This window comes from Curtobacterium sp. 9128 (genome assembly GCF_007673775.1).
Lineage (GTDB): Bacteria > Actinomycetota > Actinomycetes > Actinomycetales > Microbacteriaceae > Curtobacterium.
Genome location: NZ_VEAF01000004.1, coordinates 174,102 through 285,369 on the forward strand (window position 1 = coordinate 174,102; position 111,268 = coordinate 285,369).

Genomic DNA, 111,268 nt, shown 5'->3' on the forward strand with positions numbered 1-111,268 from the left:
CCGCCGACGGCGGGCGACCCGGGACCGGCACGGGGCTGCGGATCGTGGAGTGGGTGGCCGAGGTGCACGACGCGCACCTCACCCTGGGGGCATCGCCGCTCGGCGGCGTCCGCGCGGCGCTGCGGTTCCGGGAGTCCCGGGAGCTCCGGTAGCTCCGGTAGCTCCGGTAGTTCTGGTCGCGATCCCGCGCCGTCGGCGGTACGTCGCGCTGCCCGTCGCGCTGCGCGTCGCGCTGCGCTCCGGAACGCGCGTTTCAGCGCAGGCGTCATGAAACACGGTCGTCACACCGCGGAAACGGTGCGGACGAACACGGTCCGTAGCGTTCGTGGCAGGGCAGCACCACCCGCACCCACCGCACATCGGAGGACGCCATGGCCACCCAGACCGCGACGCCCGTCATCGCGCCACCCGTACCCGACACGTCGGAGGCCCGTGCCGGCGCAGGCGTCGTCAAGCCCGGGTACGACCCGGCGCTGACCAACGAGGACCTCGCCCCGCTCCGGAAGCAGTCGTGGACGAGTTACAACATCTTCGCGTTCTGGATGTCCGACGTGCACTCGGTCGGCGGCTACGTCACCGCCGGGTCGCTCTTCGCGCTCGGCCTGGCCAGCTGGCAGGTGCTCGTGGCACTCGTCGTCGGCATCTGCATCGTGCAGGTGTTCGCCAACCTCGTGGCGAAGCCGTCGCAGCGCACCGGCGTGCCCTACCCGGTCATCAACCGCGCGGTGTTCGGCGTGCTCGGTGCGAACGTGCCGGCGATCATCCGCGGTCTCATCGCGATGGCCTGGTACGGCGTGCAGACGTTCCTGGCGGCACAGTCGCTCAACATCGTCTTCCTGAAGTTCGTCCCGGCATCCGCGGCGCTGCTCGACCACGCGTTCCTCGGGCTCTCCGCGCTCGGGTGGATCTCGTACGCGATCCTGTGGGTGGCCCAGGCGGCGCTGTTCTCGATGGGCATGGAGGCGATCCGGAAGTTCATCGACTGGGCCGGCCCCGCCGTGTACGTGGTGATGATCGCGCTGGCGGTGTACCTCGTCGCGAGGGCCGGCATCGGGAACATCTCGCTCGACCTGTCCGCCGGCCGGCCGCTGTCGTTCGGTGCGAGCATCCCGGTCATGCTGTCCGCCGTGGCGATCGTGGTGAGCTACTTCTCCGGACCGATGCTGAACTTCGGGGACTTCTCGCGCTACGGGAAGTCCTTCGCGGCCGTCAAGCGCGGCAACCTCTGGGGCCTGCCGGTCAACTTCCTGTGCTTCTCGATCCTGACCGTCCTGTGCGCCAGCGCCACGGTGCCGGTGTTCGGCAAGCTCATCACCGACCCGATCGAGACCGTGCAGGCGATCGACGCCCCGTTCGCGATCCTGCTCGGCGGGCTGACGTTCGTGACGGCGACGGTCGGCATCAACATCGTCGCGAACTTCATCAGCCCCGCGTTCGACTTCTCCAACGTCGCCCCGCGCCGGATCAGCTGGCGGACCGGCGGCATGATCGCCGCGGTCGGCTCGGTGCTCCTGACCCCGTGGAACTGGTACGGCAACGACCAGGCGATCCTCTACACACTCGGCGTCCTGGGCGCGCTCATCGGCCCGCTGTTCGGCATCCTCATCGCCGGGTACTACCTCGTGGCGAAGCAGCGCGTGGCCGTCGACGACCTGTACACGAAGGACCCGGGCGCACGGTACTGGTACCGGAAGGGGGTCAACCCGAACGCCGTCTGGACGCTCGTCGGCACCGGAGCGGTCTCGGTCGCCAGCGCGGTGCTGCCACCGGCGCTCGGCGTCCTGCCCTGGCTGAGCAACTACAGCTGGTTCATCGGCTGCGGACTGGGGCTCGTGGTCTTCTGGGCGCTCGAGCGGACCCGTCCGGCGATGCCCGTCCTCGACGCCGACGACCCGGCCGTCGACGACGGCGCCGCCCCCGGTCGCGCCTGACCCGCACGACCAGCAGCGGCCCGGCGGTCGACGACGGCGCCGCCCCCGGTCGCGCCTGACCTGCACGACGAGCACGACCAGCACGACCCACGGCACCCCGAGCACCCGCACCACCGGAAGGACCCCGATGCGCATCCGCGTCGTCAACCCGAACACCACCGCCGCCATGACCCGCACGATCGGTGCCGCCGCGGCCGCCGTCGCCGCTCCGGGGACGATCGTCGAGGCGGTGCACCCGCGGATGGGACCCGCATCGATCGAGAGTCACTACGAGGAGGCCCTCGCCGTCCCCGGGGTCCTCGAGCAGGTCGCGATCGGGGAGGCCGACGGTGTCGACGCGTACGTCGTGGCGTGCTTCGGTGACCCGGGGCTCGACGCCGCGCGGGAACTCGCTGCCGGTCCGGTGATCGGGATCGCCGAGGCCGGGTTCCACGCCGCGGCGATGCTCGGCCGGCGCTTCGGCGTCGTGACGACGCTCGGACGGACCGTCGGCCGGGCACACGAGCTCGCCGACCGCTACGGCTTCGCGCCGCTCGTCACCGAGGTGCGCGCCTGCGAGGTCCCCGTGCTCGCACTCGACGACCCGGCCTCCGACGCCAGGGCGACCGTCATCGAGGAGTGCCGAGCCGTGGTCGCCGGCGGCGCCGACGCGGTCGTGCTCGGCTGCGCGGGCATGGCCGACTTCTGCGCGGCGGTGTCCCGGGCGATCTGTGCGCCGGTCGTGGACGGGGTGGCCGCCGCGACGGTGCTCGCCGAGTCGCTCGTCCGGCTCGGGCTCACCACCGGCAAGCACGGCGAGTACGCGTCGCCACCGCCGAAGCCGATGTCGGGCGTCCTCGCACCGTTCGAGCGTGTTGCGCAGGTCGCCGCATGACCGCGTTCCGCGCCGAGCGCGCGTGGATCGACGGCGCGTTCCGACCGGCGACCGTCGTGGTCCGTGACGGCCGCATCGCCGACGTGCTGTCGCTCGACGCCGACACCGACCAGGACGTGCACGTCGTCCCCGACGGCCACGTCCTGCTGCCCGGCCTCGTCGACACGCACGTGCACGTCAACGAGCCGGGGCGGACCGAGTGGGAGGGCTTCGCGTCCGCCACCCGCGCCGCGGCGCTCGGCGGGGTCACGACGATCATCGACATGCCGCTCAACTCGATCCCCGCGACGACGACCGTCGAGGCGCTCGACGTCAAGCGGGCGAGCGCCGAGGGCCGCGTCGCCGTCGACGTCGGGTTCTGGGGCGGCGCGGTGCCGGACAGCCTCGGCTCGCTCGACGCACTGCACGAGCGCGGCGTCTTCGGCTTCAAGTGCTTCACCGCGCCGTCCGGGGTCGACGAGTTCCCGCACCTCGAGCCGGCGCAGCTGCGCCGGGCGATCGAGGAGGTCGCGGCCGTCGACGCCCTGCTCATCGTGCACGCGGAGGACCCCGACCACCTCGTCGCGCACGGCGCCCTCGGCGGTCACTACGGGGACTTCCTGGCGACCCGGCCTCCGGCAGCCGAGGAGTCCGCGATCGCGCGGGTCGTCGACGGTGCCCGCGCCACCGGCGCCCGCGTGCACGTCCTGCACCTCTCCGATGCCGGCGCGCTGCCGATGATCCGCGCCGCCAAGGACGACGGCGTGCGCATCACGGTCGAGACCTGCCCGCACTACCTGGCCTTCGAGGCGTCGACCATCCCCGACGGCGCCACCGAGTTCAAGTGCTGTCCGCCGATCCGCGACGACGCGAACCGGGACGCGCTCTGGCAGGGGCTCCTGGACGGCACGATCGACATGGTCGTCTCGGACCACTCGCCCTCCACGGCCGACCTCAAGGTCGACGACTGGGGTCTCGCCTGGGGTGGGATCGCCGGGCTGCAGGTCGGGTTCCGTGCCGTCTGGACCGAGGCGCTGCGACGCGGGCTCGGCCTCGAGGACGTCCTGCCCTGGTTCACGACCGGGCCGGCGGCGCTCGCCGGCTTCGCCGACCGCGGTCGCATCGCCCCCGGCGCGCTCGCCCACTTCGCGGTGTTCGACCCGACCGCGACGGAGGTCATCGACGTGGCCGGGCTCGCACACCGCAACCCGGTGTCCGCGTACGCCGGACTGGAGGCCCGGGGCCGGGTCACCGAGACCTGGTTGCGCGGCGAACCGGTCACCGCGACGAGCGTGGCCGGGGAGCTGGTGACCCGTGGCTGAGGCGTTCCTCGGATCGACCCCGGACGACGTCCTGTGGGGACGGTTGCCGTCCAGGACGGACGCCCCGGTGCGCACCGTCGCGCCGGGATCGGTGGTGACGGTGGACACCGTCTCGCACGAGGGCATCCTGGCCGACCAGGGGTCAGACCCCGTCGCGTTCTTCGGCCGGCACGGCGTGCACCCCTCGGACGTCCTCGCCGACGCGGTCGACATCACGCGGGTGCTCACGCGCGACCCCGCCGACGGGCCGCACGTGGTGTCCCGGCCGATCGCGGTCGACGGCGCCGAGCCCGGCGACGTCGTGTCCGTGACGGTCCTCGAGGCCACGCCGCGTGTGCCGTACGGGGTGATCTCGAACCGGCACGGCCGCGGCGCCCTGCCCGGAGAGCTCCCGCGCGCCGAGGAGTCCGTCTCCGTGTTCGCCGACGTCGTGCTGCGCGACGGCGTCGACCACGGCCGCCTGCCCGTCGTCGAGGGCGGTCCGCGGACGATCACGTTCCCGCTCCGGCCGTTCCCCGGCATCGTCGGCGTGACGCCGGACACCGACGAGCGCCCGCACTCGGTGCCGCCTGGTCCCCACGGCGGCAACGTCGACATCGCCCTGCTCACGGCCGGGGCGACGCTGCACCTGCCGGTGTTCGTCCCGGGCGCCGGCGTCTACGTCGGCGACCCGCACTTCGCGCAGGGCGACGGTGAGGTGGCGCTCACCGCGATGGAGGCGTCGCTCCGCCTGGTGCTCCGGCTCGACCTGGTGCGGCGGGACGCGGCGCTCGGGCAGTTCGGCGCGCTCGTCGGTCCGATCGCGGAGACCACCGACCACCTCGTGCCCACCGGCATGGACGAGGACCTCGACGAGGCCGTCCGGCGCTGCGTCCGCGCGGCGATCGCCCTGCTCCGGGCGCGTTGGGGCGTCGACGAGCACATCGCGTACGCGTACCTCAGCGCCGCGACCGACTTCCGCATCTCGCAGGTCGTCGACCTGGTGTGCGGCGCCCACGCGACGATCCGGAAGCGCGACTTCGACGAGGTCACGGCGTGATCGTGCACGGCGTCTGGCCCGACGGGCTCGAACGGGCGTTCACGGCGTACGAGGACGCCCTGATGGACGACGACACCGCGGTGCTCGACGCGCTGTTCGAGCCGGGGCCGGGGACGCTCCGCGGCGACGACGCCGGTCTGCTCCGCGGCCACGACGCGATCAGCGCCTTCCGCTCCGGGCGCGGCGGCGTCGCACGGCGGACCGTCGTGGCCGTCGACGTCCAGCAGCTCGCGGTCGACCACGCCCTGGTCGTCGGCGAGTCGCACTTCGTCGGTGGCGGCCGCGGCCTGCAGACCCAGCTCTGGTGCCGCACCGACGGGGTCTGGCGCATCCGGACCGCCCACGTGACGGGTCGGCCGAGGGCGTTCGACCGCTCGATCTGGCGGGTGGTCGGCGACCCGCTCGTGCGCGGTGCCGCCACCGGTCCGCTCGTCGGGGTCCGCGTCGCCGTGAAGGACCTCTTCGCGGTGCGCGGCCACGTCGTCGGCGCCGGCAACCCGACCTGGGAACGCGACGCCCCGGTGTCGACGGAGTCGGCGTCCGCGGTGCAGACGCTGCTCGACGCCGGCGCGGTCGTCACCGGCATCGCCCGCACGGACGAGTTCGCATACGCCCTCGCCGGACGCAACGCGCACGTCGGGGCCCCACCGAACGGTGCCGACCCGACCCGGATCGGCGGTGGCTCGACCTCGGGCTCGTCGTCGGCGGTGGCGCTCGGCCTCGCGGACCTCGGCCTCGGCACGGACACGGCGGGCAGCCTGCGTGTGCCGTCGTCGTACCAGGGGCTCTGGGGGATCCGCACCACGCACGACACGGTCCCGCGCGACGGCCTCCTGCCGCTCGCGCAGACGTTCGACACCGTCGGGTGGGTCGCCCGGTCGGCGTCGGTGCTCGCCGCGGCGGCCGCGATCTCGGTCCCCGGCCCGGGTGTCGAGGTCGACGAGGGTGCGCTGCTGGTGAGCGACGCGCTCCTCGACGCCGTCGAACCGGACACCCACGAGGCGTTCGCCACCTGGCTCGGGGCCTCCGGTCGGACCGTGCGCCGGGTCGACCTGCCCGACCTCGACGACCTCGCCGAGACCCTCCGCGTCGTGCAGGCGGCGGAGGCCTGGCGGAACGACGGCGCCTGGGTCGAGGCGCACCCCGGTGCCCTCGGCGCCGACGTCGCCGCGCGCTTCGCCGCAGCTGCCACCGTCACGGCGGAGCAGGAGTCGACGGCGCGGGCGCGGCTCGTGGAGCTGCGTCGACGGGTCCGTGACGTGCTCGGCGGAGGCGTGCTGTGCCTCCCGACCGTGCCGGGACCGGCACCGTCGCGGACCGCCACCGACCAGGCGGTGCTCCAGACCCGGGCGGCGACGCTCCGGATGACGGCGGTGGCGGGCATCGGCGGTCTGCCCGCCGTCTCCGCGCCCCTGCTCACCGTCGACGGCGCGCCCGTCGGCGTCTGCTTCGTCGGACCGGCCCGGTCCGACCGGGCGCTCCTCGCGCTCGCGGAGACACTGCTGTGACGAGCGTTCCGGTACGCTCGTCGCTGGAACGGAGGTACCGATGCTGCCAGTGAACCCACCCACCAGGCTCCTCATGGGACCGGGGCCGATCGACGCCGACCCGCGCGTGCTGCGCGCCCTGTCGACGCCGCTCGTCGGCCAGTACGACCCGTGGATGACGGCGACCATGACCGAGACCCAGGCGCTGTACCGCCGCGTGTTCGGCACCGACAACGACGCCACGGTGCTCGTGGACGGCACCTCCCGCGCCGGCATCGAGGCGGCGCTGGTCTCCCTCCTCGCGCCGGGCGACCGTGTCCTCGTGCCGGTGTTCGGCCGGTTCGGACACCTGCTCACCGAGATCGCCGGACGGGCCGGCGCCGAGGTCCACACGATCGAGACCGCGTGGGGGCAGGTGTTCCCGACCTCGGTGATCGAGGACGCGATCGTCAGGGTGCAGCCGAAGGTGCTCGCGGTCGTGCAGGGCGACACCTCGACGACGATGAACCAGCCGCTCGACGAGCTCGGGGCGATCTGTGCGCGGCACGGCGTGCTGTTCTACACGGACGCCACCGCCACGGTCGGCGGCAACCCGCTCGATGTCGATGCGTGGGGTATCGACGTCGTGAGCGCCGGGTTGCAGAAGTGCCTCGGCGGTCCGTCCGGCAGCGCCCCGCTCACCCTGTCGCCGCGCGCCGTCGCCGTGCTCGACGGTCGACGCAGCGTCGAGGCCGGCATCCGCGAACCGGGTGACGAGGTCTCCGACGACCCGATCCGGTCGAACTACCTCGACCTCGCCATGATCCTCGACTACTGGGGCCCCCGGCGCCTGAACCACCACACCGAGGCGGCGTCCATGCTCTACGCCGCGCACGAGTGCGCCCGGATCCTGCTCGAGGAGGGCCGCGACGCCGCGATCGCCCGACACGAGCTCGCCGGTCGCGCGATGCTCCAGGGGGTGCAGGCCCTGGGGCTGCAGGTCTTCGGCGACGTCGCGCACAAGATGCACAACGTCGTCGCGGTGGAGATCCCCTCGGACGTCGTGGGCGACCAGGTGCGGACGGCGATGCTCGAGGACCACGGCATCGAGATCGGCACGTCCTTCGGCCCGCTGCACGGCCGGGTCTGGCGCATCGGCACCATGGGCTACAACGCCCGGAAGGACACCGTCGTGACCACACTGGCCGCGCTCGAACAGGCCCTCCGACGGGGCGGGCACCCGGTCCCGCAGGGCGGCGGCGTCGACGCGGCGCTCGACACGTTCGCCGCCGCGGACTCGCCCGCGGTGCGCGCATGACGGCCGGGTCCCTCCTGGCGAGTGCGCGTGCGACCGCCGACGCGTCCGTCGTCGTCGCGCGGTGCGACGAGCTCGCCACGGTCTCCGCGACGCCCGGGCACATCACCCGCGTCTACCTGTCGCCCGAGCACGCCCGGGTGAACACGATCGTCGCGCGGTGGATGCAGGACGCCGGGATGACCACGTGGCAGGACGATGCCGGCAACCTGCACGGCAGCGTGCCCGGCGCGACACCGGACGCCCCGGTGCTGCTGATCGGCTCGCACCTCGACACCGTCGTCGACGCCGGTCGCTACGACGGAGTCGTCGGGGTGCTCATGGGCATCGCCGCGGTCGCACGCCTCCGCGACGAGCGCGGAGCGCTGCCGTTCGGGGTCCAGGTCATCGCGTTCTCCGACGAGGAGGGCACCCGGTTCGGCAAGGCGCTCCTCGGGTCCTCCGCGGTCGCCGGGGTCTGGGACGACGCCTGGTGGGACCTCACCGACGCCGACGGGGTCACGCTGCGGCAGGCCTTCACCGACTTCGGGCTCGACCCCGCACGCGTCGGCGACGCGGCCGTCGACGCGTCGCGGCTCGTCGGTTACCTCGAGGCGCACATCGAGCAGGGACCGTACCTCGAGCAGGCGGACCAGGCACTCGGCGTCGTCACGAGCATCGCCAGCGCCCGTCGCTTCACGGTCGAGGCGGTCGGCGAGGCACGGCACGCCGGCGGCACCCCGTACGAGCGCCGGCACGACGCGCTCCTCGCCGCGGCGGAGGCAGCGCTCGCCGTCGAGCGGATCTGCCGTGACGCGCACCACGTCGGCACGGTCGGCACGATGACGGTCGAACCGGGCGCCGTGAACGTCGTCCCCGGGCTCGCGCGGTTCTCGGTCGACCTCCGCGGCGAGTTCGACGAGGGACGCGACCGCGTGTGGGACGAACTGACCAGGGCGTTCGCGCTGATCGGCGAGCGCCGGGGCGTCAGCGTGGAGCCGACCGAGGTGCACCGCGCGCCGGCGGTGTTCTGCGCGCCGCGGTTGACGGCCGCCGTCCGCGCCGGCATCGTCGCGACGGGGGAGCGGCAGCCGCTCGAGCTCTTCTCCCGCGCCGGACACGACGCCATGTCGCTCGGGCTCGTCACCGACGTCGCGATGCTCTTCCTGCGGAACCCGGACGGCATCAGCCACCACCCGGACGAGTTCGTCTCCGCCGCCGACGTCGCGCTCGGGCTCGACGCGCTCGTCACCGCGGTCGAGCACCTCGCCGCCGGACACCAGGCTCCGGGCCGGCCCATCGTCGACGGTCCGCACGGAGCCGCGTCGTGACCGGGGCGCAGCCCGACGTCCGCGGACGCATCGACGCCGTGTGGGAACGGCTCTCCCCGGCCGAGCGCCGCGTCGCCGCCATGGTCCGTCACGACCCCGAGCTCCTGCTCCTCGGGACCTCCGCGCAGCTCGCGGCCGAGTCCGGGACCTCCAAGGCGACGGTCTCCCGCCTGGTGCGGTCCCTCGGGTTCCAGGACGCCGCCGAGGTGCGGCAGGAACTCATGTCCGCCCGGGGCAGCGGTCTGCCGTGGGCCGCGGAGGACGCCGCGCACGTCGACCAGCGAGCCGTCGAGTCCCGCAACCTCGACGCCGCGTTCGCGTCGCTGGCGCGCGCGGACCGGCCGCGGCTCGCACGCCGCGTCATGCGTGCCAGACGGGTGCTCGTGTTCGGGGAGCGCGGCGCGCACCCGGTCGCCCTGCAGCTCCGCGCGCAGCTCGCCCAGGTCCGGCCGGACGTCCGCATCGGCCCCGCTCCGGGGCAGCGGCTCGGCGAGGAGGTCGCCGACCTCGACCGCCGCGACCTCGTCGTCGTCGTCACTGTGCGCCGACACGCGGCGGGGGTCGACCGGCTCGTGCGGCACTGTGTGGCGTCCGGCGCGGACGTCGTCGTGCTCGGCGACCCGACGGCAGCCGTGATCGCGGCGCCGGCCGCCACGACGGTCCTCTGCCCGGTGGACTCCCCGTCGGCGTTCGACTCGCTCGCGGCGATGTTCGCGGTGGTCGCTGCGATCGCGAACGACGTGTACGAGGCCGCGGGTCCTGCCGGTCGGGCGCACGTCGATGCCGTGGCCGCGGCGTACGACACGCTGGGGGAGCTCGCCGGGTCCTGAGGGACGGGCGGCCGCGGGGTCAGCCCGTCTGCTCCGCACCGAGTTCCGCGGCGAGGGACGCGTTCCGCGCCCGGATCAGGGCGGGCATGTACCGCGCGAGGACGATCCGCTCGGCGAGGAACCCGAGCGGCCCGAGCGGTGCCCGGAACGCGACCTCGTCGACCATCCGGGTGCCGCGAGCCGACGGTCCGAACCGGTGTTCGTGCCGGAACCGGGCGAACGGACCGCGCACCTGTTCGTCGACGAACCGGTGCGGAGCCTCCAGTACGGTGATCTGACTCGTCATCCGCCAGACGGCCCCGAGGTGCCGCGCGCGCCAGGTGACGGTCTCGCCGAGGCCGATCGTCCCGGACGTCGTGCCGGCCACGGCACGTTCCCCGGTGCGCGCCATCGACCGCTCGTGCGCACCGATGTCGAGCGACAGCGCGAACACCCGCGTGGGCGGCGCGTCGAGCTCGGTCACGATGCGGAACACGACGGTCATGTTGCGATCCTGCCGCAGGGCAAGATGGTCGCGTGACGTCGACCACGGAAACCGCCAGGAGGCTCGCCCCCGGTCTCGCGCTCGCGACCGGCATCGCCGTGGTCGCCACCGTCATCGGACGGTTCCTGCCGGTCGTCGGCGCGCCCGTGAGCGGCGTCGTGCTCGGTGCGGTCGTCGGGATGGTCCGTCGGCCGGCCGACGTGCTGAAGCCCGGCATCACGACGGCGAGCAAGTTCGTCCTGCAGCTCGCCGTGGTCCTGCTCGGCGCCCAGCTGTCGCTCGCCGAGGTCGCCCGGGTCGGCGTGGAGTCGTTGCCCGTCATGCTCGGCACCCTCGTGGTCTGCCTGCTCGCCGCGTGGGGCGTCGGCCGTCTGCTCGGCGTCGTCGGCAACCTGCGGACCCTGATCGGGGTCGGGACCGGGATCTGCGGTGCCTCGGCGATCGCGGCCGTGACACCGGTCATCGGCGCCGTGTCGGTCGAGGTCGCCTACGCCGTCTCGACGATCTTCCTGTTCAACATCGCCGCGGTGATCGTCTTCCCCGTCGTCGGGCACGCGCTCGGGATGAGCCAGCACGCGTTCGGACTGTTCGCCGGGACCGCCGTGAACGACACGTCCTCGGTGGTCGCCGCGGCGAGCACGTACGGCACCCAGGCGGCGAACTTCGCCGTGGTGGTGAAGCTCGTCCGCACGCTGATGATCATCCCGATCGTGCTCGGGCTGGCGTGGCTCGTCGGGCGGAGGGACGCCGCCGCGGCGCGGCTCGGCGGGGCCTCCACGGAGCCCGTGGCCCCGGCGAGCCGGTGGTCGGTCCGTCGGGTGTGGAAGCTCGTCCCCTGGTTCCTCGTCGGCTTCGTGATCGCCGCGGCCGTGAACTCGACCGGGGTGCTCCCCGGACCCGTGCACCCCGTGATCTCGACCGTCGCGGCGTTCCTCATCACGGTGGCGCTCAGCGCGATCGGCCTGTCCACCGACGTCGCCGGGTTCCGGCGAGCCGGGTTCCGACCGCTCGTCCTCGGGCTCGTGCTCTGGCTGGTGGTGACCGGGTCGAGCCTGGGGCTGATGGCCCTCACGGGGGCGCTGTAGCGTCGTCCTCATGACGCTGCGCTTCCCGGTGATCGACGGCCACAACGACCTCCCCTGGGAGCGACGGGAGTCGCACGGGTCCGACGTCGAGGGCATCGACACCGAGGAGTCGTCGCTGCACACCGACATCCCGAAGCTCCGGGCCGGCGGCGTCGTCGGGCAGTTCTGGTCGGTGTTCGTCCCCGCCGACGACCCCGATCCGGTGCGGACGACGCTGCAGCAGGTCGACCTGGTGCACCGGATGATCGAGCGCCACCCGGACGACCTCGCACTCGCCCGCACCGCCGCCGAGGTCCGCGTGGCGGTCGACTCCGGGCGCATCGCCTCGCTGCTCGGCGCCGAGGGTGGGCACTCGATCGGGGACGACCTCGCCGTCCTCCGGACCCTCGCCCGGCTCGGCGTCCGCTACATGACCCTGACGCACAACGACGACACGCCGTGGGCCGACTCGGCGACCGGGGCGCGCGCACACGGTGGCCTCACCGACCGCGGGCGCGAGGTCGTGGCCGAGATGGAACGGATCGGCATGCTCGTCGACCTCTCCCACACCGCACCCGCGACGATGCGGGACGCCCTCGACGTCGCGACCCGGCCGGTGGTGTTCAGCCACTCGTCCACGGTCGCCGTCGACGACCACCCGCGGAACGTGCCCGACGACGTGCTCGGGCGGCTCGCGGACAACGGCGGCGTCGTGATGATCACGTTCGTACCGAAGTTCGTCTCGCGGGCGTGGGCTGACTGGGAAGAAGCCGGTTCCGTCGGCGACGGCCCGCTCGTGACGGTGTCCGACATCGCCGACCACGTCGAGCACGCGCGCGACGTCGCCGGGATGGCGCACATCGGGATCGGCGGCGACTACGACGGCACGCCCGTGTTGCCGCCGGACGTCCGCGACGTCTCCCGGTACCCGGTGCTCGCCGCGGAGCTGTCCCGCCGGGGCTGGGGTGCCGGCGACCTCGAGGCGTTGGCGGGCGGCAACGTCCTCCGGGTGCTCGAGGCCACCGACGACCGGTTCGCCCGGACGGCGTTCGCGGGGTAGCACCGCGACGTCACAGACAGGGCCGCACGGGGTCCGGTGGCTAGGATCACTTCGCACGCCACGCCGCCGGGGATGGCCGCGTGGGCTCGACCGAGTGAGGACGGAACCGATGAGCGGCACCATCTACGACGACATCTCGCAGGCGTTCGGCAACACCCCGCTGGTGAAGCTGAACCGTCTCCCGGCCGAGGGCGGTGCCGAGGTCCTCGCCAAGCTCGAGTTCTACAACCCCGGCGCGAGCGTGAAGGACCGTCTGGGCGTCGCGATCGTCGACGCGGCCGAGGAGTCCGGCGAGCTCACGGCCGGCGGCACGATCGTCGAGGGCTCGTCCGGGAACACCGGCATCGCCCTCGCGTTGGTCGGCGCCGCTCGTGGGTACCGGGTCGTCGTCACGATGCCCGAGACGATGAGCGTCGAGCGCCGCGCACTGATCCGCGCGTACGGCGCCGAGATCGTGCTCACCCCGGGGTCGGAGGGCATGAAGGGCGCTGTCGCGAAGGCCGCGTCGATCGTCGAGGAGACGCCGGGTGCGATCCTCGCGCACCAGTTCGAGACGGCCGCGAACGCCGCGATCCACCGTCGGACCACGGCGGAGGAGATCCTCCGCGACACCGAGGGCCACGTCGACGTGTTCGTCGCGGGGGTCGGGACCGGCGGCACCATCACCGGTGTCGGGCAGGTGCTCAAGGAGCGCGTGCCCGGTGTTCAGATCGTCGCCGTCGAGCCGAAGGACTCGCCGCTGCTCACCGAGGGCAAGGCCGGTCCGCACAAGATCCAGGGCATCGGCGCGAACTTCGTCCCGGAGGTGCTCGACCGGTCCGTCATCGACGAGGTGTTCGACGTCGAGCTCGACGATGCGCTCCGGGTGGCCCGCGACCTCGCGACGCAGGAGGGCATCCTGTCCGGCATCTCGTCCGGCGCGATCATCCACGCGGCGCTCACCATCGCCGCGCGCCCGGAGAACGCCGGCAAGCGCATCGTCGCGATCGTGTGCGACACCGGTGAGCGCTACCTGTCGACCGTGCTGTTCGAGGGACTCACTGCGTGACCCCTCGCCGACGAGGCGTGCTGCGGACGCTCCGGGAGGACCTCGCCGCGGCGCGTCGAGGCGACCCCGCGGCACGTGGCGACCTCGAGAACGCCGTCGTCTACTCCGGCCTGCACGCGATCTGGGCGTACCGGTTCGCGCACCGTCTGTGGATCGCCGAGGGACTGCCCGGGTCGCGCTTCGCAGCCCGGGTCGTGGCGCAGACGGCCAGGGCGGTCACGGGCATCGAGATCCACCCGGGTGCACGGATCGGAGGACGGTTCTTCATCGACCACGGGATGGGCGTGGTGATCGGGGAGACCGCGGTCGTCGGTGACGACGTGCTCGTGTTCCACGGCGTGACCCTGGGCGGTCGCGGTGGAGCGCACGGTCCCGGAGCGAAGCGGCACCCGACGGTCGGTGACCGCGTCGTCCTCGGCGCCGGGTCGTCGCTCATCGGCGCCATCACCGTCGGCGCGGACTCGGTCGTCGGGGCGAACACGGTGGTCACGAAGGACGTGCCCGCATGGTCCGTCGTGACCGGGGTCGCCGGGACGGCGCGGCCGCGGTCCGGCGACGAGGGGGTCCCGACGCTCTGACGTCGGAGGAGTGGGGCATGCTGGTCCGATGGACGGCAGGGCGTTGCACGAGGTCGCCGCGCGGACGGCGTCGGCGCTGCCGGCGACCGAGGAGACCCAGCCCTTCGGCGAGGGCGCGTTCGTCTACAAGGTCGTCGGCAAGATGTTCGTGATGACGTCGGTACTCCGCGGGGTGCCGATCGTCAACCTGAAGTGCGCGCCGCCGCACGGCGCCGCCCTGGTCCGTGACCACGACGAGATCACGCCGGGCTGGCACATGAACAAGCGGCACTGGATCACCCTGGCCCCGGGGCCGGGGATCGACGAGACGCTGGTGGAGGACCTCGTGGCCAACGCCTGGGAACTCGTCGTCGCCGGCCTGCCGCGAGCGCGACGACCGCTCGACCCGGCACGGCGCCACGACACCGACTGACCGGACTGGCAGGGTGGACCCATGCTGTGGCGCAACGACCGGACCGTGCTCGACGCCGCGACGGAGGCCGTCGGTCGCCTGCGCGGTGACCCGGCCCACACCGTCGCCGCCGCCGCGATGGACCTCTCCGGACGTGTCCACACCGCGGTGAACGTGTCGCACTTCACCGGCGGTCCCTGCGCCGAGCTGGCGGTGCTCGGCGCCGCCGCTGCCGTGTCGGACGACCCGGTGATGACCATCGTCGCGGTCGCCGACCGCGGTCGCGGCGTCATCCCGCCCTGCGGTCGGTGCCGGCAGGTGCTCCTCGACCTCCAACCGCAGGTGCTCGTGCTCATGCCCGGCCAGGACGATCCGGTCGGGACGCCCGTCCGCGACCTGCTCCCCGGCGCGTACGACTGGCCGGACGCCGGCGCGAGTCGGGTCGTGCGGTTCAGCGGACGGTACCGCGACGACGTGCTCGCCGGTCGGAAGACGGCGACGATCCGGTTCCGCGACCCGCAGGGGGTGGGCCCGACGACGTTCGTGTTCGAGGACGAGGACGCTGCGGGGTTCGCCCGGGTCGACGCGGTGATCGAGTCCGTCACCGCGAAGCCCGTCGCGGAGATCGACGAGCGCGACGCTCATGACGAGGGCGTCGGTTCGGTGGCGGCACTGCGCGACGGGCTCGCCGGGCACTACCCACAGCTGGGCGCTGCCGACGTCGTCGAGGTGGTGCGCTTCCGCGTGACAGGCGACTGACGGGCAGCGGACATCACGGCCGTGGGTCCGCGGTCGTCCGCGCACGGTGACGGCGGTCGAGGAGCACACCGGTCGCGCCTCCGGCGAGCACGAACGCCACGGCGGCCGCGAGCAGTCGTCCCTCCGGGAAGCCACGGGTGACGACGGCTCCCGCGGCGAGGAACGACGCCGCAGCGGCCACCGACGCGATCGCGGCGACCGCGACCAGCGCGCGGAGCCGTCCACGGTCCCAGCCGAGCCACAGGCTCTGCCCGACCAGGACCGCCCCGGCGACGAGGGCCACCGGTCGGGCGCCGAAGGTGATGCCGTAACGCAGGGCGAGGGACGGGACGGCGAACAGCGCCACGAACCAGCCGACCGACCGCGTCGCCGACGCCATCACCGGGCCGACCGGACGTCGGTCGCGGTGCGCCCACCACCGACTCAGTGTCAGGACGACGCCGGCGACCGTCACCACGGGGAGCCACCGGACGAGGTGCGCGGAGTTGTACAGGGTGGCGACGTCGTACACGGCGAGGACCAGGCATCCGAGCGCACCGGCCGAGAGGGCGAGGGGCACCAGGCCGGACGGGCGTGCGCGTCCGGCGGTGAGGCCGCCGAGCAGGAGCGGCGTCACGATCCCCGATGCGACCCGGACGACGACGTCGATCGGCGTCCACGGGTTCGCCAGGTCGAGCTCGATGCGGCAGAAGGTCACCGTGAACGCCCCGGACACCAGCCACCGGACGGCGAGCACGCGGGCGGCGACGTCGGGTCCGCACCAGCGCCCCACCAGCAGGTACGCGAGCATCACGAACGGCAGCTCCAGGGCCGCCTGGACGTGCAGGACCGTCCAGGGCCAGGCCGGCAGCACCGCGGCGAGCGAGCCGATGTCAGCGAGGTCGAACCACCCGGGCGGCAGGTACCGCGTGACACGACCGGGATCACCGTGCCAGGCCTGCTCGACGAAGGCGACGACGAAGAGCTGGTTGCCGAGGAACAGGGCGACGACCACGCCGAGCCACGTCCCCGGGTGCCGGAGGACTCCCGAGCGGCGCCGTCCGGGGTCCTCGGCGAGCGGGGGAACCGCGGACGGTCGGACCCGTGGCACCACGACCACGGACAGGACGGTCGCGGCGACGATCACGGTCACGAGCACGGCTTCCCCCACGCGGGGAGCGTACCGGGCTCACCCGGTCGCCTGGTCCGGCCGCGTCGTCCCGCGCACGCACCGTCCGGTCAGGTCCGTCGCGCGAGGACCTTCGTCACGTCCCGACGCACCTTCGGCGCGATGGGCGCCGTGCTGGACAGGACCGCCTCGGCCTGCTCGACCGTCAACCCGGCGAACATGGCTCCGATCGTCACGCCGTGGTCGGGACGGTGCAGCACCGTGACGGCGTCACCGGCGGACACGGGTCCGGACTTCACGACCCGGAGGTAGGCGCCGGGCCGGCCCTCCTCGGCGAACCGCTTCACCCACCCCCGCACGCCCATCCGACGAGCGAAGGTCGCACAGGGGATCCGCGGGATGGTCACCTCGAGTTCCAGGGTCGCCCCGATCCGCCAGCGCTCGCCGGTGACCGCCCCGGTGACGTCGAGGCCGGAGGTCCGGAGGTTCTCACCGAACAGGCCGGCGGGCACGGGCCGGTCGAGCAGCGCCGCGAAGTGGTCGGCGTCCTCGTCGGCGTACGCGTACACGGCCTGGTCCTCGCCGCCGTGGTGCTTGCGGTCCGCCTGCACGTCGGCGTACAGACCGAGCGGACGGACGCGGACCGGCCCGTCGACCGGACGCTTGTCGATCGCGGTGACCCCGATGGTGCCGGAGTCCGGCAGCAGGTGGTCGACGCGGCAGACGGCGGTGACGAGCGACATGCCCTCAAGGATGCCGCAGCCGGGCCGATGCGTGACGAACCGGCCCTGCGGTGCGTCTCACCACGGGGCGGACGACGCATCCGCAGGCATCGTGCACCCACGACCAGTAGAAGGGGACCGTGTCACATCCACCGAACCGGACACCACTCGCCGACCTCGACGACGGCATCCTCGCGGGCCGGTCCGCCGACGGCGACGTCCGCGCCTTCGAGGTGCTCATCCGCCGGCACACGCCCCTGCTCCGGGCGTACGCGCGCCGCACGCTCGGGTCCACCGACGAGCTCGACGACGTCGTGCAGGAGACGTTCATCACCGCCTGGAACCGACTCGACGCGCTCGAGGACCACGCGCACGTCAAGGCGTGGCTCATGCGGATCCTCAGTCGGAAGTGCCTCGACCGCATCCGGGCGCGCCGGCACCACGACGACGTCACCGAGCTCGAGATCGAGGCGCCGTCGGACGGTGCACCGGAACGGGTCGCCGAGGCGCGTGACCGCGAACACGCGGTGGAGGCTGCACTCGCGTCCCTGCCGGAGGCGCAGCGCCGCTGCTGGCTGATGAAGGAGGCGCTCGGGTACCGCTACGAGGAGATCGCGGAGGAGCTCGACGTGCCGCTGTCGACGGTCCGTGGGCTCCTCTCGCGGGCCCGGAAGAACATGATCCAGCTGATGGAGGGATGGCGATGACCGACGCACCTGACCCGTTGGAGGTGAACCGCCAGACGCTCGCGGCGCTCGAGCCGGAGGACCTCGACGGGCACTCGATCGACGACCTCGCCGACTACCTCGACGCGGGCATGCGTCCGGCGGACCCGAGCATCGACGACTCCCCGGCGTGCCAGAACGCGCTCGCGGCGATCATCCGGCTCCGGCAGGCGACGCTCGGCTCGCTCGAGGCCGCAGCCCGCGCCGAGGCACCGGCCGACGACTCGTGGATCGGCGGTGTCCTGGCCAACATCTCGATCGAGGCGCGCTCCGGACGTGACGTCCCGCTCCGCACCGAGGCGCCGTCCGAGCACCTCGTCATGACGGAGGGCGCGATCCGGTCCCTGGTCCGCCGGGCCGGCGACTCGGTCCCCGGCATCGTCGTCGCACGGTGCTCGATCGACGGGGACGTCACGGTGCTCGCCGCACCCGTCCGGGTGTCGGTCGAGGTGGCGATCGTCGTCGGGCCCTCGATCCCGGCGACCGCGGACCTCGTCCGGCTGGCGGTGGACGCGGCCTTGCGGGAACAGACGGACCTGGTGGTGGAGGCGATCGACGTGGTCGTCCGGGACCTGATCGAGACGATGGAGGAGGACGCATGAGTGACGTCGAGGACACCCGCGCCGGTGGACCGCGCGAGGCCGGACCGCGGGGTTCCGACCTGCCCGGTTCCGACCTGCCCGGTTCCGACCTGCCCGGCGCCGGCCTGCCCGCCGCCGGCGCGCTCGCCGCGATCGAGACCGCGGTCCTGGCGGTCCCCGGCGTCGCGGAGCTGTACCGGGCGATGCCGACGATCGAGAGCGCGATCGCATCGATCCGCGGGGTCCGTGGGACGGAGCCGACGCCGCGGATCGTCGTCGATGACGGCGAGCTCCGCGTGGTGATCGGGACCGACGGCGTCGTGCCGGCGCCCCGCGTCGCCCGAGCGGTGCACGATGCCGCCGTCGCCGAGGCCGACCGGCACGCGCTCGCGCTGACGAGGATCGACGTCCGCGTCGCCCGCGTCGGCTGAGCGTCGAACCGCAGGGAGTCCGCGTCGGCCGAGCGTCGAAGCGCAGGGAGTCCGCGTCGGCTGAACGTCGTCCGGGGGAGGAGTCCGCGTCGGCGTGGCCCCGTCAGTCCGCGACCTCGAGGACCACGACGGTCGCGGCGACCAGCAGCGCCGTCAGGACCAGCGACGCCTCCGGCACGGCGATCGTCGCGAGCACCGCGAGGACCAGCCCCACGACGGTGACGTTCCACCGCAGGGCGAGGGACGGCCGCAGCGCGAGTGCCCAGACCGCCGCCACGAACAGCGCGACCGGGACCGCGACGGTGGCGGCGACGCCGGCGTCCGACATGTCCGCCCGACCCGCGTCCGCACTGACGGCGACCTCGATGCCCGCGGGGATCGCCGCGGCGGCGGCGAACACCACGTAGTGGCCGTAGCCGAACAGCAGGGCGCTCGGGAGTCCGCGGATGCGGGCGTGTTGCTCGCGGGAGAAGTAGACCCACCACAGGCCGGCGACGATGACGAGCCCGCTGGCGGCCAGGACGAGCAGTGGTCCCAGGTGGTCGGCGTGGGTGAGTCCGTCGATGACCGCGTTCGCGGACGCGACGAGCCCCTCGCCGAGCACGATGAGCGTGAACAGCGCGTACCGCTCGGCGATGTGGTGCGTGTGCCAGGGAGTGGTCTCGGCGCGGGACTCCGACCAGATCGGGACGAGGACCTCGAACAGGACGAGCACCGGGGCGATCACGCGCGGCCATCCGGCGGGCGTGGCCAGCATGCCGACCCAGAGCACCTGCACGACGGTGATGCCGACGGCGTAGTGCAGCGCCGTGGACCGGTACCGCGGCGAGGAGACGGCCGCCCTGATCCACTGACCGACGAGGGCGAGCCGCATCACCACGTAGCCGATGACGACGACGGAGTACTCCCCGTCCCGCATCGCCGGTCCGACCCCGGCGGCGAGCACGAGCACGCCGCCCATCTGCACGAACGTCATCACCCGGTACAGCCAGTCGTCGGTGTCGAACGACGTCGCGAACCACGAGAAGTTCAGCCACGCCCACCAGATCGAGAAGAACACGAAGGCGTACGACGCGATGGCGGAGGTGACGTGGCCCTCGGCCTCGATCTCGTGCAGGTTCATCGCGGCGAAGCCCACCGCGACGACGAAGACCAGGTCGAAGAGGAGCTCGAGGGGGCTGGCGGCGCGGTGCCCCTCGCCGGGGTCGCGTGGCCACATGCGGCGGAGTCCGATCGTCGTCACCGTGCATGCCTACACGACGACGCGGGCCCCGGGGAAGCCGGGTCCCGCGTCGCCGTGACGGTCGATCAGTAGAAGTTCGTCGCCTGCGAGTGGCTCCACGCCGCGCACGGCGTGCCGTACGCGGCCTTGATGTACTGCAGCCCCCACGTGACCTGCGTGGTCGCGTTGTCGGCCCAGTCCGGAGCGATCGTGCCCATCTTCGACCCGGGCAGCGCCTGCGGGATCCCGGTCGCTCCGGACGGGTTGTGCGCCCGGTAGTCCCAACCGGACTCCTTGGTCCAGAGGCTGTTCAGGCACTGGAACTGTGCCGCGCCCCACCCGTACTGCGATGCGGCGAGAGCGCTCGCGGTGGCCTTCGCGCCCGCGGGTGTGTTCGCGGCGGCCTTCGCTGCGGCCGCTGCTGCGGCGTCGGCAGCGGCCCGGTCCGCCGCGGCCTGCGCGGCTGCGGCCTGCGCTGCTGCGACCCGGGCGTCGGCGTCCTGCTTGTCCTGGTCCGCACTGGCCTGCGCGACGTCCTGGGTGGTGTCGACGGTCGCGGCGATGCGCTCGGTCAGGGTGCCGCCGGAGCGCTGCGACGCCTTCGTCAGGGACGTGATGTCCCGTTCGAGCGCCGCCGTGTCGGTCTTGTCGTTCGCGTTCGCGAGCACCGTGCGTGCCGTGACGACGGTCGCGGCGGCCTGTGCACGGTCGAGTGCCGCGCCGCTGAGCGCAGGACCGGGGCTGGCGGTCTGCACGCCGACGGCCTCGGCGAGTGCGGGCTGCGTGCTCACCGTGAGGGCGCCACCGGCGACGGCGAGGACGGCCGCCCCGCTGGCGATGAGGACGCCTCGGCGGCGGAGCACGCGGCGGATCCGGCGACCGGGGGAGTCCAGTGCCGCTCGGCGGGTGGTGGGGGTCGTGTCGGTCGGGGTTTCGGGGTGCTGTCCTGTCATCGATTCCGGTGGTCGGCGGTTCGTGCGTGCGCGCTTGCGTCGTCGCGAGAGGGCACCGTGAGCCGGTGGAGACCGGACGGTGGTGTGGGGCCCGTCCGTCCGCACGGTCCGACCTGCCGTGTGGGGCGGCGGTCGCGTCGGCGAAGCGGCAACGATGACCGACGACCCTGAGCAGGACGTCCGGAGCACCTGGCAGAACCGTCCGTCCACCCGGTCGTCCGGCCGCTGATCCGACCGGATCGCCGTCAGGAGCTGGGATCCTCCTGGGAGACCTCGCCCTGGGCGACCCGCTCGAGCGCGCCGAGGGCGTTGGCGATGGCGTCGAGGTCGTCGGAGGGGAGGTCGGTGATGAGCGAGGCCACGATCCCGGTGCGCTGGTTCCGTGCTGCCTCGACCGCGGCGATCCCCTCGGGGGTGACGCTGACCTTGAACGCTCGGCCGTCGGTCGGGTCGGCCTCGCGGGCGATGAATCCGCGCTGCTCGAGTTCGGTCAGGATGCGGGTCATCGTGGGCTTCGTGACGACCTCGATCCGCGAGATGTCGCCTGGGCGCAGGGGTCCGTGGCGCTGGATGGTCGCGAGCGCCGACACGATCCCGTACCCGAGCGAGGCGGAGTCGCTGCGCGCCCGACGGTTGATGCGGCCCACTGCGGCGGCCAGCCGCGCGGCGACCTCGGTGCGGTCCATCTGCCCCGGTTGCTGCTCCGGGTGGTCCTGCCTCATGTGCTGCTCCGCCGTCGTCGTCGGGATGTCCTGGCGATGCTACCGGGGTGTCGAGCGGCGCTCCTGGGAGGGTGCAGGGGTGCTGCCGGAACCAGGGAGCCGCCCGCCCCGGTCGACGGAACGGGCGGTTCCTGTACGGGTGCTCAGTGCACCAGCGGCACGGTGCGGCTCAGCGCTTCTCGCCGGGGAGCTGGTGGATGGCCTCCGTCGCGAGCTCGGCGGCGATGTTGTCCCCGCTCTCGGTGGCGGCCCGCAGCCGCTTGAAGTCCTCGGTCATGCGGTCCCAGTCGACGAGCTCGTCGAGGTTCGGCAGGCGGAGTCGGAACGCCAGACCGTCCATCGTGTCCGAGCAGACGCGACGCAGGTTGTCGTTGCCACACTCCTCGACGTAGAGGGCGAACGTCCCGAGCGCGTCGGTGTTCACGGCGGTGACGTCGTGGGCCTCGAGCTCCGTGATCGTCTTGTCGAGCGCGGCGAGGATCTTCTTCCGCGCCGGGGCCCCGAGCCGCGGGACCGCCAGGCGGACGACGCCGCCGAAGAGCACGCCGAGGGTCTGCAGCGCCTCGATCACCTCGGCGGGGTCCGGGGTGGTCACGCGGGTGTAGCGGTTCGGTGCCATCTCGATGAGCCCGGCGCGTGCGAGCTGGCTGAGGGCCTCGCGGATCGGGGTGCGCGAGACACCGAGCCAGGCGATGAGCTCGTCGTCGTTGAGGCGTTCGCCCGGCTCCAGCGTGCCGTCCATGATCGCCTCGTGGATCTTCTGGCGGACGGTGTCGCGGAGCAGCTGGTGTTCGGTGGGGGCGCTGCTGGGGACCGGCATGGGGTGTCCTTCGGGTTCGGGGAGTCCGCCACGGCAGATCGGTGCGGACGCATCGATGACGATACCTGATATGAGAACGGCGTTGCGCTCGGTTCCGACCGCGTCACGTACCGGACAGGAGCGCGACCGTCATCGGGTCGCCCGACCCGTTCCACCACCGGTCCAGGACGCGGGTGAACGGCTCGGGATCGACCGCGACCGCGGCGAAGAGCGTCATCGAGGAACGGAGCTTCACCGCGTCGATGCCGCCCAGGAGGTCCTCCGCGGAACGGGTGGGGGCAGCGGCGGCGACCGCGGCGGCGCGGACCAGGCGCGGCCCGAGCACCGGGTGCTCGAGGTACGCGCGAGCCTCGTCGACGCCGGAGACCGCGTACCGCTGGGCCGTCGCGCTCCGCCCGAGCCCGGCGAGCTGCGGGAAGACGAACCACATCCAGTGCGAGGTCTTCCGGCCGCGCTCGAGCTCCTGCATCGCCTGGTCGACGACGCCGTCCTGGGCGCGGACGAACCGCTCGAGGTCGAAGGGGTCCGCCGCGGTCATCGGACGACGTCCCCCCAGCCGTAGCGGACCGTCGTCGCGTCGAGCACGAGCAGCGAGTCCGGTGCCCGGTCGAACAGCCCCGGCATGCCGACGGCGTCGGGCAGGTCACCCTCGAGCCGTTCGAGGTGCGCGGACCGCAGCGCGAGTGGCGGGTGCTGTCGCTGCCAGAACACCGTCTGCGCGAACTGCCGGGCGTGGATGCCGACGCGGGTGGTGAGGTCGGCGGCGAGCGGCGAGGAGACGGGGGAGCCGACCGCGACGCGGACGGAGGCGGCGTGGCGGGGCCGCCCCGAGCCTCCAGGCCGCGCACGCCCCAGGCGGTCCGGGTGCCGCACCGACCGGTACCGCAGGGTGTCGCCACGGCGCTTCCCCCTGGCGTGGGCGAACGTGTACGGCACCCCGAGCAGGGCGTGTGCCGCGACGATCGCCGGGACGTTCGCCGTGTCGACGGTGCGGTACGTGACACCGTGACGGCCGCGGTCGTCGACGGTGAGGACCTCGATCGTCACCTCGGTCATCGAACCGAGTCGACCCGACGGCGGGAACGGCGGCACCCGTGTCTCGCGGAAGACGTACGCCGTCAGTCCGACCCACGCGCTGCCGTCGACGACGTCCGGACGGGTCCCGCGCGGCACGAACCGCGCGAGTGCCTCCGGCTCGCGACGCCAGTGCGCGAAGACGACGTCCTCCCACGCGTGCACGGTGACCGCGCGGTGCGCCAGCGGCGCTGCCGCCCGCTCCGCGAGCGAGCCGGTCACCGGCGTGACGCGGACCGACCGACGCGGAGGGCCCAGGAGACGAGCGGAGCCTGCAGGGGGAGGCGCAGGACGGAGACGATCCGCATCGTGCGCGAGGACCGGGGACTGTCGAGCAGGTCCCTGGCCATCGTGAGGTTCGCCGGGAAGACCGCGACGAAGAGCGCCGCGGCCGCGATCCCAGCCGCCCGGCGCGTAGCCGGGACCGCGAGCCCTGCCGCGATGCCGAGCTCCGCGACCCCCGACACGAGCGTCGTCGTGCGCGGCGGCAGACCCCGCGGCACGATCCGGTCGTAGCCGCGCGGGCGGAGGAAGTGCGTGACGCCGGCGCCGCCGAGGACGACGGCGAGGAACGCCGCCGTCCGGTCGGCGCGTCTGGCGCGTGCTGAACGTCGTCCCATGCGCCCATCGTGGCCCGGGTGCCGACGCCTGTTCCCAGCGACCCGCCAGCCGGCGGGCTCGCCCGTCGCGGGCCCCGACGATCAGGTCAGGGCGGTCGCGACGAGGTCGAGGACGACCGTGGCCACCTCGGCCTTCGTGCCAGAGGCGGTCCGCACCACCTCGCCGCCGGGGACGAGGACCTCGATCGCGTTCTCCTCGCGCTCGAACCCCTCGGACCAGCCGACCCGGTTCACCACGAGCATGTCGGCCGGCTTCCTCGCGATCTTCGCCCGGCCGAGCTCGATGCGGGCCGCCTGGTCGGGCTCGGTCTCCGCCGCGAACCCGACGACGACCTGCCCGGTGCGCCGCCCGGCGACGAGGTCCGCGAGCACGTCCGGGTTCCGCACGAGTTCGAGCGTCATCCGGTCACCCTGGGCGTCCTTCTTGAGCTTCTCGGCGAGCACCTCGGCCGGACGGTAGTCCGCCACCGCGGCGGTCATCACGACGACGTCCGCCTCCGCCGCGGCCGCGTGCACGGCGTCCGCGAGCTCGAGGGCGGAGCCCACCTGCACGATCCGCGCGTCGAGTCCGGCGAGCAGCCCGGCCTCGACGTTCGCCGACACCAGGGTCACCTCGGCGCCACGGGCCGCCGCTGCGGCCGCGAGTGCGACGCCCTGCCGACCGCTCGAGCGGTTGCCGACGAAGCGGACGGGGTCGAACGGCTCACGGGTCCCGCCGGCGCTGACGACCACGCGCACCCCGGCCAGGTCGCCGCGCTCGCCGCGTGCACCGGTCGGGCGCTCGGACGGGAGGCCCGGCTCGGCCCCGGCGGACCGGCCAGCCGTCGTCGTCCTGTCCAGGACCGCCAGGGCGGCCGCCACGATGTCGTCCGGTTCCGACATCCGGCCGATGCCGGCGTCGTCGCCGGTGAGGGCGCCCACCTCGGGGCCGACGACGTGGACCCCGCGGCTGCGCAGCGTGGCGAGGTTGGCGCGGGTCGCCGGGTGCTCCCACATCTGCGGGTGCATCGCCGGGGCCACGACGACGGGGGCCTCGGTCGCCAGGAGCGTCGTGCCGAGCAGGTCGGGCGCGAGTCCTGCGGCCATCCGGGCGAGGGAGTCCGCGGTGGCCGGGGCGACGACGACGAGGTCCGCGGCACGGCCGAGGGCCACGTGGCGTACCTCGGCGACGTCGTCGAACACGCTCGTCGCGACGGGGTTCCGGCTGAGCGCCTCGAGCGTCGGGAGGCCGACGAACCGGAGCGCGCCCTCGGTCGGGACGACGTGCACGTCGTAGCCGGCCCGCACGAACCCGCGGACGACCTGCACGGCCTTGTAGGCGGCGATGCCCCCGGTGATGCCGACGACGACGGTCCTGCGCTGCTCGGATGCGGTGCTCACGCCGCCACGCTACCCGGGAGCGCTCCGGGGCTGCGCGCTCTCCGGTGGACGGGTGCCGCTCGGCCGCGCATGGCAGGATCGGCGCCATGTGCACCGTCGTCGTTCGCGTCGAACCCGGCTCGGAGTGGCCCGTCACCGTGCTCGCCATGCGCGACGAGTCGCCGACCCGCCCGTGGGACCCGCCGGCGGCGTGGTGGCCCGAGCGTGACCCCGGGCTCCGCGGGGTCCGTGACCGTGAAGCTGGCGGTGCGTGGCTGGCGGCCTCGGACGACGCCGGGCTCGCGGTCGTGCTGAACCGGTGGGAGGACGTCCCCGCGACGGACGGCACGTGGACCACCCGCGGCGTGCTGCCCCTCGACGCCTTGCAGGGAGCACTGCCCGACCAGGACCACGCACCGACGACCCGGGCCTTCAACCTCGTCCGCGCGACGGCGACCGGCGCCTCGGTCGTCTCGTGGGACGGCGCGGAGGTCCGCACGACCGAGCTCGGCCCCGGCGTGCACATGGTCACGCACGGCGAACCCGACGACCCGGCAGCGCCGCGCATCGGCCGGTGGCTGGAGTCCTTCCGCGCGGCCGCCGCCCCGAGCGGACCGCCCGCACTGGCACCGTTCGACGAGCTCCGGGCAGCGGACACGGGCGCGGACGCCGGCGACGGGTGGAGCCCCTGGTTCGGGGTCCTCGCGGAGTCGGCCGCACTGCCCGCCGACGACCCCGACGCGATCCTGCGGGACGCCGTCGAGCCGGAGGGGCACTTCGCGACACTGTCGATCGTCGCCGCGGCGGTCGGTCCCGGTCGCACGGTGCTGCAGCACGCCCGCCTGCACGACCCCGGCGACATCGCCGGCAGCGTCGAGCTCCACCACGCCTGACCCGCTCGTCCCGCCCCGCGCGCCCGCCCCGCCCCGCCGAGGTTCCACAATTACGGAACCTCGGAGCGCTGCACGGGTGTGTCGTGGAACCTGGACGGACAGCGTGCGGCGAGTCGTGGAACCTCGTGCGTTGGGGCGTCGCCCGCGGCCCGCCCGCCGAGCCCCGCCGCGGTTCCACAATTACGGAACCTCGGCGCGCTGCACGGGTGTGTCGTGGAACCCGGAGGGACAGCGCGCGGCGAGTCGTGGAACCTCGTTCCTCGCCTGTTGGGGCGCGCCCGCCGGGGCCGGCCCGCCGGGGCCGAGCCGAGCCTCCCGTCGGTGTCTGAGCGCACCGGAAGCGGACGGGGTACGCACCCACGCGCTCCGTGTGGGTCGAGGCGCGTACCGTTCCAGCGCGTGAGGACCCGACCCCGCTCCCTGCTGGCCGCCCTGCTGGTGACCGCCACTGTGCTCGCCCTGGTGGCGTGCTCGGAGGACCCCTCCGTCGCGCCGACCCCGTCTGCGACGCACCGTGCGCCGTCCCGACCGTGGGACCAGGCCAAGCACGCACGCATCGTCGTGATCGGGGACTCGATCAGCGGCGGCCACGGGTTGACGACGGCGCAGGCGTGGCCGGCGCTCCTGGCCGACGAGCACCACTGGGCGCTGACGAACCTGTCCTGCGACGGTGCCGGCGTCGCCGCGCTCGGGGACACCGACGACTGCGCCAGCGCCTACGGGACGCTCGTGGAACGCGCCGTGGACCTCCGGCCGCGGGTCGTGTTCGTGCAGGCGAGCTCGAACGACCTCGGGATGGACGACGCCGGGATCCGCAGCGCCACGAACCAGGTCGTCGCGGACGTGCACCGCCAGCTCCCCGATGCCCACCTGGTCGGCCTCAGCGCCATCTGGAACCAGGACGCGCCACCGGCGCAGCTCGCCGTCATCTCGAAGGCGCTCCGCAAGGCGATCCACCGCGAGGGCGGGCAGTACGTCGACATCGGTGAGCCGCTCCGCGGACACCCCGCGTGGATGCAGTCCGACGACGTCCACCCGACGGCCGTCGGGCAGCAGGCCATCGCCGCCGACGTCGCGAAGGCGTTCGCGGCCGACCACGTGCGGTTCTGAGCCGCGTCCGGGACCGTCAGTCCGGGAGGCCCGTGCCGGTCAGGTCCTCGGCCACCGCCCAGAGGCTCCGCGCCAGGTCGGCTCGACGTGCCGGCCCCGGGATCGACACGGTCGTCGCCGGCCCGGTCATCTGCCCGGGACCGGATGGCCCGTAGTAGGCACCCCCGACGGCCGAGCGCCCCACCGCGGCGAAGAGCAGCGGCTCGCTGCCCTGTTCGACGTCCTGCGTGAACGGCCAGGCGCGCTGCTTCGAGGACACCGGCTTCGCGCGGCCGAGCGACCGACCAGCTGACTGCAGGTTCGTCCGCGTGTAGCCGGGGTGCGCCGCCGTCGAGACGAGGTCCCAGTCGTGTTCGATCGACAGCGTGTGCAGGTGCAGCGCCAGCAGCAGGTCGGCGAGCTTCGACTGCCCGTAGGCGAGCCAGGGGGAGTAGCGCCGGGTCCACTGCAGGTCGTCGAAGCGGATCCGTCCGAACAGGGCGGCGAGGCTCGACATCGTCGCGACCCGCGGTGCGGGGGACCGCAGGAGTGCCGGCAGGAGGAGGTTCGTCAGCGCGAACGGTCCGAGGAAGTTCGTGCCGAACTGCAGCTCGAAGCCGTCGACCGTCTCGAACCGCTTCGGCGGCGCCATCACGCCGGCGTTGTTCACCAGGACGTCGAGCGGCCGGTCGTCGGCGAGGATCCCGTCTGCGAAACGACGGACGCTCGCCAGGTCGGCCAGGTCGAGCTCGCGGACCTCGACGTCGGCGTCCGGGGAGCGTCGTCGGATCGCCTCGGCGGCCTCGTCGCCCTTCGCCGTCGTGCGGACGGCGATCACGACCGATGCTCCGGCCTCGGCCAGTCGGGTGGCGGTCTCGCGGCCGGTGCCGCTGTTCGAGCCGGTGACGACGATGCGGCGTCCGGTCTGGTCGGGGATCTTCGGCATGTCGGGGACGGTACACGCGGGCACCGGTGTGCCGCCTCCTCCTGCGGTGCTGCGCACTCCTCGCTGTGCGGGCGCGGACAGACCCGGCTCACGGCGACCGCGGTGACGCTCTGGCCACCACCGGCACCCTGTGCTAGATTCATGCATACGCATTCACTTGGAGGACGCGATGAGCAACGCTTTCGGCACCGACCGCCCCTCGGACGTCCCGCCGCCCGCTCCGGACCGCGTCGGCCCCGTGCAGCTCGGCCTCGACACGTTCGGTGACGTCACCGAGCGGCTCGACGGCTCCGTGCGGAGCCAGGCGCAGAGCATCCGGGACGTCATCGACGAGGCCGTGCTCGCCGACCAGGTCGGCATCGACTTCATCGGCATCGGGGAGCACCACCGCGCGGACTACGCCGTGAGTGCCCCGGAGACGGTCCTCGCGGCCATCGCCGCGCGGACCGAGCGCATCCGGATGGGCTCCGCCGTCACCGTGCTCTCCAGCGACGACCCGGTCCGCGTGTACGAGCGCTTCGCGACCGTCGACGCGATCTCGAACGGCCGCGCCGAGGTCATCCTCGGCCGCGGGTCCTTCACCGAGAGCTTCCCGCTGTTCGGCTACGAGCTGAGCGACTACGAGGTCCTCTTCGAGGAGAAGCTCCAGCTCTGGGCGGCGCTCCGCGGCGGGGACAAGGTCACGTGGAGCGGCACGGTGCGCCCGGGTCTGACGGACCAGGACGTCTTCCCGAAGCTCGAGCACGGCCCCATCCCGACGTGGATCGGTGTCGGCGGCTCGCCCCAGTCGGTCATCCGCGCCGCCTCGTACGGCATGCCCCTGTTCCTGGCGATCATCGGCGGCCAGCCCGCGCAGTTCGCCCCGTTCTCGCGGCTCTACCGCCAGGCGCTGACGCAGCTCGAGCTGCCGCAGCAGCCGATCGCGATGCACTCGCCCGGGTTCGTCGCGGCCACCGACGCCGAAGCCGCCGAGCGCTACTGGCCGTACCACAAGGCCGTCACCGACCGGCTCGGGGCCGAGCGCGGCTGGCCGCCGCTCGACGTCGCGCAGTACCAGGCGGGCCTCTCCGCCGGAGGGTCGCTCTACGTGGGCTCGCCGGAGACCGTCGCGCGCAAGATCGCGCGCAACATGCGGATCCTCGGCGTCTCGCGCTTCGACATGCGGTACGCCACCGGGCGTCTGCCGCACGAGGACATGATGCGGTCGATCGAGCTCTACGGCACCGCGGTCGCCCCGCGGGTACGCGAGCTGCTCGCCGAGCCGGTCCCGGTCCCGTAGCCGGCGCCCTCCGGTCGGCAGCCACAGGCGCTGTTGCCGGGAGGCTCGGTGCGGGTCCGCCACGTCGGTGCCGTCACGGGCGCTCACGGGCGCGCCGCGTACGGTCCATGGCATGTCGTCACGCCCCGCACCGATCGAACGCCGCTTCCGAGGTCGGATCACCGGCGTCGGCACGAGTTCCGGTGTCCGGCTCGTCATCGGCATGTGGGAGCGCTCCCCGTTCGGCGCGTTCACCGACGTCTTCGTCGAGCTCCCGGACGGCTCGAGCGTCCTGCTCGCACCGGACGAGATCGTCGCCGCGTACGTCTCCGGCACGTACCGCTTCGACGCCGTCGAGGTCGTGGACGTCCTCGCCCGCCGCACCGCGTCCGGCATCGAGCTCGACGCCGGTCCGCTCCGGGCGTCGGTCGACGTCGGCACGATCTCGCCGCTCGGGCGCGTGCTCCGCGTCGTCCCGAAGCCGATCGCCCGTGACCCGCGGTGGCTGCGGGCGATCGACCCCATCGCGCGGCTCGTCGCACCGGGAGCCGGCACAGCGGGGACGGCCGGAGGCGGCCGACGCGAGTACTACGGCGTCACCGGAGCCCACGGCGTGACCGGTGTGCGCGGCACCTGGGCCGGCGAGCCGCTCGGTTCCCTGGCGCCGCTCGACCCGCCGGTGCGGTTCGGTTTCGCGTCGATGCCGCGGTCCCCGCAGGTCGTCGACGTCGAGACGACCATCCACGAGCCGGCCTGACGCGCCGCCGCACGGCTGACGCACCGCCGTCGGCCTCACGCGCTGCCGACAGGCCGCCGGCCTGATGCGCCGCCGCCGGCCTGACGCGCGACCGGCACACCGAGTCGCGACGCGGGCGGATCCGCTCGCACGCCGGACGCTTCCAGGCAGCGGGGGCACACTGGTCGCCAACGGTACGGTCCCGCTCGCCAGGCCGCACGTCGGGCGGCGGGGCGCACGATGCGAAGGAGCACCATGACCGACACCCAGGCGGACCAGCGCGCCGCCATCTCGGACATCGTCCACGGAGCCCGCACCGCCCTCCTGACCACGGTCAGCGAGGACGGCTCCCTGCACGCACGACCGCTCGCCGTGCAGGACAAGGCGTTCCACGGCACACTCCGCTTCCTGGTCCAGGACGGCAGCGAGAAGGTCGAGGACATCGCCAGGAACCCGCACGTCAACGTCGCGATCGAGTCGCAGGGCGGCTACCTGTCGATCGCGGGGACGGCGACGGTCACCCAGGACGACTCGGTGATCGACGAGCTGTGGTCCCCGTTCGCCGAGGCCTGGTTCCCGGACGGCCGCGACGACCCGTCCATCCGACTGCTCACGGTCGAGGGCGAGTCCGTCGAGTACTGGACGCAGGACACCGGCCCCGTCGGCAGTCTCGTGCAGACGATGAAGGCGGCCCTCGGCGGACAGTCCCGTCCGGACGTCGGCAGCCACGGCACCGTCGAGCTGTAGTCGACGACGAATCGGCCCGTCCCGGGAGTCCGGGGCGGGCCGATCGTCCATCCACACCCGCGCCCGCGCCCGGGCGAACGGGCTGCGTCAGGGGCGGTTCCGCACGCGGGTCACGGCGGGCCGAGCAGCCAGAGCACCGCGACGAGCACCGGCTGCCCGAGCAGCGCACACGTCACGAGCGTCCAGCGCAGCCACGCCTTCGCGACGAGCTCCGGCGAGCCCATCAGCGGCGCGAGCGGCATCAGCAGACGGGGTGTCGACGCCATCGGGAGCGACACCGCGAAGACGTAGAGCGCGTACCCGCCGGCGAAGACCAGCGTCGTCAGTCCGAGCTTCCGGGTCGACCGGCGCGCGAGCCAGATCGGGTAGCCCACGAGCAGGCCGATCACGATGGGGATGCCGCCGATGCCGACCCACCGGAGCGTCGTCAGGAACCACGGCGTCAGCGGCACGAAGTCCACCCGACCGATGAAGTTGACCCACCAGGACATCTCGGTCGCCAGGTACGCGTCCGGACGACCCGTCACGTGCGACGCGATCACCGGCCACGCGACCCCGGCGACGACCATCACGACACCGGCACCGACGACGCGCAGCTGCTCGCGCAGCGGGAAGCCGTCGAGGACACGGTCCTCCCCGCGGTGCAGCCGGATCCAGCGGACCAGCGCGACGACGCCGAGGGTGAGCGGGATCGCCAGGGCGCCCGGCCGGGTGAACGCGGCGACGACCCCGAGCGCCGTCAGGAGCCCGTAGCGCCGGTGCTCGATCGCGAGCAGCGCCCCGAAGGTCAGCGCGAGGAACATGCTCTCCGCGTACCCGACCTGCAGCAGGAACGACAGCGGCCCGCACGTGAAGAAGAACACGGCCCACAGCGCGGCGGTGTCCCCGGCGCGCTCCCGCACCAGGCGGTGCAGCAGGAACGCGGCGACGAGTCCGGCGACCAGGGCGATCGCGGGCGCCGCGACCTCGAACGTCATGCCGGTCCACACCGTGACGAAACGGATCGTGAACGGGAAGGCCGGCAGGAACGCCCACGAGTTCTGGGCGACGTGTCCGGCCGCGTCGAGGGGCAGGGTCGTCGGGTAGCCGTGCAGCGAGATCTGCTCGTAGTACTGCCCGTCCCAGGCCGTGAGGAACCTCAGAAACCCGTGGTCGTTGCCCCAGATCGCGTTCTCCGGCTGGGAGCGCCCGACGAGCGGGTAGACGAGCGCGAGCCACAGGGTCGACAGGAACCGCCCGCCGACCCACACGAGCACGACCGTCGCCCACGTGGGCAGAGCGGTGACCAGGTCGATCGCGCGGCGACGGCCGGCGGCGATCGACGAAGAGGCTGACGGCACGTCAGAACGATAGCCAGTGGGGCTGGGTGGTGCTCGGAAGGTGTGGTCCGTCAGCGCGCCGCGGACACCGCCGGGAGGCTCGACCCGCGTTCTGCACGCCGGAACGGCGCCGTCGCGTGGCCGGGCCGGACAGCGTCGGGCGCTCTAGCCTGGAGCACACTGTCCCAGCCCCCACCACGAGGAGCCCCCGTGCCGAAGACCGCCATCGTGACCGAGAACGCCCCGAAGCCCGCGGGTCCCTACAGCCAGGGGATCGTCGCCGGAGGGTTCGTCTACACCGCCGGGTTCGGCCCCCAGGACCCGGCGACCGGGGCGATCGCCGACGACGTCGCCGGGCAGACCGCGCAGGTCCTCGCGAACGTGGCGGCCGTCCTCGCCGAGCACGGTGCGACCCTCGACGACGTCGTGAAGTCGACCGTGCACCTCGAGCACTCGGACCGCGACTTCGCGGCGTTCAACGAGGAGTACGCGAAGCACTTCTCCGAGCCCTACCCGGTCCGCACGACCGTGCAGTCGCACCTGGCGGGCATCCTCGTGGAGATCGACGTCGTCGCCCTCCTGCCCGAGGCCACGCGCGTCTCCGACGCCGAGGACGCCTGACCTCGACGCAGCGACACGCCCCCGGTCAGCGCGACGCCCGGATGCCCTGACCAGGGGTCGCCTCGGTCAGGGCACCGGCGCGGAGCACCGGGACGCCGGCGACGAGGACGTCGTCGATCCCCTCCGCCAGGAGCATCGGGTGCGCGTAGGACGACCGCGCCCGGACCCGCGCCGGATCGACCACCACGACGTCGGCGACCGACCCGACGGCGACGCGCCCGCGGTCACCGAGCCGGTGGCGCTCGACGGCCGTCGCCGACAGGCTCCGCTGGGCCTCCGACCACGACAGGCGCCCGGCGACCGCGTACTCCTGCAGGTACCGCGCGAACGTGCCGTACGCCCGCGGGTGCGGGTGCGTCCCGACGAAGATGCCGTCCGACCCTGCCGTGTGGCCGGGCAGTCGGAAGAGCGGGGCGAGCTCGTCGGCGGTCCGGGGACGCGGCACGCGCATCACGACGGTGACCTGCAGGGCTGCGTCCACCAGGACGTCGAGCGCGAGGTCGACCGGGTCCGTCCCGGTCGCGGCCGCCGCCTCGGCCAGGGTCCGGCCCTGCAGCGCGTGGAACTCCGGGGCGGGCACGTGTGACAACGTGATCTGCTCGGCCCATCCGGTCCCGAGGTCGGCACGGCCGAGCACCCGGTCGAGCACCGTGCCGCGGAGCCGTGCCCGAGCGTCGGGGTCGGCCACCACGCGGGCGAGGTCCGTGGTGCCCGGACGCGCGAGTGCGGCGGGCAGCAGGAGCATCGACAGGATCGTGCAGCCGCGCGAGTACGGGTAGGCGTCGAAGGAGAGCGGCGTGCCGGCGTCCTCGAGCTCGGCGAGCACCGCGATCGCCAGGTCCACCGGGGCGTGGAGGTGCGACACGTGCGCTCGGACCCCGGACGCGCGCACGATCGCCGCGATCTCCTCGAGCCCCGCTCGGACGTTGGTCTCGTAGCCGCCGCGCATGTGCGACACGTACAGCCCGTCCACGGCGGCGACCTCGGCGCACAGCGCGGCGAGCTCGGCCGTGTCGGCGTACAGCCCCGGGACGTAGTCGAGGCCCGTCGACAGCCCGACCGCACCCGCGGCGAGCCCCGCGCGGACGAGGTCGCGCATCGCGGTGCGCTGCCCGGGCGATGCCGGACCGTCGTCGTCGCCCATCACGACGTGCCGGACCGTGCCGCCCGGGACGAGCGTCGCGACGTTGAGCGGCGTCGCGCCGTCGTACCCGGCGAGCAGGGCGCCGATCCCGCCGCCGCGGGCGGTCGGGTGCGGCCCGTCGATCGCGGCGAAGTACGCGTCGGCGTACGACCCGTCACCCGGTGCCGGTCCGACGCCGTCCTGCCCGGTGACGACGGTGGTGACGCCCTGCCGCAGGAGGGCGAGCTGCACCGCGGGCTCGGACACGAGCGAGCCGGCGTGCGAGTGCGCGTCGACGAAGCCGGGCAGCACGAGGCGCTCGCCGCAGTCCACGACGGCGGCGTGGGCAGGGACGTCGAGGTCGGTACCGACATCGATGATCCGATCGCCCGCGACGAGCACGTCGGCACGTGTCGGTCCCGTCGGACCGACGACCGAGCCGCCGCGCAGCAGGACGCTCGTCACCTGGCGAGCCCCGCGACGAGGCGTTCGGCGCGCCCGCGGAGCGCGTCGAGGTCCCCGGACGTGAGCGCGTCGCCGACGAGCGGGGAGCCGAGGCCGACGGCGACGGCACCCGCGGCGAGGTACTCGGCAGCGTCCTCGACCCCGATGCCCCCGGTCGGGATCACGTCGACGAAGCCGAGCGGTGCGAGGACCTGCCGGAGGAACGCGGGGCCGCCGAGCTGCGCGGCCGGGAAGAGCTTCACCGCGCGGGCACCGAGCTGCCAGGCGCGCACGATCTCGGTGGGCGTGGCCGCGCCCGGGTACCAGCCCAGCCCCCGCTCGTGGGCACGCTCCCCGAGGGCGGCGTCGGTGTGCGGGCTGACGGCGAACGTCGCCCCGGCCGCCGCAGCCTCGTCGAGCTGTCGGGTGTCGAGCACGGTGCCGACGCCGACCGTCGCGGCGCTGCCGTACCGCTCGACCGCCCACGTGATGCCCTCCCGCCACCGCGGCGTGTTCGTGGTGACCTCGATCGCGGTGACACCGGCCTCCACCAGCGTGCCGATGACGTCCTCGACGTGGTCGCCCGTCCCACCGCGCAGGATCGCGATCGCCGGACCGGCGCCGTGGCGGTGCCGCCCGGTGGGCGCGGTGGAACCATCGTGGGGCACTGCGGTCTCGGGCATCGTGGGGTCCTCCATCGGGGTCGTCAGCGGTCGTTCGTCGGCGGTCGTTCGTCAGCGGTCGACGCGGTCGTGCACGGCGTGGTCGGTGCCCGTCGGGTCGACGACACCGAGCGCGGCGGGGTCGGGGCGGGTCGCGTCGCCGTGCACCGTGCAGGCGAGCGCACCGGCGTCGGCGGCGCGGTCGAGGGCGGTGGCGGGGGAGGCGCCGGCGAGCTCGGCGGCGATCCAGGCGGCGACGAAGGCGTCACCGGCACCGACCGGGTCGACGACGGTGACGGGCGTCGCGGCGCGCCGGAGGAGCACACCGTCGATCGAGGCGACGGCGCCCCGCGAACCGAGCTTCACCACCGCGCGGCCGTTCGCCAGTGCGGCGAGTCCGTGCGCGAGTTCCGCGTCGTCGGCGTCGGCGTCGGGGCGGCCGAGCACGAGCCTGGCCTCGTCGTCGCCGGCGAAGACGATCGTGGCCTGCGCGGCGACGGCGCGGTACCGGTCGCGGCCGGTGTCGTCGTCGACGAGCTTCGGCCGGTGGTTGACGTCGAACGCGATCGGCACGCCGGCGTCGCGCGCGCGGACGACGGCGGCGTGCACGGTCTCGCGGGCCGACTCGGACAGCGCGAGCGTGATGCCGCTGACGTGCAGGAGCGCGGCCTGCTCGACGAGTCCGGAGGGCAGGTCCCCCGGCGTGAACGCGGAGGCCGCCGACCCGCGCCGGTGGTACGTGACGCGGGTGCGTCCGTCCGGCAGGCGTTCCTTGAGCATGATGCCGGTCGACCGGTCGGGGTCCCGCACGGCGACGACGTCCACGCCCTCGGCGGCGACGTCGGCGAGGACGCGCTCACCGGCGGGGTCCGCACCGACCCGCCCGACCCAGGTGACCGCGACACCGGCGCGCGCGAGCCCGATCGCGACGTTGCTCTCGGCGCCACCTGTGTCGACCTGCACGGCGTCGAGGTCGGCGAGGGCGCCGCGCCCGGCGAGCAGCAGCATCGTCTCGCCGAAGGTCAGGACGCCGGTCATCGCCCGCTCCGTGCGAGGGCGAGCTGCGCCGACGACGAGCCGAGTGCCACGGAGATCTCGAGGGCGGTGCGGACGACGCCGTCGCCGAGTTCCCGCACGGCGCTCGTCCGGAACCGGGAGGCGAGGCCGGAGATGCTCATCGCCCCGGCCACCTGGTTCGCGTGGTCGTACACGGGGGCGGCGACGCAGCGGATGTCGGGTTCGTTCTCGCGGTCGTCGATGCCGTACCCGCGCTCCCTCGTCCGACCGATCTCGGTCCGCCACCGGTCGTCGTCGGTGATCGAGTGCGCGGTCGTCGCCGTCGCCGGTGCCGCGAGGACGCGCTCGAGCAGGTCGGGCTCGCCGAAGGCCACCATCGCCTTGCCCGACGCGGTGTTGCGCATCGGCAGGCGGTTGCCGATCCTGGAGGCCATCCGCACGGTCCCGCGGGTCTCGACCTTGTCGACGTACACGATGTCGGTGCCGTCCGGCACCACGAGATGGCAGGTCAGCCCGGTCTGCTCGGCGGTCCTGCGGAGGAACGGGGCGGCCGCGGCGCGGAGGTCGATGCCCTCGAGGTAGCTCTGCCCGAGCAGCAGCGCCCCGAGGCCGAGCGTGAAGCCGGCGTCGGGGGTACGGCGGAGCAGGTCGGTCTCGAGCATCGGGGCGGCGAGCCGCAGCACGGTCGACTTGGCGGTGCCGAGTGCGCCGCTCAGCGTCGTCAGGCTCACCGACGGCTCGCCGTTCCTGGTGTGCTCCGCGACGAGGTCGAGGATCCGCAGCCCGCGTCGGAGCGACAGCGCCGCATTGCGGCCCGGCGCCGGATCGGCCTCGGTCACGCGCATCAGAACCACGTCGCGATCGTCCGGAGCACGGTGTCGTCGTCGTCGATGACGTGGACCTGCCGCCACTTGTCGAACACCGTGCACGGGTGCGAGATGCCGAACACGACGACGTCGCCCGGTTCAAGACGGACACCGTCGGCCAGCGCGAGGTAGGAGTGCTGGTCGTCGAGGCGGGTGACGGTGACCGCCCCGGGGGCCGGGGCGGTCTGCGTGGCGTCCGCCGTGCCTCCCGTCCGGTGCTCGGCGACCAGGCGGACCTGCCGGACCACCGGCAGCCCCTCGTCGAAGGAGATGTCGCGCTTGCCGACCGCGACGAGCGCGAGGCCGGGTTCCGGGCAGCTCGTCACACGGCCCCACACCTCGATGGCGGGGCGGAGCGACCCCTCGGCCGGGTGTCGCCGGAACGGTGTGCGCTCGTCGTAGAACCCGTCGTCGTGCGTGAGGTACGCACCGGAGCGGAGCAGGACGTCGAGGTCTGCCGGCCGTGCGGCGACCGCCTCGGTGACGGCGTCGAACCAGGCGCTGCCGCCCATGCTCAGGAGCATGCGTCCGTCGGTGACCAGGCCACGGACCGCGGTGGCGATCCCGAGGACGCCGGACACGTACGCGCGGGCGGCGTCGACGCCCGGCAGGCCGCCCTCGTAGCCGGAGACACCGCGGAGGGACAGCCCGGCGTCGTGGGCCGCGTGCGCGACCTCCGACGCGGTCGCCGCGTCCCGGGCACCGGTCCGGCCGCCGGGGAAGCCGACCTCGACCAGGACGTGGAGGTCGCCCTGCACGGCGGCGACCGCGGCGGCCCCTGCCGCCACACCGGCGGTCGAGTCGACGTAGCAGAGGACGTCGGCGGTCGGGTCGGCGGTGCGTCGCGACGCGAGCCAGCGGAGCCCGGCGGGGTCGAGCACCTCGTTCGCGACGAGGACGTGGCGGATCCCGTGCTCCCACGCGACCATGGCCTGCTGGACGGACGCGACCGTGACGCCCCACGCGCCGGCGTCGACCTGGCGCTGCGCGAGGTCCGGGGACATGTGCGTCTTCATGTGCGGGGCGAACCGGAGTCCGTGCCGGTCGACGTAGGCCTGCATCACCGCGGTGTTGTTCGCGAGGGCGGACTCGCGGAGCGTCATCACCGGCAGGTGGGCGTCCTGCAGCACGTGGTGCGGGGTGGGCGCGCTCGGCTCCCACGCGCCCTTCGCCGTCACGGTGGCGGGGATGGTCGGCATCGATCCTCCTTCGTCGGGTCCACGCTCGTCCAGCGGTCGCCGCTCGGACAACGTCGTCGCGTCCACCGTTCCACATTGCAGAACGGTCGGTGCGGCACCGGGGCATAGCATTCGACGTGCCATGACGAGGACGACGACGACCACGAACCCACCGGCCCGACGACGCACCGGCAGCACCGCGGTCGCGGTGCTCGTCGCGGGGACCTTCTTCATGGAGCTCCTCGACGGCACGATCCTCGCCACGGCCGCGCCGGCGATGGGGCGGGACCTCGGCGTGGACTCCGCGGCGATCGGCATCACGATCACCGCCTACCTCGTCACCCTCGCGGTGTTCATCCCCGTGAGCGGGTGGCTCACCGACCGGATCGGCTCCCGCACGGTGTTCGCCGGGGCCATCGCCGTGTTCACGATCGCGTCCGGACTCTGCGCGCTCTCCGACGGACTCGTCGAGCTCACCCTGTGGCGCATCGTGCAGGGCATCGGCGGCGCGCTCATGGTCCCGGTCGGTCGACTCGTGGTGCTGCGGAGCGCCGGGCGCGACCAGCTCGTCACCGCGATCGCGATCCTGACCTGGCCGGCGCTCGCCGCGCCGATCATCGCGCCGTTCGTCGGCGGCGTGCTCGTGGACACCCTGTCCTGGCACTGGATCTTCCTCATCAACCTGCCCCTCGGCGTGATCGCGTTCGTCGCCGCACTGGTCCTCGTGCCACAGGAGCGGGCGCCGCAGCGCGTGCCGTTCGACTGGGTCGGCACGCTGCTCGCCTGCGTCGGGCTCGGCGGGGTCGTCGTGATGGCGTCGCTGCTCGCGCTCGACACGGTGCCGGTGGCCGCCACGGTGGTCTCCGGCGTCGTCGGCGCGGTCTGCTGCTGGCTCGCGGTCCGGCACTTCCGGCGGGCACCGCACCCGATCATGGGGCTCGACGCGTTCCGGCTCGAGACGTTCCGGGTGTCGCACGCCGGGGGCAGCATGTTCCGCCTGGCCGTCTCCGCCGTGCCCTTCGCACTGCCCCTGCTCTTCCAGGACGCCTGGGGCTGGAGCGCGGTCGAGGCCGGCAGCGCCGTGCTCTTCGTGTTCGTCGGCAACCTCGGGATCAAACCGGCGACGACGCCGTTCCTCCGCTGGTTCGGCTACCGCCCGGTGATCATCGTCTCGTCCGCGATCGCCGCGCTCACCGTCGTGGCGATGGCCTTCCTGACCCCGGCGACCCCGTTCTGGCTCCTGGCCGTCCTGCTCGTGGTCAGCGGGGCCGCGCGGTCCGTCGGGTTCACCGCGTACAACACCATCGCCTTCGCCGACGTGGAGCAGGCGGACATGACCCCGGCGAACACGCTGTCCTCGACGCTGCAGCAGACCGCGGCCGGGTTCGGTGTCGCCGTCGCGGCGGTCGTGATCCGCGCCGGCTCCGGACTCGCCGGCGACGGCGCCTACGTGCTGACGTTCTGGGTCCTCGCCGCGCTGCTCGCCGTCGCGTGCATCGAGGGGATCGTGATGAGCCGCACGGCGGGGGACACCGTCCGGCCCGCTCGACGGACCCGCGCAGCGGCGGGTGCGCGGTGACGCTGTCCGTTCCCGACGGCGTCACACGCCGGCAACGCGCGAAGCGTTACAGTCTCAGGGACTGCTTGAGGTGGACGGGTACCGTTGCCGCGGCAGACCGAGCGGGACGCAGCGCTCCGGCTTGCGGAAGGAAGGCAGCATGACCGTGCCAGACCAGCAGGGGACCATCCCGACGGACACCGACGTCCGACCCACCACCATCCGGGTGGTCAGCTACAACCTCCGCGAGCACACCGCGAACAGCGAGCTCGCCGCCCTCGCCGAGTCGTCCGACGCCGACGTCCTGTGCGTGCAGGAGTGCGACAGCAACGACCTCGCGCCGTCCGTCGGTGGGCTCACCCTCGCGGCGTCGACGAAGGCGAACCGGCTCGGCCTCGCGATCTACAAGCGGGACGACCGTTTCGACGTGCAGGACTTCAGCATCCACTCCCTGCAGAAGTCCCTGCACGACCGGGTCCTCGCCCCCGCGCACGAGCGCCTCATCGCGATGCACCTGCACGACCGGGAAGCCGGGACCGACGTGATCGTCGCCTCGTTCCACGCGTCCCCGCTGACCGCGACGAACTCCCTGCGGCGCAAGCAGATCGAGGCGGCGCACCAGTTCGTGCGGGACCTGTCGAGCGAGGCCCCGGCGATCATGGTCGGCGACTTCAACTACCCGTGGTTCCAGACGAACCTGCGCCGGAAGATCGAGGCGCACGGCTTCGCGCTGTCGCTCTCCGACCAACCGACGTACCTGCGCTACCGCAAGTTCACCGGGCACTTCGACTTCGCCACCAGCGTGGGACTGCACATCGCCGGCGTCGAGACGCTCCCCGCCGGCATCTCCGACCACCGGCCGATCCTGGTCCGGGCGCACTACGAGGAGCCCGCGGCCGCCGGCAGCGGCTCGGCCGAGGCCGAGCCCGCCGCCTGACGCGCGGCGGCGTGGGCGTCGCTCCGCTCGGTGCCGCCGCGCTCCGCTCTGGCTGCTCCGACTTCCCCGAGGTTCCGTAATTCTGGAACCTGGGCGGCTCCCACGGGTCGTTCGTGGAACCCGGGCGGAACTGAGCGGCGAGTTGTGGAACCTCGGGACCCGTCGCCCGCGTCGCCAGCGGCGAGTCGTGGAACCTCGGGAACCGTCCCCGGCTCAGCGCCGGAGCGTCGCCCGCGCCAGGCGGTTGCCGACGAACTGCCCGAGCTGCACGATCACCACGATCGCCGCCACCGCCACGTAGACGATCCACCAGTTGTACCGCTGCGACCCCCACGTGATGGCGTACTCACCGAGGCCGCCACCGCCGATGAGCGCCCCCTGCGCCGTCATGTCGACGATGCCCACGAAGATGAACGTGTACCCGAGGATGAGCGGCCCGAGGCCCTCGGGGATGAGCACGGTGAGCAGGATCGACACCGGGTGCGCTCCGGACGCCCGCGCTGCCTCGACCACGCCGGGGTCGATCGCGAGCAGGTTCTGCTCGACGATCCTCGCGACCGCGAAGGACGCCGCCAGGGAGATCGCGAACGTGACCGCGGGCACGCCGATGGTCGTCTGCACCGCCACACGGGACAGCGGGGCGATGGCCGCCAGGAAGATGACGAACGGGATCGGGCGCACGATGTTCACGACCACGTTGAGCACGGTGTGGACGGCACGGTTGCCGAGCAGGTTGCCCGGGCGGGTGGCGTACAGCGCCAGCCCGAGTGCCAGCCCGATGAGCCCGGCGACGACCAGCGAGATGACCGTCATCAGGATCGTGTCGCGGACGGCGCCCAGGAAGATGTCGAACGTGTCGATGACGCTCTGGAACCCGGTGTTCACGCTGCTGCCTCCTCGTCGGTGGTGACGCCCGCGGCACGCAGGTCGCGCACCACGCCGTCGACGACGGGGTCCGGGCCCGTCAGCTCGTAGGTGAGCGAGCCGATCCGGCGCTCCCGGATCTCGCCGACGCCGCCGTAGACGAGTTCGGCGGTCACCCCGGCGGACCGGAACACGCCGTCGATCCGGTTCTGCAGCCCGGCCTCGTCGGTGATTTGCACCGTGACGAGCCGACCGAGGTGGCGTTCCCGCAGGCGCGTGAGCGTCTCGGGGGAGGGCCGGTCGTGCAGCGCGGTGCGGACGAAGCGTCGTGTGGCCGGGTTCGACGGCGTCGAGAAGACGTCGTAGACGTCGCCGACCTCGACCACGCGGCCCTGTTCCATCACGGCCACCCGGTCCGCGATCTGCCGCACGGCGTCCATCTCGTGCGTGATGACGATGATCGTGACGCCGAGCTCCCGGTTCACCCGGCGGAGGAGCGACAGGACTTCGGAGGTGGTCTCCGGGTCGAGCGCGCTCGTGGCCTCGTCGGCGAGGAGCAGGTCGGGGTTCGACGCGAGCGCCCGCGCGATGCCGACGCGCTGCTTCTGCCCGCCGGACAGCTGCTCGGGGTAGGCGTACGCCCGGTCGAGCAGCCCGACGAAGTCCAGCAGTTCGGCGACCCGGCGGTCGCGCTCCTCCTTGCCGACACCGGCGACCTTGAGCGGGTACGCCACGTTGCCGGCGATCGTGCGGGAGCGGAACAGGTTGAACTGCTGGAACACCATCCCGATGCGTCGGCGAGCGAGCCGGCGGTCGCGCTCCGGGATCGCGGTCAGTTCCCGACCCGCCACCGTGACCGAGCCCGAGGAGGGCAGTTCGAGCGCGTTGACGAGCCGGACGAGCGTGGACTTGCCGGCCCCGGAGTACCCGATGACGCCGAGGACCTCGCCCTGTTCGACGTCGAGGGAGACGTCCTCGACGGCGACCACGGTCTCGCCGGTGTCGGCGCGGCGGTAGTGCTTCGAGACGCCGCGGAGTTCGACGAGGGCAGCCACTACTCCGCAGCCGCCTTCGCGTCCTTCTCGACCGTCGCGAGCTCACGCTGCAGGGAGGCGGCGCTCTCGTCGCTCGGCACGGCGTCCGGGTAGTCCTTCGCGAACACCTTCTGCACCGCCTCGTCCTGGAACAGCTTCGCCAGCGCCAGGTAGGTCGCGTTGTCCTTGTCGGCGTCCCGCACCGCGAAGACGTTCACGTAGGGCTTGGCAGAGGCGCTCTTCGGGTCGTCCTGGAAGATCGCGTCGTCCTTCGCGAGCCCCGCCGAGGTGGCGTAGTTCACGTTGACGATCGCGCCGTCGACGGAGCCCTGCTGCAGCGCGTTCGCGGTCTGCGAGGCGTCGACGGTCTGGACGTCCACCTTGTGCGACGTGATGTCCGCGGTGGTGGAGAACGCGTTGCCGCCGTCCTTGAGCTGCAGCAGGTCGGCCGACTGCAGCACCAGGAGCGCACGGGCCTCGTTGATGGCGTCGTTCGGGATCGCGATCTTCGCGCCGTCCTGGAACCCGGACGGCTTGGTGACCTTCGTCGAGTACAGGGGCAGCGGGTACACGGCCGTCGCGCCGATCGGCTGCAGGTCGTCGTTCGACTGCACGTTGTAGTTCGCCAGGTACTGGATGTGCTGGAACTGGTTCATGTCGATCTGCTCGTCCTTGAGCGCCGGGTTCGGCAGCGAGTAGTCCGAGAAGTTCTGGAGCTGCACGGTCACGTCGAGCTTCTGCTTCGCGAGCTTCGTGTAGGTGTCCCAGTAGGGGAGCGCCTTGTCCGAGACGCCGATCGTCACCGTCTTCGGGCTCGCGTCGGACGAGCCGGCAGCGGTGTCCGAGGACCCACCCGAGCGGACGGCGACCACGACGACCGCCACGATGACCGCGACGACGACGACCGCCGCGGCGATGATCCACCCGACCGGCCGACTGCGCTTCGGCTTCTGGGGCAGTACTGGTGCGGTCATGGGGTCCTCCTCGTGGGCCCGGCGGGCCGTCCTGATCCGGTCCGACGCTCGTGGACCGACCCCGAGTGTGCCGCGCGGCACCGACCGCGGCGACTTGCGTTCCGTCGTGTTACATCCCTTGCTCTGCGTCGCCCGGCAGACTCGAGGGCGTGCGCAGCATCGAACTGGTCCTCGACGACGACTCCGACCGTGCGGTGCGCGCAGCGTGGCAGACCCTCGAGGACGCCGGACTGCCGAGCCTCGGCCGTTCCGGCACGAACGACACACACGTCACCCTCGCGGCGGGCGAAGCGCTGCCGGTACCGTCCGGCTTCGCCGCACCCCGACCGGAGGGCATCCGCGTCGGCGGACTGCTGCTCTTCGACGCCGGTCCCGGTCGGCACGTCCTCGCGTGGGCGGTCGTCGTCGACGCGGCGCTCGCGGCCTTCCACCGGGCGGTGCACGACGTCGCCCCGGACGCGCTCGACACCTCGCTGCCCGGCCGGTGGTCACCGCACCTGACGCTCGCCCGACGGATCCGCGACGTCGACCTCCCGGAGGCGCTCGCCGCGCTCGCGGCGACGCCACAGCCCGAGGTGCTCGCCGTCGCCGGCGTGCGCCACTGGGCCGGCGACACGAAGGTGACCACGCCGGTCCGGTGAGCGGCCCTGTTCGGTGATCAGGGCCTCCCGGCACGGTCGGTCCGTCGCTGGTGCGTCCTCCAGGTGCGGCGCCGGACGGGAGGCTCGGCTCAGCTCCCCAGGACCCGATCGCCGAACGCAGACGCGAACTTGCGCTCCGGGTCGGCCCGGCGGACCAGCTCGCGGAACGCCGGGAGCCGGGGGTACAGCGCCGCGACCGCGGCGCCGTCGAGCGAGCTCATCTTGCCCCAGTGCGCACGTGCGTCGAAGGGGGCGATGCGAGCCTCGAGGTCGGGGAGGAGCGCGGCGACCTCCTCGGGGTGCTTCTTCCACGTGAAGGCGATGCAGAACACGTCCTCGCCCTGCGTCGGCGACAGCCAGAGGTCGTCTGCGGCCATCGTGCGGAGTTCGGCGACGTGCAGGTGCGGCTGGATCCGGTCGGCCAGGCCGCGCAGTGCGTCGAGGGCGTCCGCCGCGTGCCGGAGGGGGACGAAGTGCTCGCTCTGCACCTCGGACCCGTGTGACGGCACGGTCCCGATCGGGAAGTGCGGGAGCCGGTCCCACCACGGGCCGAGGGAGCCGTCCCGTGCCGTGCGGTGGTCGTCGCCCGGCGTCCCGGGCAGCCGAGGTGCGCCGGACAGCTCGTCCGGTGCGTGCTCGCTCCGCGACTTCACGAGGACCTCGCTGATCTCGTCCCCGAAGCGCGTGTAGGAGCAGACCGAGGTCCCCGCGGCGTGGATCTCGGCCGCGTGGTCGAGGAACGCGCGCCAGGGGATCGGGCCGTACGCGTCCTGGCGCATCCGGTAGGTGGGCTCGACCGCGAGGGTCACCCGGGTGACGATGCCGAGCAGTCCGAGGTGGAGCACCGATCCCGGGCCCTCCGGGTCGTCGTGGCGGACAGAGCGGGTCGTGCCGTCGGGGCCGAGGAACTCGAGTGCGCGGACCGCCGTCGACAGGGACCCGAGCGTGGTGCCGGAGCCGTGCGTCCCGGTCGCGACCGCGCCGCCGACCGAGATGTGCGGGAGCGAGCCCATGTTGTGCAGGGCGTACCCGGCCGCGTCGATGTCGGGGGCGACGTCGCCGTACCGTGTCCCGGCGCCGACCGTCACCGTGGCGGTTCCGTCGACGTCGTGGCCGATCACCAGGTCGGTCGGGATGCCGGTCAGGTCGAGCAGGACCCCGTCGGTGTCGGCCACGTCGTTGAACGAGTGCCGGGTGCCGAGGCCGTGGACGCGGCGCTCCCGGGCGACGATCGCGGCTGCCTCGTCGACCGTGCGGGGACGTTCGACCCGCTCGGCCGTGTACGTGACCGTGCCGGACCAGTTGAGCTCGCTCGTCGTCGACCGCATGCGCCCACGATGCCACGCACGGCTGCACGCGCGGCTGCGCGGGGGGAGGTGGGCGCGGGCCCTGTGGCCGTTGCGGGGCTACAGCGCGCATTGCTCCCGCACAACAGGAAGCACCTCGCGCCACCGAACGTGGCGGCGCGAGGTGCTTCCGGTTGTCCGGCGGCACCGGCCGGGCGCGGTGGCACCGGGCCGGCGCCGTGGCGCCGCACGGTGCCGTGTCGGAGGTCCCTAGTGCGCGGGCAGGGGCGTCGGTGCACCCTCGGGCAGCTCGGGCCTGCGCACGAAGACCGCGGTCAGGATCCCGAACAGGGAGATGACCCCGCCGACGAGGAACGCGGTGCGCACGCCGGACGCGGTGGCCTCGGCGATGCCGTCCGCTCCCGAGCCGGCGGTGGCGGTCGCCGCACCGATCGTCAGGAGCGTGACGAACAGGGCGGTACCGGCAGCGCCGGCGAGCTGCTGGGCCGTGCCGAGCACCGCGCTGCCGTGCGAGTACAGCTTCGGGGGCAGGCCGCCGAGCGCCGCGGTGAACAGCGGCGTGAATGTCAGCGCGAGGCCGATGCTGAGGACGACGTGGGCACCGAGGACGAACCACACGCTGGTGTCGACGCCGACGGTGGACAGGGCCCACAGCACGACGCTGATGATGACCGCGCCGGGGATGAGCAGCACGCGGGGTCCGTGACGGTCGTACACGCGGCCGACGATCGGGGAGAGCAGACCCATCAGCAGCCCACCGGGGAGCAGCAGCAGCCCGACGTTGAGGACCGCGAGCCCGAGGACGCGCTCCAGGTAGATCGGCAGCAGGATGAGCGTGCCGAGCATCACCAGGAAGCTCAGGCCCATCCCGACGATCGGGACGGTGAAGCCCTTCGTCCGGAACGTCCGCAGGTCCAGCAGTGCGCTGTCGGTGCGCTGCAGACGGGACTGGCGGACGATGAACAGCGTCAGGGCGACCGCGCCGACGACGAGCGCGGCGATCGGGACCACCGGGCCGGTCGTGCCGATCTCACCGATGCTCGACAGGCCGTAGACGATCCCGCCGAACGCGAAGGCGGAGACCACGACCGAGAGCACGTCGAGCGGCGCCGGGCGCGGGGTGCCGACGTTGCGGACCTTCACCATGCCGAGGATCAGCGCCGCGATCGCGATCGGCAGCACGAACCCGAACAGCCAGCGCCACGAGAACGCGTTGAGGATGAGCCCGGAGATGGTCGGGCCGACGGCCGGCGCGACGGAGATGACGATCGAGATGTTCCCCATCACGCGGCCGCGGTGCGCCGGCTCGATGAGCGTGAGGACGGTCGTCATGAGGAGCGGCATCATGATCGCGGTGCCGCTGGCCTGCACGATGCGTCCGACGAGCAGCACCGAGAACCCCGGCGCGAGCAGCGCCACGAGGGTGCCGACGGAGAACAGGCTCATCGCCCAGATGAAGACCGGCCGGGTGTTGAACCGCTGCAGGAGGAACCCGGTGATCGGGATGACGACGGCCATCGTGAGCAGGAACCCGGTGGTGAGCCACTGCCCGGTCGCCGCGCTGATGTGCAGGTCGTCCATGAGCCGAGGCAGCGCCACGCCCATGATCGTCTCGTTGAGGATCACCACGAACGCGGAGACCAGGAGCAGCGCGATCACCAGCCGCGTCTCGGCGGGTGAGGAACCCTGCTGCTGTGGCTGACTGCCCGTCCGCGGAGCGGAGTCGAGGGCGCTGTCGGTCATGTGTGGCTCCGTACGGTGTCGGCGGGCGATGCAGACGGTGCAGCACCTGAGGGAATTCGATTATTCCGCCCGGCACCGACACGCCGCCGGGCACCGGCAGGCCGCGCGGACGAGGCCGGGTCCGTGGCGTCCGACTCGTCAGTGCAGGATGTCGAACGTCTCCGTGTCCCCGTGTGGGACGACGGCACGTGTGGTGACCTCGGCGACCGTCGCGGACGGCGGACCGCTGTGCAGCATCGCCACCAGGGCGTCCACCGCGGCGGAGGGGCCCTCGGCCTCCACCTCGACGGTCCCGTCGAAGAGGTTCCTCGCGTAGCCCGTCAGTTCCAGTCCGTCTGCCTTGCGTGCCGTCCAGTAGCGGAACCCGACCCCCTGGACCGTCCCCGAGACGATGGCGTGCACCCTGGTCACCGTTGTCATGTCGCCCAATGTATGCGGGCCGCATTTCCCGGGCATCACCAGGGTTTTTCCGGGCCGTGTCGGTTTGTTTCCGCCGGGTGTCGCCGGCCTGCGTCACCGATGATAGAGTCATCCCAACCAGAACACTTCAAGTCAGGATGACCTGAACACATGGACGAAGCAGCCATCCGCGTCGCGGTCTCGACCGTGATCGTCGCGCTGCGTCCGCACCCCGACACCGGGGCGCCGGCGCTCTGGATGCCGCTCGTCCGCCGCACGACCGAGCCGTACGCGGGTTCGTGGGCGCTCCCGGGTGGCTGGGTGCGGCCGGACGAGGGACTCGAGGACTCCGCGGCCGCCCGGCTCCGCGAGACGACGAACGTGCAGCCGCGCTACCTCGAGCAGCTCTACGCGTTCGGCGACGTCGACCGTTCCCCGACCCGGGTCGTGTCGATCGTGTACTGGGCCCTCGTCCGCCCGGACGAGGCCAGCGTCGTCCCGGACGACTGGAACGTGCGGTGGTTCCTCGCCGACGAGCACCCGCCGCTCGCGTTCGACCACGACCAGATCGCCGAGTACGCCCTCTGGCGGCTCCGCACGAAGATGTCGTACTCCCGCATCGCGCAGGCCTTCCTCGGCGACCGCTTCACCCTCGCCGAGCTCCGCGCCGTGTACGAGGCGGTCCTCGGCCGGCCGCTCGACCCGGCGAACTTCCGACGGCAGGTCGCGCAGACCGACGCCGTCATCGCCACCGACGAGACCACGAGCGGCGACCGGCACCGGCCGGCCCGGCTGTACCGCTCGAACCCCGACCTGGCCTACGCGGACAACGGCCCGCTGCAGACCGGCACACCCCAGCAGCGGAACCGTTAGGAAACGAAGTGTCCATCGCGACGACCATCGAGCTCATCTCCAACGGCAGGGTCGACGGCAGTACCTGCACCCCCGACCTCGCCGAGCCGACGTGGGACTTCGACGCGCGACCCGGCTACGGCCCCGGCGCGTCGATGTCCGACGTCATCCCGACCTCCACGCCTCGGCAGGGCGTCATCCCGGACGAGTACCGGCACGCTCCCGCGGAGGAACTGCACGCGCGCATCGAACGGGCGAAGGCGACGCTGGGGGACCGCGTCGTGGTGCTCGGCCACTTCTACCAGCGTGACGAGGTCGTCCGGCACGCCGACTTCCTCGGCGACTCGTTCCAGCTCGCGAACGCCGCCCTCACCCGGCCAGACGCCGAGGCGATCGTCTTCTGCGGGGTGCACTTCATGGCCGAGACGGCCGACGTCCTGGCCCGCGACGACCAGCGTGTCATCCTGCCGAACCTCGCCGCCGGGTGCTCGATGGCCGACATGGCCGACATCGACAGCGTCGAGGCCGCATGGGCCGAGCTCGAGGCGGTGTACGGCACCGAACCCGACGCCGACGGCCGCGTGCCGGTCATCCCCGTCACGTACATGAACTCCGCCGCCGACCTCAAGGCGTTCTGCGGTCGCCACGGCGGCATCGTGTGCACCTCGTCGAACGCGTCGACCGTCCTCGAGTGGGCGTTCGAGCGCGGCCAGCGGGTGCTGTTCTTCCCCGACCAGCACCTCGGCCGGAACACCGCCAAGGCGATGGGGATCAGCACCGACCTGATGCCGATGTGGAACCCGCGACTGCCCCTCGGCGGCAACACCCCCGACGACCTGCAGGCCGCGAAGGTCGTCCTGTGGCACGGCTTCTGCTCGGTGCACCGCCGCTTCACGGTCGACCAGATCGACCAGGCGCGGCGGGACCACCCCGGCGTCCAGGTGATCGTGCACCCCGAGTGCCCGATGGCCGTCGTCGACGCGGCCGACGCCGCCGGCAGCACGGACCTCATCCGCAAGACCGTGGCGGCCGCGACCGAACCGACGACGTTCGCGATCGGCACCGAGATCAACATGGTCAACCGCCTCGCCGCCGAGTACCCGCAGCACACGGTCTTCTGCCTCGACCCGGTCGTCTGCCCGTGCTCGACGATGTACCGGATCCACCCGGGCTACCTCGCGTGGGTGCTCGAGGCCCTGGTCCGCGGCGAGGTCCTCAACGAGATCACGGTGCCGGACGCCGTCAAGGCCGACGCCAGGGTCGCCCTCGAGCGCATGCTCGCCGCGAAGCCGAAGGACTGACGACGTGCACGTCGTCATCGTCGGTTCCGGCATCGCCGGCCTGACCGCCGCGATCCGCGCGAGCAGCCGTCACGACGTCACCCTGGTGACGAAGGGCGCCCTCGCCGACGGCGCGACGGGACACGCGCAGGGCGGCGTGGCCGTCGCGCTCGGCGCCGACGACTCCGCGTCGCTGCACGCGGCGGACACCCACCGTGCGGCAGCAGGGAGCGCCGACGTCCGCGCGGTCGACGTGCTCTGCACCGACGGCCCGGCGCGCGTCCGCGACCTGCTCGCCCTCGGCGTGCCGTTCGACCGCACCACCGACCCGGCGAGCATCGACCGTCACGGTGACGACCTCGCCCGCGGACGTGAGGCCGCGCACGGACGCTGGCGTGTGGTGCACGCGTCGGGCGACGCCACGGGTGCCGCGATCGAGCACACCCTCGTCCAGGCACTGCACCGTCGGCACGTGACGATCCTCGAACGCACCTCGCTCACCGACCTGGTGGTGCGGGACAGCACCGTCGTCGGCATCGACGTGCTCGACCTGCTCGGCGAACCGCGGCGGATCGACGCCGATGCGGTCGTCCTGGCGTCCGGGGGCGCCGGGCACCTGTACCGCGAGACGACGAACCCGCTCGTCGCGACGGGCGACGGCGCCGCGGCGGCCTGGCGCGCCGGAGCGGTGCTCGCCGACCTCGAGTTCATGCAGTTCCACCCGACCCGCCTGGCGGTCCCCGGCGGCGGACTCGTCTCCGAGGCCGTCCGCGGCGAAGGAGCCGTCCTCCGCGACGCGCGCGGACACCGCTTCATGACCGACCTCCACCCGGACGCCGAACTCGCCCCGCGGGACGTCGTCGCCCGGGGGATCGCCGCCGCGCTCCGCGACGGGGGAGCGGTCGTCCTCGACGCCACCGGACTCGATCCCGAGTTCCTCGTCGGCCGGTTCCCCGGACTGACCCGCAGCATCCGCGAAGCGGGCTTCGACTGGACCAGGGTGGGCGTCCCGGTCGCACCGGCAGCGCACTACTTCATGGGCGGGATCGCGACCGACGCCGAGGGGCGGACGAGCCTGCCGGGGCTCCTCGCGGTCGGGGAGGCGGCCTGCACCGGCGTGCACGGCGCGAACCGGTTGGCCTCGAACTCCCTGCTCGAGGGCCTCGTCTTCGCCGTCCGCGCAGCGGACGCCGTCGCCGTCCCGCGACCCGGTCTGCTCCGGCTGCGCGGCGATGCGACCTTCCCCGTCACCGCGGTGCGCGACGGGGCGGAGCCGACCCGAGCCTCCCGTCCGACAAGTGGCGACCAGGACCGGACGGGAGGCACGGATCGCCTCGCCGACGGCACCGACGTCCGCAGCGCGGTGCAGACCGTCATGACGGAGCGGGTCGGGCTGCTCCGCGACGCGGCCGGGCTCGCGGCGGCGCGGCGGGAGCTCGCCGCGCTGGCCGTCGACGACCCGCGGTCCGTGCGCGGGCACGAGGACCGTGCGCTCCTCGACCTCGCCCGCATGGTCGCCCGCGCCGCCGAGGCCCGTGCCGAGTCCCGGGGCGCGCACGCCAGGACCGACCACCCCGACACCGACCCCGACGCCCCCGCGTCGATGGGCTGGGTCGCCGACCACTCGCCCGTCCCCGAGGGAGCACTCGCATGACCACCACCGCACCGACCAGGACCGATCCGGGGACCATCGCGCCGCACGCGCTCCGTCGCGTCATCGAGACCGCGCTCGAGGAGGACGCGCCGTGGGGCGACGTCACGAGCGAGACCCTCATCCCCGCCGAGGCCACCGCGACGGCGACGCTCGGAGCGCGCGAAGCCGGCGTCCTGAGCGGCGGCGGGGTGTTCGTCGCGGTGATGCACGCGGTCGACCCAGGCATCGTGGCGACCGTCCTCGTCGCCGACGGGGACCGGTTCGAGCCGGGTGACGTCCTCGCCACGGTCACCGGGTCCGCCCGGGCGGTGCTCCGCGCCGAACGCGTCGCGCTCAACCTGGTGCAGCGGATGTCCGGCATCGCGACCGCGACGTCCCGCTACGTGGCGGCGGTCGCCGGGACCCGCGCCCGGATCGTGGACACCCGGAAGACCACCCCTGGGCTCCGTGCGCTCGAGCGGTACGCGGTGCGGTGCGGTGGCGGCCACAACCACCGGACCTCGCTGTCCGACGCGGTGCTCGCCAAGGACAACCACCTCGCGGTGCTGCTCGCGAGCGGGATCGAGATCGGGGAGGCAGTCCGCGCGGCGCGGGAGCGCCTCGGGCACACCGTGCACCTCGAGGTGGAGGTGGACCGCATCGACCAGATCGAACCGGTCGTCGCCGCCGGGGTGGACACGATCATGCTCGACAACTTCAGCGTCGACGCCCTGATGACGGGCGTCGGCATCGTGGCCGGTCGGGCGCTCGTCGAGGCCTCGGGCGGCGTGTCCCTCGAGACCGTCGCGGCCATCGCGGCCACCGGCGTCGACGTCGTCTCGGTCGGTGCCCTGACGCACTCGGCACGCGCGCTCGACCTCGGCCTCGACGTCGACGTCGACGTCACCGTCGGCGACCTCGCGCGCTGACGTGTTCTACCTCGACCGGGCCGCCACGACGCCCGTCCGCCGCGAGGTCCTCGAGGCGATGTGGCCGTGGCTGACGGGCGGGTTCGGCAACCCGTCGTCGACGCACGGCATCGGCGACCAGGCGGCCCGTGCCCTGTCCGCAGCACGCGCCTCCGTCGCCGGCGCGCTCGGCTGCCGGCCGGGGGAGGTCGTGTTCACCGCCGGCGGGACCGAGGGGGCGAACACCGCGGTGAAGGGCATCGCGCTCGCCACGCCCCGCGGACGGCACGTCGTCACGAGCGCGATCGAGCACGAGGCGGTCCTCGCCAGCTGCGCGTACCTCGCGCGCTTCCACGACTTCACGGTCACCGTCCTGCCGGTGGACGCGACCGGACGGGTCGATCCCGAGGAGCTCGCGGCAGCGCTGCGCCCGGACACGACGCTCGTCTCGATCGCGCACGCCGACAACGAGATCGGCACCGTGCAGGACGTCCCCGCCCTCGCCGCGCTCGCACACGGCGTCGGCGCGCGGTTCCACACCGACGCGGTCCAGTCCGCGCCGTGGCTGCCGGTCGGACTCGACGTGCTCGGCGTCGACGCACTGACGTTCTCCGGCCACAAGCTCGGCGCGCCGAAGGGCACCGGGGTGCTCGCGCTGCGGTCCGGTGTGGCGATGGAGCCGCTCGTGCACGGCGGGGGACAGGAGCGCGGGCGGCGCTCCGGCACCGAGGACGTCGCGGGCGCGGTCGCCGTGGCGACGGCGCTCGAGCTGGTCACCGCGGGACGCGTGGCGGCGGCCGCGGCGGCCACCGCCACGCGGGACGCGGTGGTCGACGGGGTCCTCGAGCGGGTCCCCGGGGCCTTCCTCACCGGGGCCCACCTCCCCGGGTCCTGGACGGAGCGGCTCCCCGGACACGCCTCGTTCTGCTTCCCCGGCGTGCACGGCGAGACCGTACTGCTCGAGCTCGAACAGCGCGACGTCGTGTCGTCGTCGGGCAGCGCGTGCGCGGCGGGCAGCACCGAGGCGTCGCACGTGCTCACGGCGCTCGGCCTGTCCGATGACCTCGCCCGGAGTGCCGTACGGCTCACCTTCGACGCATCCCTGTCGCCGGACGACGTCCCGGTCGTGATCGGGGCCGTCGCCGAGGCGGTCGCCGCGGTCCGCGCGCTCGGCTGAGGCGTGTACTAGACGTTCTACTCCATCTCTGGGGACCTGTCCCCCCTTCTGCGGACACGGATTCTCCGACAGAGTGTCCTCATGGCCGACGTGATGACGAACCTGGTGCCGCGGGAGGACCGCTTCCGAGTGGTGCAGCTCCTGCCGGCGCCTGTGACGGTCCTCGCGCTCGCCGTCGCAGCGGGACACGATCTCGGCTCGGCGCCCCTCGGGCTCATCGCCGTCGTCGGGGCGCTCGCGACGGTCGGGAGCGCCCTGCTCCCGAGCATCCGTCCCTCGGCCGCTCGGCGTCGCATGCCGACACCGACCGAGTCGGAGCGGTACCGGGAGGACACCGACCACTCCTGACCCCAGACCGCAGACCACAGACTCGCGCTGCCCGGACCCGACACCCCCCCCCCGCGGGGTCCGAGCGGTGCGTTCAACCGGACGCGATCCCTGAACAGCGCGTCCGGGGTGGGCCACGACATCCCCCTGTCGTCGTGTCCCGCAGCATCCGGAGCCCGCCGAGGGTCACGGGACGTCACCCCTGAACGACGTCCCCGGCTCCCCTCCGCCCACGGCGGGCCCGGGTGCGTTCCCCGTCGGCGGGACCGGCGCTGTCGGCACGGTGCGTCGTCGGGAGCTGCGCTGTCGGCACGGTGCGTCGTCGCTACCGTGGGTGTGTGCCCTCGTACCGTCTGACCCTCGCCGTCGGCGCACTCGCGCCGGGCGTCACCCCGCCGGCCGTCCTGCCGAAGGCCGCCCGTCTGGTCGCCGAACGAGCGGTGGTCGAGGCGCAGGACGTCCGACTCCTCCGGGGAGTCCCGTGCGTCGTGGTCCGCTACGAGGCCGAGGACGACTCCGTCGCGACCGCGGTCGCCCGGCACGCCGTCGACGGTCTGCGGAGCACGGTGGAGGTCCGGTCGGACCGCGTCACCCGGCGCGACGGGGGGAGCTGGACGCCGATCGCCTGACCGCGGCGGCGGCACTCGGCACCGGCCAGACGTAGTCGAGGTCGTCCGGCGCGTCCGGGAACAGCGGACGGTAGTGCTCCCGGTCCTTCTGCACGAGCTTCGACCGGTGCGAGCGGTGCACGGCCTCGTCGGCGTTCCACGGCGGGATCGGGTAGTCGCCGCGCTCGTAGGCGGCGAAGTCCTCCGGCGACCGCTCCAGGTCGATCAGGGTCTTCGCGAGGCAGGTGTCGGCGTGCCCGCGCTCGAGCCACACCGCGCAGGTGGCGTCCTGGTAGGCCATCAGCGCCGGTCGGTACCCGCGCCACATCGCCACGACCGGGTGGTGCTGCCAGCCGTAGTCCGGCAGGGTCAGCGCACGCATCACCTGCAGGGTCTCGACGCGCTGCTTCCCGAGCCGCTTGTCGTCGAGCACCTCGGCGGAGGCGCGGAAGTCGGCGAAGGGCAGGAACGTCTGCATGCAGGGGACGGTACGCGGACCCGGCTGAGGCGACACATGTCGTCACAACCGTGCGCGGTCCGAGGGTGCGTGTGAGCATCGGAGCCATGAGCGGAGAACTCGTCGTCGGCGTGAGCGGCAGCCCATCGGACCCGTCGCGGACCTCCACCCTGGTGGCCGCCACCGTCGCCCGGCTCGGGGCGGAGATCGAGGACGCCCGCACCGTGACGGTCGAGATCGGCCCGCTGCTCGCCGACCTCGGCGCCGCGTCCGACCGCTCGGCGATGGCACCCGCGACCGTCGCCGCGCTCGAGGCCGTCGAGGCCGCTGATGTCCTGGTCGTCGGGAGCCCGGCGTTCCGTGCCGCCTACTCCGGGGCGTTCAAGCTCTTCTTCGACTGGGTCGGGCAGTACGACCTCGTCGACACACCCGTGCTCCTGACGGCCACCGGCGGCAGCGACCGGCACGCCCTGCTCGTCGAGCACCAGATGCGCCCGCTGTTCGGCTTCTTCCAGTCGACGACGCTGCCCATCGGCGTGTTCGGGAACGAGCGGGACTTCACCAAGCGCGAGGGTGGCTACGACATCTCGAGCGTCGACCTCGAGCTGCGCATCGACCAGGCCGTCCGGCGGGCGCTGCCGATCGTCCGTGGCGGCTTCGCGACGGCTGCGGCGGCTGACGTGCCGCGTCCCGCCGACTTCTGACGGCCGACGTGCCGCGTCCGCCGCCTCCTGGCCGCGGACCCGCCCTACGCGAGCAGTGACGCGAGGTGCGCGACCGCCAGGCGGTAGCCGTCGGCACCCGCGCCAGCGATGACCGCGGTGGCGGCGGTCGCGACGTGGTCGACGTGCCGGAACGGCTCGCGCTTCCAGGTGTTCGAGATGTGCACCTCGACGACGGGGACCGACAGTGCCTCCACGGCGTCGTGCAGCGCGACGGACGTGTGGGCGTAGGCCGCGGGGTTGATCACGACACCGGCGAAGTCGTCGAGCGCCTCGTGCAGCCACTCGACGAGTTCGCCCTCGCGGTTGGTCTGCCGGAACGCGATGCCGAGGCCGTGCGACGAGGCCTCCTGCCGCACGATCTCCTCGATGTCGGCGAGCGTCACCGTGCCGTACTGCTCCGGGTCGCGCCGGCCGAGGATGTCCAGGTTCGGGCCGTTGAGGACGAGGATGCGCGACTGCTCGGTCATGGGGCGAGCCTATCGGCGGCGCTGCGCTGTCCCCCGGTGCAATGGTGCATGCACTCGCTATGTGAACGGTCACACGCCGTGGCACCGCGAAAGTTGCACAACGGAACAATTCGGGTAGTGTCCCCCGGTGGGTCCGCGCGGAAGCGGGTCCACAGCACATCGACGTGGAGATTCGAACATGGTTCTCGCTGCAGCGAACAACGGGATCCAGCTCAACCTGGGCTGGGTCGACTACCTGATGATCATCGTGTACTTCGCGGTGGTCATCGGGATCGGGTTCACCGCCAGACGCCAGGTCCGCACGAGCATGGACTTCTTCCTGTCCGGTCGCTCGATGCCGGCCTGGATCACCGGTCTGGCCTTCGTCTCCGCCAACCTCGGCGCGACGGAGATCCTCGGCATGGCCGCCAACGGTGCCCAGATCGGCATGGCGACCCTGCACTACTACCTCGTCGGCGCCGTGCCGGCGATGGTGTTCCTCGGGCTCGTGATGATGCCGTTCTACTACGGCTCGAAGGTCCGCTCGGTGCCGGAGTTCATGCTCCGCCGCTTCGGCAAGGCACCGCACCTGGTGAACTCGATCGCGTTCGCGGTGTCGAACGTCCTGATCGCCGGCATCAACCTCTACGCGATGGCCATCGTCATCGAGGCGATGCTCGGCTGGCCGGAGTGGCTCGCGATCATCGTCTCCGCCGGGTTCGTGCTCGTCTACATCACCCTCGGTGGCCTCTCGAGCGCCATCTACAACGAGGTCATGCAGTTCTTCGTGATCATCGCCGGCCTCATCCCGCTGACGATCGTCGGCCTGCACCGCGTCGGCGGCTGGGGCGGCCTCAAGGAGGCGATCGTGAAGACGCAGGGCGTGCAGCACCTGCAGGCGTGGGCCGGCACCGGATTCGGTGACGTGACCAACCCGATCGGCGCCAACTGGCTCGCCATCGTGCTCGGCCTGGGCTTCGTGCTCGGCTTCGGCTACTGGACGACGAACTTCACCGAGGTGCAGCGCGCCTTCTCCGCGAAGAACATGTCCGCCGCGCGCCGGACGCCGCTCATCGCCGCGATCCCGAAGCTCTTCATCCCGTTCATCGTCGTCGTCCCCGGTCTCATCGCCGCGGCGGTCGTCGGCAACCAGTTCGCCGACGGACGACTCACCTACAACGACGCCATCCCGAAGCTCATCCAGATGTACCTGCCGACGGGTGTGCTCGGTGTCGCCGTGACGGGCCTCCTCGCGTCGTTCATGGCCGGCATGGCCGCGAACGTGTCCTCGTTCAACACCGTCTTCACGTACGACATCTGGCAGCGCTACATCAAGCCGAACATGCCCGACGTGCACTACCTGAAGACCGGACGGTGGGTCACCGTCGCCGGTGTCCTGGTGGGCATCGCCACGGCGTTCATCGCCGCGCAGGCGCAGAACATCATGACGTACATGCAGACGCTGTTCTCGTTCTTCAACGCACCGCTGTTCGCCGTGTTCATCCTCGGACTGCTGTGGAAGCGGATGACCACGCAGGGCGCGCTCTGGGGCTACGTCCTCGGCATCATCACGCCGACGATCACGTGGATCGCCTACCTGGTGAACCCGAAGCTCTTCGCCACCGGCACCGCCGAGACGCTGTACGGCGCGATCATCTCGTTCGTCACGGTGCTCGTCGTCGGCTTCGTCGTGTCGATGTTCACCAAGCCCAAGGACGAGAAGGACCTCGGCGGACTGGTCTACGGCGTCGGCAAGATCGACCTGCACGGTGACGCCGTCGCGACCGACACCGCCTGGTACCGCTCGCCCGCCCTGCTCGGCACGGTCGCCCTCGTGCTCTGCGTCGTCCTCTACCTGCCGTTCCTCTGATCCGAAGGAGATCACACCTCATGAGTGACACCACCACCGCCATGACGGACGAGCAGAAGGCCGCCCTCGTCCGCTCCACCCGACGCCTCGACCTGCGACGGATCCTCGGGGGCCTGTTCGTGCTCTACGGCGTCATCACGACGATCGTCGGGATCGTCCACTGGGACTCCGACCCGCAGAAGACCGGCGGCATCCACATCAACCTCTGGGTCGGGCTGTCGATGCTCGCCGGCGGGCTCCTCTTCTTCCTCTGGGACCGGCTCGCTCCCGTCCCCGCGGAGGACATCATCGGCCAGGCCGAGGCCGAGGAGCACCAGAAGGCCGCCGGCGAGGGACGCGAGGCTGCCTGAGGCGCGCTGCCGCGACACCCCGGCGGAAGTCCGCCCGCCCTGTCGGTACACCCCGGCGGACTCGATGCGACATGGTCGCTGTCGTACGACAGCGACCAAGTCGCATGTTCGCGGCGGGACATCGCGCGCGTGCAAGGAGCGACAGTGCTGCTGTCGTACGACGCCGACATGGTCGCTCCGGGTCGGCCTGGAGGCTCGGCTCGCCTCCGCCACGGAGGCTGCCTGGCATGACGGTGCCGGCCGGTAGCATTCCGGCATGATGCACCAGGGGGAGTCCAGGCCCGAGCCGAGCGCGACCGAGCACCCGGTCCCGAGCTGGGCCGTCGGGCTCTTCGTCGTGCTCGCATTCGGGGGAGCGTGGGCGGTGGCGCTGCCGATGTGGCTGTCCGGCAGGGGACTCGGTACGCCGTTCGCGACGGTCGTCATCATCGGGATGATGTTCACCCCGTTCGCCTCGGCGGTGATCGTGCTCACACTGCTCGGACGTCGACGTCCGAGACCGGTCCTGCGCTTCCTCGGTGTGTGGCCCCTCCGTCCGGTGCGCCGCACGGTGTGGACGACCGTCGCCGCCTACCTGGGCGGCGTGCTCTTCCCCGTCGCGGCCGTCGCCGTCGCCGTGCTCGCGGGGTGGTTCCCGGTCGACTTCGTCCACTTCTCCGGCTTCCACGACGTCCTCGTGGCGTCGGGCCTCCGGGAGCTCCCGATGCCGATCGGCGTCCTCGTCGCACTGCAGCTCGCGCAGATCCCGTTCCTGTCCGCGTTCAACGCGTTCGTGACGATCGGCGAGGAGATCGGGTGGCGCGGCTTCCTCGTGCCGGCGCTCCAGCGGTACGGCACCGGGGTCGCGCTGCTCGGCTCCGGCGTCGTCTGGGGTGTCTGGCACGCGCCGATCATCCTGCTCGGGTACGACTTCGGCCGGACGGACTGGCTCGGTGTCGTGTTCATGGTCGTCGCCTGCGTGCTCCTCGGCGTCGTCCTCGGGTGGCTGCGCATCCGGACGGGTTCGGTGTGGCCCGCGGTGTTCGCGCACGCCGGGGTGAACGGCGCCGTCGGCGTCGGTGCCGTGCTCGTGACGTCCGGGGTCGACGTCGTCGACGTCGCGCGCAGCCCGCTCGGCTTCGGAGGATGGATCGTCCTGGCGCTGGTCATCGCGGTGCTCGCGGGGACCGGAGCGTTCCGACGGCGTGACATGCATACCCCCTAGGGGTACGGTGGGCGCAATGGACGAGCGGCACGAACACCACCAGGGCACCACCGTCGACGAGCACGCACACCACGAGCACGCGCCCGACGGGACGCATGACCACGCGCACCACGAGGACCACGAGCCGGGCCCCGGTGCGCAGGGACACAGCGGGCACGGCCACACCGCGCACGGCCACACGGGTCACGACGCGCACGCGGGCCACGGCGCGCACGGACACGACGCGCACGCGGGCCACGGCGGACACGGCGACCACGCGGCGATGTTCCGTGACCGGTTCTGGTGGAGCCTCGTCCTCGCGGTCCCGGTCGTGGCGTTCAGCAGGATGTTCGCCGACATCCTGCACTACCCGCTGCCGGACGCCGCCTGGGCCGGCTGGGTCTCTCCGGTGCTCGGCACGGTGCTATTCCTCTACGGCGGCTGGCCCTTCCTGACCGGCGGTTGGTCCGAGGCGCGCACCCGACGCCCCGGGATGATGCTCCTCATCGGCATGGCGATCGTCGTGGCGTTCGTCGCGTCGTGGACCACCAGCCTCGGCCTGTTCGGGCTCGACCTCGACTTCTGGTGGGAGCTCGGGCTCCTCATCGTCATCATGCTGCTCGGCCACTGGATCGAGATGCGGGCGATGGGTGTCGCGTCCAGTGCCCTCGACGCGCTCGCCGCCCTGCTGCCCGACGAGGCAGAGGTGGTCGACGACCAGGGCGAGGTGTCCCGGGTACCGGTGTCGAGCCTCCAGGTCGGGCAGACGGTGGTGGTCCGCCCCGGTGCCCGCGTGCCGGCGGACGGCGACGTCGTCGACGGCCGCGCCCAGGTCGACGAGTCGATGATCACGGGGGAGTCCGCTGCCGTTGACCGGGATGTCGGCGACCGCGTCGTCGCCGGGACCGTGGCGACCGACAGCTCGATCCGGGTGCGGATCACCGCCACCGGTGACGACACCGCGCTGTCCGGCATCCAGCGGATGGTGGCCGAGGCGCAGTCCTCGTCGTCGCGGACCCAGGTCCTCGCCGACCGGGCTGCCGGGCTGCTCTTCTTCTTCGCGACCGGCGCCGCGGTGGTCACGTTCGTGGTGTGGCTGCTGCTCGGCGATGTCGACCAGGCGATCACCCGCACCGTCACCGTGCTCATCATCGCCTGCCCGCACGCTCTCGGACTGGCGATCCCGCTCGTCGTGGCGATCTCGACGGAGCGCGCCGCGAAGGCGGGCATCCTCGTCAAGGACCGGCTGGCGCTCGAGCGCATGCGCGGCGTCGACACCGTCGTCTTCGACAAGACGGGAACGCTCACGACCGGCAGGCCGCAGGTCGTCGACACCGTCGGGGACGACGCCGTGCTCGGGCTCGCCGCCGCGGCGGAACGGGACAGTGAGCACCCGGTCGCGCGGGCGATCGTCAGCGCGGCCTCGGAGCGCGGGATCGCGGTCCCGGACGGCGTCACCGACATCGCCTCGGCGCCGGGGCGGGGCGTCCGAGCCTCGATCGACGGGCATCGCGTCGAGGTCGGCGGCCCGGCGATGCTGCGCGACGCCGGTGCCACCATGCCCGAGGAATTCGGTTCCGCGGTCGACGGCTGGCGTGCCGACGGGGCGGCCGTGATCGTCGCGGTCGTCGACGGCACGGTCCGGGCCGCGTTCGCGGTGCGCGACGCCGTCCGCCCGGAGTCGGCCGAGGCCGTCCGGGCACTCCACGACCGCGGGATCCGCGTGGCCATGGTCACCGGGGACGCCCAGCAGGTCGCCGACGCCGTCGCGCGGGAGCTCGGGATCGACGAGGTCCGCGCCGAGGTGCTCCCCGAGGACAAGGACAGCGAGGTCGCGCGGCTGCAGGGCTCCGGCGCCGTGGTCGCGATGGTCGGCGACGGCGTGAACGACGCCCCCGCCCTCGCTCGGGCTGACGTCGGCATCGCGATCGGCGCCGGGACCGACGTCGCCGTGCAGAGCGCCGGGGTGGTGCTCGCCTCGAACGACCCACGACGGGTGCTCACCGTGATCGACCTGTCCCGTGCGACCTACCGGAAGATGGTGCAGAACCTCGTCTGGGCCACCGGCTACAACGTGCTGTCGGTGCCCCTCGCGGCCGGTGTGCTCGCGGGTGTCGGGTTCGTGTTGTCCCCGGCGGTCGGCGCGGTGCTGATGAGCCTGTCGACCGTGATCGTCAGCCTGAACGCCCAGCTCCTGCGGCGCTTCCGCGCCTGACCGCGCGGCGTCTGTGTAGGCCGTCGGCCCGTCCCTCGTCGAGATGCCGCAATTGCGGCACCTCGACGACGCGAATCGGCGAGTCGCGGAACCCCGACGCACCATGAACGGCGAGTCGCGGAACCCCGAGCGGAGGTCGCGTCGACGATGCGCTCACGGTGTCCCACGGATCGGCCAGGATGGGGACGTGACAGATCTCGTGATCGGGGACGACGGACTCGCCCGTCCCGCATGGGCCTCGACCGACCCGATGCTCCGGGACTACTACGACACCGAGTGGGGCATGCCCGTCCGAGACGAGCGCGGCGTGTTCGAACGGCTCTCGCTCGAGGCGTTCCAGTCCGGTCTGTCGTGGCGCACCATCCTGGCCAAGCGCCCGGCCTTCCGCGCCGCCTTCGCCGACTTCGACCCCGACGTCGTCGCGGGCTTCGGCGAGGACGACGTCGCGCGGCTGATGGCCGACGCCGGCATCGTCCGCAACCGAGCGAAGATCCTGGCGACGATCACCAACGCCACCGCGACGATCGCCCTCCGGGACGACGGCGGCCTGGCCGACTTCGTCTGGTCCTTCCGGCCGGAGTCAACGCCGGAACCGAGGACGTTCGCCGAGATCCCGACGACGAGCGCCGAGTCCGTCGCCCTGTCGAAGGCCCTGCGGAAGCGCGGCTTCGCGTTCGTCGGACCGACGACGATGTTCGCGCTGATGGAGGCGCTCGGCATCGTCGACACGCACCTCGTCGGCAGCCATCGCCGTGGGACCTCGGGCGTCTGGATCTGAACCGCGCCGACCGGGCCACGAGCAGGGACGGGCGCACGCCCCGGGGGCGGCCTGCCGGACCCGAGGGTCTAGGGTCGCGACCATGACGCTCGACCACCCGGAGCGCGACCCCGACGGGGTCCGGATCGCGTTCCTGCTCTTCCCCGGACTCACGCAGCTCGACCTCACCGGCCCGGCCCAGGTGCTCACCCGCGTCCCCGGTGCCCGCGTGGAGTACGTCGCCGCGACGCTCGACCCGGTGCAGAGCGACTGTGGCCTGGCACTCGTGCCGACGGTCACGATCGCGGAGGCTGCACCGGCGGACGTCCTCGTCGTCCCGGGCGGCGAGGGCGCGTTCGACGCGATGCTCGACGGCGCGGTCGTCGGGTTCGTCCGACGCCAGGCCGAGAGTGCCACCTGGGTCACCTCGGTGTGCACCGGGGCGTTCGTCCTCGGTGCCGCCGGGCTCCTCGCCGGCAAGCGGGCCACCACGCACTGGGCCTCGACGCCGATGCTCGCCGCGTTCGGTGCCACGCCCGTGGACGAGCGCATCGTCACCGACGGCGCCGTGGTCACCGCAGCGGGAGTGAGCGCCGGGATCGACATGGCGCTGTGGCTCGCCGCGGAACTCGCCGGCCGCCCGGCCGCCGAGCGGATCCAGCTCCAGATCGAGTACGACCCGCAGCCGCCGTTCGACGCCGGATCCGCGACCCGCGCCGACGCCCGCGTCGTCGCCGACGCACGCGCCGCAGCCGAGGACTCCCGCGGCGACCGGGTCGCGCGCGCCGCAGCAGCCGTCATCGGCTGACGCGGAGCACCGCAGAGCGGCTGCGGGGTCAGTCCAAGGGCAGCTTCATCTGCACGGCGGTCACGCCGTACCCGAGCTGCTCGTACAGTTCCTTGGCGCCGGTGTTGTACCCGAAGACGTTGAGCCCGATGCTCGTCGCCCCCTCCTGCTTCGCGATCGCCTGCCCGAGCTCGAGTGCACGACGCGCGTGTCCGCGCCGGCGGAACGCCTCGTCGATCTCGACGTCGAAGACCCACCAGTCCGAGCCACCCTGCTCGAACGGCCCGATCCACAGGTAGCCCACGACCGCGTCGTCGCCGTCCACGACGTCCCACACGTGGTGCTCGTCGAGCGGTCGGCCGCTCGGGAACCACTGGTCGAGTGACTTCTGCTTGTTCGCCTCGGCCTGCTCGCGGGTCTCGCCCGCCCGGATCCTGGCCTCGACGTACTCCGCCATGGACCTCGCAAGCCAGGACGGGAGGCTCGTGGCCGGCATCTCCCGCAGGCGCGTGTCCGTCATCGGTTCCCCTTCGACCCTCGGCTCGGCTTGCCCCGCATCCGACCGCGCCCGGGCTTCGGGGCCTTGCCGCTGTTGGAGCCCTTGCCGCTGCCCGACTTCGCGCCGCCCGGCGACTTCGCCTTGGCCTTGCCGCCGACGGCGGCCTTGCCGGCCGCAGCGGCCTTGGAGCCCCCACGGGGCGGGCGGGCGTCGTCGTCGCCGGCGCGATCCGGGCCTCCCGGCTGGTCCGGCTGGCTCCGGGAGCTGTTGGCGGTGCGCCCGCGGACCACACCGATGAACTCCGCCGTCAGGTCCGAGGCGTCCTCGTCACGCCAGACGAGTGCGATGCGCGTCCCGGGGGAGTCGACCAGCGTCCTGGCGACGAGGTCCTTGCGGCTCGCCTTGCGGAACAGCGACTGCGGCAGCACGGCCACGCCGATCCCCGTCTCGACCAGGTCGAGCGTGCCGTCCACGTCAGCGGGGACGGGCCCGGCGTCGATGACGTGCACGTCGGCCAGGTCGGCGAGCGTGATCTCGGTCGCGTCGGCGAGCGTGGAGTCCTTCGGCGTCGCCACCACGGCGGTCTCGGTCCAGAGTGGGATCGCGTTGTGGGCTTCGGTGACGGGCATCCGGGCGAAGACCATGTCGACGTCCTCGGCCAGGGCGGCGTCGACGTCGGGCGAGCCGATCGGGCGGAGCACCAGCTCCACGGTGGGGAAGCGCTCCCGCCAGACGCGGGCCCACTTCGCCGGGGACACCCCCGGGACGAAGGCGATGGTGAGTGCCGCGGTCATGCAACCGAGCATAGGGGCCGTACCCTTGTCAGCATGGCGCAGGAACAGACGATGAAGCCCGAGACGGCAGCGAAGAAGCTCGGCATCCTGCTGTCGGCCGCTCCGGAGTCCTTCCGCGAGGCGCCCGTCACGCGGACCGCCTTCGAGGAGCTCCGGACCCAGCCGCCGACGTGGCTCGAGGAACTCCGTCGTGACGGACCGCACCCGCGCCCGGTCGTCGCGCAGAAGCTCGGCGTCTCGATCTCCGGGCTCAGCCGTTCCGGCATCGACGAACCACTGACGACGGCGCAGATCAAGGACCTGCTCGTCGAGAAGCCCGAGTGGCTCGTGCAGGAGCGCGCCACGCAGGCGGCCGTGCACGCCGAGAACGCCCGCGTGAAGCAGGAGCGTGCCGCGCGCGCCGCTGCCCAGCAGGACTGACCTCCGCCCAGGACGCCCCTCCCCGCCCGGGACCGACCCCGCCCAGGACCGCCAGTGCACGAGACCGTCGCCGACGCCATGCTCGTCGTGCCGCAGTTCGCGTCGGTGTGCTGCATCGTCGGGGACCGCTACCGGCCGCGGCCCGGGGTGATCGTGCCGGCCGCGGTCATGCTCGTGGCGATGGTGATGCCCGTCGTGCACGCCGGAGCGGTGTGGACGCTGCTCGCGGCGACGGTGCTGCTGCTCCTCGCCCCGCTGCCGGTGATGCGCCGCCGTCGTGCGGACGGACGCCGAGCCGAGCCCATGGACGTGCACCGGGCGCTGTCGTCGGTCGTCATGGCCGGCATGCTCCTGATGGGGCACGCCACGGGGATCGCCGACGCCCACGCGGGGCACGGGATCGCGCTGACGGCGGTGCTCGGCGGTGGGGTGATCGGGTACTGCGCGTTCAGCGGGTGGTTGCTCCGGTACGAGTGGGCGCGCGAGGACCGGCGGGCCGTGCGGAGCGGCGAGGTGTTCGCGATGACGGTTGCCGTCATCGGCATGACGCTCGCGATGTAGCGGGCACGGTGCGGGTCGGCGGCTGGTGCCGAGGGTGGCCTGCGCACGGTGCGGGGTTGGCGGCTGGTGCCGGGTGCGGCCTGCGCACGGTGCGGGGTTGGCGGCCGGTGCCGGGGGCAGCCTGCGCACGGTGCGCGGTTGGCGGCGCCGTGCCGGGGGCGGCCTGCGCACGGTGCGGGGTTGGCGGCTGGTGCCGGGGGCGGCCTGCGCACGGTGCGCGGTTGGCGGCGCCGTGCCGGGTTCGGTCCCGCGCACGGTGCGGAGTTGGCGGCCGGTGCGGAGTTGGCCGCGCCGTGCGAGGAAACAGCCCCGCACCGAGCCGTCGAAGCCGCACCATGCACGGAGCCGTCGGGCCGCACCACGCACGGAGCCGTCAGGGCCGCACCAGGCACGGGGCCGCGAGGCCGCACGACCCGGGGGAGCGCCACGTGCGGGCGGCGACGTCCGCGTTACGGTGGTGCTGTGTCCGACCGATCCGTCCGCCGCTCCGACCCAGCGCCCCGCCTCGACGAGGTCGACGAGCGCATCCTCTGGACGCTCGCGGCCGACGCCAGGATGCCGAACAACCGGCTCGCCGCCGCGGTGGGCATCGCCCCGTCGACGTGCCTCGCACGGGTCCGCGCCCTCGAGGACGCCGGGGTCATCCGCGGCTACCGCGCTGTGGTCGACGTCGCGCGGCTCGGGTTCTCGATCGAGGCGATGGTCTCCGTCCGCGTGCACGCCGCGGCCCGGCACGAGCTCCGGGACTTCGCGAAACGGCTGCTGCGGGTGCCCGTCGTGCTCGACGTGTCGTTCCTCGCGGGCGACAAGGACTTCCTCGTGCACATCGCGTGCACGTCCACCGAGCAGCTGCGGGACTTCGTCGCCGACGAGCTCAGTGGGGACCCGTCGGTGGCGACGACGCAGACGAACATCGTCTTCGAGCGCCTGGTCGCGGACCGGGAGCGCCAGGGACGCTCGTACGACGAGCTCCGTCGTTGGCGGGCCTGACCCCGACGACCCGGTCGTGCGGCCGCGCCGGGCCAACCCGGCCGGGCCGGGCCAACCCGGCCGCGCCGGGCCAACCCGGCCGGGCCGGGCCTGCCCGGGCGGAGCGGGTCAGCGCATACGGGTCATCGGGATGTGCGGGATCGCGTCCTCGGTGTAGGCGTCCCCGGAGCGCACGAACCCGAACCGGCCGTACCAGTCCTCGAGGTGCGCCTGCGCCCCGAGGACGACGACGGGTGAGCGCGTCTCGGCGATCGCCGCCTCCATGAGCTGCGCACCGAGCCCCGTGCCGCGAGCGTGTGCCGCCGTCACGACGCGGCCGATGCGCTCGGTGCCGTCCGGCTCGCGGAGGAGTCGCAGCGTGGCGTCCACGCGACCCTCGCCCGCCCAGAACTGCACGGTGCCGGGTTCGAGGTCGCGGCCGTCGATGTCGGCGTACGCGGCGCCCTGTTCGACGACGAACACGTCCTGTCGGAGCCGGAGGATCTCGTGCAGCGTGACGACGTCGAGGTTCCGGGTGGGGGCGCTGAAGAGCGAGGCCATGCTTCTTTCCTGACGATTGCTTGAGAAAGGGCTTCCGCGACCGCCCCGAGAGGCGTAGCGTGCCGGTCAACCACTCTACGTGCGCAGCCAGATCAGGAGGTGAGCGCATGGACACGCCGTTGCGCGCACCCTGGCGCGCGGGCATCCGGTACGCCCTGATGGGCACCGGTGTCAGCGCCGCCGCTGTGCTGCTGTCGTTGACGTTCGGGACGCACTCCGCGTCCGCAGCCGAGGCCACCCCGGCACCGCAGGGCGTCGTCAGTGGCCTCGTCCAGGGCGTCGGCAGCACCGTGCACGGAGTGGCGGACGGCGTCGGACAGACGCTCGGCGCGGTGACCGCCCCGGTGCAGCGCGCAGTCACCCCACCGCCGGCACCGGCAGCACCCGCAGCACCGGCACCCGCTCCTGCGGTTCCCGCCCCGGCACCGGCCGCACCCCCGGTGCACGTCCCGGCTCCGGCAGCGCCGGCTCCCGCGGCACCCAGCCACTCGGCTCCGGCACCCGCGCCGGCAACCGCGACCCCCGGGGCGTCGACCCCCGCTCCGGCCACGTCGCCGTCGAGCAGCCCGGCGCCCACCACAGGAGCGCCGACCACGACGGCGCCCGCCCCAGCCGCGGCGCCGACCACCGCCGCCGCCCCGGCGGAGGCGACCACGGCCTCCCGTCCGCTCACCGACGCTGTGGTCACGGTCCTCCGTCCCGTGACCGGGACCGTGCAGGGTCTGACCGACGCGCGTCCGCTGACCACCGTGGTGGGGGCCCTCGACCACGTCACCGGAGCCCTGCCCGTCCTGGGCACCGTGCTCGGCGACGACACGCTCGGCACCGTGACCGCTCCGGTCACCGGCCTGGCGGACGACACCCTCGGTGGCGTCGGCGGTGTCGTCGGCAGCCTCCCCGGCGTCGTCTCCGACCTGCCCGGTTCCGTCGGGACCCCCCTGCCTGGAGGCTCGGTGCCGCTCCCGGGGACGACCCTGCCTCCGGTGGACACGAGCGGTCCGCACCGTCCCGCTGGCGGAACGACCGTGACCGGTTCGGGCGGGTCGCTCGGCGGCGCCGCCACGGCCGGCCAGGACGGAACCGCCGTGACCGTCGACGGATCGGCCGCCCAGCAGCCGACCTCCGCAACCGCGTCAGCGGTGACGACCGAGCGCGCGTCGTCCGCTCGCACCGCAGCGACGCTCGCCGGCGTGACGACCTCGTCCTCCGCCTCCCTCGGCGGTGCCGCGCTGCTCGTGCCCGAGGGGCACGACGGCCAGGACGCCCCGCTCGGCGGCTCCGGCTCCGGACTCGTCGGAGGCACCACGAACGCCGGGTCCGCCGGCGCCGGTGTCGTCGGCACGGTCGGCTCCGACGCCGACCAGGACCCCCTCGCCGCGGGCTCCCGCGGCACGATCGCCGACGACGCCGTCCCCGCGTCGCTCACCGGCGACCACGACGTCGCCCCTGATTGAGGTCGGCGCACCTGTCCATCAGGCAGGAAGCGCCACCCGACCGTGACCGCGGTCGGGACGACATCTCGATCAGGAGCAGAAACCATGAACAAGTACGTCTCGAGAGGGCTCTGGTTCGCCCTCTTCGTCGGCGGCCTGACGGTCGGAGGGGCCACCGCGGCGAACGCGGCGACCACCACCGGGGCCGACGGCATCGCCGCAGGATCCCAGGTCGCGCCGTCGATCAGCGCGCCCGTCACGGCCGTCGGCAACGCCCTCGGCGTGGTCGGCGACGCGGTCTCCTCGGCAGCTCCGGCCGCCGCGCCGGCCCCCGCCGCGAACCCGGCCTCGTCGTCGGTGCCGGCTCCGGCCCCCGCCGCGCCGACGACCTCCGGAGCCGACGGCATCGCCTCCGGGACCCAGGTGGTCCCCGAGGTCACGGCCCCCGTGGCGGTCGGCGGCAACGCCGTCGCCGCGCTCGGCGACGCGGTGGCGGCCCCGGCTGCCGCACCGACGCCCGCTCCGGCTGCAGCGCCGGCAGCGGCACCCGCTCCGGCTGCCGCGCCGACCACGTCGGGCTCGGACGGCATCGCCTCCGGCACCCAGGTCGCCGGCACCGTGAGCGCCCCGGTCACCGCGACCGGCAACGCGATCGGCGTCGTCGGTGATGCGGTGTCGACGACGGCTCCGGCGCCCTCGTCCACCCCGGCGACCGGTTCGGGCACGGCGCCCGCAGCCGCCCCGGCCCCGACCACCACCGGCGCTGACGGCGTGGCCTCCGGGACGCAGGTGGCACCCGTGGTGCAGCTGCCGATCACGGTGTCCGGCAACGGCATCGGCGTGCTCGGCGACGGCACCTCGGCGGGGTCCACCGCGGCCGCTCCGGCTCCGGCCGGGTCGACCACCGCAGGAGGGACCACCTCCGGTGCGGACGGGATCGCCTCGGGCACGCAGGTGTCTCCGGTGGTCTCCGTGCCCGTCACGGTCTCCGGCAACGGCATCGGGCTCCTCGGGGACGGCGCGTCGTCCGGGTCGGCGACTGCGGGCGGTCAGGGCTCGCAGCCGACGTCCGGTCCGACGGGCGCAACCACCTCCGGGACCGACGGAGAGCTGTCCGGGACGCAGGTCCTGCCGGTGATCGGTCTGCCGGTCACGATCGGCGGGAACGGCATCGGCGTCATCGGTGACGGCACCAGCACGGGCTCGACCGTGACGACGCCCGCAACCGGTGGCTCCACGGCCGGCGGCTCCACGGCCGGCGCGACCGGGGCGTCCACCTCGGGCACGGACGGGATCGCGTCCGGCACCCAGGTCGTGCCGATCGTGTCCGTGCCGGTCACCATCGGCGGGAACGGCATCGGCGTCATCGGTGACGGCACCAGCACGGGCTCGACCGTGACGACGCCCGCCACCGGTGGCTCGTCCTCCGGGGCGACCACGTCGGGCGCCGGCGGCCTGCTGTCGGGCACCCAGATCCTGCCGGTCATCGACCTGCCGATCACCATCGGCGGGAACGGCATCGGCATCATCGGTGACGGCACCAGCACCGGCAGCACCACGACCCCCGGCAACGGTGGGTCGAACCCCGGTGGTGGGACGGACCCGGGCAACGGTGGGTCGAACCCCGGTGGTGGGACGGACCCGGGCAACGGTGGGTCGAACCCCGGTGACGGGACCGACCCCGGCACCGGCACGACGCCGATCGGCAACGGCGGTTCTGTCGTCGTCCCCGGCTCCGTGACGACCGTGGGCACGACCGGCTCCGCCCGCGTCGCGACCGCAGCCGTCGCGACCGAGGCGATCGCGACCCAGCCGGTCGCCGCGTCCGGCTCGTCGACCCCTTCGGCGCTCGCCTACACGGGTGCGTCGTCGCAGCTGCTGCCGGCGGCACTCGCACTGCTGCTCCTCCTGCTGGGAGGACTGGTGCTCGTGCTCCGACGCCGCGCCTGACACAGCACGGTGACACAGTGACCCTGCGGGGTACCGGCACCCGGTACCCCGCAGGGTCGTGCCCGCCCTCCGCCCCGCGCGGTCGTTGCGTCCATCTCCCACCGTCGTTGCGTCCTGGAAGGACTCTGGACAGACGCTGGAAGTGCCTCATGGCGATGCTGTGAGGAGCGGAAGCGGTTCGGCAGGCGCGGACGAGTCCAGCAGCGGCACGATGAACCTGTGTTCTCCTCGCTCCTCCACACGTCGATCGTCACCCCGCGCGTGCTCGTCCCGGTCGACGTCCTCGCGATCCTGCTCTCGCTGTGGGCGCTCGTCGGCCCGCTCCGTCGGCAGACCGGTCGCGGCATCGCGTCGAGGGGGTCGGGGCGCGTCGCCCTCGCGATCCGCGCCGCGGCGCTCGTCGTGGGTGCCGCCGTCGGCCTGCTCGCGGTCTGGTGGTTCGGGGACGTCCGCGACGTGTTCGGCGTCGCCTTCACCTCCGTCACGCGGATGTGGGTCGCGTTCGCCTTCGCGGCGATCGCGATGTGCATCGTCGTGCTCGTGCAGGGCGGGTGGGGACGGCGTGCGGTGGCCGTCGCCGCGGCGGCCGCGGTCGCGCTCGCGGCGGGACTCGGGATCAACGTGGACTTCGGCGCCTACAAGAACATCGACCAGGCCATCGTGACGAACCCCTACCCGTCCGGCTCCCTCGGTCACCAGCACGCCGTCACCGCGGGGACGGCGGTCGTCGACCCGGCCGACTGGTCAGCACCGGCCGGCATGCCGTCGCACGGCAGGACCCTGTCGGTCCGGATCCCCGGCACGGTGTCGCACTTCCACGCCAGGAAGGCGGTCGTGTACCTCCCACCGGCGGCGCTCACGGCAGACCCACCGACGCTCCCAGTCCTCGTGTCGCTCTCCGGGCAGCCGGGGCAGCCGTCCGACATGTTCGAGGCCGGTCAGCTCGGTCGGTACCTCGACCACTACGCGGCGGCCCACCACGGGCTCGCGCCGATCGTCGTCTCCCCTGACCAACTCGGCGCGCCGAACCGCAACCCGATGTGCGTGGACTCACGGCAGCTCGGGCGCAGCGCCACCTACGTCATGACCGACACGGCGCGCTGGATCACGGACCACCTCGACGTCGCGTCGACGCCCGGGTCGTGGGGCATCACCGGCTTCTCCGAGGGAGCGACCTGCGCGATGCAGTTCTCGACCGCGCACCCCGACGTCTTCGGCTCCGTGCTCGCGGTGTCGAGCGAGCCCGGGCCGCGGAACGGCTCGATCGCACACACGATCGCCGCCGGGTTCGGCGGATCGAAGGCGGCGTACGAGGCCGCCATGCCCGTCGCGATCATGCACCGCAACGCCCCGTACCACGACCACCTCACGGTCTTCGGGTACGGCTCCGACGACGCGCCGTACAAGGCAACGGCCCAGGTCCTGCACTCGGCAGCGGAGAATGCCGACATGCAGACGTCCGTCATCGTGTCGCCGGGGTCCGCGCACGACTGGAACACCGTCCGGTACGTCCTCTCCCACGGACTCCCGACGGTCATCGCGCACATGGGACTGCCGGCATCGCAGGGGTCGCTGTGAAGGCGCTCTCCCGCCGGGGGCTCGGCAGCGTGCTCGGGCTCGTCCGGCGCTACCCCGTCACGGGCGTCGTCGTGCTGCTCGTCCTGGTCACCTCGGTCATCGGCATCGTCGTGCGTGTCGAGCACCGGATGCACGGCGCCCCGCAACTCGGTCCGCTGGGGATCTTCGCGGCCTCGACCGGCGTGGTGGCGCTGCTCACCACGATCGCCGGCGTCGTCGTGCTGGTCGGTGCCTCCGAGCGCCTGATGGGGGCATGGCGGACCGCGGTCGCCTTCGTCGTGACGACCGTGGTCGGCACCGGGCTCGGCGCGCTGAGCGCGTTCGTCGACCTCGACGGCCGGAACGCCGGGGCCCTCGTGCTCGGCCGTGCCACCGCGTTCGACCCCTGGACGGCAGTCGTCGGCACCATCGTCACGGCGAGCGCCTTCGCCGGTCCACTGTGGCGTCGCCGCATCCGTGTCGACGCCGTCGCCGTCGTCGCGGCGCTGTTCCTCTACGCGGGGCACGCGTCCGACCTCTACGCGGTGCTCGCCGCCGGCGCCGGATGGCTGCTCGGCGAGGTCCTCCGGGACACCCCGAAGCGCACCGGGTGGACCCGCAGCTCACACCGGGAGACGCGCGTGCTGCTCGGCACGGTCGTGCTCGTCTCCGCGATCGGTCCCGTGATCGCGCTGGTCTCCCGGGCGCGCGTGGGGATCCTCGCGCCGATCGCAGCGGTCGTCGGTGCCAGCCCGGTCCAACCGGTCGCCGGGTGTCACGCCGACGGCGTCGCGGGGCAGTGCCTCAAGGGCCTCCTCGACTACCGCGCGACCGACCCGTGGACCCTGCTGCTCGCGGTCCCGCCGCTCCTGGTGCTCGCCGTCGGCGGTCTCGGGCTCTTCCGCGGCAGTCGGTTCGCGGTGTGGCTCGTCGTGGTGGCCGACGTCGTGACCGCGATCGCCGCCGCCGTGACGTACGGGGCGGTCCCCGGCCGGGTCCAGCGGATCCACGGCGGCGAGGACCAGTTCGTCGTCACGCTGTCGATCATCGCCTCCGTGCTGGTGCCGCTCGCCACCGCGACGGTGCTCGTCCTGCTCCGCAGGTCGTTCACGGTCGTGCCGTCCCGTCGTCGTGTCGTCCGGTTCGCCGGCATCGTGGCGCTCGCCGTCGGCGTGGTCGTCACGGTGCTGCTGGTCGTCGCGGACGCGTCCCCGACCCGGGTGTCCGACCCCCTCCGCCTGCTCGTCGCGGCACTCGGCCCGATCGCCCCGATCACCGTCATCGAGCACCTGACCACACTCGACCCGGCGCTGCGGGTGTCGCTCGGCCTCGCCGGCCCGCTGCTGTGGCTCGTCGTCGCGATCGCGGCGATCGGACCGACCGGCGCAGCGCGGGCGGACGCCGACTCCGAGGAGGTCCGGCACGACCGGGACCGCGCCCGCGCGCTCCTGATCGCCGGCGGCGGCGACACGTTCGGCTGGATGACCACGTGGCAGGGCAACGCGTACTGGTTCGCCGAGGACGGACGCGCCGGCGTGGCCTACCGCCGGAACGGGACGGTCGCGGTCACCGTCGGCGGTCCCTTCGGCTACCCGGACGCCCGGCCGGACGCGCTCGTGGCGTTCGCGCGGCACTGCGACGACAACGGGTGGACGCCGGTCTTCTACGGCGTCGACGCCGAGGTCGCCGGGACGCTGACCGCGGTCGGCTGGCGGACCCTCCCGGTCGCGCAGGACGCGGACTTCGACCCGAGGACCTGGACGACGAGCGGCAAGCGGAAGCAGGACGTCCGCACCGCCGTCAACAAGGCCCGTCGCGACGGACTGACCGCGACGTGGTCGAGCTGGCAGGACCTGCCCCCGGCGACGATCCGGCAGATCGAGGCGATCTCCGAGGAGTGGGTCGCCGAGCGCGAGCTACCGGAGATGGGGTTCACCCTGGGTGGCGTCGACGAGATGCGGGACCCGGCCGTCCGCACCCTCGTCGCGCAGGACGCCGAGGGCACCGTGCTCGCCGTCACGAGCTGGCTGCCCTCCTTCCGCGAGGGCCGGGTGGTCGGCTGGACGCTCGACGTGATGCGCCGGACCGACGCGGCGCCGAACGGCGTGATGGAGTTCCTCGTCGCGAGCGCAGCGGACCAGATGCGCGCGGACGGCGTCGAGCGGCTCAGCCTGTCGGCGGCACCGCTCGCCCAGGCCCCCGGTGCCGAGTCCGAGCCCGGGCAGGACCTGCTCGACCTCGTCGGCGGCGTCCTCGAGCCGGTGTACGGCTTCCGGTCGCTCCTGCGGTTCAAGCTGAAGTTCGGACCGGACCTGCACGCGCTGGCGCTGGCCTTCCCGGACCCGGTCGCACTGCCCGCGATCGGCATCGCGGTGGTCCGCGCGTACCTGCCGGACCTGTCGCTCCGCCACGCGGTGGCCCTCGCCCGCGGGCGGGGCTGATCGATGACGGCCGATGACGCCTCCGGTGCGACGGCACGGCGGCTGGGGTATCGTTCGGGGTACGCAAGCGCTCCGGGGTCGGTGCAAGTCCGAACCGGTGGTGACAGTCCACGAACTGACGACGGGTGCGAACCCGACAGAGGTTGACCCGGTGGGATTCCGGGACCGACGGTGAGAGTCCGGATGGGAGGCGCGCTGGCGGCGACGACGCGACCACCCTCGGTGGCCGCGCGGTGCCGTCGATGCCGACGACCGCACGAACACCCCGGAGTCCCGTTGAGAGGACACCAGTGTTCACCGGCATCATCGAGGAACTCGGCACCGTCACCGCCGTCGAGCCCAGAGGCGACTCCGTCGCGCTCACCATCCGCGGCCCACTCGTCGTCGCCGACGCGCGACACGGCGACTCGATCGCCACGAGCGGCGTGTGCCTGACGGTCGTCGAGCAGACCCCCGACACCTTCACCGCGTTCGTGATGAAGCAGACGCTCGACATGAGCGCCCACGGAGCGCTCCGTGTGGGGGACCCGGTGAACCTCGAGCGCGCGGCCTCCGTCGGCGACCGGCTCGGCGGCCACATCGTCCAGGGCCACGTCGACGGCACTGCGCAGGTCCTCGAGACCGGGGACGGGGACGGGTGGCGTCGGGTCCGGTTCAGCCTGCCCCCGGAGCTCAGCCCCCTCGTCGTCGACAAGGGCTCGGTCGCACTCGACGGCGTCTCGCTCACCGTCAGCGCGGTGTCGCCGGAGACCACGGCCCCGGCTGACGCGTGGTTCGAGGTCAGCCTGATCCCGGAGACCCTCGCCGCGACGACGCTCGGCGACCGCGTGGCCGGTGACCGGGTCAACGTCGAGACCGACGTCCTCGCCCGGCACGTCCGACGCATGCTCCGACTCGACGCGGCGGCGGCGCAGACCGTCCAGGAGGCCCGGTGATGGGCACCGAGACCCGGCACCCCGCCGACGTGACCGGTCCAGGGCCGGTGACCACGGCCTCCAGTCGGACCGCCCCGTCCACGGCCCCCGGCCTGGCCACGGTCGAGGCGGCCGTGGCCGCCATCGCCGCCGGTCGCCCGGTGATCGTCGCCGACGACGAGTCCCGCGAGAACGAGGGCGACGTCGTCCTGGCGGCGGAGCTCGCGAGCCCGGAGTGGATCGCCTGGACCGTGGCGCACTCGTCCGGCTTCATCTGCGCGCCCGTCAGCGCCGCGATCGCCGATGCGCTCGACCTGCCTCCGATGGTCGCCCACAACGAGGACGTCCGCGGGACGGCCTACACGGTGACGGTGGACGCCGCCGTCGGGGTCACCACCGGCATCAGCGCGCACGACCGCGCACGCACGCTCCGGGTCCTCGCCGACCCGGCGTCCGTCCGCGACGACCTGCACCGACCCGGACACGTCGTGCCGCTGCGCGCGCGACCTGGTGGCGTCCGCGAACGCGCTGGTCACACCGAAGCAGCGATCGACCTCGTCACCGCAGCGGGCCTGCGACCGGCGGCGGCGATCTGCGAGATCGTCGACGAGGACGGCAGCATGATGCGGCTGCCGCGACTCGTCGCACTCGGGGCGCGCGAGGGCGTGCCCGTCATCACCATCGCCGCGCTCGCCGACTGGCTGGACGCGGCAGACCGGGCGGCGGCCGACGCCGCGCCCACGGAAGGGACCACACGATGAGCGGAGCAGGCGCGGCGGACCGCGACCAGGTCGACGGCAGCGGCATCCGGGTGGCGATCGTCGCCGGCCAGTGGCACGACACGATCGCGGCGGGACTCCTCGCCGGGGCGCAGCGCGAGGTCGAGCGGCTCGGCGCCGAGGCCACCGTGCTGCCGGTGCCCGGGAGCTTCGAACTGCCGGTCGTCGCGAAGACCGCCCTCGAGAACGGCTTCGACGCGGCGGTGGCGCTCGGCGTCATCATCCGCGGTGGCACACCGCACTTCGAGTACGTGTCCGACGCGGCGACCAGCGGCCTGACGCGCGTCGCGATCGACACCGGCAAGCCCGTCGGCTTCGGCGTCCTCACCCTCGACGACGAACAGCAGGGCATCGACCGGGCCGGGCTGCCCGGCTCGAAGGAGGACAAGGGGGCGGAAGCGGCGCACGCCGCGATCGCCACCGCCGTGGTGCTGCGCGACCTGCGCGGCGCGACCGTCACCGCCTGACCGGCACCGAGCCTCCAGGCCGGACCGGCGAGCGTCGGCCGGCACCGAGCGTCCCGCCCGGCCCGTCGCACCCCCGTGCAGAGACCGCGCCCCGTCGTGACGGGGCGCGGTGACCGTACCGGGGTGCGGTGCGCAGGGCCGGCCGGCGCCTTCCGCAACGCGACGGGCCCCGCACCGATGCGGTGCGGGGCCCGTCGTCGTGCGGTGCGTGACTACCGCTTGCCGAACACGTGGATCGGCAGGAAGAACGAGATGGTCATGAGCAGGATGCCGCCCATGAACACGAAGGCCTGACCGGACGCGACCTGGAACGCGACGCCGAACAGGTACATCGACACCAGCAGGAGCAGGATCGAGAAAACAGCGGCGATGACGCGGCCCACAGTGGTACCTCCGGAATCAGGCGGGTGGATCGGACCCAGTCTATCCCCAGGTCGACGTCCGGTGGTTCACGCGGTCGGGCGCGTGGCCACCAACCGGTCCACGACGACGAGCAGCGGCTCCATGTCGACCGAGGCGCGGTCGGGGCGGACGGCGCTCGCGGCACCGAGCGACGCGGCGTGGTAGAGCCCGTCGCCCATGAGCTTGATCGCCTGCGCGGTGGGGACGTCCCCGAGCACGTCGACCAGCGTCGCGAGCCACGCGTTCTCGGTGTCGTCCAGGGTGCGGCCCGCTTCTTCGTACCCGGCCTGCTGGAGTCGGCTGGCGGCCAGCAGCGCCAGGTCGAGCTCGCTGCCGACGAACTGGCAGTTCCGCACGAAGTACCGGACCGGGCCGTCCTCGGCCTCGCGCATCCGGTCCACGTCGATCGCGGAGAGGTCGGCGAGCCGGTCGCAGAGTCCCTCGACCAGGGCCGCCTTCGAGCCGAAGTGGTAGAGCAGGCCGCCCTTCGACACACCGGCGCGGGCGGCGACGGCGTCGAGGGTCGCGGTGCGCTCACCCTCCTCGCACACGATGGCGACGAAGCTGTCGAGGACACGGTCGCGGGCGCTTGCCATGGAGCGAGTCTAGGAGAACGAGCCACGGATGACGGTGCGGCGCGGGTGTCCGCGCCGCACCGTCGTCGTGTCAGCCCTTCAGCGCCCCCGCCGCGATGTTCGCGATGAAGTGGCGCGAGCCGATGATGAACACCCCGATCAGCGGGAAGACGCTGATCACCGCGCCGGCCATCACGGCACCGAGGTCGGTCGCGTTCACCGAACTGAGCCCGGCGAGTGCGACCTGCAGGGTCTGGCCCTTCGGGTCGATGAGCACGATGAGCGGCCAGACGTAGTCGTTCCAGGCGGTGATGAACGTGAAGATGCCGAGGAACGCCAGGCCCCCGCGGAGCATCGGCACCCCCACGGACCACCACGTCCGGAAGAACCCGGCACCATCGACCCGGGCCGAGTCGATGAGCTCGTTCGGGATCGAGGTGGTCGCGAACTGCCGCAACAGGAAGATGCCGAACGCGTTCGCGGCACCGGGGACGATGAGCGCCTGCAGGCCGCCGATCCAGCCGAGCTTGGCCATGAGCACGAAGCTCGGGACGAGGGACAGGCTCCCCGGGACCAGGAACGTCGCGAGCATCACCGTGAAGAGCGCCCGCTTGAACGGGAACTCGTACTTGGCGAAGGCGAACGCCGCGAGCGAGTCGAACAGCATCACGAGGACCGCCGTCCCGCCGGCGACGAGCACCGTGTTGAGCAGGGCGCGGAGCATGTCGACACTGCTGAACACGCTCGCCACGTTCGCCAGGGCGTTGCCCCCGAACCACAGGGACGGCGGGTACCCGAAGATCTCCGCGTTCGTCGACGTGCTCATCACGAGCAGCCACCAGAACGGGAAGATCGACAGCACCACGCCGACGATCAGGCACAGGTGCGTGACGGCGGTGCCGAGCCAGCCGCGGCGGAGGCCCCGGTGGTCGCCGCCCGCCGCACCCGGTCGGCCGAGCGCCGCTGCGGTGTTCGTGGTCGCCGGCGTGGTCTCGGTGGCGGTCATGCGCGCACCCCCTTCGTGGTGCGGAGTCGACGCGGTGTCTTCAGGCCGTCGCGTTCGCTGAGCAGCCGCCAGTTGATGATCGCGAACACCACCGAGAAGATGAACAGCACCCACGCGATGGCCGAGCCGTAGCCGAAGTCGAACTGGTTGAACGCCTGCTCGTACTGGTAGAGCACGATCGTCATGCCCGCCTCGTCGGGGCCGCCGACCGCACCGCCGTTGAACAGGATCTGCGGTTCCGTGAACAGCCCCAGCCCGCCGATGGTGGACGTGATGAGGGTGAACAGGATCACCGGTCGGAGCAGCGGCACGGTGATCCTCGAGAAGATCTGCCACGTGTTCGCCCCGTCGACCTTCGCCGCGTCGTACAGCTCGGTCGGGATCGACTGCAGGCCGGCGAGGTAGATGATCGCGTTGTAGCCGGTCCAGCGCCAGATCACCATCACCGAGATCGTGACCTTGATGCCCCAGTACGACGACAGCCACCCGACCGGGTCGGCGCCGATCGCCCGCATGGCGGCGTTCACCAGGCCGAAGCCGTCCGAGAACACCGACCCGAACACGATCGCCATCGCGACCATGCTCGTGACGTTCGGGATGAAGAACGCCACACGGTAGAAGCCCTTCGCGCGGATGTTGCCGTGCAGCAGGAACGCGAGCACGAGCGCCAGGAAGAGCATCGGGATCGTCGACATGATCCAGATGAGGAACGTGTTGCCGACCGCGTTCCAGAACCGCGGGTCTCCGAGCAGGTACTCGTACTGCGCGAGACCGACCCACCTGGGGCTGCCGATGCCGTCCCAGTCGGTGAACGACAGCACGATCGAGAACACGATCGGGAACAGCCCGAACACCAGGAACAGCACGTAGAACGGCGCGATCGCCACGTACTGCGGCCAGAACCGGCGGAGCCCGGCGCGCCTGCCGGACGCGGCGGTCGTGATCGACGCGGTGGGCGTCCCGACGACGGCGGGGATGCTCGTGGTGGGCGGTGCCTGCTTGGTGCTCATGCCGCGACCCCGCGCTTCTCGAGGACCCGGTTGGTCTGGTCCACGGCGTCCTGCCACGCGCGGTCGGGGTCCTTGCCCGCCGCCTCGACGTTCGTGATCTCCGTCGCGAACGCCCCGATGAAGCGCTCGTTGTTCGAGATGTACGTGACCGGCACGTCCTTCGCGGTGCTGCTGAAGAACGCCAGCGGGTCCTGTTCGCCGAAGAAGTCACCCGGCTTCCGCATCACGCCGTTCGTGAACGACGACGGCGTGGACGGGAACAGCTGGATGTCGTTGTACGTGTGCGACTGCACCTCGGGGGAGGTGATCCACTGCGCGAACGCCGTCGCCGCCGCCGGGTCCTTCGACGTCTTCGGGACCGCGAGGAACGAGCCGCCGTTGTTGCCGGGACGCTCCGGCTGGCGGGCGATCCGCCACTTGCCGGACGAGTCCGGCGCGGTGTCGTGGATCACCTGGGTCCACCAGGCGCCCTCGATCTGCCCCGCCACCCGCCCGGACACCCAGCCGGCGTTCTGGTCGGTGCCCGACTGCAGGTTGCCGGTCACCCGGTCCTTCGCGCAGGCGACGGCGGTGTCCCAGGCCTTCCGCACCGCGCCGTCGTGCTGCTCGAACACCGGACGGTCGTCCCGGTCGAAGTACCGGGTGGGGCTCGCGGCGATGTACTGCGTGAAGAGCTGGTTCGCCGTGATCACCGTCGCCACGTCGGCCCGCTTGCGGAGCCGGGTCCCGAACGCCCGGAAGTCGTCCCAGGTGGTGATCGCGGCCGACACCTCGTCGGGCTGCGCGGGGAGCCCCGCCTTCGTCAGGACGTCCTCACGGTAGAAGAACGCGGTGGGCCCGGTGTCGACGGGCCAGAAACACTGCCGGCCGCTCGGGGTCGTGCCGAGCGCGCGCTTCCAGTCGTAGTACTCGGACTTCCGCGCGGCGCCGCCGTGCTCGTCGAAGTCGGTGAACAGGTCCTCGTCGGGGAAGTACAGCCAGCAGTTCGAGTTCACCATGAGCACGTCCGGGATGAAGGCGTTGCCGGCGAGGGCGGTCCGGAACTTCGTGTCGTACGAGGCGCCGCCGATGAGGTCCGGGCGGAGCCGCTTGGGACGGTGCCCGTCGATGCCCGCGGCCGCCTGCTTCAGGAACGCCGGGTCGAGCGACCGGTTCCAGTACCAGAGGACGAGCTCGTCGGGGTCCTTCGAGATGGACGTCCCGGTGGAACACCCGGCGAGGAACGCCGCGCCGAGGGCACCGGCGCCGGCGAGGAAGCCCCGCCTGCTGAGACTGATCGATGGTGCTGCTGTCACTTCGGTTGCCTGCTCTCGTCGTTGAGATCGGTGTACCGCGAGCGCTCGACCGTGAACGCTCACGAAGTGGCTCAGAGCCTGCCCCCACCGACACGCCGTGTCAAGCGTCCGCTCCCGTTGCGGTGGGCGGCACGGGGCAGTAGCGTCTCCGTGACCGTGAAGGTTCACGAGACGAACAGGATCCGCATGTCAGCGCAGACCGCGACCACCACCGGCCCCACGACCCCCGGCACGGGTGACACCCCCGGGTGGGCCGTCCTCGGCCCCGGGAGCATCGCCCGTCGGTTCCTCGCCCAGCTGTCCTCGAGCGCCGCCGGCGGCGCGCTCGTCGCCGCGGGGAGCTCCTCCGCCGACCGTGCCGAGGCGTTCGCCGCCGAGGCCGCCGAGCACGGCTTCGCCGACGTCACCGCCGCCACGTACGACGCGGTACTCGCGGACCCCCGCGTCGACGCCGTCTACGTGTCCACCGTCCACACCGGGCACGCGCGACTCGTCCTCGCCGCGCTCGCCGCGGGCAAGGCCGTCCTCTGCGAGAAACCCCTCGCGCCGAACCACGGCACCGCGATGGCCCTCGCCGACGCCGCGCGCCAGGCGGGTCTGCCTCTCGTGGAGGCGTACATGTACCGCTTCCACCCGCAGACGGCGGCACTGCTCGACCTGGTCCGCCAGGGCGCGATCGGCGACGTGACCCACGTCGACGCGTCCTTCGCGTTCCGCGTCGGCACCCGCAGCGGCCGGCTGTTCGACGTCGACACCGCCGGCGGCGGGATCCTCGACGTCGGCGGCTACCCGGTCACCATGGCGGCCGCGATCGTGCAGGCCGCGACCGGCGTGGCCGTCGCGGAGCCGACCGAGCTGACCGCGAGCGGCACGATCGGCCCGACCGGCGTCGACGAGTGGACGACGGCCCGGCTGGTCTACCGCGGCCGCGGGACCGCGACGATCACCGCCGACGTCCGTACCGGCGTCCGCGTGCAGGACGACAACGCGGTGACCGTCCACGGCACGCGCGGCAGGATCACCCTGTCCGACCCGTGGACCCTCGGAGACGACCCGACGATCGTGGTCGCGACCGTCGACGAGGACCCCCGCACGCTCTCCTTCGCCGGCGAACACCCCTACGCCCGCGAGGCCGACGCCACGACGTCCGCCCTCGCCGCGGGACGGGTCGACGCCCCCGAGTACTCCCTCGAGGAGTCCCTCGCCACCGCCCGGACCCTCGACCGGTGGCGCGACGCGATCGGACTGCGCTACCCGTTCGAGGCCGAGACCGCCGCCATCCCGACCGTCAGCGGTGCGCCGCTGACCGTCAGCGACGACGCCCCGATGCGGTACGGCGAGGTGCCCGGTGTCGGCAAGCGGATGTCGCGCCTGGTGATGGGCGTGGACAACCAGCCCGACCTCGCACACGCCAGCGCCCTCTTCGACCTGTTCGTCGAGCAGGGCGGCAACGTCTTCGACACCGGGTACATCTACGGCGGTGGCGTGCTCGAGGGTCGGCTCGGCCGGTGGATCCAGAACCGCGGCGTCCGGGAGGACGTGGTCGTCATCACCAAGGGCGCCCACACCCCGTTCTGCGACCCGGAGTCGCTCAGCCGACAGCTGCTCGAGAGCCTGGAACGCCAGGGGACCGACTACGCGGACATCTACATGATGCACCGCGACAACGAGGACATCCCGGTGGGGGAGTTCGTCGACGTCCTCGACGAGCACCGCCGCGCCGGCCGGATCCGCGTCTACGGCGGGTCGAACTGGAGCCTCGCCCGGTTCGACGAGGCGAACGCGTACGCCAGGGCGAACGGCCGCCACGGGTTCGAGGTCCTCAGCAACCACTTCGGGCTGGCCGAGGCGTACGACGTGCCGTGGGCCGGGTGCCGCCACGTGACCGACGCCGCGTCGAAGCAGTGGCTCGAGGAACGGCAGGTCCCGCTCCTGCCGTGGTCGTCGCAGGCCCGCGGGTTCTTCACCGGTCGGGCCCGGCCGGACGACACCAGCGACGCCGAACTCGTCCGGTGCTACTACAGCGACGACAACTTCGAGCGGCTCCGGCGGGCCTCGGAGCTCGGCGCGCAGTTCGGGGTGCCGGCGACGGCCATCGCGCTGGCGTACGTGCTGCACCAGCCCTTCCCGACGTTCCCGCTCTTCGGACCGCGTACGATCGCGGAAGCCCGGTCGTCCATGACCGGTCTCTCCGTCGACCTCACTCCCGAACAGGTGGCATGGCTGGACCTCCGCGACTGACCGACCCGGTCCCCGCACCCGGCGGCCGGGCGACGATCATCGACGTCGCGGCGGCCGCCGGGGTGTCCCGGCAGACCGTGACGCGTGCGATGAACGGCATGCCCGGCATCAGCGCGACGACGAAGGACCGGGTGCTCGCCGTCGCGGAGCAGCTGCGCTACCGACCGTCGCGGTTCGGCCGCGGCCTGGTCACGGGCGGCGACCACCAGCTCGGCCTCGTCGTGAACGACCTGCGGAACCCGTACACGCCGCAGCTCGCGGCGTCGGTGTTCCAGCTCGCGGCCGAGCAGGGGTGGAACGTGATGCTCGCCGACGTCGACCTGGCGAGCGACCCCGACCGGATGGTGACGGCGCTCGGCGCGCAGACGGACGTGGTGATCGGTTACTTCGGCTCCAGTCGCGACCGGTGGCGGGACCTCCTCGGCACGGTGCCGATGGTCGAGCTCGACCCGATGACCGACCCGCCCACCGCAGCGGTCTGGATCGACCCGGCCGAGGGCATCGAGGTCCTCGCCGACCACCTCGTCGCCACCGGGGTGCGACACCCGGTCGTGCTCGACAACTCCGCACCGGACGTGACGAGCGCACGGGCGGCGCTGATGGCCGACGCACTCCGACGCCGCGGGTACCTGCCGGACCTCGTGCACGGCCTGCACGGCACGGCGGAGTGCGGCGCCGAGGAGACCGTGCGGATCCTCGGCAGGAAGCGCCGGCTCGACGCGATCGTCGCCTTCAACGACGTGATGGCGCTCGGCGTGCTGCAGGCCTGCCGCCGCGAGGGCGTCGACGTCCCCGGCGACGTGCGCGTGGTCGGGGTGGACGGTCTGCCGCTCGGCGCGCTCGTCTCCCCGACGCTGACCACCCTCGCGGTCGACGTCGACGCCGTCGCGCGCGAGGCGCTCGACCTCGCCCTCGGCATGCTGGCCGGCGAGCTGCCGCGCTCCGGCGCGACGGTGCAGCGCACCGTCCGCCACCGGCTCCTGCTCCGCGAGTCCGCGTAGGCGCAGCCCGGCGGTCCGCGCTGGACGGGAGGCTCGTGGCGGCGCCGCCACGAGCCTCCCGTCCGCGCGCCGTCGGCCCTGGTGGTTGCATTTGCAACATCAACCGTCCAGACGGTACAGTAGAGGGGTCCTGCCGGCCGCGTGACGACTTCCGCGCCCGTGACACCACCCCCGAAGTCCGTGGAGCACCACCATGTCCGCACTCCTCACCAGCCCCATCGCCACGCGTGTCACCGCCAGCCGTGCGCGCCGCTTCCTGGCGCTCGCGGTGCTGATGCTCCCGGTCCTCCTGATCTCCGTCGACAACACGATCCTGAGCTTCGCGCTGCCGTCGATCTCCCGCGCGTTGAACCCGGACGCGACCACGCAGCTCTGGATCGTCGACGCCTACCCGCTCGTCCTCGCCGGGCTGCTCGTCGTGATGGGCAGTGTCGGCGACCGCATCGGCCGTCGTCGCATCCTGGTCATCGGCGCCAGCGGGTTCGCCGCGATGAGCGTCGCCGCCGCGTTCGCCACCGATGCCTGGATGCTCGTCGCCGCCCGCGTCGCGATGGGGGTCTTCGGGGCGATGCTCATGCCGGCGACGCTGTCCATCATCCGGAACGTCTTCCCGGACGCCACCGAACGGCGGATGGCGCTGGCGGTGTGGTCGACCATGTTCGCGGCCGGCAACGCGCTCGGGCCGCTCGTCGGCGGTGCGCTGCTCGCGCACCTGCACTGGGGGAGTGTCTTCCTCGTCGCGGTGCCGATCCTCGCGCTCATGCTCGTCGGCGTGCCGTTCTGCGTGCCGGAGTCGCGCGACCCGAACCCCGGGCCCGTCGACGTGCCGAGCATGCTGCTGTCCCTCGGGGCCCTCGCGCCGACCGCGTGGGCGATCAAGTCGGTCGTGCACCCGGAGGAGCGTGGCCTCGCCGTCGCCATGGTCGCCGTCGGTGTGCTCTGCGGCATCGCGTTCGTCCGTCGGCAGCTGCGCTCCCGCACGCCCATGCTCGACCTCCGACTGTTCCGCAGCCGGCCCTTCACCGGCAGCATCCTGATGAACATGGCCGCGATGTTCTCGCTCACCGGGTTCCTGTTCTTCATCGCGCAGCACCTGCAGCTCGTCGCAGGGCTCGACCCCTTCGCGTCCGGTGTGGTCCTGATCCCCGGGTCCGTGCTCACCATCGTCGCGGGACTCGCCGTCGTGCCGGTCGTCGCCCGCGTCGCACCGCGCTGGGTCGTGGCCGTCGCGCTGCTCTTCTCGGCCGCCGCCTACGCGATGGTCGCGCTGCTCGGGCACCACGCGTCGATCGCCGCGCTGGCGTTCGCGTTCGTGCTGCTCGGCATCGGGATCGGTGCGTCCGAGACCGTCACGAACGACCTCATCATCTCGACGGCCCCGGCGGACAAGTCGGGTGCGGCGTCGGCGCTGTCCGAGACCGCGTACGAGATCGGGGCGGTGCTCGGCACGGCCGTGCTCGGGACGATCCTCGCGACGACCTACCGGGCGCACGTCGTCGTGCCGGACGGGCTGTCGTCGTCGGCGCACGTCGCGGCGCAGGAGACCCTCGGGGGAGCGGTGTCCGCTGCCGGTGACCTCGGCGGGGCGGCGGGCCAGGTGCTCCTCGAGTCGGCCCGTGCGGCGTTCGACTCCGGCGTGACGATCACGGCCGGTGTCGCCGCCGTGCTGATGGTCGTCGCCGCTGCCGGTGCCGTGGTGATGCTGCGGCGCCGCTGACGTCGAGTGCGCGGGGGCGCGGGCGCGGCGGGGCGGGGCCGGGTGCGCGGGCGCGAACGGCGCACGGTGCGACGCGCACGGTGCGCCGTTGCCCCTCCGCGCGGGTTTGCCTGCTTCGTGCGGCGCTGTTCCGCCGCACGGGGCGATCAACAGCGCACGACCCGCGAACGGCGCACCGTGCGGCGCTGCGAACCCGGCACCGTGCGGCGACGCGAACCGCGCACCGTGCGGCGCGGCGGACCCCACCTGCCGCGAAGCCCGCACCGTGCGCAGCGGCACGCCCGGGCTGCACCGAACCTGGGAATCGTTGACCTCAACCTCGCTTGAGGTCCTACGTTGGGTTGTGGCGACCGAGACACCGGCCGCTCCCACCTGAACGAGGAACGAACCCACGACTCAGCAGCCCGAAGCACCATCGTCGGACCGTGCACCGGCGACCATCGCCGACGCGTACAAGTCGGCGTTCCGCGGCCACCCCGCCGGCGTCGCGGTCATCACCGCCGAGGGGCCCGACGGCCCCACGGGACTCACGGCATCGAGCGTCGCCAGCGTCGCGATCGACCCGCCCGTGCTGGTGTTCTCGCTCTCGACCAACTCCGGCTCGGCCGGCACGGTCCTCGGTGCGCCGGTGTTCGTCGTCCACCTGATGGACTCCCACGGCGTCGCGCTCGCGAAGCGGTTCGCCTCGACCGGCAGCCCCGCGGCGGACGACCCGATCTGGGGCACCCTGCCGTCGGGGGACCGGTACCTGCCGTCCGCCGCATCGGTCCTGCGCTGCCGACCGCTCTCGACGACGCCGATCGGCAGCTCGACGGTGGTCGTCGCCGAGGTCCTGGACATCGTCCTCGGCACCGACCGGGGCGAGCCGTTGGTCTACCACAACCGGGAATTCCACTCCCTCACCGATCGTTCCCGGCTCTCATGAGCCGCGGAGCACCATCCGCACACCACTGATCGAAAGGAACTCGCATGGCTGAGTACACCCTGCCGGAGCTGCCGTACGACTACGCCGCACTCGAGCCGCACATCAGCGGCAAGATCATGCAGCTGCACCACGACAAGCACCACCAGACCTACGTGACGGGTGCGAACACCGCGCTCGAGCAGCTCGCCGAGGCCCGCGAGTCGGGCAACCTCGCGAACGTCAACAAGCTCGAGAAGGACCTCGCGTTCAACCTCGGCGGCCACGTCAACCACTCGATCTTCTGGACCAACCTCGGCCCGGACACGAAGGTCCCGGAGGGCGAGCTCGCCGCCGCGATCGACGAGTTCTTCGGCTCGTTCGAGAAGTTCCAGGCCCAGTTCACCGCGGTCGCCACGGGCATCCAGGGCTCCGGCTGGTCCGTCCTCGCCTGGGACACCGTCGGCCAGAAGCTGACCACGTTCCAGCTGTTCGACCAGCAGGCCAACGTGCCGTTCGGCCTCGTCCCGGTCTTCATGCTCGACATGTGGGAGCACGCGTTCTACCTCGACTACCTCAACGTCAAGGCGGACTACGTGAAGGCCGTCTGGAACATCGTCGACTGGGAGAACGTCGCGGCACGCTTCGCGAACGCCAAGTCCCAGCGGTTCGTCACGCTCTGAGCTGACACCGACACGAACGGGAGGCGCGGTGCCAGCTGGCACCGCGCCTCCCGTTCGTCTGCTCCGCGTGGCGCGCGGTGCGCGGCCCGTCAGACCGGCTGCAGTGACGCTCCCGCCGCGAGTTCCTTCGCCACCTGCCGGAGCGCCCGGTCGGCGTCGACGTGGTCCGCGTCGACGATGACGCCCCACTGCACGCCGCGAGCCGCGAGCACGGCGTTCTGCGCCGCCCGCTCGGCAGCGGCACCGTACCCGTGCGCGCGGCACCAGGCCGCGAGCATCCCGACCTGGATGCGGTGCACGGCGCGCTCGCGTGTGCGGCCGTCGAGCGTCTCGACGGCACCGAGCTCGAAGGTGAGCCGGGCGGAGAGGAGTCGCTCAGGGTCGTCGAGGCCGCCGAACACGGCGACCAGGTGGTCGGCCAACGCCGCGACGTCTGCGCCGGGGTCGAGCACCACCCGGGTCGTCGCCGCGGACACGTGGTCGACGACGGCGTCGATCAGGGCGTCCCGGGTGCCGAAGTGGTAGACGATCGGGTAGGCGCTGGTCCCGAGCACGCGCCCCAGGCTGCGCACGGAGACGTCCTCGACCTTCGTCTCCTGCAGGTGGTGCGCGACCTTGCGTACGATCGCGGGTCGCAGGGTCGGGTCGGGCTTGCGGGGCATGGCGTCTCCGGCGAGGTCGGACATCCGGCAGGATGTGGTCTACCGGTATGTTACCGGCTACGGCCGACACGGAGACCCCTCGTGCTCCCGGGGGATCGACCGAATCGGAGCTTTGCTCGGATTCCCGTACCATTGATGTGATGACACCCCCGATCGAGCCTCCAGCGCGCCCGTCGCGCCCCGAGGGCCCGCGTGGCGGACGCCAGCTCGCGGGGCGACGGCGCGGGGCGGGGAAACGCTTCCTCGTCGTCGGCGACCTGCTCGACGCGGTCCTGGTCGACACCACGGCGACCGCCGTCGGCGACGACGACCCGGCGGCCCGCATCCGGCACCGCCCGGCCGGAGCTGCAGGCGTGACCGCCACCTGGCTCGGATGGCTCGGAGCGGACGTCGACATGGTCGGCCGGGTCGGCGTCGACGACGTCTACCGACACGAACGGTCGCTCCTCGACGCCGGGGTCCGGCCGCACCTGCGGTACGACGCCCAGACGTCGACCGGCGCGCTCGTGTCCGTCCGGAGCGACGCCGGACGGACCGCGATGGCCGACGGCGCGGCGAGTGCATCGCTGACCGCCGAGGACGTCCCGGAGGAGCTCGTCGCCCGAGCCGACATCGTGCACCTGACCGGAGGAGCGCTGTTCGGGTCCGGCGGTGCCGACCGCGTCGCCGCACTGGTCGCCCGAGCGCGCACGGGCACGGCGCGGGTCGCGCTCGATCCCTCGTCGGTCGCAGCCGTGCGGAGCATCGGAGCGTCGTCGTTCCTCGAGGCGGTCCACGGCGTGGACGTCATCACACCGAACCAGGCCGAGGCGCTCGAGCTCACCGGCGAGGCCACCCCGTCCGCCGCGGTCCGTGTGCTCACGCGGCACGTTCCGCTCGTGGTCCTCACGCTCGGCGAGTACGGCGTCATGGTCGGGCGGCGCGGCCGACCGGCACAGACCGTCCCGGCGACCCCGGCCACCGTGGTCGACGGCTTCGGCGCCGGGGACGCGTTCGCCGCGGGGTTCCTCCGCGCCTGGGCGACCGACCCCGTCCGCGTCGGCGCCGCGGCACGGGAGGGTGCGCGGGTCGCAGCGCGCGCCGTCGGCTTCGTCGGAGGACGCCCGCCGGTGTGACCCGCACCGGACGGTCGCTCGGCGATCAGCGTTCGCTGGGCTCCGCGACGCAGGTGAGCGTCTGGACCAGCCCGGCCGCCAACGGTGCCAGCCGGATCTCGATCCGCAGGCGTCCGCTCGTCCCGGGCAGCCACCAGCGGAGGTGTGTCGGCGTCGCCGACTCCTCGGCGACCGGCGATGCCGTCAGGTCGGCCCCGACGGCCGCCACCGCCTCGGCCACCGCGCTCCGACGACGGTCGTAGGGGACGTCCATGGCCACGTTCGGCGTGCAGACCGCGTCGGCGAGGCGATCGTCCCAGTCGGACAGGAGGCGCGTCACGGCCGCCTGCGCAGCCCGCGTCTCGGGGAGCACCCGCACCGGTCGCCGGCCGTCAGCCGCAGCCGGGTCCGCCGCCCGGTCCGCGGCTGCCGACGCGGCCAGCATGAGGTCGTGGGCCGTCTCGGTCGGGACGGACACCTTCGCCTGCGTCGCGTTCTCGAAGGCCACGACCCCGAGCCCGGTCCGGACCGACCAGCGCATGTGCGCGGAGAACCCGGGGTAGCCGCCGGAGTGCGACACGATCGTGCCGTGGTCGTCGTCGTGCTCGACGAAGAGGCCGAAGCCGTAGCCGATCGGACGCTTCGCGCTCGGGAGCGCGGTCCGGGGGATCTGCCGCATCGCCTGCTGCATCGTCCGCCGGTCGGCCGCGGAGACGGGCCCGGGTTCGGCAGCCGCGCCGGACCGGATCGGGGCGAACGCCGAGGAGAGATGGCGAGCCCACCGCGACAGGTCCGTGACGGTCGAGAACAGCCCACCGATCGGCGAGAACGCTCCAGGCCCGCTCAGGGGGAGTGGCTCCCACGTCCCGGCGAAGGGACGCGCGCCGACGACGACGTGCCCGTGTGCGTCGGACGCCTGGAAGACGGTTTCGTCGAGGCCGAGCGGGCGGAGCACGGAGTCGGTGGCGACCTCGGTGAACGGGCGCCCGGCCGCGTGCGCCACCGCCCGACCGAGCAGGGCGTACCCGAGGTTCGAGTAGGCGAACCCGGTGCCGGGGACGGAGTCGAACAGCAGTCCGTCGCGCAGGACCGCGTCGAGCTCGTCGTCCGAGATCGACTCCTGGCGGTCGCCCCACGGGTCGTCGGTCGGGAACCCGGCCGACATCGTCAGGAGCATCCGCAGCGTGGGGACGGGGGAGTCCGGCGTCGGGAGTCGCACGGCGGCGAACGCCGGCACCGCGTCGGTGATCGGTGCGTCCAGGTCGATGCGGCCGTCGGCCACCAGCGTCAGGAGCGTGGCGGCCGTGACGCTCTTCGTGCACGAGGCGATGCGGTACACGGTGTCCGCGTGGGGCGCTCGGCCGTCCCCGCGGTCGCCGTGCCCGCCGGACGCGACGAGCCCGTCGGGGTCGAAGACGCCCCACACGGAACTCGGGGCGACGCCGCGGTCCACCCGGTCGCGGAAGAGCGCGTCGATCTGCTCGATCGTGGCGGTGTCGATCGTCATGTGCGACGCATCTCCTCGTAGGCGGCGAGTGCCCGCTGCCGGGTCTCCTTGAGGTCGACCATGGGTTCCGGTCGGTCCTCGTCGGCGGGGACCCACTGGCGGACGTACTCGCGGTGCGGGTCGAACCGTTCGAGCTGCCGGTCGGGGTTGAACACCCGGAAGTACGGCGCCGCATCGAACCCGGAACCAGCGACCCACTGCCAGTTGCCGGGGTTGTTGGCGGCGTCGGCGTCCACCAGGGTGTCCCAGAACCACTGCTCGCCGACACGCCAGTCGACCAGGAGGTTCTTCACGAGGAAGCTCGCCGCTGCCAGGCGCACCCGGTTGTGCATCGCGCCGGTGTGCCAGAGCTCGCGCATGCCGGCGTCGACGAGGTCGAACCCGGTCGTGCCCTGCTGCCACCGCCGGAGCTCCGCGGGGTCGGAGCGACGCCAGGGGAACGCGTCGAACTCCCGCCGGACGTTCACGGTGGCGATGTCGTCGCAGTGGAAGTACTCGTTCCAGTTGAACTCGCGCCACGCGAGCTGCCGGAGGAACGCCGGTGCCTGCTTGCGCTGCTCGGGCTCGAGTCGTTCGTGCAGCCGGTGCCACACCTGGTAGGGACTGATCTCGCCCCAGCGCAGGTGCGGAGACAGGCTGCTCGTGGCGGCCATCGCCGGCTCGTCGCGCTGGTCGTAGTCCTCGAGCGCGTGCTCGACGAAGTGCTCGAGCCGACGGGAGGCACCGCGCTCCCCGGGCTCCCACGCGTCGCGGAAGCCGCCCGCCCAGTCCGGTGCCGTGGGGAGCAGCGACCAGGCGTCGAGGTCGTCGCCGTCGACGTCGGCCGGCTCGGGGAGGTGCCGGGGCTTCGGGAGCGGGTGCCGCGGTTCCGGCATCGCGTTCGCCGCGTTCCAGAACGGCGTGAACACCTTGTAGGGCTCGCCCTGACCGGTGAGGACCGTCCACGGTTCCCAGAGCAGGTTGGCGGCGAAGCTGTGCACCTCGGTGCCGCGGTCCGTGAGCGACGCCTTGATGCCGGTGTCGACGTCCCGCTCGGCCTTGCCGTACCGACGGTTCCAGAAGACGGCGTCGGCGTCGGCGTCGGCGACGAGGGCGTCGATGACCTGCGCCGCCGGCCCCCGTCGCAGGACGAGGCGGGAGCCGCGCTCACGGAGGTCGTCGTCGAGGGCCGCGAGCGACTGGTGCAACCACCAGCGGGCCGCCGCACCGTGCGGACGGATGCCAGGGCTCGACTCGTCGAGGACGTGCACCACCGTCAGGGGCCCACCGTGGTCGATCCCGGCGCGGAGGGCCGGGTTGTCCGCCAGCCGGAGGTCGTCGCGGAGCCAGACCAGCGCGCCGGTCACACCGCGGCCGCATCGGTCTGGGGGACCCGGACGGTCCGTCGTGCCGGAGTGGTCTCGGCCGACGCGAGCCGGAGCTTCGTGCAGAGCTCGGTCAGCGTGCGCTGCTCGGACTCGGTCAGCCCGGCGCCGACCTGCTCCGCGATGGCTGCCGCGTGCTGCACGGCGACCGCGCGGTAGACGTCGAAGCCGCGCGGGGTGAGCGCCACGATGACACCGCGTGCGTCGGTCGGGTCCGGCTGCTTCTCGACGATCCCGCGGGAGGCGAGTCGGTCGACGAGCCTGCTGACGCTCGGTTGGGTCAGGAGCAGGTGCCCGGTGAGGTCGCGCATCCGGCACCGACGGCCCGGCTGCGTGGAGAGGTTGAAGCAGACGTCGTACTCGTTGAAGGAGATCTCCCCGCCGGGGAAGTCGGTGTTGAGGTTCCGCATCACCGCGACCTGCGCGCGGAAGAGCGCTTCCCAGGCGGCGACCGCCGTCGCCTTGTCGCTGCTGCGCGCCGTGTCGTTCACGCCGTCACTCCCTCTGTCCGGTGGTCCTCCACCCTACCGACGGCCGCCGACACGACGGCCCGGAGGAGTACGTCCTGGCGGGGTACGGCCGAGGACGGCCGGCGAGACGCACGAGGGCCGGTCGTCCAGTGGACGACCGGCCCTCACCCTTGCACCAAGAGTGTCCTGCAATCACATTCCGCAGACGCTGCCACAGCAAACACCGTCTGCACGACCGACTGTATAACGAACGGGTAACGGGCGCCAGCCGGATCTGCGCTCGTTCGCTGCGAGTTCACCAAGAGCCGCATCCGAGCGCCCCGCGGGGGCCCGGCCCGGGTCAGAACAGGTCGGGCGACGGCGTCGAGGCGTACCGCACGGCGACGTCGGCGTGGCGGTCGAACCGGTAGCCGACGCCCCGCACCGTCCGGACGATCTCCTCGAACGCGCCGAGCTTCGAGCGGAGTCGCCGGACGTGCACGTCGATGGTGCGCTCGTTCGGGGTCTCGTCCTCGTCGTCGGACCAGAGCCCCTCGATGATGGCCGAGCGCTCCACCGTGCGCCCCTCGCGGAGGACGAGGAACTGCAGCAGCTCGAACTCCTTGTACGTCAGCGGAGCCAGGTCGCCGTCGAGCGTCACGCGCTTGCGGGAGATGTCGATGACGACCCCGGTCTCCTCGGGCTCGGGCTTCTCCGCCTGCTTGCGTGCCGCGACGGCCGAACGGTCCTGCAGCGCGAGGCGGACGACGTCGACGTCGCGTCCGCCGGAGTGCTCGGCGGCGACGGCGACGGCTGCGTAGGTCTCGGCCGCGGGGACGAGCTGGGCCGTGAGGGCACGGAGCTGTTCCACGACGGCGGCCAGGGTCGTGCCGGCGGCCGCGGCCTTCTCCTCGTCGAGCCCGACGTAGAGGGCGAACCCGCGTGCCTCGGTGCCCTCCGGCAGGGCGCGGTTCCGCTGCGGGGCGACGACCGGGCTGGTGGGGACCGCCGACGGGGCGGGGTGCGCGGCGCCACGGCGGGGGCGGATGGGCGTCACCGTGCCGAGGTCGACGGGCGCGGGGGCTGCGGTGCGGAGCGAGGTGCGGGGCTGGGCGATGGTGAGCGACATGGTGGTTCTCCGGGCGATGAGGTGTCGAATGCGTCGACCCGGGTACGACGGTGCCGTGGAACGGCCGTCGGTTGCGCCCTGCGGTCCCGGTGGGGGACCGGGGCGGGACCCGGGGGAGCGGGTGGTCGGCCTCGGCGACGGACGTGGGCGTCGTCGGCGGGCGTCACCCGGGGATCACGCGCTCGCGACGGGGATGGTGTCGCGGGGGATCCAGCTGGAACGGGTGCCGGTCAGGCACACATTCGACAACGCATGACGGCCATCGCCGGCATCATCGTGCCGGCGGTCCCCACTGCCCCTGTGGAGGAGCACGCCTCGGAGAAGACGCGGGTGGACACGGTTGCAGTCATGTGACGAGTATCCGCGGTATACCAATCGGCTGTCAACCGTCCGCCCGGACGGTCCGCGTCGTCCGGACTACTCGGCCAGCCCGTACAGACGGTCGCCGGCGTCGCCGAGGCCCGGGACGATGTAGCCGTTCTCGTCGAGACGCTCGTCGAGTGCGCCCAGGACGATGGTCACGTCGCGGTCGGCCACGGCGGTCTCCACCGCGGCGAGGCCCTCGGGTGCGCCGAGGATGCACACGCAGGTGACGGACTCGGCGCCGCGCGCGAAGAGGAACTCGATCGCCGCCGCGAGGGTGCCACCGGTCGCGAGCATCGGGTCGAGCACGAAGCACTGCCGCCCGGAGAGGTCGTCGGGCAGGCGCTCGGCGTAGGTCTGTGGCTCGAGGGTCTCCTCGTTGCGGGCCATGCCGAGGAACCCGACCTCGGCCGTCGGCACGAGCTTCACCATGCCCTCGAGCATGCCGAGCCCGGCGCGGAGGATCGGCACGACCAGCGGCCGCGGCTTGGCGATCGACACGCCCATGGTCTGCGCGACCGGCGTCGAGATCGGGGTCGCGGTGACCCGGACGTTGCGCGTGGCCTCGTAGGCGAGGAGCGTGACGAGCTCCTCGGTCAGGGCCCGGAAGGTCGGGGAGGGAGTGGTCCGGTCGCGGAGCACCGAGAGCTTGTGGGTGATGAGCGGGTGGTCGGCGACGTGGACTCGCATAGGGTCGAGCGTACCGTGCCGTGCGCCGCCCACCGGCCGTGCGGGCGGCGTGACCGGTCAGGAGGACCCGTGGAGCACCCGTCGGCCAGGCCCTTCACCAGTGCCATGGAGCGTGCGCTCGACGAGGCCCGGGCGTGCCTGGCGACCGGCGACGTCCCGGTGGGGGCCGTGGTGCTCGACGAACACGGGGCCGTGGTGGCGACGGGGCGCAACGAACGCGAGGCGACGCAGGACCCGACCGCCCACGCCGAGGTGCTCGCGCTCCGGGCCGCGGCGGCACGGACGGGGGACTGGCACCTCGAACGGCACACGCTCGTCGTCACGCTCGAGCCGTGTCCGATGTGCGCCGGTGCCGCCCTCGCTGCCCGGGTGCCGCGGATCGTGTTCGGCGCGTGGGACCCGAAGGCCGGGGCGTCGGGGAGTGTCTACGACATCGCACGGGACCGGCGTCTGCCGCACCGTTCCGAGGTGATCGCCGGGGTCCTCGAGCCGGCGTGCCGGGAACTGCTCGACGCGTTCTTCCAGGACCGCCGCTGACCACCGGCGCCGCCGTCGGCACATCGACGACCGCCGGCGCGGGACCTCAGTCGGCGGCCTTGATCACGATCGCCTCGGTCGGCGGCCGCGGCCCGGTCCGGAGCACGTCGGGCTCGACGTAGATGACCCGCGCGATCGGCACCGCGTCCCGCACCCGTGCCTCCACCGTGTCGATGCCCGCGGCGACGTCGCCGAGTCGACGGTCCCCGTCGACCGCGACCTTCACGCCGACCATCAGCTCGTCCGGGCCGAGGTAGAGCGTCTTGATGTGGATGATCGACTCGACCTCGGGTCCGTCGAGGAGCGCCGCCTTGATCTTCGCGACGTCCGCAACCGACGCTCCCTCGCCGACGAGCAGGCTCTTCGTCTCGACGCCGAGCACGAGCGCCACGGCGATGAGCAGGACGGCGATGAGGATCGTCCCGATCGCGTCGAACAGCCCGTTGCCGGTGAGCGCGGTCAGCCCGACGCCGAAGAACGCGAAGACCAGACCGAGCAGCGCGGCGGTGTCCTCGAGCATCACGACGGGCAGCTCCGGCGCCTTCGCCCGGCGGACGAACTGCACCCACGACTGCGAGCCCTTGTGCGGTGCGGCCTCCTTGAGCGCGGTGCGGAGCGACAGGCCCTCGAGCACGATCGCGATGACGAGCACCGCCATCGGCAGCCACCAGCTCTCCAGCGGGTGCGGGTGGGACAGCTTCTCGATGCCCTCGTAGAGCGAGAACACGCCACCGACGGAGAACAGGACGATCGACACGACGAACGCGTACACGTAGCGCTCCCTGCCGTGGCCGAAGGGGTGCTCCTCGTCCGCTGCGCGCCGAGCGCGTCGCCCGCCGAGCAGCAGCAGGAGCTGGTTCGCGGAGTCGGCGAGCGAGTGCACGCCCTCGGCGAGCATCGACGCCGACCCGCTGATGCCGGCGGCGATGAACTTCACGACCGCGATGCCGACGTTCGCCGAGAGGGCGGCGATGATCGCCCTGTTGCCTCCGGAAGCGCTCACTGTGACCCCTGTTCTGCTGACCTGGAGCCCGATCCTACGGGCAGGCCGCTCGGTAGGGTCTGGTCATGACGATCGAACTGCCCCGTACCGCGCTCCTCGGCGTCGGGTCCATGTCCGGCGCGGTGCTCGAGGGCCTGCTCGCCGCGGGTCTCGACCCGGCCGCCGTGGTCCTCACGACGAAGTCCGAGGCGTCCGCCGCCGCCCACCGCGAGCGCGGACTCGCCGCCACGGCGAGCGACACCGACCCGGATGCGAACCGTGCCGCGGTCCGCGGCGCCGGCCTCGTGGTGCTCGGCGTGAAGCCGTTCGTCGTCGGAGACCTGCTCGCGGAGGTCGCCGCCGACCTCGAACCGGGAGCGGTCGTCGTCAGCGTCGCGGTGGGCGTCACCACCGCCGCGATGGAGGCGCGCGTGCCCGAGGGTGTCCGCGTGGTCCGGGCGCTGCCGAACACGCCGATCGCCGTCGGGCTCGGCGTCACCGGCGTCAGCGGCGGGGCGTCGGCCGACGCCGGGGCCGTCGCACTCGCCTCGCGGCTCTTCGACGTCTCCGGCTCGGTCATCGAGGTCCCCGAGGACCGGCTCGACGCCCTGTCCGCGGTCTCCGGATCCGGTCCCGCCTACGTCTTCCTGCTCGTCGAGGAGTGGCAGCGGGCGGCCGAGTCGCTCGGCTTCACGCACGACCAGGCCGAGACGATGGTGCAGGGCACGGTCCGTGGCGCGGTCGAGCTCCTCGCCCGCTCGGGTCGCGAGCCGGCGGACCTGCGCCGCGCCGTCACGAGCCCGAAGGGCACGACCGAGCGCGCGGTCGCGGTCCTGCAGGACGCCGACCTCGCCGACACGCTGCGCCGCGCCGCGGACGCGGCGATCGCACGGGCCGAGGAGCTGTCGAAGCTCTAGACGCACCCCAGGACCGACTGGAGGCTCGGTGCCAGCTGGCACCGAGCCTCCCCCCACCGGCACGGCCTGTCTGCCGCTGGCACGTCAGCCAGGGACCGGCGGCGTGGGCCCAGTCCGTCTCGGATCTACTCCATGGCCGCGAACCGCTCGAGCGCGGTCGTCGACCCGGACACGATGATGACGTCGTGCTCGCCGATGACGCTCTCCGGGGTGGCCGGCACGAACGCCTCACCCGGCGGCTTGATGCCGAGCACGGTGAGCCCGTGCCGGGTGCGGATCGCGGTCGTGCCGAGGTCCTTGCCCCGCACCGCCCGCGGCGGGAACATCTTGACGACTGCGAAGTCGTCGTCGAACTCGATGAAGTCGAGCATCCGTCCGGACACCAGGTGCGCCGTGCGCTCGCCGGCTTCGCGCTCCGGGTAGACCACGTGGTTCGCGCCGATGCGGGACAGGATCGTGCCGTGCGAGCGGCTGATCGCCTTCGCCCAGATCTGCGGGATGCCGAGGTCCACCAGGTTCGCCGTGATGAGGACGCTCGACTCCAGGTCGCTGCCGGTGCCGACGACGGCGATCGGGAAGTCCTGCGCCCCGATCTGTCGGAGCGCGTCGATGTCGGTCGCGTCGGCCTGCACGGCGTGGGTGACGCGGTCCGACCACTTCTGCACGAGACCGGCGTCGGTGTCGACGACGAGCACCTCGCGGTCCTGGCGCTCCAGCTGCCCAGCGGTGGCCGCGCCGAAGCGGCCGAGGCCGATGACGAGGACGGGCGCGTCGTGGCTGACGCTCGTCGGGTGCTCGTGGCGGGTGCGGTCAGCCAACGATCGGCCTCTCCTCGGGGCGGCGGAACAGCTGCCGACTCTGACTGGCGGCCAGGGCAGCGGCGATGGTCACTGTACCGACACGGCCCAGGAACATCGTCGCCGCCAGGACGTACTTGCCCGCCTCGGGGAGCTCCGCGGAGACGCCGGAGGACAGCCCGCACGTGGCGAACGCCGAGATGACCTCGAAGAGCACGCGGTCGAGGGAGTCGTCCGTGATCTGCAGCAGCACGACGGTCGCGACGGCGACGATCGTGGCGCCCCAGAGGACGACGGCGACCGCGACACGGAGGACGTCGCCGGGGATCCGCCGCCCGAACGCCTCCATGCTCTGCCGTCCGCGGGCCTCGGCGACCGCGGCGAGGAACAGCACCGCCAGCGTGGTGACCTTGATGCCGCCGGCGGTCGACGCCGAGCCGCCGCCGATGAACATGAGCATGTCCGTGACGAGCAGGCTCGAGCCGTTCAGCTGGTCGAAGTCCACCAGGGAGAACCCGCCGGACCGGGTCATCGTCGACAGGAAGAGCGCCTGGAACGCGGTCCGCCCAGCGCCCTCCTCGCCGAAGGTGGTCGGGTTCGACGCCTCGAGCGCGATGTAGACGACCGCGCCGCCGACGAGCAGCACCGCACTCGTGACGAGGGTGAGCTTGACGTGGATCGGCCACCGGCGGGGGGAGCGGAGCTGCTTCGTCAGCGCCCGGATCACCGGGAAGCCGATCGAGCCGGCGACGACGCCGACCATGAGCAGCGTCAGGAACCAGTAGTCGTGCGCGAACGGGGCCAGGCCCTCGGCGTTCGGCGCGAAGCCCGTGTTCGTGAAGGCCATCGCGGCGTAGTAGAAGGAGTCGCCGACGGCGCTCCAGAACGGGATGCCGGTGACGAGGACCGACGGCAGGAGCAGCAGGCCGAGCGCGACCTCGATCGTCAGGGTGCTCACCGCGACCGTCGCGAGCAGCGTGCCGACCTCGCCGAGCCGGACCGCCTGGCCCTCCGGGACGGCGCCGTGGTGGGTGCGGAGCGGGTTCGAGTCGCCGGCGGCCATGAGCTTCGCCCGGAGCCCGAGCTTCCGCGTCACGAACAGCCCGAGGATCGAGGCGAAGGTCAGCACACCCACCGCGCCGATCTGCGTGCCGACCACGACGACGACCTTGCCGAACACCGACCAGTGCGTGGCCATGTCGACGGTGGACAGCCCGGTGACGCACACGACGGACGCGGCCGTGAAGAGGGCGTCGGCGAAACCGGTGGGGCGGCGGTCGGCTGCGGCGACCGGTGTCATGAACAGCAGCGTGAACACGAAGACGAGCGCGACGAAGACCACGATCGCCAGGCGGGACGGCGAGGCGCGGAGCACGGTCCCGATCCGCGAACCCCGTCGGCGGGACGCACCCGACGAGACGGTCGGGGGCTCCGTGCGGTCGAGCATCGTATGCCTCCGGGGACATGGGCGGGACGCATCGCATGGTACATCCGAGCCCGGCCGGTTAGCCTTTCCCCATGGCCGACATCTTCACCGTGGTCGCGGACCCGACGCGGCGGGAACTCCTCGGGACGCTCCTCGCGGCCTACGGTTCCGACGCGACCGGCGGCGAGCTCAGCGTCGGCCAGCTCGTCGAGAAGCTCGGCGTCAGCCAGCCCACGGTGTCCAAGCACCTCCGGGTCCTCCGGGACATCGGACTCGTCACGAGTCGGGAGGAAGGGCAGCACCGCTACTACCGCCTCGACCCGGAGCCCCTGCTCCACATCGAGGAGTGGGTCGTCCCCTTCACCGGCGCGGTCGACGCTGACGGCACCCCGGCCACCACGGCCTGGACCCCCGACGGGCAGCCCGTCTCGGTCCGTCGGAACGGCGCAGCGGGCAAGGCCACCGTGGAGGTCGGCACCGAACTCGGTCGGGTGATGGCCGAGGCCTCGTACCGGGCGACGGCCGCGTTCTCCGGGGCCCAGCAGGGCTGGGAGCGCGTCGTGGAGAGCTCTCGGCGGCGGTTCACCAAGCGCGCCGAGGACGACTGAACGAAGGCACCGTCGGGCGGCCCCGCATGGGCGCTGTCCGACGACCGCGACACAGGCGCGCACCAGGGGTTCTGCACCCGCCTTCCAGCGATCCCGGACATGCTGGACACGGGGACGCACGCGCCCCTACAGTTACCAGAGACCACTCAGGTCACACATTGACTCCCGCATCCGAGCCCGGATGCGAGCCCACCCGAAGGCGGACCATGACCGGCAGTTTCGACGACGTGCGCTTCCTCACCGTCGCGGAGGTCGCCGAGATGATGCGCGTGTCGAAGATGACGGTCTACCGGATGGTGCACGCGGGCGAGCTCCCCGCGATCCGGTTCGGCCGGTCGTTCCGGGTCCCGGAGTCGGCCGTGGCCGAGGTCCTCCGCGGTGGCATCGCGGACGTCGGCTGAGTCCGTCGCCCCACCGCTGCGTCCCGGCCCGTTCGACATCCGAGCGGGGCTCCGGTAGGATCGGGCAGGTTGATTTTCCGCGGCTTCATCGGCCCGGTGTCCGTACATCAGCATCAGTCCGAGCGAGGTCCACATGGGTTCTGTCATCAAGAAGCGTCGCAAGCGCATGGCGAAGAAGAAGCACCGCAAGCTCCTTCGCAAGACGCGCCACCAGCGTCGCAACAAGAAGTAAGTCCGAGGACTTGCCGCAGAAGCCCCGGTTCGCCGGGGCTTTCGCATTCCCCGGGGGCGCTCAGGCCGCACCGGCGCAGCGGGCCTGCCGAGCGACCCCGCACTACGCTGAGGGCATGCCAGACGTGACGCTCCTGACCAAGCCCGGATGCCACCTCTGCGACGACGCCCGACCCGTCGTCGAGCGCGTCGTCGCCGCGTACCCGGGGGTGACGCTCACCGAGAAGTCGATCCTCGACGACGACGCCCTCCGGCTCGAGTACGCCGAGGACATCCCGGTCGTGCTCGTCGACGGCCGCGTGCACAGCAACTGGCGCGTGGACGAGGACCGCCTCGCCCGTGCCCTCGAGAAGGCAGGAGCCTCCGCATGATCCAGCACGTCGTCTCGTGGACGCTCCGGGCGGACCTCGACCGGGACGCATCGATCGACCGCATCCGTGCACTCCTGCACGGCCTGGTCGGGGTGGTGCCGTCGATCCGCACGCTGCAGGTCGTCGAGAACGTCGCGTACCCGGGCAAGAACCAGGACGTCGCCGTCGTCGCGACGTTCGACGACGTCGCCGGGCTCGACGAGTACCAGGTGCACCCGGACCACCAGGCTGCGGCAGCGGAGATCCGCGGACTCGTCACGGGGCGGGCCGCCATCGACTGGGAGAGCTGAGCCGCGCCTCCAGGCCCGGCCACGACGGCGACGGCCCCCTTCCGGAAGCGGAAGGGGGCCGTCGCCGTTGCGTGACGACTACGGGGTGAGGCGCGTCGGGCCGCGGAAGAGGTAGGTGACCTCGCGGATCGACGGCTCACCGAGCATGAGCATCAGGACGCGGGCGAGGCCCATGCCGAAGCCGCCGTGCGGCGGGACGCCGTAGCGGAAGAAGTCGAGGTACCAGCCGAGCTCGGCCGGGTCGAGGCCCTTCTCCTCCGCCTGCGCGGTGAGGACCTCGACGCGGTGCTCACGCTGCGCGCCGGTGGAGATCTCGGCCCCGTTGAACAGCAGGTCGTAGCTGTTCGTGAGCGTCGGGTCGTCGGCGTGACGCATGTGGTAGTACGGCCGGATCGACGCGTCGTAGTCGGTCACGAACACGAACTCCGAGCCGTGGTGCTCCTTGGCCCAGGCGGAGACGCGGCGCTCGCCCTCGGGGTCGAGGTCGCCGTCGGCGCGGACCACGTCGTGGCCGCTCTCCGCGACGATCTTCCGGGCCTCGGCCAGGGTGACGCGGGGGAACGGGGTCGTCGGGACCTGCAGCTCGAAGCCGAAGACCTCCTGGATGGCGTCGCCGTACTTCTCCTTGACGGCGGTGATGCCGACGACGAGGACCTCCTCGTGCATCGCCATGACGTCCTCGTGCGACTCGATCCACGAGAACTCGGCGTCGACACTGGTGAACTCCGTGGCGTGGCGGCTCGTGAACGAGGGGTCGGCGCGGAACGCGTCGGCGATCTCGAACACGGCACCGAAGCCGGCCGGCTGTGCCATCTGCTTGAAGTTCTGCGGCGACTGCGCCAGGTAGGCCGTCGTCTCGAAGTACTCGAGCTGGAAGAGCTCGGCACGCGACTCCGATGCCGAGGCCATCAGCTTCGGGGTGTGGATCTCGATGAAGTCGCGCTCGACCCAGTAGGTGCGGAACGCGTGCTCGAGCGTGGTCTGGATGCGGAAGATGAGGTTCTGCTTGCGGTTGCGCAGGTCGATGAACCGCCAGTCGAGGCGCTTGTCGAGCGACGAGTCGTCGGCGATCGGCGTCTCCGGGATCGCCGCGCTGATGACCTCGAGCGAGCCGACCTTGACCTCGAGGCCGCCGAGCTTGACGCGCTCGTCGTGCTTCAGGGTGCCCCGCACGTGGACGAACGTGCCGTGCGCGAGGCCGGAGATCTCCTCGGTGATGCCGAGCGCGATCCGGGAGGCGTCGTCGCCCTCCGTCGCCTCGCGCGTCGCCGGGTTGACGAGCTGGACGGCGCCGGTCTCGTCGCGGAGCACGACGAACTGCACCTTCTTCTGGTCGCGGACGGTCTCGACCCATCCGGCCACGGAGACGGGACCGTCGGGGAGTGCGGCGAGGTCGCTGATGCGGGTGCGTTCGATCACGGTCGTCGAGTCTACCGGGCCGCCGGTTCTGCACGGGTCGGCACCCGCTGCAGGTCGTCCACAGGTCCGGACTGGAGGCCCGGATCGCCGCCGTCTGGCCGCGAGCGTCATCGACGTGGCCGGTTCGCGTCGCCGCGCAGCCGGTTCGTCAGGGGAGCGTCTGGCGGAGGGTGCTCAGCGTCCCGATGAACTCCTCCGCCATGCCCGCGCGCTCGACGAGCTTCGCATGGCGGGCCCGCGCGTCCTCCAGGAAGGCGTCGAGGCGCGCTGCGCGTGCAGCCGTGTCGTCCGGATCCGTGCCGGGGAGCCCGTCGACGATGCTGAGGAGGTCACCCATCTCCTCGAGTGAGAACCCGAGCGGCTTCATCCGGCGGATGACGAGCAGGCGCTGCAGGTCCTGCTCGGTGTAGACGCGGAAGCCCCCGGCGGTGCGACCGCTCGGGACGAGGAGGCCGACCTCGTCGTAGTGCCGGATCGTGCGGAGGGACATCCCGGCGCGGTCGGCGAGCTCGCCGATGTGCATGGTCCCGGCGTCGTGCTGGTCGTCCTCGTGGTTCACGTGCTCAACCCTACCCTCACGTGAGGGTAGGGTTGGGCGCGATGACGACCCTGACCTCCGCTCCCGCTCCGGCGAGCGTCCTCGCCACCCTCCGCTCGCCCCGCCTGCTCACCCGCGAGGTCCTCGCGGGCGTCGTCACGGCGCTCGCGCTCATCCCCGAGGCGATCTCGTTCTCGGTCGTCGCGGGCGTCGACCCGGCCGTCGGGCTGTTCTCGAGCGTCGTCATCGCCGTCGTGATCGCGATCGTCGGCGGTCGTCCCGCGATGGTGTCCGCTGCGGCCGGTTCGGTGGCGCTCGTGATCGCCCCGCTGGTCCGCGAGCACGGCATCGAGTACCTCGTCCCGACGATCGTGCTCGGCGGCGTGATCCAGCTCGTGCTCGGCTTCCTCGGTGTCGCGCGCCTGATGCGTTTCATCCCGCGCAGCGTCAACGTCGCCTTCGTGAACGCCCTCGCCATCCTCATCTTCACGGCACAGCTCCCGAACCTCCTCGGTCACGACGTCCCCCTGGTCGTCTGGCCCCTGACGGCGCTCGGCGTCGCGATCATCGTCGGCTTCCCGTTCCTGACCAAGGCGGTCCCGGCGCCGCTCATCGCGGTCGTGGTCGTCACCGCGATCACGATCGTGTTCAGCGTCACCGTGCCGACGGTCGGTGACGAGGGCGCCCTGCCGACCGCGCTCCCCGGGTTCTCCGGCATCACCGTGCCGTTCTCGCTCGACACGCTCACGATCATCGCCCCGTACGCATTCGGCATGGCGATCGTCGGGCTGATCGAGACGCTCCTGACCGCACAGCTCGTCGACGCGATCACCGAGACCGGTTCCAGCAAGTGGCGCGAGTCGTGGGGGCAGGGCGTCGCGAACATTGCGTCCGCGTTCTTCGGCGGCACCGGAGGGTGCGCGATGATCGGCCAGACGGTGATCAACGTCAAGACGGCCGGTGCCCGCACGCGGATCTCGACCTTCGTCGCGGGCCTGTCCGTGCTCGTGCTCACGATCGTGCTGCACGACGTCGTCGCACAGATCCCGATGGCGGCGCTCACGGCGGTGATGCTCATGGTCTGTGTGGCGACCTTCGACTGGCACAGCATCCGGCCGCGGACCCTCGGCCGGATGCCGCTCGGGGAGACCGCGGTGATGGTCATCACCGTCGTCGTGGTCGTCGTGACGGACAACCTCGCCACCGGCGTGATCGTCGGGGTCGTCGTCGCGGCGCTCGTGTTCGCCCGCCGGGTCGCGCACGTCGTGACCGTCGAGCGGGAACCCGTCGACGAGCGCACGGTGCGCTACCGGGTGCGTGGTGCGCTGTTCTTCGCGTCCTCGAACGACCTCGTCACCCGGTTCTCCTACGCCGAGGACCCCGAACACGTCGTGATCGACATGTCCGATGCCCACGTCTTCGACGCGAGCACCGTCGCGGCCCTCGACGGGGTGGAACAGCGGTTCGCGAAGCACGGGTCGACCGTCGACGTCGTCAACCTCAACACCGGTTCGGTGGCGCTGCACGGGCGGCTGTCCGGGCACCTCGACTGAACGCTCCCGAAGCCGTGGATCCCCTGGGCGGCGGGTGGGAACGGATGAGCGATCTAGACTGGAACCCATGCCCGCGACCCGAATCCACCTCGTGCGGCACGGCGAGGTACACAACCCGAACCGTGTGCTGTACGGGCGACTCCCGGGCTTCGGACTGAGCGAACTCGGCACGGAGATGGCCACGGCCTCCGCGACCACGTGGAAGGACGCCGGCGTCGACGTGCGCCGCATCATCGCGTCCCCGCTGCAGCGCACCCAGGAGTCCGCCGCGCCCTGGGCCGCCGCCTACGGGCTCGACGTCACGCTCGACGAGCGCCTCATCGAGCCGACGAACCGCTACGAGGGCCAGCCCCCCGGGTTCACCAAGCGCTCGCTCCGCCGTCCGACCGAGTGGCCCTGGATCGCGAACCCCCTCCGACCGAGCTGGGGCGAGGCCTACGAGTCCATCGCCAACCGCATGCTCGCCGCCGTGACGACGGCGTGGGAGAGCACGGACGGCGGCGACGTCGTCCTGGTCAGTCACCAGCTGCCGATCTGGATGGTGCACCGCCGACTCGCGGGCGAGCCTCTGTGGCACGACCCGCGTCAGCGGCGCTGCGACCTGTCGAGCATCACCACCCTCGAGCGTGTGCCCGCCACGCCGAAGGGTCGGTTCACCGAGGTCGGGTACGCGGATCCCGCTCGGGAACTCCGCGGGACGGCGATCGACGAAGGAGCAGTGTGACCGAGCGCAGCACCAGCACCACGCGCAGCACGAGGCGGCGGCTCCTCGCCGTCGGGGCGACCGCGCTCGTCGCCGCGATCGCCCTGACCGGGTGCTCGTCCGGCGGCAGCGACGCGCTGTCGAAGCAGTACGGCAGCGGCACGACGCAGAACTACATCTCCGGTGACGGCGCCGTGACCGAGGTCGCGCAGGACAAGCGCACGGACACCGTCGACTTCGACGCGAAGACCATGGACGGCGACGACGTCACCGCGAAGTCCCTCCGCGGCCGCGTCGTCGTGCTCAACTTCTGGTACGCCAGCTGCCCGCCCTGCCGTGCCGAGGCGAAGTACCTCAACGAGGTACACGCGAAGTACACCGACGACCAGGTGCAGTTCATCGGCGTGAACGTCCGCGACCAGAAGGCCACCGCCGAGGCCTTCGAGCGCACGTTCAAGGTCGACTACCCGACCGTGCTCGACGCCGACTCCGGGACGATGCAGCTCGCACTGTCCGGACAGATCGCGCCGAACGCCGTCCCCGCGACGATCGTCCTCGACAAGCAGGGCCGCGTCGCCGCACGGGTCCTCGGTGCCGTCGACAGCACGAGCATCCTCGACACCCTGGTCAGCGACGAGCTCACGGGCAGCGGCAAGGCGTCCTGACCCGTGACCAGCAACCCCTTCTCCGACGCGATCCTCAGCGGGCAGATGCTCGTCGCCCTCCCGGTGGCGCTGCTCGCGGGGCTGGTGTCGTTCCTCTCGCCGTGCGTCCTGCCGCTCGTCCCCGGGTACCTCGGGTACGTCGGTGGCGTGGCGGAGGGCGGTCGGGGACGGGGCCGCGTGGTCCTCGGGGTGCTGCTCTTCGTCCTCGGCTTCACGGCCGTGTTCGTGGCGTACACCACGGTGTTCGGCGCGCTCGGGTTCTGGCTGGTCCGGTGGCGTGACGTCATCACGCAGGTGCTCGGGGTCGTCGTGATCCTGATGGGCCTGGTGTTCGTCGGGCGCTTCACGTTCCTGCAGCGCACCCTGAAGCCGTCCTGGACCCCGGCGACCGGGCTCGTCGGGGCACCGCTCCTCGGCATCGTGTTCGGCCTCGGCTGGACGCCGTGCCTCGGCCCGACCCTCGCCGCCATCAACCTGCTGAGCGTGCAGTCCGGCAGCGCCTGGCAGGGCATGTGGCTCGGCGTCGCGTACTGCCTCGGCCTCGGGATCCCGTTCCTGCTCGTCGCCCTCGGCGCCGGGTGGGCCTCGGGAGCGATCCGTGCCGTCAAGCGCCACATGCGCGTCGTCAACATCATCGGAGGAGCGATCCTGATCGTCATCGGTCTGCTCATGGTCACCGGCATCTGGTCGACCGTCATGTCGAGCGTCGGGGCGGTGATCCAGAGCTATGTCCCGGCAGTCTGAGACCGACGACGTGACGGACCCGAGCACGAGCGAGGGGACCGACGCCGTCTCCGACCCGCAGCGCCCGTCCGACCACGTCGACGGGACGGCGGCACCTGTCCCCGACGGCGGCGTGAACCAGCCGAAGCTCGGATTCATCGGGTACCTCCGGTTCTTCTGGCGGCAGCTGACGAGCATGCGCACGGCGCTGTTCCTGCTGATGCTGCTCGCGCTCGCGGCGATCCCCGGGTCCCTCGTGCCCCAGCGCACGGCTGACCCGAACGGCGTCGTGCAGTACAAGGCCGACCACGCCACGCTCTACCCGATCCTCGACAAGCTCCAGGTGTTCGACACCTACACCTCGGTGTGGTTCTCCGCGATCTACCTGCTGCTCTTCGTCTCGCTGATCGGCTGCATCGTGCCGCGCACGCGGCACCACTGGCAGGCGCTGCGCACCCGTCCGCCGAAGACCCCGGTGCGCCTGACGCGACTGGCGGGCTTCCGCAGCGTCCCGGTCGAGCGCGACACGGTGGCGGACGGAGCGGCCGAGACGGACGCGGCCACGGGCCTCCCGTCGGTCGAACGCGCGGTGACGCGCGCCATGGCGGTCCTGAAGCGCTCCGGGTACCGCGTCGAGCGGTTCGGCGACTCGGTGAGTGCGGAGCGCGGCTACCTGCGGGAAACCGGCAACCTCGTCTTCCACGCGGCGCTCGTCGGGGTGCTCCTGGCAGTCGGCGTCGGCGGCGGCTTCGGCTACACCGGGCAGCGGCTCCTGGTCGAGGGGCAGACGTTCTCGAACGTGCTGGGGTCGTACGACTCCTTCAACCCGGGACGCTGGTTCAACCAGGGGCAGCTGCACGGCTACAACCTGACGCTCGACAAGTTCGTCACGAAGTACGAGGAGCGGAACCTCAACGCCCTCGGCCAGGCGCTCGACTACTCCGCCACGGTCACGAGTCGCGTGAAGGGCGGCGAGCCGAAGACCAGCCGGCTCGGCGTCAACGACCCGCTGTCGATCGGCGGGACGAACGTCTACCTCCTCGGCAACGGCTACGCCATGGACGTCACCGTCCGCGACGGCGACGGCAACGTGGCCTTCCGCGACGATGTGCCGTTCCTGCCCGCCGACGCGAACTACACCTCGACCGGCGTCATCAAGGTGCCGGACGCCGCACCCGAGCAGCTCGGCATGGTCGGGTTCTTCTACCCGACCGCGGTCAAGCTCGGCACCGGTGCGTTCACCTCGAACTACCCGGACACCGAGAACCCGCTGCTGTCGCTGCAGGTGTACACCGGCAACCTCGGGCTCGACGACGGTGTGCCGCGGAGCGTCTACCAGCTCGACACCAGCGGTCTGCAGCAGATCGCCGGGACCAAGGCGGAGACGCCGAGCATCCAGCTGAAGCCGGGGCAGACGAAGCAGCTGCCGGGTGACGCCGGGTCGATCACGTTCAACGGGGTCAAGCGGTACGTCTCGCTCGACGTGCACCACGACCCGTCCCAGCTCGTCGTCGGCGGCTTCGCCGTCCTCGCCGTGCTCGGGCTGCTGACCTCGCTCTTCGTCCCGCGCCGCCGCGTCTGGGTGAAGGTGGTTCCCCGCACGGGTGCCGAGCACGGCGAGTACGACCTCGAGTACGCGGGGCTCGCCCGCGGCGAGGACCCCAATCTCGAGCGTGCCGTCGGCGAGATCGCCACGCGGCACACGTCGGACCTCGGAGTTAGGATGCCCCAGTGAATGACATGACGACGAACCTCGCGACCTACTCGGTCGTCCTCACGTACTCGGCGATGGCCGTCTACGTCGTCGCGTTCATCTCGTTCGCGCTGGACATGGCCAAGCGCGCGGGCGATGTGTCGGCCGCGGCCGGTGCGCAGTCCGCGCCGTCCGGGCAGCAGGCCGCCGCGAAGACGGTCGCGACCGTGCAGGGCGGCACCGTGGTCCTCGAACGGGTCGAGGCACCGGCGAGGACCGGGTCCGGCCGCAGTGGCTCCCGCTTCGAGCGGGTCGGCATGGCGATGACGATCCTCGCGCTCGTGCTGCACGTCGGCTCGATCGTCCTCCGTGGCATCGCGGCCGACCGTGTGCCGTGGGGCAACATGTTCGAGTTCTCGCTGACCGGCACCGGCCTCATCGTGCTGATCTTCCTGCTCGTGCAGTTCTGGCAGAACCTGAAGTTCCTCGGGGTCTTCATCTCCGGCCTGACGCTCATCCTGCTCGGCATCGCGACCGTGAACTACTACGTCCCGGTCGTGCCGCTCCAGCCGGCGCTGCAGTCGTACTGGCTCGTGATCCACGTCTTCGTGGCGATCGCGGGCACCGGGTTCTTCGCGCTCGGCGCCGGGCTCGCGGTCTCGCAGCTCGTCCAGACCTACCGTCAGGGCCACCCGGCGGCGTCGAAGAAGATCCGCTTCATGGAGACGCTGCCCGACGCCGACCGCCTCGAGGTCCTGACCTACCGGGTCCTGCTCGTCGGGTTCGTGCTCTGGACCTTCACGCTCATCGCCGGCGCGATCTGGGCCGAGCGTGCCTGGGGTCGCTACTGGGGCTGGGACACCAAGGAGGTCTGGACCTTCATCATCTGGGTCGTCTACGCCGGGTACATCCACGCCCGTGCGACCCGCGGGTGGCGTGGTGCCCGGTCGTCCTGGCTGGCGCTCATCGGCTTCGCCGCGGTGATGTTCAACTTCTCTGTCGTGAACGTGTTCTTCAAGGGCCTGCACAGCTACTCCGGTCTCTGAGCCCGGGGCGGCGGCGTGGCCGACCCGCGCCGACGAGGTTCCGTGATTACGGAACCTCGAGCGGGCGGGGGCGAGGTTCCGCAATTGCGGCACCTCGAGCGTCGCGAGCGGCGAGTCGTGCGACCCCCGGCGGACGTGAGCGGCGAGTCGCGCGACCTCGACCGGGTCGGCGGTCCTCGGGGCATCGGCCCCCGTCGTGACACGGCGTTGCACCCGCCTCCGTGCGATGCGCCCGGTTGCGACGGGGTGCGTCGTGCGGTGCGGGGTGCGGGGTGGGGGCGTATGGGCGTGCGGGCGACCGGTTGCGGGTGAGGTTCCGTGATTGCGGAACCTCGAGCGTCGCCAGCGGCGAGTCGTGCGACCCCGGCGGACGTGAGCGGCGAGTCGTGCGACTCCGACCGGGTCGGCGGCCCGCGGGAGCGGCGCGTCCCGGACTGGAGGCGCGGTGCCGGTCCGGCGGCTCAGGCCCGGCGGCGATGCGCGAGTGCTGGCGAGGTTGCGGCGCGGGTGCGGTCTGCGGGCGCGGTCCGCGGTTGCGGGCGCCGGCCGAGCGGTCACGACACCCCGCGTGCCGCTCGCCGAGCGGCCAGGAAACGTCGTACGCCCGCTGCGCGGCCAACGAGTCGTGACCATTCGGCGGACATGAGCGGGGTGTCGAGACCGCTCGGCGAACCTCGGGGTGGGGCCCGCACGACACACGAGGACCCCGCGCGAGCTCAGCGCAAGCCCCGAAAGCGCCCCGCTACTCGGCGGTCGCGACGTCCCCGGCCTCCGCCCTGGCCCCGAGCACCGCATGCACCCGCTCGAGCCGAGCACGCCACCACGCGACCCGCTCCGGCGCCGCGGCGAACCGCTCGAGCATCGCCGGCGCCGGGGACACCCGCCGCACCGCGATCCGCCCGTCCTCCGGCAGGAGCGGCCGGTCGGTGACGTCACCCTCGAACATCGCCGCCGTGCCGAGCCCAGCCGCGTACCCGGGGGACATCGCGGCAGCGGCGAGGAACGCCCCCATCCCGAGCCCGACCGACGTGTCCAACGCGCTCGACACCACGCACGGCAGGCCGGCCTCGGCGATGACGGCTCTGGCCGCGGTCACCCCACCGAGGGGCTGCGCCTTCACGACGAGCACGTCCGCCGCACCGGCCCGCGCGACCGCCAACGGGTCGGAGGCCTTCCGCACGCTCTCGTCCGCGGCGATCCGGACACCGAGCCCGGC

116 protein-coding genes and 1 riboswitch (2 of these 117 only partly in view) are annotated in these 111,268 nt (G+C 72.6%); of the genes, 70 read left to right on the plus strand and 46 right to left on the minus strand.

Annotation, left to right across the window (positions count from 1 at the left end; all coding sequences use genetic code 11):
• From FS641_RS09650 to FS641_RS09690, 9 genes are all read left to right on the plus strand, one after another.
• Window positions 1-152, plus strand: the 3' end of a protein-coding gene (locus FS641_RS09650; protein ID WP_144763218.1) for a sensor histidine kinase KdpD. It extends 1,054 nt beyond the left edge of the window; the window shows 152 of its 1,206 coding nt (coding positions 1,055-1,206); its start codon lies beyond the left edge, outside the window; its stop codon occupies window positions 150-152.
• Between the two features lie 219 nt (window positions 153-371).
• Entirely contained in the window at window positions 372-1,931 is a 1,560-nt protein-coding gene (locus tag FS641_RS09655; protein WP_144763220.1) for an NCS1 family nucleobase:cation symporter-1, read from the plus strand.
• A gap of 127 nt (window positions 1,932-2,058) precedes the next feature.
• On the plus strand, window positions 2,059-2,805 hold the full coding sequence (locus tag FS641_RS09660) for an aspartate/glutamate racemase family protein (protein ID WP_144763222.1): 747 nt from the start codon (window positions 2,059-2,061) through the stop codon (window positions 2,803-2,805).
• The gene (allB, locus tag FS641_RS09665) at window positions 2,802-4,106 is read left to right on the plus strand and encodes an allantoinase AllB (RefSeq protein ID WP_144763224.1); all 1,305 of its coding nucleotides are present in this window, start codon (window positions 2,802-2,804) and stop codon (window positions 4,104-4,106) included. The genes FS641_RS09660 and allB overlap by 4 nt, the downstream gene beginning before the upstream one ends.
• On the plus strand, window positions 4,099-5,145 hold the full coding sequence (locus FS641_RS09670) for an acetamidase/formamidase family protein (RefSeq protein ID WP_144763226.1): 1,047 nt from the start codon (window positions 4,099-4,101) through the stop codon (window positions 5,143-5,145). The genes allB and FS641_RS09670 overlap by 8 nt, the downstream gene beginning before the upstream one ends.
• Window positions 5,142-6,653: an AtzH-like domain-containing protein gene (locus FS641_RS09675; RefSeq protein WP_260855767.1), complete on the plus strand. Its 1,512-nt coding sequence runs from the start codon at window positions 5,142-5,144 to the stop codon at window positions 6,651-6,653. Before FS641_RS09670 ends, FS641_RS09675 begins: the two co-directional genes overlap by 4 nt.
• Before the next feature lie 40 nt (window positions 6,654-6,693).
• Entirely contained in the window at window positions 6,694-7,929 is a 1,236-nt protein-coding gene (locus tag FS641_RS09680; RefSeq protein ID WP_144763228.1) for an alanine--glyoxylate aminotransferase family protein, read from the plus strand.
• The gene (locus tag FS641_RS09685) at window positions 7,926-9,236 is read left to right on the plus strand and encodes an allantoate amidohydrolase (RefSeq protein ID WP_144763230.1); all 1,311 of its coding nucleotides are present in this window, start codon (window positions 7,926-7,928) and stop codon (window positions 9,234-9,236) included. The genes FS641_RS09680 and FS641_RS09685 overlap by 4 nt, the downstream gene beginning before the upstream one ends.
• Window positions 9,233-10,066 carry a MurR/RpiR family transcriptional regulator gene (locus FS641_RS09690; RefSeq protein WP_144763232.1) on the plus strand — a complete coding sequence of 278 codons (834 nt, stop codon included), beginning with the start codon at window positions 9,233-9,235 and terminating at the stop codon, window positions 10,064-10,066. Before FS641_RS09685 ends, FS641_RS09690 begins: the two co-directional genes overlap by 4 nt.
• A gap of 19 nt (window positions 10,067-10,085) precedes the next feature.
• On the opposite strand, the gene FS641_RS09695 is transcribed toward FS641_RS09690, so the two are convergent.
• A complete protein-coding gene (locus tag FS641_RS09695) occupies window positions 10,086-10,550 on the minus strand; it encodes an SRPBCC family protein (RefSeq protein WP_144763234.1) in 465 nt (154 codons plus the stop codon).
• Window positions 10,551-10,582: 32 nt separating this feature from the next.
• Between FS641_RS09695 and FS641_RS09700 the strand changes: the two genes are divergently transcribed.
• From FS641_RS09700 to FS641_RS18065, 6 genes are all read left to right on the plus strand, one after another.
• A complete protein-coding gene (locus FS641_RS09700; protein WP_144763236.1) occupies window positions 10,583-11,635 on the plus strand; it encodes a YeiH family protein in 1,053 nt (350 codons plus the stop codon).
• Between the two features lie 10 nt (window positions 11,636-11,645).
• On the plus strand, window positions 11,646-12,674 hold the full coding sequence (locus FS641_RS09705; RefSeq protein WP_144763238.1) for a dipeptidase: 1,029 nt from the start codon (window positions 11,646-11,648) through the stop codon (window positions 12,672-12,674).
• Window positions 12,675-12,783: 109 nt separating this feature from the next.
• The gene (gene cysK, locus FS641_RS09710; RefSeq protein WP_144763240.1) at window positions 12,784-13,722 is read left to right on the plus strand and encodes a cysteine synthase A; all 939 of its coding nucleotides are present in this window, start codon (window positions 12,784-12,786) and stop codon (window positions 13,720-13,722) included.
• Complete coding sequence (gene epsC, locus FS641_RS09715) at window positions 13,719-14,300, plus strand: serine O-acetyltransferase EpsC (protein WP_260855768.1); 582 nt, start codon at window positions 13,719-13,721, stop codon at window positions 14,298-14,300. The genes cysK and epsC overlap by 4 nt, the downstream gene beginning before the upstream one ends.
• 28 nt (window positions 14,301-14,328) lie before the next feature.
• Window positions 14,329-14,712: an MmcQ/YjbR family DNA-binding protein gene (locus FS641_RS09720; protein ID WP_144763242.1), complete on the plus strand. Its 384-nt coding sequence runs from the start codon at window positions 14,329-14,331 to the stop codon at window positions 14,710-14,712.
• 21 nt (window positions 14,713-14,733) lie between these two features.
• The gene (locus FS641_RS18065) at window positions 14,734-15,450 is read left to right on the plus strand and encodes an ASCH domain-containing protein (RefSeq protein WP_186317678.1); all 717 of its coding nucleotides are present in this window, start codon (window positions 14,734-14,736) and stop codon (window positions 15,448-15,450) included.
• A 13-nt stretch (window positions 15,451-15,463) separates the two neighbouring features.
• On the opposite strand, the gene FS641_RS09730 is transcribed toward FS641_RS18065, so the two are convergent.
• Entirely contained in the window at window positions 15,464-16,600 is a 1,137-nt protein-coding gene (locus FS641_RS09730; protein WP_144763244.1) for a hypothetical protein, read from the minus strand.
• A gap of 68 nt (window positions 16,601-16,668) precedes the next feature.
• Entirely contained in the window at window positions 16,669-17,301 is a 633-nt protein-coding gene (locus FS641_RS09735) for an MOSC domain-containing protein (RefSeq protein ID WP_144763246.1), read from the minus strand.
• Window positions 17,302-17,420: 119 nt separating this feature from the next.
• Here FS641_RS09735 and FS641_RS09740 point away from each other — a divergent pair, with 119 nt between their 5' ends.
• From FS641_RS09740 to FS641_RS09750, 3 genes are read left to right on the plus strand one after another with little or no spacing between them, the layout of a single operon-like run.
• Window positions 17,421-17,987 carry an RNA polymerase sigma factor gene (locus tag FS641_RS09740; protein ID WP_144763249.1) on the plus strand — a complete coding sequence of 189 codons (567 nt, stop codon included), beginning with the start codon at window positions 17,421-17,423 and terminating at the stop codon, window positions 17,985-17,987.
• A complete protein-coding gene (locus tag FS641_RS09745; protein ID WP_144763251.1) occupies window positions 17,984-18,607 on the plus strand; it encodes an Asp23/Gls24 family envelope stress response protein in 624 nt (207 codons plus the stop codon). Before FS641_RS09740 ends, FS641_RS09745 begins: the two co-directional genes overlap by 4 nt.
• Window positions 18,604-19,017 (plus strand): hypothetical protein, encoded by a 414-nt coding sequence (locus tag FS641_RS09750; RefSeq protein WP_144763253.1) that lies wholly within the window; start codon window positions 18,604-18,606, stop codon window positions 19,015-19,017. The genes FS641_RS09745 and FS641_RS09750 overlap by 4 nt, the downstream gene beginning before the upstream one ends.
• Before the next feature lie 103 nt (window positions 19,018-19,120).
• Here FS641_RS09750 and FS641_RS09755 read toward each other — a convergent pair whose 3' ends face one another.
• The 8 genes from FS641_RS09755 to FS641_RS09790 form a co-directional block, all read right to left on the minus strand.
• The gene (locus FS641_RS09755; protein ID WP_260855769.1) at window positions 19,121-20,260 is read right to left on the minus strand and encodes a low temperature requirement protein A; all 1,140 of its coding nucleotides are present in this window, start codon (window positions 20,258-20,260) and stop codon (window positions 19,121-19,123) included.
• Window positions 20,261-20,325: 65 nt separating this feature from the next.
• Entirely contained in the window at window positions 20,326-21,102 is a 777-nt protein-coding gene (locus FS641_RS18440; RefSeq protein ID WP_260855770.1) for a hypothetical protein, read from the minus strand.
• A gap of 335 nt (window positions 21,103-21,437) precedes the next feature.
• Entirely contained in the window at window positions 21,438-21,914 is a 477-nt protein-coding gene (locus tag FS641_RS09765) for a MarR family winged helix-turn-helix transcriptional regulator (RefSeq protein WP_144763255.1), read from the minus strand.
• Window positions 21,915-22,083: 169 nt separating this feature from the next.
• Window positions 22,084-22,734: a GntR family transcriptional regulator gene (locus FS641_RS09770; RefSeq protein ID WP_144763257.1), complete on the minus strand. Its 651-nt coding sequence runs from the start codon at window positions 22,732-22,734 to the stop codon at window positions 22,084-22,086.
• A 103-nt stretch (window positions 22,735-22,837) separates the two neighbouring features.
• The gene (locus tag FS641_RS09775) at window positions 22,838-23,272 is read right to left on the minus strand and encodes a DUF1810 domain-containing protein (protein WP_144763259.1); all 435 of its coding nucleotides are present in this window, start codon (window positions 23,270-23,272) and stop codon (window positions 22,838-22,840) included.
• Entirely contained in the window at window positions 23,269-24,030 is a 762-nt protein-coding gene (locus FS641_RS09780; RefSeq protein ID WP_186317679.1) for a YqjF family protein, read from the minus strand. The genes FS641_RS09775 and FS641_RS09780 overlap by 4 nt, the downstream gene beginning before the upstream one ends.
• Window positions 24,027-24,428 (minus strand): hypothetical protein, encoded by a 402-nt coding sequence (locus FS641_RS09785; RefSeq protein ID WP_144763263.1) that lies wholly within the window; start codon window positions 24,426-24,428, stop codon window positions 24,027-24,029. The genes FS641_RS09780 and FS641_RS09785 overlap by 4 nt, the downstream gene beginning before the upstream one ends.
• Before the next feature lie 81 nt (window positions 24,429-24,509).
• Window positions 24,510-25,808 (minus strand): phosphopantothenate--cysteine ligase family flavoprotein, encoded by a 1,299-nt coding sequence (locus tag FS641_RS09790; RefSeq protein WP_144763265.1) that lies wholly within the window; start codon window positions 25,806-25,808, stop codon window positions 24,510-24,512.
• An 86-nt stretch (window positions 25,809-25,894) separates the two neighbouring features.
• Between FS641_RS09790 and FS641_RS09795 the strand changes: the two genes are divergently transcribed.
• Both FS641_RS09795 and FS641_RS09800 read left to right on the plus strand, forming a co-directional pair.
• Entirely contained in the window at window positions 25,895-26,680 is a 786-nt protein-coding gene (locus FS641_RS09795; RefSeq protein WP_186317680.1) for an NRDE family protein, read from the plus strand.
• A 399-nt stretch (window positions 26,681-27,079) separates the two neighbouring features.
• Window positions 27,080-27,790 (plus strand): SGNH/GDSL hydrolase family protein, encoded by a 711-nt coding sequence (locus FS641_RS09800; RefSeq protein ID WP_186317681.1) that lies wholly within the window; start codon window positions 27,080-27,082, stop codon window positions 27,788-27,790.
• A 16-nt stretch (window positions 27,791-27,806) separates the two neighbouring features.
• Here the strand turns inward: FS641_RS09800 and FS641_RS09805 are convergent, their stop codons facing one another.
• Window positions 27,807-28,715: an SDR family oxidoreductase gene (locus tag FS641_RS09805; protein ID WP_144763271.1), complete on the minus strand. Its 909-nt coding sequence runs from the start codon at window positions 28,713-28,715 to the stop codon at window positions 27,807-27,809.
• Between the two features lie 169 nt (window positions 28,716-28,884).
• Here FS641_RS09805 and FS641_RS09810 point away from each other — a divergent pair, with 169 nt between their 5' ends.
• From FS641_RS09810 to FS641_RS09820, 3 genes are all read left to right on the plus strand, one after another.
• Window positions 28,885-29,994: an LLM class flavin-dependent oxidoreductase gene (locus FS641_RS09810; protein WP_260855771.1), complete on the plus strand. Its 1,110-nt coding sequence runs from the start codon at window positions 28,885-28,887 to the stop codon at window positions 29,992-29,994.
• Window positions 29,995-30,106: 112 nt separating this feature from the next.
• Window positions 30,107-30,730: a hypothetical protein gene (locus tag FS641_RS09815; protein WP_144763273.1), complete on the plus strand. Its 624-nt coding sequence runs from the start codon at window positions 30,107-30,109 to the stop codon at window positions 30,728-30,730.
• 234 nt (window positions 30,731-30,964) lie between these two features.
• The gene (locus tag FS641_RS09820) at window positions 30,965-31,456 is read left to right on the plus strand and encodes a pyridoxamine 5'-phosphate oxidase family protein (RefSeq protein ID WP_186317682.1); all 492 of its coding nucleotides are present in this window, start codon (window positions 30,965-30,967) and stop codon (window positions 31,454-31,456) included.
• A 110-nt stretch (window positions 31,457-31,566) separates the two neighbouring features.
• On the opposite strand, the gene FS641_RS09825 is transcribed toward FS641_RS09820, so the two are convergent.
• A complete protein-coding gene (locus FS641_RS09825; RefSeq protein ID WP_144763276.1) occupies window positions 31,567-32,796 on the minus strand; it encodes a hypothetical protein in 1,230 nt (409 codons plus the stop codon).
• Window positions 32,797-32,985: 189 nt separating this feature from the next.
• Between FS641_RS09825 and FS641_RS09830 the strand changes: the two genes are divergently transcribed.
• The gene (locus FS641_RS09830) at window positions 32,986-33,396 is read left to right on the plus strand and encodes a RidA family protein (protein WP_144763278.1); all 411 of its coding nucleotides are present in this window, start codon (window positions 32,986-32,988) and stop codon (window positions 33,394-33,396) included.
• Between the two features lie 25 nt (window positions 33,397-33,421).
• Here the strand turns inward: FS641_RS09830 and FS641_RS09835 are convergent, their stop codons facing one another.
• From FS641_RS09835 to FS641_RS09855, 5 genes are read right to left on the minus strand one after another with little or no spacing between them, the layout of a single operon-like run.
• Window positions 33,422-34,984 (minus strand): amidohydrolase family protein, encoded by a 1,563-nt coding sequence (locus FS641_RS09835; protein ID WP_144763280.1) that lies wholly within the window; start codon window positions 34,982-34,984, stop codon window positions 33,422-33,424.
• Window positions 34,981-35,646 carry a bifunctional 4-hydroxy-2-oxoglutarate aldolase/2-dehydro-3-deoxy-phosphogluconate aldolase gene (locus FS641_RS09840; RefSeq protein ID WP_186317683.1) on the minus strand — a complete coding sequence of 222 codons (666 nt, stop codon included), beginning with the start codon at window positions 35,644-35,646 and terminating at the stop codon, window positions 34,981-34,983. The genes FS641_RS09835 and FS641_RS09840 overlap by 4 nt, the downstream gene beginning before the upstream one ends.
• 51 nt (window positions 35,647-35,697) lie before the next feature.
• A complete protein-coding gene (locus FS641_RS09845; protein ID WP_144763284.1) occupies window positions 35,698-36,663 on the minus strand; it encodes a sugar kinase in 966 nt (321 codons plus the stop codon).
• Window positions 36,660-37,487, minus strand: coding sequence for an IclR family transcriptional regulator (locus FS641_RS09850; protein WP_260855793.1), 828 nt, complete (start codon window positions 37,485-37,487; stop codon window positions 36,660-36,662). Before FS641_RS09850 ends, FS641_RS09845 begins: the two co-directional genes overlap by 4 nt.
• Window positions 37,487-38,707 (minus strand): alanine racemase, encoded by a 1,221-nt coding sequence (locus tag FS641_RS09855; RefSeq protein ID WP_186317684.1) that lies wholly within the window; start codon window positions 38,705-38,707, stop codon window positions 37,487-37,489. Before FS641_RS09855 ends, FS641_RS09850 begins: the two co-directional genes overlap by 1 nt.
• A 121-nt stretch (window positions 38,708-38,828) precedes the next feature.
• Here FS641_RS09855 and FS641_RS09860 point away from each other — a divergent pair, with 121 nt between their 5' ends.
• Both FS641_RS09860 and FS641_RS09865 read left to right on the plus strand, forming a co-directional pair.
• Complete coding sequence (locus FS641_RS09860; RefSeq protein WP_144763288.1) at window positions 38,829-40,265, plus strand: MFS transporter; 1,437 nt, start codon at window positions 38,829-38,831, stop codon at window positions 40,263-40,265.
• Between the two features lie 139 nt (window positions 40,266-40,404).
• Window positions 40,405-41,181, plus strand: a complete 777-nt coding sequence (locus tag FS641_RS09865; RefSeq protein ID WP_144763290.1) for an endonuclease/exonuclease/phosphatase family protein — start codon at window positions 40,405-40,407, stop codon at window positions 41,179-41,181.
• Window positions 41,182-41,394: 213 nt separating this feature from the next.
• On the opposite strand, the gene FS641_RS09870 is transcribed toward FS641_RS09865, so the two are convergent.
• From FS641_RS09870 to FS641_RS09880, 3 genes are read right to left on the minus strand one after another with little or no spacing between them, the layout of a single operon-like run.
• Window positions 41,395-42,066, minus strand: coding sequence for a methionine ABC transporter permease (locus FS641_RS09870; RefSeq protein ID WP_395879336.1), 672 nt, complete (start codon window positions 42,064-42,066; stop codon window positions 41,395-41,397).
• Window positions 42,063-43,100 carry a methionine ABC transporter ATP-binding protein gene (locus FS641_RS09875; RefSeq protein ID WP_144763292.1) on the minus strand — a complete coding sequence of 346 codons (1,038 nt, stop codon included), beginning with the start codon at window positions 43,098-43,100 and terminating at the stop codon, window positions 42,063-42,065. Before FS641_RS09875 ends, FS641_RS09870 begins: the two co-directional genes overlap by 4 nt.
• On the minus strand, window positions 43,100-44,053 hold the full coding sequence (locus FS641_RS09880) for a MetQ/NlpA family ABC transporter substrate-binding protein (RefSeq protein WP_144763294.1): 954 nt from the start codon (window positions 44,051-44,053) through the stop codon (window positions 43,100-43,102). The genes FS641_RS09875 and FS641_RS09880 overlap by 1 nt, the downstream gene beginning before the upstream one ends.
• 149 nt (window positions 44,054-44,202) lie before the next feature.
• Between FS641_RS09880 and FS641_RS09885 the strand changes: the two genes are divergently transcribed.
• Window positions 44,203-44,694, plus strand: coding sequence for a 2'-5' RNA ligase family protein (locus FS641_RS09885; protein WP_186317685.1), 492 nt, complete (start codon window positions 44,203-44,205; stop codon window positions 44,692-44,694).
• 89 nt (window positions 44,695-44,783) lie between these two features.
• Here FS641_RS09885 and FS641_RS09890 read toward each other — a convergent pair whose 3' ends face one another.
• The 3 genes from FS641_RS09890 to FS641_RS09900 form a co-directional block, all read right to left on the minus strand.
• Window positions 44,784-46,022 (minus strand): FAD-binding protein, encoded by a 1,239-nt coding sequence (locus FS641_RS09890; RefSeq protein ID WP_144763298.1) that lies wholly within the window; start codon window positions 46,020-46,022, stop codon window positions 44,784-44,786.
• Window positions 46,023-46,250: 228 nt separating this feature from the next.
• A complete protein-coding gene (locus tag FS641_RS09895) occupies window positions 46,251-47,744 on the minus strand; it encodes an MDR family MFS transporter (RefSeq protein WP_144763300.1) in 1,494 nt (497 codons plus the stop codon).
• 138 nt (window positions 47,745-47,882) lie between these two features.
• Complete coding sequence (locus FS641_RS09900; RefSeq protein WP_144763302.1) at window positions 47,883-48,164, minus strand: acylphosphatase; 282 nt, start codon at window positions 48,162-48,164, stop codon at window positions 47,883-47,885.
• A gap of 150 nt (window positions 48,165-48,314) precedes the next feature.
• Here FS641_RS09900 and FS641_RS09905 point away from each other — a divergent pair, with 150 nt between their 5' ends.
• The 7 genes from FS641_RS09905 (at window position 48,315) to FS641_RS09935 (ending at window position 54,949) form a co-directional block, all read left to right on the plus strand.
• Complete coding sequence (locus FS641_RS09905) at window positions 48,315-49,016, plus strand: NrtR DNA-binding winged helix domain-containing protein (protein WP_144763304.1); 702 nt, start codon at window positions 48,315-48,317, stop codon at window positions 49,014-49,016.
• An 8-nt stretch (window positions 49,017-49,024) separates the two neighbouring features.
• The gene (gene nadA / locus FS641_RS09910) at window positions 49,025-50,296 is read left to right on the plus strand and encodes a quinolinate synthase NadA (protein WP_144763306.1); all 1,272 of its coding nucleotides are present in this window, start codon (window positions 49,025-49,027) and stop codon (window positions 50,294-50,296) included.
• A gap of 4 nt (window positions 50,297-50,300) precedes the next feature.
• Window positions 50,301-51,929: an L-aspartate oxidase gene (locus FS641_RS09915; RefSeq protein ID WP_144763308.1), complete on the plus strand. Its 1,629-nt coding sequence runs from the start codon at window positions 50,301-50,303 to the stop codon at window positions 51,927-51,929.
• A complete protein-coding gene (gene nadC, locus FS641_RS09920) occupies window positions 51,926-52,837 on the plus strand; it encodes a carboxylating nicotinate-nucleotide diphosphorylase (RefSeq protein WP_144763309.1) in 912 nt (303 codons plus the stop codon). Before FS641_RS09915 ends, nadC begins: the two co-directional genes overlap by 4 nt.
• Before the next feature lies 1 nt (window position 52,838).
• Entirely contained in the window at window positions 52,839-53,993 is a 1,155-nt protein-coding gene (locus FS641_RS09925; RefSeq protein WP_144763311.1) for a cysteine desulfurase family protein, read from the plus strand.
• Window positions 53,994-54,074: 81 nt separating this feature from the next.
• Window positions 54,075-54,341, plus strand: coding sequence for a hypothetical protein (locus tag FS641_RS09930; RefSeq protein ID WP_144763313.1), 267 nt, complete (start codon window positions 54,075-54,077; stop codon window positions 54,339-54,341).
• A 317-nt stretch (window positions 54,342-54,658) separates the two neighbouring features.
• A complete protein-coding gene (locus tag FS641_RS09935; protein ID WP_144763315.1) occupies window positions 54,659-54,949 on the plus strand; it encodes a hypothetical protein in 291 nt (96 codons plus the stop codon).
• Here FS641_RS09935 and FS641_RS09940 read toward each other — a convergent pair.
• Complete coding sequence (locus FS641_RS09940) at window positions 54,909-55,406, minus strand: MSMEG_6728 family protein (RefSeq protein ID WP_144763317.1); 498 nt, start codon at window positions 55,404-55,406, stop codon at window positions 54,909-54,911. The genes FS641_RS09935 and FS641_RS09940 overlap by 41 nt on opposite strands.
• Before the next feature lie 86 nt (window positions 55,407-55,492).
• On the opposite strand from FS641_RS09940, the gene FS641_RS09945 reads away from it, so the two are divergent.
• Window positions 55,493-56,089, plus strand: a complete 597-nt coding sequence (locus FS641_RS09945) for an NAD(P)H-dependent oxidoreductase (RefSeq protein ID WP_144763319.1) — start codon at window positions 55,493-55,495, stop codon at window positions 56,087-56,089.
• A gap of 44 nt (window positions 56,090-56,133) precedes the next feature.
• Here the strand turns inward: FS641_RS09945 and aroQ are convergent, their stop codons facing one another.
• Window positions 56,134-56,577 (minus strand): type II 3-dehydroquinate dehydratase, encoded by a 444-nt coding sequence (gene aroQ / locus FS641_RS09950; protein ID WP_144763321.1) that lies wholly within the window; start codon window positions 56,575-56,577, stop codon window positions 56,134-56,136.
• Window positions 56,578-56,755: 178 nt separating this feature from the next.
• Here aroQ and FS641_RS09955 point away from each other — a divergent pair, with 178 nt between their 5' ends.
• The 6 genes from FS641_RS09955 (at window position 56,756) to FS641_RS09980 (ending at window position 63,739) form a co-directional block, all read left to right on the plus strand.
• Window positions 56,756-58,426, plus strand: coding sequence for a sodium:solute symporter family protein (locus tag FS641_RS09955; protein ID WP_144763323.1), 1,671 nt, complete (start codon window positions 56,756-56,758; stop codon window positions 58,424-58,426).
• A 20-nt stretch (window positions 58,427-58,446) separates the two neighbouring features.
• Window positions 58,447-58,776, plus strand: coding sequence for a hypothetical protein (locus FS641_RS09960; RefSeq protein WP_222122081.1), 330 nt, complete (start codon window positions 58,447-58,449; stop codon window positions 58,774-58,776).
• Window positions 58,777-59,032: 256 nt separating this feature from the next.
• Complete coding sequence (locus FS641_RS09965; protein WP_144763325.1) at window positions 59,033-59,980, plus strand: CPBP family intramembrane glutamic endopeptidase; 948 nt, start codon at window positions 59,033-59,035, stop codon at window positions 59,978-59,980.
• A gap of 16 nt (window positions 59,981-59,996) precedes the next feature.
• Complete coding sequence (locus FS641_RS09970; protein ID WP_144763327.1) at window positions 59,997-62,174, plus strand: copper-translocating P-type ATPase; 2,178 nt, start codon at window positions 59,997-59,999, stop codon at window positions 62,172-62,174.
• A 187-nt stretch (window positions 62,175-62,361) separates the two neighbouring features.
• Window positions 62,362-62,952 (plus strand): DNA-3-methyladenine glycosylase I, encoded by a 591-nt coding sequence (locus FS641_RS09975; RefSeq protein ID WP_260855772.1) that lies wholly within the window; start codon window positions 62,362-62,364, stop codon window positions 62,950-62,952.
• An 82-nt stretch (window positions 62,953-63,034) separates the two neighbouring features.
• The gene (locus FS641_RS09980) at window positions 63,035-63,739 is read left to right on the plus strand and encodes a DJ-1/PfpI family protein (protein WP_144763331.1); all 705 of its coding nucleotides are present in this window, start codon (window positions 63,035-63,037) and stop codon (window positions 63,737-63,739) included.
• A 28-nt stretch (window positions 63,740-63,767) separates the two neighbouring features.
• Here FS641_RS09980 and FS641_RS09985 read toward each other — a convergent pair whose 3' ends face one another.
• A complete protein-coding gene (locus FS641_RS09985; protein ID WP_144763333.1) occupies window positions 63,768-64,238 on the minus strand; it encodes an N-acetyltransferase in 471 nt (156 codons plus the stop codon).
• Window positions 64,235-65,011, minus strand: a complete 777-nt coding sequence (locus tag FS641_RS09990; RefSeq protein ID WP_186317686.1) for a LysR family transcriptional regulator substrate-binding protein — start codon at window positions 65,009-65,011, stop codon at window positions 64,235-64,237. The genes FS641_RS09985 and FS641_RS09990 overlap by 4 nt, the downstream gene beginning before the upstream one ends.
• A 33-nt stretch (window positions 65,012-65,044) precedes the next feature.
• Here FS641_RS09990 and FS641_RS09995 point away from each other — a divergent pair, with 33 nt between their 5' ends.
• The 3 genes from FS641_RS09995 to FS641_RS10005 all read left to right on the plus strand — a co-directional run bounded on the left by FS641_RS09995 (window position 65,045) and on the right by FS641_RS10005 (window position 66,982).
• Window positions 65,045-65,431, plus strand: coding sequence for a DUF5997 family protein (locus FS641_RS09995; protein ID WP_144763337.1), 387 nt, complete (start codon window positions 65,045-65,047; stop codon window positions 65,429-65,431).
• Window positions 65,432-65,485: 54 nt separating this feature from the next.
• The gene (locus tag FS641_RS10000) at window positions 65,486-65,992 is read left to right on the plus strand and encodes a hypothetical protein (protein WP_144763339.1); all 507 of its coding nucleotides are present in this window, start codon (window positions 65,486-65,488) and stop codon (window positions 65,990-65,992) included.
• Window positions 65,993-66,454: 462 nt separating this feature from the next.
• Entirely contained in the window at window positions 66,455-66,982 is a 528-nt protein-coding gene (locus FS641_RS10005) for an Lrp/AsnC family transcriptional regulator (RefSeq protein WP_144763341.1), read from the plus strand.
• Window positions 66,983-67,090: 108 nt separating this feature from the next.
• Here the strand turns inward: FS641_RS10005 and FS641_RS10010 are convergent, their stop codons facing one another.
• The gene (locus FS641_RS10010) at window positions 67,091-67,522 is read right to left on the minus strand and encodes a GNAT family N-acetyltransferase (RefSeq protein ID WP_144763343.1); all 432 of its coding nucleotides are present in this window, start codon (window positions 67,520-67,522) and stop codon (window positions 67,091-67,093) included.
• 107 nt (window positions 67,523-67,629) lie between these two features.
• On the opposite strand from FS641_RS10010, the gene FS641_RS10015 reads away from it, so the two are divergent.
• The 7 genes from FS641_RS10015 to ribH all read left to right on the plus strand — a co-directional run bounded on the left by FS641_RS10015 (window position 67,630) and on the right by ribH (window position 77,063).
• Window positions 67,630-68,976 carry a hypothetical protein gene (locus FS641_RS10015; protein ID WP_144763345.1) on the plus strand — a complete coding sequence of 449 codons (1,347 nt, stop codon included), beginning with the start codon at window positions 67,630-67,632 and terminating at the stop codon, window positions 68,974-68,976.
• Between the two features lie 84 nt (window positions 68,977-69,060).
• Window positions 69,061-70,905, plus strand: coding sequence for a hypothetical protein (locus tag FS641_RS10020; protein WP_144763347.1), 1,845 nt, complete (start codon window positions 69,061-69,063; stop codon window positions 70,903-70,905).
• Between the two features lie 219 nt (window positions 70,906-71,124).
• The gene (locus tag FS641_RS10025) at window positions 71,125-72,483 is read left to right on the plus strand and encodes an esterase family protein (protein ID WP_260855773.1); all 1,359 of its coding nucleotides are present in this window, start codon (window positions 71,125-71,127) and stop codon (window positions 72,481-72,483) included.
• Complete coding sequence (locus FS641_RS10030; protein WP_144763350.1) at window positions 72,480-74,903, plus strand: bifunctional lysylphosphatidylglycerol flippase/synthetase MprF; 2,424 nt, start codon at window positions 72,480-72,482, stop codon at window positions 74,901-74,903. Before FS641_RS10025 ends, FS641_RS10030 begins: the two co-directional genes overlap by 4 nt.
• 64 nt (window positions 74,904-74,967) lie before the next feature.
• Window positions 74,968-75,102, plus strand: a riboswitch (FMN riboswitch).
• A 91-nt stretch (window positions 75,103-75,193) separates the two neighbouring features.
• Window positions 75,194-75,838 (plus strand): riboflavin synthase, encoded by a 645-nt coding sequence (locus FS641_RS10035; RefSeq protein ID WP_144763352.1) that lies wholly within the window; start codon window positions 75,194-75,196, stop codon window positions 75,836-75,838.
• Window positions 75,838-76,578, plus strand: a complete 741-nt coding sequence (gene ribB / locus FS641_RS10040; protein ID WP_313957798.1) for a 3,4-dihydroxy-2-butanone-4-phosphate synthase — start codon at window positions 75,838-75,840, stop codon at window positions 76,576-76,578. The genes FS641_RS10035 and ribB overlap by 1 nt, the downstream gene beginning before the upstream one ends.
• Window positions 76,575-77,063, plus strand: coding sequence for a 6,7-dimethyl-8-ribityllumazine synthase (gene ribH, locus FS641_RS10045; RefSeq protein ID WP_144763353.1), 489 nt, complete (start codon window positions 76,575-76,577; stop codon window positions 77,061-77,063). Before ribB ends, ribH begins: the two co-directional genes overlap by 4 nt.
• A gap of 212 nt (window positions 77,064-77,275) precedes the next feature.
• On the opposite strand, the gene FS641_RS18070 is transcribed toward ribH, so the two are convergent.
• The 5 genes from FS641_RS18070 to FS641_RS10065 all read right to left on the minus strand — a co-directional run bounded on the left by FS641_RS18070 (window position 77,276) and on the right by FS641_RS10065 (window position 81,351).
• Complete coding sequence (locus FS641_RS18070; RefSeq protein WP_186317687.1) at window positions 77,276-77,446, minus strand: hypothetical protein; 171 nt, start codon at window positions 77,444-77,446, stop codon at window positions 77,276-77,278.
• A 66-nt stretch (window positions 77,447-77,512) separates the two neighbouring features.
• Window positions 77,513-78,061, minus strand: a complete 549-nt coding sequence (locus tag FS641_RS10050; RefSeq protein WP_144763355.1) for a TetR/AcrR family transcriptional regulator — start codon at window positions 78,059-78,061, stop codon at window positions 77,513-77,515.
• Window positions 78,062-78,131: 70 nt separating this feature from the next.
• Window positions 78,132-79,046 carry a carbohydrate ABC transporter permease gene (locus FS641_RS10055; protein WP_144763357.1) on the minus strand — a complete coding sequence of 305 codons (915 nt, stop codon included), beginning with the start codon at window positions 79,044-79,046 and terminating at the stop codon, window positions 78,132-78,134.
• A complete protein-coding gene (locus FS641_RS10060) occupies window positions 79,043-80,056 on the minus strand; it encodes a carbohydrate ABC transporter permease (protein ID WP_144763359.1) in 1,014 nt (337 codons plus the stop codon). Before FS641_RS10060 ends, FS641_RS10055 begins: the two co-directional genes overlap by 4 nt.
• Window positions 80,053-81,351, minus strand: coding sequence for an ABC transporter substrate-binding protein (locus FS641_RS10065; protein WP_260855774.1), 1,299 nt, complete (start codon window positions 81,349-81,351; stop codon window positions 80,053-80,055). Before FS641_RS10065 ends, FS641_RS10060 begins: the two co-directional genes overlap by 4 nt.
• Window positions 81,352-81,537: 186 nt before the next feature.
• On the opposite strand from FS641_RS10065, the gene FS641_RS10070 reads away from it, so the two are divergent.
• From FS641_RS10070 to FS641_RS10090, 5 genes are all read left to right on the plus strand, one after another.
• Window positions 81,538-83,592: an aldo/keto reductase gene (locus FS641_RS10070; RefSeq protein WP_144763361.1), complete on the plus strand. Its 2,055-nt coding sequence runs from the start codon at window positions 81,538-81,540 to the stop codon at window positions 83,590-83,592.
• Complete coding sequence (locus FS641_RS10075; RefSeq protein WP_144763363.1) at window positions 83,571-84,593, plus strand: LacI family DNA-binding transcriptional regulator; 1,023 nt, start codon at window positions 83,571-83,573, stop codon at window positions 84,591-84,593. The genes FS641_RS10070 and FS641_RS10075 overlap by 22 nt, the downstream gene beginning before the upstream one ends.
• Before the next feature lie 193 nt (window positions 84,594-84,786).
• On the plus strand, window positions 84,787-86,310 hold the full coding sequence (locus tag FS641_RS10080; RefSeq protein WP_144763365.1) for an MFS transporter: 1,524 nt from the start codon (window positions 84,787-84,789) through the stop codon (window positions 86,308-86,310).
• Between the two features lie 439 nt (window positions 86,311-86,749).
• The gene (locus FS641_RS10085; RefSeq protein WP_144763367.1) at window positions 86,750-87,235 is read left to right on the plus strand and encodes a flavin reductase family protein; all 486 of its coding nucleotides are present in this window, start codon (window positions 86,750-86,752) and stop codon (window positions 87,233-87,235) included.
• A gap of 44 nt (window positions 87,236-87,279) precedes the next feature.
• On the plus strand, window positions 87,280-87,894 hold the full coding sequence (locus FS641_RS10090) for a superoxide dismutase (protein ID WP_144763369.1): 615 nt from the start codon (window positions 87,280-87,282) through the stop codon (window positions 87,892-87,894).
• 89 nt (window positions 87,895-87,983) lie between these two features.
• Here the strand turns inward: FS641_RS10090 and FS641_RS10095 are convergent, their stop codons facing one another.
• Window positions 87,984-88,556 (minus strand): hypothetical protein, encoded by a 573-nt coding sequence (locus FS641_RS10095; protein ID WP_186317688.1) that lies wholly within the window; start codon window positions 88,554-88,556, stop codon window positions 87,984-87,986.
• Window positions 88,557-88,696: 140 nt separating this feature from the next.
• Here FS641_RS10095 and FS641_RS10100 point away from each other — a divergent pair, with 140 nt between their 5' ends.
• The gene (locus FS641_RS10100; protein WP_186317689.1) at window positions 88,697-89,671 is read left to right on the plus strand and encodes a carbohydrate kinase family protein; all 975 of its coding nucleotides are present in this window, start codon (window positions 88,697-88,699) and stop codon (window positions 89,669-89,671) included.
• Window positions 89,672-89,696: 25 nt separating this feature from the next.
• Here FS641_RS10100 and FS641_RS10105 read toward each other — a convergent pair whose 3' ends face one another.
• From FS641_RS10105 to upp, 5 genes are all read right to left on the minus strand, one after another.
• On the minus strand, window positions 89,697-91,157 hold the full coding sequence (locus FS641_RS10105; RefSeq protein WP_144763375.1) for a serine hydrolase: 1,461 nt from the start codon (window positions 91,155-91,157) through the stop codon (window positions 89,697-89,699).
• Entirely contained in the window at window positions 91,154-92,503 is a 1,350-nt protein-coding gene (locus FS641_RS10110; RefSeq protein ID WP_144763377.1) for a deoxyribodipyrimidine photo-lyase, read from the minus strand. Before FS641_RS10110 ends, FS641_RS10105 begins: the two co-directional genes overlap by 4 nt.
• A complete protein-coding gene (locus tag FS641_RS10115) occupies window positions 92,500-93,012 on the minus strand; it encodes a MarR family winged helix-turn-helix transcriptional regulator (protein WP_260855775.1) in 513 nt (170 codons plus the stop codon). Before FS641_RS10115 ends, FS641_RS10110 begins: the two co-directional genes overlap by 4 nt.
• Window positions 93,013-93,331: 319 nt before the next feature.
• Window positions 93,332-94,099: a winged helix-turn-helix domain-containing protein gene (locus FS641_RS10120; protein WP_186317690.1), complete on the minus strand. Its 768-nt coding sequence runs from the start codon at window positions 94,097-94,099 to the stop codon at window positions 93,332-93,334.
• 417 nt (window positions 94,100-94,516) lie between these two features.
• Window positions 94,517-95,152, minus strand: coding sequence for a uracil phosphoribosyltransferase (upp, locus tag FS641_RS10125; RefSeq protein WP_144763379.1), 636 nt, complete (start codon window positions 95,150-95,152; stop codon window positions 94,517-94,519).
• A 105-nt stretch (window positions 95,153-95,257) separates the two neighbouring features.
• On the opposite strand from upp, the gene FS641_RS10130 reads away from it, so the two are divergent.
• Window positions 95,258-95,689 carry a nucleoside deaminase gene (locus tag FS641_RS10130; protein WP_144763856.1) on the plus strand — a complete coding sequence of 144 codons (432 nt, stop codon included), beginning with the start codon at window positions 95,258-95,260 and terminating at the stop codon, window positions 95,687-95,689.
• A 46-nt stretch (window positions 95,690-95,735) separates the two neighbouring features.
• On the opposite strand, the gene FS641_RS10135 is transcribed toward FS641_RS10130, so the two are convergent.
• Entirely contained in the window at window positions 95,736-96,692 is a 957-nt protein-coding gene (locus tag FS641_RS10135; RefSeq protein WP_144763381.1) for a cation diffusion facilitator family transporter, read from the minus strand.
• 65 nt (window positions 96,693-96,757) lie between these two features.
• On the opposite strand from FS641_RS10135, the gene proC reads away from it, so the two are divergent.
• Window positions 96,758-97,588: a pyrroline-5-carboxylate reductase gene (gene proC / locus FS641_RS10140; RefSeq protein WP_144763383.1), complete on the plus strand. Its 831-nt coding sequence runs from the start codon at window positions 96,758-96,760 to the stop codon at window positions 97,586-97,588.
• Window positions 97,589-97,713: 125 nt separating this feature from the next.
• On the opposite strand, the gene FS641_RS10145 is transcribed toward proC, so the two are convergent.
• Together FS641_RS10145 and FS641_RS10150 are read right to left on the minus strand one after the other, a co-directional pair.
• On the minus strand, window positions 97,714-98,406 hold the full coding sequence (locus tag FS641_RS10145; RefSeq protein WP_144763385.1) for a TrkA family potassium uptake protein: 693 nt from the start codon (window positions 98,404-98,406) through the stop codon (window positions 97,714-97,716).
• Window positions 98,399-99,832, minus strand: coding sequence for a TrkH family potassium uptake protein (locus FS641_RS10150; protein ID WP_144763387.1), 1,434 nt, complete (start codon window positions 99,830-99,832; stop codon window positions 98,399-98,401). Before FS641_RS10150 ends, FS641_RS10145 begins: the two co-directional genes overlap by 8 nt.
• A gap of 71 nt (window positions 99,833-99,903) precedes the next feature.
• Between FS641_RS10150 and FS641_RS10155 the strand changes: the two genes are divergently transcribed.
• From FS641_RS10155 to FS641_RS10175, 5 genes are all read left to right on the plus strand, one after another.
• The gene (locus FS641_RS10155; protein ID WP_144763389.1) at window positions 99,904-100,419 is read left to right on the plus strand and encodes a helix-turn-helix transcriptional regulator; all 516 of its coding nucleotides are present in this window, start codon (window positions 99,904-99,906) and stop codon (window positions 100,417-100,419) included.
• Window positions 100,420-100,625: 206 nt separating this feature from the next.
• Window positions 100,626-100,820 carry a helix-turn-helix domain-containing protein gene (locus tag FS641_RS10160; protein WP_111080648.1) on the plus strand — a complete coding sequence of 65 codons (195 nt, stop codon included), beginning with the start codon at window positions 100,626-100,628 and terminating at the stop codon, window positions 100,818-100,820.
• A 133-nt stretch (window positions 100,821-100,953) separates the two neighbouring features.
• Complete coding sequence (locus FS641_RS10165) at window positions 100,954-101,052, plus strand: 30S ribosomal protein bS22 (protein ID WP_003792170.1); 99 nt, start codon at window positions 100,954-100,956, stop codon at window positions 101,050-101,052.
• Window positions 101,053-101,167: 115 nt separating this feature from the next.
• Entirely contained in the window at window positions 101,168-101,422 is a 255-nt protein-coding gene (locus FS641_RS10170) for a glutaredoxin family protein (protein ID WP_144763391.1), read from the plus strand.
• Window positions 101,419-101,712, plus strand: coding sequence for a Dabb family protein (locus tag FS641_RS10175; protein ID WP_144763393.1), 294 nt, complete (start codon window positions 101,419-101,421; stop codon window positions 101,710-101,712). Before FS641_RS10170 ends, FS641_RS10175 begins: the two co-directional genes overlap by 4 nt.
• Window positions 101,713-101,790: 78 nt before the next feature.
• Here the strand turns inward: FS641_RS10175 and aspS are convergent, their stop codons facing one another.
• Together aspS and FS641_RS10185 are read right to left on the minus strand one after the other, a co-directional pair.
• Window positions 101,791-103,131: an aspartate--tRNA(Asn) ligase gene (aspS, locus tag FS641_RS10180; protein ID WP_144763396.1), complete on the minus strand. Its 1,341-nt coding sequence runs from the start codon at window positions 103,129-103,131 to the stop codon at window positions 101,791-101,793.
• Between the two features lie 148 nt (window positions 103,132-103,279).
• Entirely contained in the window at window positions 103,280-103,654 is a 375-nt protein-coding gene (locus FS641_RS10185; protein WP_144763858.1) for a MerR family transcriptional regulator, read from the minus strand.
• Between the two features lie 77 nt (window positions 103,655-103,731).
• Between FS641_RS10185 and FS641_RS10190 the strand changes: the two genes are divergently transcribed.
• The 6 genes from FS641_RS10190 (at window position 103,732) to ccsB (ending at window position 110,052) form a co-directional block, all read left to right on the plus strand.
• The gene (locus tag FS641_RS10190; protein WP_144763398.1) at window positions 103,732-105,222 is read left to right on the plus strand and encodes a SulP family inorganic anion transporter; all 1,491 of its coding nucleotides are present in this window, start codon (window positions 103,732-103,734) and stop codon (window positions 105,220-105,222) included.
• A 67-nt stretch (window positions 105,223-105,289) separates the two neighbouring features.
• Entirely contained in the window at window positions 105,290-105,946 is a 657-nt protein-coding gene (locus FS641_RS10195) for a histidine phosphatase family protein (protein WP_144763399.1), read from the plus strand.
• Window positions 105,943-106,590, plus strand: coding sequence for a TlpA disulfide reductase family protein (locus FS641_RS10200; protein WP_144763401.1), 648 nt, complete (start codon window positions 105,943-105,945; stop codon window positions 106,588-106,590). Before FS641_RS10195 ends, FS641_RS10200 begins: the two co-directional genes overlap by 4 nt.
• Window positions 106,591-106,635: 45 nt before the next feature.
• Window positions 106,636-107,334: a cytochrome c biogenesis CcdA family protein gene (locus FS641_RS10205; RefSeq protein ID WP_144763860.1), complete on the plus strand. Its 699-nt coding sequence runs from the start codon at window positions 106,636-106,638 to the stop codon at window positions 107,332-107,334.
• Window positions 107,318-109,048: a cytochrome c biogenesis protein ResB gene (locus tag FS641_RS10210; RefSeq protein ID WP_144763403.1), complete on the plus strand. Its 1,731-nt coding sequence runs from the start codon at window positions 107,318-107,320 to the stop codon at window positions 109,046-109,048. The genes FS641_RS10205 and FS641_RS10210 overlap by 17 nt, the downstream gene beginning before the upstream one ends.
• 5 nt (window positions 109,049-109,053) lie before the next feature.
• Complete coding sequence (gene ccsB / locus FS641_RS10215; RefSeq protein WP_144763405.1) at window positions 109,054-110,052, plus strand: c-type cytochrome biogenesis protein CcsB; 999 nt, start codon at window positions 109,054-109,056, stop codon at window positions 110,050-110,052.
• A gap of 742 nt (window positions 110,053-110,794) precedes the next feature.
• Here ccsB and FS641_RS10220 read toward each other — a convergent pair.
• Window positions 110,795-111,268, minus strand: the 3' end of a protein-coding gene (locus tag FS641_RS10220) for an o-succinylbenzoate synthase (protein ID WP_260855777.1). Its footprint extends 537 nt past the window's final position; 474 of the gene's 1,011 nt are visible here — the last part of the coding sequence; its start codon lies off the right edge, out of view; the stop codon is at window positions 110,795-110,797.

What these genes read in the sequence shown, in the direction of transcription:
- FS641_RS09680 (WP_144763228.1), top strand. Translation starts at nt 6,694, where the DNA reads ATGCTGCCAGTGAACCCACCCACCAGGCTCCTCATGGGACCGGGGCCG.
- FS641_RS09820 (WP_186317682.1), top strand. Translation starts at nt 30,965, where the DNA reads ATGACCGACACCCAGGCGGACCAGCGCGCCGCCATCTCGGACATCGTC.
- FS641_RS10070 (WP_144763361.1), top strand. Translation starts at nt 81,538, where the DNA reads ATGTCAGCGCAGACCGCGACCACCACCGGCCCCACGACCCCCGGCACG.
- FS641_RS09960 (WP_222122081.1), top strand. Translation starts at nt 58,447, where the DNA reads ATGAGTGACACCACCACCGCCATGACGGACGAGCAGAAGGCCGCCCTC.
- FS641_RS10185 (WP_144763858.1), bottom strand. Translation starts at nt 103,654, where the DNA reads ATGCACATCGGCGAGCTCGCCGACCGCGCCGGGATGTCCCTCCGCACG.
- FS641_RS09940 (WP_144763317.1), bottom strand. Translation starts at nt 55,406, where the DNA reads ATGCAGACGTTCCTGCCCTTCGCCGACTTCCGCGCCTCCGCCGAGGTG.
- FS641_RS09720 (WP_144763242.1), top strand. Translation starts at nt 14,329, where the DNA reads ATGGACGGCAGGGCGTTGCACGAGGTCGCCGCGCGGACGGCGTCGGCG.
- FS641_RS09985 (WP_144763333.1), bottom strand. Translation starts at nt 64,238, where the DNA reads ATGACGGACACGCGCCTGCGGGAGATGCCGGCCACGAGCCTCCCGTCC.
- FS641_RS09895 (WP_144763300.1), bottom strand. Translation starts at nt 47,744, where the DNA reads ATGACCGACAGCGCCCTCGACTCCGCTCCGCGGACGGGCAGTCAGCCA.
- FS641_RS09980 (WP_144763331.1), top strand. Translation starts at nt 63,035, where the DNA reads ATGACGCTCGACCACCCGGAGCGCGACCCCGACGGGGTCCGGATCGCG.
- FS641_RS09795 (WP_186317680.1), top strand. Translation starts at nt 25,895, where the DNA reads ATGTGCACCGTCGTCGTTCGCGTCGAACCCGGCTCGGAGTGGCCCGTC.
- FS641_RS10015 (WP_144763345.1), top strand. Translation starts at nt 67,630, where the DNA reads ATGGACACGCCGTTGCGCGCACCCTGGCGCGCGGGCATCCGGTACGCC.
- FS641_RS10120 (WP_186317690.1), bottom strand. Translation starts at nt 94,099, where the DNA reads ATGTCGCTCACCATCGCCCAGCCCCGCACCTCGCTCCGCACCGCAGCC.
- ribH (WP_144763353.1), top strand. Translation starts at nt 76,575, where the DNA reads ATGAGCGGAGCAGGCGCGGCGGACCGCGACCAGGTCGACGGCAGCGGC.
- FS641_RS10100 (WP_186317689.1), top strand. Translation starts at nt 88,697, where the DNA reads ATGACACCCCCGATCGAGCCTCCAGCGCGCCCGTCGCGCCCCGAGGGC.
- FS641_RS10075 (WP_144763363.1), top strand. Translation starts at nt 83,571, where the DNA reads ATGGCTGGACCTCCGCGACTGACCGACCCGGTCCCCGCACCCGGCGGC.
- FS641_RS09765 (WP_144763255.1), bottom strand. Translation starts at nt 21,914, where the DNA reads ATGAGGCAGGACCACCCGGAGCAGCAACCGGGGCAGATGGACCGCACC.
- nadC (WP_144763309.1), top strand. Translation starts at nt 51,926, where the DNA reads ATGACCACCACCGCACCGACCAGGACCGATCCGGGGACCATCGCGCCG.
- FS641_RS09770 (WP_144763257.1), bottom strand. Translation starts at nt 22,734, where the DNA reads ATGCCGGTCCCCAGCAGCGCCCCCACCGAACACCAGCTGCTCCGCGAC.
- FS641_RS09785 (WP_144763263.1), bottom strand. Translation starts at nt 24,428, where the DNA reads ATGGGACGACGTTCAGCACGCGCCAGACGCGCCGACCGGACGGCGGCG.
- proC (WP_144763383.1), top strand. Translation starts at nt 96,758, where the DNA reads ATGACGATCGAACTGCCCCGTACCGCGCTCCTCGGCGTCGGGTCCATG.
- allB (WP_144763224.1), top strand. Translation starts at nt 2,802, where the DNA reads ATGACCGCGTTCCGCGCCGAGCGCGCGTGGATCGACGGCGCGTTCCGA.
- FS641_RS09705 (WP_144763238.1), top strand. Translation starts at nt 11,646, where the DNA reads ATGACGCTGCGCTTCCCGGTGATCGACGGCCACAACGACCTCCCCTGG.
- FS641_RS10170 (WP_144763391.1), top strand. Translation starts at nt 101,168, where the DNA reads ATGCCAGACGTGACGCTCCTGACCAAGCCCGGATGCCACCTCTGCGAC.
- FS641_RS09735 (WP_144763246.1), bottom strand. Translation starts at nt 17,301, where the DNA reads ATGTCGCTCGTCACCGCCGTCTGCCGCGTCGACCACCTGCTGCCGGAC.
- FS641_RS09775 (WP_144763259.1), bottom strand. Translation starts at nt 23,272, where the DNA reads ATGACCGCGGCGGACCCCTTCGACCTCGAGCGGTTCGTCCGCGCCCAG.
- FS641_RS09955 (WP_144763323.1), top strand. Translation starts at nt 56,756, where the DNA reads ATGGTTCTCGCTGCAGCGAACAACGGGATCCAGCTCAACCTGGGCTGG.
- FS641_RS10155 (WP_144763389.1), top strand. Translation starts at nt 99,904, where the DNA reads ATGGCCGACATCTTCACCGTGGTCGCGGACCCGACGCGGCGGGAACTC.
- cysK (WP_144763240.1), top strand. Translation starts at nt 12,784, where the DNA reads ATGAGCGGCACCATCTACGACGACATCTCGCAGGCGTTCGGCAACACC.
- FS641_RS10130 (WP_144763856.1), top strand. Translation starts at nt 95,258, where the DNA reads ATGGAGCGTGCGCTCGACGAGGCCCGGGCGTGCCTGGCGACCGGCGAC.
- FS641_RS10205 (WP_144763860.1), top strand. Translation starts at nt 106,636, where the DNA reads ATGCTCGTCGCCCTCCCGGTGGCGCTGCTCGCGGGGCTGGTGTCGTTC.
- FS641_RS09855 (WP_186317684.1), bottom strand. Translation starts at nt 38,707, where the DNA reads ATGCCGACCATCCCCGCCACCGTGACGGCGAAGGGCGCGTGGGAGCCG.
- FS641_RS10010 (WP_144763343.1), bottom strand. Translation starts at nt 67,522, where the DNA reads ATGGCCTCGCTCTTCAGCGCCCCCACCCGGAACCTCGACGTCGTCACG.
- FS641_RS09685 (WP_144763230.1), top strand. Translation starts at nt 7,926, where the DNA reads ATGACGGCCGGGTCCCTCCTGGCGAGTGCGCGTGCGACCGCCGACGCG.
- FS641_RS09860 (WP_144763288.1), top strand. Translation starts at nt 38,829, where the DNA reads ATGACGAGGACGACGACGACCACGAACCCACCGGCCCGACGACGCACC.
- FS641_RS09655 (WP_144763220.1), top strand. Translation starts at nt 372, where the DNA reads ATGGCCACCCAGACCGCGACGCCCGTCATCGCGCCACCCGTACCCGAC.
- FS641_RS09880 (WP_144763294.1), bottom strand. Translation starts at nt 44,053, where the DNA reads ATGACCGCACCAGTACTGCCCCAGAAGCCGAAGCGCAGTCGGCCGGTC.
- FS641_RS09840 (WP_186317683.1), bottom strand. Translation starts at nt 35,646, where the DNA reads ATGCCCGAGACCGCAGTGCCCCACGATGGTTCCACCGCGCCCACCGGG.
- FS641_RS09845 (WP_144763284.1), bottom strand. Translation starts at nt 36,663, where the DNA reads ATGACCGGCGTCCTGACCTTCGGCGAGACGATGCTGCTGCTCGCCGGG.
- FS641_RS18065 (WP_186317678.1), top strand. Translation starts at nt 14,734, where the DNA reads ATGCTGTGGCGCAACGACCGGACCGTGCTCGACGCCGCGACGGAGGCC.
- FS641_RS10175 (WP_144763393.1), top strand. Translation starts at nt 101,419, where the DNA reads ATGATCCAGCACGTCGTCTCGTGGACGCTCCGGGCGGACCTCGACCGG.
- FS641_RS10160 (WP_111080648.1), top strand. Translation starts at nt 100,626, where the DNA reads ATGACCGGCAGTTTCGACGACGTGCGCTTCCTCACCGTCGCGGAGGTC.
- FS641_RS10055 (WP_144763357.1), bottom strand. Translation starts at nt 79,046, where the DNA reads ATGACCGCCACCGAGACCACGCCGGCGACCACGAACACCGCAGCGGCG.
- FS641_RS09850 (WP_260855793.1), bottom strand. Translation starts at nt 37,487, where the DNA reads ATGCGCGTGACCGAGGCCGATCCGGCGCCGGGCCGCAATGCGGCGCTG.
- FS641_RS09965 (WP_144763325.1), top strand. Translation starts at nt 59,033, where the DNA reads ATGATGCACCAGGGGGAGTCCAGGCCCGAGCCGAGCGCGACCGAGCAC.
- FS641_RS09990 (WP_186317686.1), bottom strand. Translation starts at nt 65,011, where the DNA reads ATGACCGCGGCACTCACCATCGCCTTCGTCCCGGGGGTGTCCCCGGCG.
- FS641_RS10080 (WP_144763365.1), top strand. Translation starts at nt 84,787, where the DNA reads ATGTCCGCACTCCTCACCAGCCCCATCGCCACGCGTGTCACCGCCAGC.
- FS641_RS09890 (WP_144763298.1), bottom strand. Translation starts at nt 46,022, where the DNA reads ATGCGGTCGACGACGAGCGAGCTCAACTGGTCCGGCACGGTCACGTAC.
- FS641_RS10090 (WP_144763369.1), top strand. Translation starts at nt 87,280, where the DNA reads ATGGCTGAGTACACCCTGCCGGAGCTGCCGTACGACTACGCCGCACTC.
- ccsB (WP_144763405.1), top strand. Translation starts at nt 109,054, where the DNA reads ATGACGACGAACCTCGCGACCTACTCGGTCGTCCTCACGTACTCGGCG.
- FS641_RS09900 (WP_144763302.1), bottom strand. Translation starts at nt 48,164, where the DNA reads ATGACAACGGTGACCAGGGTGCACGCCATCGTCTCGGGGACGGTCCAG.
- FS641_RS10050 (WP_144763355.1), bottom strand. Translation starts at nt 78,061, where the DNA reads ATGGCAAGCGCCCGCGACCGTGTCCTCGACAGCTTCGTCGCCATCGTG.
- FS641_RS09930 (WP_144763313.1), top strand. Translation starts at nt 54,075, where the DNA reads ATGGCCGACGTGATGACGAACCTGGTGCCGCGGGAGGACCGCTTCCGA.
- FS641_RS10060 (WP_144763359.1), bottom strand. Translation starts at nt 80,056, where the DNA reads ATGAGCACCAAGCAGGCACCGCCCACCACGAGCATCCCCGCCGTCGTC.
- FS641_RS09745 (WP_144763251.1), top strand. Translation starts at nt 17,984, where the DNA reads ATGACCGACGCACCTGACCCGTTGGAGGTGAACCGCCAGACGCTCGCG.
- FS641_RS09815 (WP_144763273.1), top strand. Translation starts at nt 30,107, where the DNA reads ATGTCGTCACGCCCCGCACCGATCGAACGCCGCTTCCGAGGTCGGATC.
- FS641_RS10210 (WP_144763403.1), top strand. Translation starts at nt 107,318, where the DNA reads ATGTCCCGGCAGTCTGAGACCGACGACGTGACGGACCCGAGCACGAGC.
- FS641_RS09750 (WP_144763253.1), top strand. Translation starts at nt 18,604, where the DNA reads ATGAGTGACGTCGAGGACACCCGCGCCGGTGGACCGCGCGAGGCCGGA.
- FS641_RS09695 (WP_144763234.1), bottom strand. Translation starts at nt 10,550, where the DNA reads ATGACCGTCGTGTTCCGCATCGTGACCGAGCTCGACGCGCCGCCCACG.
- FS641_RS10095 (WP_186317688.1), bottom strand. Translation starts at nt 88,556, where the DNA reads ATGCCCCGCAAGCCCGACCCGACCCTGCGACCCGCGATCGTACGCAAG.
- FS641_RS10150 (WP_144763387.1), bottom strand. Translation starts at nt 99,832, where the DNA reads ATGCTCGACCGCACGGAGCCCCCGACCGTCTCGTCGGGTGCGTCCCGC.
- FS641_RS09905 (WP_144763304.1), top strand. Translation starts at nt 48,315, where the DNA reads ATGGACGAAGCAGCCATCCGCGTCGCGGTCTCGACCGTGATCGTCGCG.
- FS641_RS10165 (WP_003792170.1), top strand. Translation starts at nt 100,954, where the DNA reads ATGGGTTCTGTCATCAAGAAGCGTCGCAAGCGCATGGCGAAGAAGAAG.
- FS641_RS09865 (WP_144763290.1), top strand. Translation starts at nt 40,405, where the DNA reads ATGACCGTGCCAGACCAGCAGGGGACCATCCCGACGGACACCGACGTC.
- FS641_RS10190 (WP_144763398.1), top strand. Translation starts at nt 103,732, where the DNA reads ATGACGACCCTGACCTCCGCTCCCGCTCCGGCGAGCGTCCTCGCCACC.
- FS641_RS09810 (WP_260855771.1), top strand. Translation starts at nt 28,885, where the DNA reads ATGAGCAACGCTTTCGGCACCGACCGCCCCTCGGACGTCCCGCCGCCC.
- FS641_RS10020 (WP_144763347.1), top strand. Translation starts at nt 69,061, where the DNA reads ATGAACAAGTACGTCTCGAGAGGGCTCTGGTTCGCCCTCTTCGTCGGC.
- FS641_RS09945 (WP_144763319.1), top strand. Translation starts at nt 55,493, where the DNA reads ATGAGCGGAGAACTCGTCGTCGGCGTGAGCGGCAGCCCATCGGACCCG.
- FS641_RS09660 (WP_144763222.1), top strand. Translation starts at nt 2,059, where the DNA reads ATGCGCATCCGCGTCGTCAACCCGAACACCACCGCCGCCATGACCCGC.
- FS641_RS09805 (WP_144763271.1), bottom strand. Translation starts at nt 28,715, where the DNA reads ATGCCGAAGATCCCCGACCAGACCGGACGCCGCATCGTCGTCACCGGC.
- upp (WP_144763379.1), bottom strand. Translation starts at nt 95,152, where the DNA reads ATGCGAGTCCACGTCGCCGACCACCCGCTCATCACCCACAAGCTCTCG.
- aroQ (WP_144763321.1), bottom strand. Translation starts at nt 56,577, where the DNA reads ATGACCGAGCAGTCGCGCATCCTCGTCCTCAACGGCCCGAACCTGGAC.
- FS641_RS09970 (WP_144763327.1), top strand. Translation starts at nt 59,997, where the DNA reads ATGGACGAGCGGCACGAACACCACCAGGGCACCACCGTCGACGAGCAC.
- FS641_RS10105 (WP_144763375.1), bottom strand. Translation starts at nt 91,157, where the DNA reads ATGACGATCGACACCGCCACGATCGAGCAGATCGACGCGCTCTTCCGC.
- FS641_RS09995 (WP_144763337.1), top strand. Translation starts at nt 65,045, where the DNA reads ATGGCGCAGGAACAGACGATGAAGCCCGAGACGGCAGCGAAGAAGCTC.
- ribB (WP_313957798.1), top strand. Translation starts at nt 75,838, where the DNA reads ATGGGCACCGAGACCCGGCACCCCGCCGACGTGACCGGTCCAGGGCCG.
- FS641_RS10195 (WP_144763399.1), top strand. Translation starts at nt 105,290, where the DNA reads ATGCCCGCGACCCGAATCCACCTCGTGCGGCACGGCGAGGTACACAAC.